The sequence below is a fragment of the Roseibium aggregatum genome (assembly GCF_017309185.1).
GTDB lineage: Bacteria > Pseudomonadota > Alphaproteobacteria > Rhizobiales > Stappiaceae > Roseibium > Roseibium aggregatum_B.
This window is the reverse complement of record NZ_JAEKJZ010000001.1, coordinates 284,919-398,767: the sequence shown is the minus strand read 5'-3', so window position 1 is coordinate 398,767 and position 113,849 is coordinate 284,919. Positions and strand designations below refer to the sequence as shown.

105 protein-coding genes, 1 tRNA gene and 1 riboswitch (2 of these 107 cut by a window edge) are annotated in these 113,849 nt (G+C 61.1%); of the genes, 52 read left to right on the top strand and 54 right to left on the bottom strand.

Annotation, left to right across the window (positions count from 1 at the left end):
- The 3 genes in view from JF539_RS01865 to JF539_RS01855 are tightly spaced (at most 11 nt apart) and all read left to right on the top strand, a layout consistent with a single transcriptional unit that may run on beyond the window.
- Positions 1–82, top strand: the end of a protein-coding gene (locus tag JF539_RS01865; RefSeq protein WP_207138639.1) for an ArsR/SmtB family transcription factor. The gene continues 209 nt to the left of window position 1, outside the view; the window shows 82 of its 291 coding nt (coding positions 210–291); the start codon falls outside the window, past its left edge; its stop codon occupies positions 80–82.
- Positions 79–1,140, top strand: a complete 1,062-nt coding sequence (locus JF539_RS01860; protein WP_207138637.1) for a permease — start codon at positions 79–81, stop codon at positions 1,138–1,140. The genes JF539_RS01865 and JF539_RS01860 overlap by 4 nt, the downstream gene beginning before the upstream one ends.
- 11 nt (positions 1,141–1,151) lie before the next feature.
- The gene (locus tag JF539_RS01855) at positions 1,152–1,388 is read left to right on the top strand and encodes a thioredoxin family protein (protein WP_207138635.1); all 237 of its coding nucleotides are present in this window, start codon (positions 1,152–1,154) and stop codon (positions 1,386–1,388) included.
- 41 nt (positions 1,389–1,429) lie between these two features.
- Here the strand turns inward: JF539_RS01855 and JF539_RS01850 are convergent, their stop codons facing one another.
- From JF539_RS01850 to JF539_RS01840, 3 genes are read right to left on the bottom strand one after another with little or no spacing between them, the layout of a single operon-like run.
- Complete coding sequence (locus JF539_RS01850; protein WP_207138633.1) at positions 1,430–1,768, bottom strand: hypothetical protein; 339 nt, start codon at positions 1,766–1,768, stop codon at positions 1,430–1,432.
- A gap of 24 nt (positions 1,769–1,792) precedes the next feature.
- Positions 1,793–2,434: a L,D-transpeptidase gene (locus tag JF539_RS01845; RefSeq protein WP_419247672.1), complete on the bottom strand. Its 642-nt coding sequence runs from the start codon at positions 2,432–2,434 to the stop codon at positions 1,793–1,795.
- 38 nt (positions 2,435–2,472) lie between these two features.
- Positions 2,473–3,420 carry a glycine betaine ABC transporter substrate-binding protein gene (locus JF539_RS01840; protein WP_236042326.1) on the bottom strand — a complete coding sequence of 316 codons (948 nt, stop codon included), beginning with the start codon at positions 3,418–3,420 and terminating at the stop codon, positions 2,473–2,475.
- Between the two features lie 345 nt (positions 3,421–3,765).
- On the opposite strand from JF539_RS01840, the gene JF539_RS01835 reads away from it, so the two are divergent.
- From JF539_RS01835 to JF539_RS01820, 4 genes are all read left to right on the top strand, one after another.
- Positions 3,766–3,978 (top strand): SlyX family protein, encoded by a 213-nt coding sequence (locus tag JF539_RS01835; protein WP_207138626.1) that lies wholly within the window; start codon positions 3,766–3,768, stop codon positions 3,976–3,978.
- Positions 3,979–4,078: 100 nt separating this feature from the next.
- Positions 4,079–5,092, top strand: coding sequence for an efflux RND transporter periplasmic adaptor subunit (locus JF539_RS01830; RefSeq protein ID WP_207138624.1), 1,014 nt, complete (start codon positions 4,079–4,081; stop codon positions 5,090–5,092).
- Positions 5,089–6,327 (top strand): ABC transporter permease, encoded by a 1,239-nt coding sequence (locus JF539_RS01825; RefSeq protein WP_209016957.1) that lies wholly within the window; start codon positions 5,089–5,091, stop codon positions 6,325–6,327. The genes JF539_RS01830 and JF539_RS01825 overlap by 4 nt, the downstream gene beginning before the upstream one ends.
- A complete protein-coding gene (locus JF539_RS01820) occupies positions 6,324–7,043 on the top strand; it encodes an ABC transporter ATP-binding protein (protein ID WP_328809185.1) in 720 nt (239 codons plus the stop codon). The genes JF539_RS01825 and JF539_RS01820 overlap by 4 nt, the downstream gene beginning before the upstream one ends.
- Before the next feature lie 3 nt (positions 7,044–7,046).
- Here JF539_RS01820 and JF539_RS01815 read toward each other — a convergent pair whose 3' ends face one another.
- Complete coding sequence (locus JF539_RS01815) at positions 7,047–7,733, bottom strand: YoaK family protein (protein ID WP_207138617.1); 687 nt, start codon at positions 7,731–7,733, stop codon at positions 7,047–7,049.
- 84 nt (positions 7,734–7,817) lie between these two features.
- Positions 7,818–7,940: riboswitch (SAM-I-IV-variant riboswitch) on the top strand.
- Positions 7,941–7,981: 41 nt separating this feature from the next.
- Between JF539_RS01815 and JF539_RS01810 the strand changes: the two genes are divergently transcribed.
- Positions 7,982–8,278, top strand: a complete 297-nt coding sequence (locus JF539_RS01810; protein WP_207138615.1) for a hypothetical protein — start codon at positions 7,982–7,984, stop codon at positions 8,276–8,278.
- Here JF539_RS01810 and JF539_RS01805 read toward each other — a convergent pair whose 3' ends face one another.
- From JF539_RS01805 to JF539_RS01795, 3 genes are all read right to left on the bottom strand, one after another.
- Positions 8,279–8,623, bottom strand: coding sequence for an acyl-CoA thioesterase (locus JF539_RS01805; protein WP_207140776.1), 345 nt, complete (start codon positions 8,621–8,623; stop codon positions 8,279–8,281).
- Between the two features lie 227 nt (positions 8,624–8,850).
- Positions 8,851–9,072 carry a hypothetical protein gene (locus JF539_RS01800; protein ID WP_207138613.1) on the bottom strand — a complete coding sequence of 74 codons (222 nt, stop codon included), beginning with the start codon at positions 9,070–9,072 and terminating at the stop codon, positions 8,851–8,853.
- Positions 9,063–9,566, bottom strand: a complete 504-nt coding sequence (locus JF539_RS01795) for a group III truncated hemoglobin (RefSeq protein WP_209016956.1) — start codon at positions 9,564–9,566, stop codon at positions 9,063–9,065. The genes JF539_RS01800 and JF539_RS01795 overlap by 10 nt, the downstream gene beginning before the upstream one ends.
- A 95-nt stretch (positions 9,567–9,661) precedes the next feature.
- Between JF539_RS01795 and JF539_RS01790 the strand changes: the two genes are divergently transcribed.
- On the top strand, positions 9,662–10,099 hold the full coding sequence (locus JF539_RS01790; protein ID WP_207138610.1) for an RrF2 family transcriptional regulator: 438 nt from the start codon (positions 9,662–9,664) through the stop codon (positions 10,097–10,099).
- Positions 10,100–10,243: 144 nt separating this feature from the next.
- Here JF539_RS01790 and phnE read toward each other — a convergent pair whose 3' ends face one another.
- From phnE to JF539_RS01770, 4 genes are all read right to left on the bottom strand, one after another.
- Positions 10,244–11,077, bottom strand: coding sequence for a phosphonate ABC transporter, permease protein PhnE (phnE, locus tag JF539_RS01785; protein ID WP_207138608.1), 834 nt, complete (start codon positions 11,075–11,077; stop codon positions 10,244–10,246).
- Between the two features lie 94 nt (positions 11,078–11,171).
- On the bottom strand, positions 11,172–12,164 hold the full coding sequence (gene phnD / locus JF539_RS01780) for a phosphonate ABC transporter substrate-binding protein (protein ID WP_207138606.1): 993 nt from the start codon (positions 12,162–12,164) through the stop codon (positions 11,172–11,174).
- Positions 12,165–12,188: 24 nt separating this feature from the next.
- The gene (gene phnC, locus JF539_RS01775; protein WP_207138597.1) at positions 12,189–13,064 is read right to left on the bottom strand and encodes a phosphonate ABC transporter ATP-binding protein; all 876 of its coding nucleotides are present in this window, start codon (positions 13,062–13,064) and stop codon (positions 12,189–12,191) included.
- Positions 13,065–13,272: 208 nt separating this feature from the next.
- Positions 13,273–14,220: a hydroxyacid dehydrogenase gene (locus tag JF539_RS01770; RefSeq protein WP_207138595.1), complete on the bottom strand. Its 948-nt coding sequence runs from the start codon at positions 14,218–14,220 to the stop codon at positions 13,273–13,275.
- 190 nt (positions 14,221–14,410) lie between these two features.
- Between JF539_RS01770 and JF539_RS01765 the strand changes: the two genes are divergently transcribed.
- Positions 14,411–15,274, top strand: a complete 864-nt coding sequence (locus JF539_RS01765; protein WP_207138593.1) for an isocitrate lyase/phosphoenolpyruvate mutase family protein — start codon at positions 14,411–14,413, stop codon at positions 15,272–15,274.
- A gap of 97 nt (positions 15,275–15,371) precedes the next feature.
- On the top strand, positions 15,372–16,274 hold the full coding sequence (locus JF539_RS01760) for a LysR family transcriptional regulator (protein ID WP_209017133.1): 903 nt from the start codon (positions 15,372–15,374) through the stop codon (positions 16,272–16,274).
- A 140-nt stretch (positions 16,275–16,414) separates the two neighbouring features.
- On the opposite strand, the gene JF539_RS01755 is transcribed toward JF539_RS01760, so the two are convergent.
- The 4 genes from JF539_RS01755 to JF539_RS01740 form a co-directional block, all read right to left on the bottom strand.
- A complete protein-coding gene (locus tag JF539_RS01755) occupies positions 16,415–17,104 on the bottom strand; it encodes a Crp/Fnr family transcriptional regulator (RefSeq protein ID WP_207138589.1) in 690 nt (229 codons plus the stop codon).
- Positions 17,105–17,365: 261 nt separating this feature from the next.
- On the bottom strand, positions 17,366–18,163 hold the full coding sequence (locus tag JF539_RS01750; protein WP_207138587.1) for a ChbG/HpnK family deacetylase: 798 nt from the start codon (positions 18,161–18,163) through the stop codon (positions 17,366–17,368).
- Between the two features lie 127 nt (positions 18,164–18,290).
- Positions 18,291–19,793, bottom strand: a complete 1,503-nt coding sequence (locus JF539_RS01745; RefSeq protein WP_209016955.1) for an ArnT family glycosyltransferase — start codon at positions 19,791–19,793, stop codon at positions 18,291–18,293.
- 24 nt (positions 19,794–19,817) lie between these two features.
- On the bottom strand, positions 19,818–20,945 hold the full coding sequence (locus JF539_RS01740) for a glycosyltransferase family 2 protein (protein WP_207140772.1): 1,128 nt from the start codon (positions 20,943–20,945) through the stop codon (positions 19,818–19,820).
- A gap of 637 nt (positions 20,946–21,582) precedes the next feature.
- Here JF539_RS01740 and hisS point away from each other — a divergent pair.
- The 6 genes from hisS to JF539_RS01710 all read left to right on the top strand — a co-directional run bounded on the left by hisS (position 21,583) and on the right by JF539_RS01710 (position 28,352).
- The gene (gene hisS, locus JF539_RS01735; RefSeq protein ID WP_207138585.1) at positions 21,583–23,049 is read left to right on the top strand and encodes a histidine--tRNA ligase; all 1,467 of its coding nucleotides are present in this window, start codon (positions 21,583–21,585) and stop codon (positions 23,047–23,049) included.
- A 3-nt stretch (positions 23,050–23,052) separates the two neighbouring features.
- Positions 23,053–24,207, top strand: a complete 1,155-nt coding sequence (locus JF539_RS01730) for an ATP phosphoribosyltransferase regulatory subunit (protein WP_207138583.1) — start codon at positions 23,053–23,055, stop codon at positions 24,205–24,207.
- 3 nt (positions 24,208–24,210) lie between these two features.
- On the top strand, positions 24,211–25,179 hold the full coding sequence (gene hisG, locus JF539_RS01725) for an ATP phosphoribosyltransferase (protein ID WP_207138581.1): 969 nt from the start codon (positions 24,211–24,213) through the stop codon (positions 25,177–25,179).
- A 520-nt stretch (positions 25,180–25,699) separates the two neighbouring features.
- On the top strand, positions 25,700–26,224 hold the full coding sequence (locus tag JF539_RS01720) for a hypothetical protein (protein ID WP_207138579.1): 525 nt from the start codon (positions 25,700–25,702) through the stop codon (positions 26,222–26,224).
- A gap of 14 nt (positions 26,225–26,238) precedes the next feature.
- Positions 26,239–27,294, top strand: a complete 1,056-nt coding sequence (locus JF539_RS01715; RefSeq protein WP_207138577.1) for a hypothetical protein — start codon at positions 26,239–26,241, stop codon at positions 27,292–27,294.
- Between the two features lie 92 nt (positions 27,295–27,386).
- Positions 27,387–28,352: an AraC family transcriptional regulator gene (locus JF539_RS01710; RefSeq protein ID WP_207138575.1), complete on the top strand. Its 966-nt coding sequence runs from the start codon at positions 27,387–27,389 to the stop codon at positions 28,350–28,352.
- 21 nt (positions 28,353–28,373) lie between these two features.
- Here the strand turns inward: JF539_RS01710 and JF539_RS01705 are convergent, their stop codons facing one another.
- Positions 28,374–29,048, bottom strand: a complete 675-nt coding sequence (locus tag JF539_RS01705; RefSeq protein ID WP_207138574.1) for a DNA-3-methyladenine glycosylase I — start codon at positions 29,046–29,048, stop codon at positions 28,374–28,376.
- Positions 29,049–29,189: 141 nt separating this feature from the next.
- Positions 29,190–29,897, bottom strand: a complete 708-nt coding sequence (locus JF539_RS01700; RefSeq protein ID WP_236042325.1) for a protein phosphatase CheZ — start codon at positions 29,895–29,897, stop codon at positions 29,190–29,192.
- Positions 29,898–30,205: 308 nt separating this feature from the next.
- On the opposite strand from JF539_RS01700, the gene JF539_RS01695 reads away from it, so the two are divergent.
- The 3 genes from JF539_RS01695 (at position 30,206) to clcA (ending at position 33,442) form a co-directional block, all read left to right on the top strand.
- A complete protein-coding gene (locus JF539_RS01695) occupies positions 30,206–30,928 on the top strand; it encodes a DUF2927 domain-containing protein (protein ID WP_209016954.1) in 723 nt (240 codons plus the stop codon).
- A gap of 230 nt (positions 30,929–31,158) precedes the next feature.
- Positions 31,159–31,917 (top strand): L,D-transpeptidase, encoded by a 759-nt coding sequence (locus tag JF539_RS01690; protein WP_207138570.1) that lies wholly within the window; start codon positions 31,159–31,161, stop codon positions 31,915–31,917.
- Between the two features lie 166 nt (positions 31,918–32,083).
- Positions 32,084–33,442 carry a H(+)/Cl(-) exchange transporter ClcA gene (gene clcA / locus JF539_RS01685; protein ID WP_207138569.1) on the top strand — a complete coding sequence of 453 codons (1,359 nt, stop codon included), beginning with the start codon at positions 32,084–32,086 and terminating at the stop codon, positions 33,440–33,442.
- A gap of 109 nt (positions 33,443–33,551) precedes the next feature.
- Here clcA and JF539_RS01680 read toward each other — a convergent pair whose 3' ends face one another.
- The 3 genes from JF539_RS01680 to JF539_RS01670 are packed head-to-tail and all read right to left on the bottom strand — an operon-like array spanning position 33,552 to position 36,048.
- On the bottom strand, positions 33,552–34,799 hold the full coding sequence (locus JF539_RS01680; RefSeq protein WP_207138567.1) for a CaiB/BaiF CoA transferase family protein: 1,248 nt from the start codon (positions 34,797–34,799) through the stop codon (positions 33,552–33,554).
- Positions 34,789–35,262 (bottom strand): PaaI family thioesterase, encoded by a 474-nt coding sequence (locus tag JF539_RS01675; protein WP_207138564.1) that lies wholly within the window; start codon positions 35,260–35,262, stop codon positions 34,789–34,791. Before JF539_RS01675 ends, JF539_RS01680 begins: the two co-directional genes overlap by 11 nt.
- Before the next feature lie 3 nt (positions 35,263–35,265).
- Positions 35,266–36,048, bottom strand: a complete 783-nt coding sequence (locus JF539_RS01670) for an IclR family transcriptional regulator (protein ID WP_207138563.1) — start codon at positions 36,046–36,048, stop codon at positions 35,266–35,268.
- A gap of 144 nt (positions 36,049–36,192) precedes the next feature.
- Here JF539_RS01670 and JF539_RS01665 point away from each other — a divergent pair, with 144 nt between their 5' ends.
- The 5 genes from JF539_RS01665 to JF539_RS01645 all read left to right on the top strand — a co-directional run bounded on the left by JF539_RS01665 (position 36,193) and on the right by JF539_RS01645 (position 41,843).
- Entirely contained in the window at positions 36,193–37,752 is a 1,560-nt protein-coding gene (locus JF539_RS01665; RefSeq protein ID WP_207138560.1) for an acyl-CoA synthetase, read from the top strand.
- A 40-nt stretch (positions 37,753–37,792) separates the two neighbouring features.
- Positions 37,793–38,932 carry an FAS1-like dehydratase domain-containing protein gene (locus JF539_RS01660; RefSeq protein WP_207138558.1) on the top strand — a complete coding sequence of 380 codons (1,140 nt, stop codon included), beginning with the start codon at positions 37,793–37,795 and terminating at the stop codon, positions 38,930–38,932.
- Positions 38,933–38,960: 28 nt separating this feature from the next.
- Positions 38,961–39,455, top strand: a complete 495-nt coding sequence (locus JF539_RS01655; RefSeq protein ID WP_207138556.1) for a TRAP transporter small permease — start codon at positions 38,961–38,963, stop codon at positions 39,453–39,455.
- Between the two features lie 27 nt (positions 39,456–39,482).
- Positions 39,483–40,490: a TRAP transporter substrate-binding protein DctP gene (gene dctP, locus JF539_RS01650; protein WP_209016953.1), complete on the top strand. Its 1,008-nt coding sequence runs from the start codon at positions 39,483–39,485 to the stop codon at positions 40,488–40,490.
- A 69-nt stretch (positions 40,491–40,559) separates the two neighbouring features.
- Positions 40,560–41,843 carry a TRAP transporter large permease gene (locus tag JF539_RS01645; protein ID WP_207138545.1) on the top strand — a complete coding sequence of 428 codons (1,284 nt, stop codon included), beginning with the start codon at positions 40,560–40,562 and terminating at the stop codon, positions 41,841–41,843.
- 167 nt (positions 41,844–42,010) lie between these two features.
- Here the strand turns inward: JF539_RS01645 and JF539_RS01640 are convergent, their stop codons facing one another.
- Entirely contained in the window at positions 42,011–42,370 is a 360-nt protein-coding gene (locus JF539_RS01640; protein WP_207138543.1) for a DUF4870 family protein, read from the bottom strand.
- A 261-nt stretch (positions 42,371–42,631) separates the two neighbouring features.
- On the opposite strand from JF539_RS01640, the gene JF539_RS01635 reads away from it, so the two are divergent.
- The 3 genes from JF539_RS01635 to JF539_RS01625 all read left to right on the top strand — a co-directional run bounded on the left by JF539_RS01635 (position 42,632) and on the right by JF539_RS01625 (position 45,064).
- Complete coding sequence (locus JF539_RS01635) at positions 42,632–43,576, top strand: LysR family transcriptional regulator (RefSeq protein WP_207138541.1); 945 nt, start codon at positions 42,632–42,634, stop codon at positions 43,574–43,576.
- Between the two features lie 163 nt (positions 43,577–43,739).
- Positions 43,740–44,135 carry a c-type cytochrome gene (locus JF539_RS01630; protein WP_207138538.1) on the top strand — a complete coding sequence of 132 codons (396 nt, stop codon included), beginning with the start codon at positions 43,740–43,742 and terminating at the stop codon, positions 44,133–44,135.
- A 149-nt stretch (positions 44,136–44,284) separates the two neighbouring features.
- Positions 44,285–45,064 carry an inositol monophosphatase family protein gene (locus tag JF539_RS01625; protein ID WP_207138536.1) on the top strand — a complete coding sequence of 260 codons (780 nt, stop codon included), beginning with the start codon at positions 44,285–44,287 and terminating at the stop codon, positions 45,062–45,064.
- 76 nt (positions 45,065–45,140) lie between these two features.
- Here the strand turns inward: JF539_RS01625 and JF539_RS01620 are convergent, their stop codons facing one another.
- Positions 45,141–46,439 carry a DUF3422 family protein gene (locus tag JF539_RS01620; RefSeq protein WP_207138533.1) on the bottom strand — a complete coding sequence of 433 codons (1,299 nt, stop codon included), beginning with the start codon at positions 46,437–46,439 and terminating at the stop codon, positions 45,141–45,143.
- Positions 46,440–46,619: 180 nt separating this feature from the next.
- Between JF539_RS01620 and JF539_RS01615 the strand changes: the two genes are divergently transcribed.
- Both JF539_RS01615 and JF539_RS01610 read left to right on the top strand, forming a co-directional pair.
- Positions 46,620–47,420: a FadR/GntR family transcriptional regulator gene (locus tag JF539_RS01615; RefSeq protein ID WP_207138531.1), complete on the top strand. Its 801-nt coding sequence runs from the start codon at positions 46,620–46,622 to the stop codon at positions 47,418–47,420.
- Complete coding sequence (locus tag JF539_RS01610; protein ID WP_207138530.1) at positions 47,417–48,553, top strand: alpha-hydroxy acid oxidase; 1,137 nt, start codon at positions 47,417–47,419, stop codon at positions 48,551–48,553. Before JF539_RS01615 ends, JF539_RS01610 begins: the two co-directional genes overlap by 4 nt.
- Positions 48,554–48,883: 330 nt before the next feature.
- Here the strand turns inward: JF539_RS01610 and JF539_RS01605 are convergent, their stop codons facing one another.
- Positions 48,884–49,582, bottom strand: coding sequence for a type 1 glutamine amidotransferase (locus JF539_RS01605; RefSeq protein ID WP_207138522.1), 699 nt, complete (start codon positions 49,580–49,582; stop codon positions 48,884–48,886).
- A gap of 140 nt (positions 49,583–49,722) precedes the next feature.
- On the opposite strand from JF539_RS01605, the gene JF539_RS01600 reads away from it, so the two are divergent.
- On the top strand, positions 49,723–50,637 hold the full coding sequence (locus tag JF539_RS01600) for a DMT family transporter (RefSeq protein WP_207138520.1): 915 nt from the start codon (positions 49,723–49,725) through the stop codon (positions 50,635–50,637).
- 33 nt (positions 50,638–50,670) lie between these two features.
- Here JF539_RS01600 and JF539_RS01595 read toward each other — a convergent pair whose 3' ends face one another.
- Together JF539_RS01595 and JF539_RS01590 are read right to left on the bottom strand one after the other, a co-directional pair.
- Entirely contained in the window at positions 50,671–51,564 is an 894-nt protein-coding gene (locus JF539_RS01595) for a LysR substrate-binding domain-containing protein (protein WP_207138518.1), read from the bottom strand.
- A 103-nt stretch (positions 51,565–51,667) separates the two neighbouring features.
- Positions 51,668–52,543: a LysR substrate-binding domain-containing protein gene (locus JF539_RS01590; protein WP_207138516.1), complete on the bottom strand. Its 876-nt coding sequence runs from the start codon at positions 52,541–52,543 to the stop codon at positions 51,668–51,670.
- 266 nt (positions 52,544–52,809) lie between these two features.
- On the opposite strand from JF539_RS01590, the gene JF539_RS01585 reads away from it, so the two are divergent.
- Positions 52,810–53,130: a DUF1127 domain-containing protein gene (locus JF539_RS01585; protein WP_207138514.1), complete on the top strand. Its 321-nt coding sequence runs from the start codon at positions 52,810–52,812 to the stop codon at positions 53,128–53,130.
- Positions 53,131–53,272: 142 nt separating this feature from the next.
- Here the strand turns inward: JF539_RS01585 and JF539_RS01580 are convergent, their stop codons facing one another.
- The 3 genes from JF539_RS01580 to JF539_RS01570 all read right to left on the bottom strand — a co-directional run bounded on the left by JF539_RS01580 (position 53,273) and on the right by JF539_RS01570 (position 56,581).
- Positions 53,273–54,064, bottom strand: a complete 792-nt coding sequence (locus JF539_RS01580) for a hypothetical protein (protein WP_207138512.1) — start codon at positions 54,062–54,064, stop codon at positions 53,273–53,275.
- A gap of 227 nt (positions 54,065–54,291) precedes the next feature.
- A complete protein-coding gene (locus JF539_RS01575; RefSeq protein ID WP_207138510.1) occupies positions 54,292–55,665 on the bottom strand; it encodes a glutamate--cysteine ligase in 1,374 nt (457 codons plus the stop codon).
- 157 nt (positions 55,666–55,822) lie between these two features.
- Positions 55,823–56,581: a 16S rRNA (uracil(1498)-N(3))-methyltransferase gene (locus JF539_RS01570; RefSeq protein WP_207138508.1), complete on the bottom strand. Its 759-nt coding sequence runs from the start codon at positions 56,579–56,581 to the stop codon at positions 55,823–55,825.
- Positions 56,582–56,988: 407 nt separating this feature from the next.
- On the opposite strand from JF539_RS01570, the gene xseA reads away from it, so the two are divergent.
- On the top strand, positions 56,989–58,557 hold the full coding sequence (gene xseA, locus JF539_RS01565) for an exodeoxyribonuclease VII large subunit (protein WP_207138498.1): 1,569 nt from the start codon (positions 56,989–56,991) through the stop codon (positions 58,555–58,557).
- A gap of 276 nt (positions 58,558–58,833) precedes the next feature.
- Positions 58,834–59,382, top strand: a complete 549-nt coding sequence (locus JF539_RS01560; protein WP_207138497.1) for a DUF805 domain-containing protein — start codon at positions 58,834–58,836, stop codon at positions 59,380–59,382.
- A gap of 249 nt (positions 59,383–59,631) precedes the next feature.
- Here the strand turns inward: JF539_RS01560 and JF539_RS01555 are convergent, their stop codons facing one another.
- From JF539_RS01555 to JF539_RS01535, 5 genes are all read right to left on the bottom strand, one after another.
- Positions 59,632–61,002: a TRAP transporter large permease gene (locus JF539_RS01555; protein WP_207138495.1), complete on the bottom strand. Its 1,371-nt coding sequence runs from the start codon at positions 61,000–61,002 to the stop codon at positions 59,632–59,634.
- Positions 60,999–61,646 (bottom strand): TRAP transporter small permease subunit, encoded by a 648-nt coding sequence (locus tag JF539_RS01550; RefSeq protein WP_207138493.1) that lies wholly within the window; start codon positions 61,644–61,646, stop codon positions 60,999–61,001. The genes JF539_RS01555 and JF539_RS01550 overlap by 4 nt, the downstream gene beginning before the upstream one ends.
- An 82-nt stretch (positions 61,647–61,728) precedes the next feature.
- Positions 61,729–62,745, bottom strand: coding sequence for a C4-dicarboxylate TRAP transporter substrate-binding protein (locus JF539_RS01545; RefSeq protein ID WP_207138491.1), 1,017 nt, complete (start codon positions 62,743–62,745; stop codon positions 61,729–61,731).
- Positions 62,746–62,985: 240 nt separating this feature from the next.
- Complete coding sequence (locus tag JF539_RS01540; RefSeq protein WP_207138489.1) at positions 62,986–64,380, bottom strand: sigma-54-dependent transcriptional regulator; 1,395 nt, start codon at positions 64,378–64,380, stop codon at positions 62,986–62,988.
- Complete coding sequence (locus tag JF539_RS01535) at positions 64,377–66,167, bottom strand: sensor histidine kinase (RefSeq protein ID WP_207138487.1); 1,791 nt, start codon at positions 66,165–66,167, stop codon at positions 64,377–64,379. The genes JF539_RS01540 and JF539_RS01535 overlap by 4 nt, the downstream gene beginning before the upstream one ends.
- A 216-nt stretch (positions 66,168–66,383) precedes the next feature.
- Here JF539_RS01535 and JF539_RS01530 point away from each other — a divergent pair, with 216 nt between their 5' ends.
- Together JF539_RS01530 and JF539_RS01525 are read left to right on the top strand one after the other, a co-directional pair.
- Positions 66,384–67,217 (top strand): universal stress protein, encoded by an 834-nt coding sequence (locus JF539_RS01530; protein ID WP_207138486.1) that lies wholly within the window; start codon positions 66,384–66,386, stop codon positions 67,215–67,217.
- A 116-nt stretch (positions 67,218–67,333) separates the two neighbouring features.
- The gene (locus tag JF539_RS01525) at positions 67,334–70,063 is read left to right on the top strand and encodes a bifunctional acetate--CoA ligase family protein/GNAT family N-acetyltransferase (RefSeq protein ID WP_207138484.1); all 2,730 of its coding nucleotides are present in this window, start codon (positions 67,334–67,336) and stop codon (positions 70,061–70,063) included.
- A gap of 132 nt (positions 70,064–70,195) precedes the next feature.
- Here JF539_RS01525 and JF539_RS01520 read toward each other — a convergent pair whose 3' ends face one another.
- Both JF539_RS01520 and JF539_RS01515 read right to left on the bottom strand, forming a co-directional pair.
- Positions 70,196–71,863, bottom strand: a complete 1,668-nt coding sequence (locus JF539_RS01520; RefSeq protein WP_207138481.1) for a thiamine pyrophosphate-binding protein — start codon at positions 71,861–71,863, stop codon at positions 70,196–70,198.
- Positions 71,864–72,099: 236 nt separating this feature from the next.
- Positions 72,100–72,480 (bottom strand): hypothetical protein, encoded by a 381-nt coding sequence (locus tag JF539_RS01515; RefSeq protein WP_207138480.1) that lies wholly within the window; start codon positions 72,478–72,480, stop codon positions 72,100–72,102.
- A 133-nt stretch (positions 72,481–72,613) separates the two neighbouring features.
- Here JF539_RS01515 and JF539_RS01510 point away from each other — a divergent pair, with 133 nt between their 5' ends.
- Positions 72,614–74,188: an AAA family ATPase gene (locus tag JF539_RS01510; protein ID WP_207138478.1), complete on the top strand. Its 1,575-nt coding sequence runs from the start codon at positions 72,614–72,616 to the stop codon at positions 74,186–74,188.
- Here the strand turns inward: JF539_RS01510 and JF539_RS01505 are convergent.
- Positions 74,165–74,572, bottom strand: coding sequence for a RidA family protein (locus JF539_RS01505; RefSeq protein WP_207138477.1), 408 nt, complete (start codon positions 74,570–74,572; stop codon positions 74,165–74,167). The genes JF539_RS01510 and JF539_RS01505 overlap by 24 nt on opposite strands.
- Positions 74,573–74,640: 68 nt before the next feature.
- On the opposite strand from JF539_RS01505, the gene JF539_RS01500 reads away from it, so the two are divergent.
- On the top strand, positions 74,641–75,213 hold the full coding sequence (locus JF539_RS01500; protein WP_207138474.1) for a TetR/AcrR family transcriptional regulator: 573 nt from the start codon (positions 74,641–74,643) through the stop codon (positions 75,211–75,213).
- A 3-nt stretch (positions 75,214–75,216) separates the two neighbouring features.
- Here the strand turns inward: JF539_RS01500 and JF539_RS01495 are convergent, their stop codons facing one another.
- The 3 genes from JF539_RS01495 to JF539_RS01485 all read right to left on the bottom strand — a co-directional run bounded on the left by JF539_RS01495 (position 75,217) and on the right by JF539_RS01485 (position 77,192).
- On the bottom strand, positions 75,217–75,537 hold the full coding sequence (locus JF539_RS01495) for an AzlD family protein (protein ID WP_207138472.1): 321 nt from the start codon (positions 75,535–75,537) through the stop codon (positions 75,217–75,219).
- A complete protein-coding gene (locus tag JF539_RS01490) occupies positions 75,530–76,231 on the bottom strand; it encodes an AzlC family ABC transporter permease (RefSeq protein ID WP_207138470.1) in 702 nt (233 codons plus the stop codon). Before JF539_RS01490 ends, JF539_RS01495 begins: the two co-directional genes overlap by 8 nt.
- A 133-nt stretch (positions 76,232–76,364) precedes the next feature.
- Positions 76,365–77,192 carry a sulfite exporter TauE/SafE family protein gene (locus JF539_RS01485; RefSeq protein WP_207138468.1) on the bottom strand — a complete coding sequence of 276 codons (828 nt, stop codon included), beginning with the start codon at positions 77,190–77,192 and terminating at the stop codon, positions 76,365–76,367.
- 196 nt (positions 77,193–77,388) lie between these two features.
- On the opposite strand from JF539_RS01485, the gene JF539_RS01480 reads away from it, so the two are divergent.
- Together JF539_RS01480 and JF539_RS01475 are read left to right on the top strand one after the other, a co-directional pair.
- Positions 77,389–77,952: a DUF3291 domain-containing protein gene (locus JF539_RS01480; RefSeq protein WP_207138466.1), complete on the top strand. Its 564-nt coding sequence runs from the start codon at positions 77,389–77,391 to the stop codon at positions 77,950–77,952.
- 377 nt (positions 77,953–78,329) lie between these two features.
- Positions 78,330–79,751, top strand: a complete 1,422-nt coding sequence (locus JF539_RS01475) for a methyl-accepting chemotaxis protein (protein WP_207138464.1) — start codon at positions 78,330–78,332, stop codon at positions 79,749–79,751.
- Positions 79,752–79,859: 108 nt separating this feature from the next.
- Here the strand turns inward: JF539_RS01475 and JF539_RS01470 are convergent, their stop codons facing one another.
- From JF539_RS01470 to JF539_RS01455, 4 genes are all read right to left on the bottom strand, one after another.
- Positions 79,860–80,366 (bottom strand): hypothetical protein, encoded by a 507-nt coding sequence (locus JF539_RS01470; RefSeq protein ID WP_207138462.1) that lies wholly within the window; start codon positions 80,364–80,366, stop codon positions 79,860–79,862.
- A 150-nt stretch (positions 80,367–80,516) separates the two neighbouring features.
- Positions 80,517–80,593 (bottom strand) — tRNA-His (locus JF539_RS01465).
- A 198-nt stretch (positions 80,594–80,791) separates the two neighbouring features.
- Positions 80,792–81,307 carry a phasin gene (locus tag JF539_RS01460; RefSeq protein WP_207138460.1) on the bottom strand — a complete coding sequence of 172 codons (516 nt, stop codon included), beginning with the start codon at positions 81,305–81,307 and terminating at the stop codon, positions 80,792–80,794.
- 389 nt (positions 81,308–81,696) lie between these two features.
- A complete protein-coding gene (locus tag JF539_RS01455; RefSeq protein ID WP_207138458.1) occupies positions 81,697–82,083 on the bottom strand; it encodes a phasin in 387 nt (128 codons plus the stop codon).
- 408 nt (positions 82,084–82,491) lie between these two features.
- Between JF539_RS01455 and JF539_RS27565 the strand changes: the two genes are divergently transcribed.
- From JF539_RS27565 to ftsH, 5 genes are all read left to right on the top strand, one after another.
- Entirely contained in the window at positions 82,492–86,862 is a 4,371-nt protein-coding gene (locus tag JF539_RS27565) for an ATP-binding protein (protein ID WP_207138456.1), read from the top strand.
- A gap of 311 nt (positions 86,863–87,173) precedes the next feature.
- Positions 87,174–88,217, top strand: coding sequence for a Fe(3+) ABC transporter substrate-binding protein (locus tag JF539_RS01445; RefSeq protein ID WP_207138454.1), 1,044 nt, complete (start codon positions 87,174–87,176; stop codon positions 88,215–88,217).
- A gap of 307 nt (positions 88,218–88,524) precedes the next feature.
- Entirely contained in the window at positions 88,525–89,568 is a 1,044-nt protein-coding gene (locus tag JF539_RS01440; protein WP_207138452.1) for a Fe(3+) ABC transporter substrate-binding protein, read from the top strand.
- Between the two features lie 114 nt (positions 89,569–89,682).
- Positions 89,683–91,386 (top strand): ABC transporter permease, encoded by a 1,704-nt coding sequence (locus JF539_RS01435; protein ID WP_207138450.1) that lies wholly within the window; start codon positions 89,683–89,685, stop codon positions 91,384–91,386.
- 63 nt (positions 91,387–91,449) lie between these two features.
- A complete protein-coding gene (gene ftsH, locus JF539_RS01430) occupies positions 91,450–93,276 on the top strand; it encodes an ATP-dependent zinc metalloprotease FtsH (RefSeq protein WP_207140767.1) in 1,827 nt (608 codons plus the stop codon).
- Positions 93,277–93,280: 4 nt separating this feature from the next.
- Here the strand turns inward: ftsH and JF539_RS01425 are convergent, their stop codons facing one another.
- From JF539_RS01425 to JF539_RS01415, 3 genes are all read right to left on the bottom strand, one after another.
- Positions 93,281–95,461 (bottom strand): putative bifunctional diguanylate cyclase/phosphodiesterase, encoded by a 2,181-nt coding sequence (locus tag JF539_RS01425; RefSeq protein ID WP_209016951.1) that lies wholly within the window; start codon positions 95,459–95,461, stop codon positions 93,281–93,283.
- A gap of 406 nt (positions 95,462–95,867) precedes the next feature.
- Positions 95,868–96,494, bottom strand: a complete 627-nt coding sequence (locus tag JF539_RS01420; protein WP_207138448.1) for a CoA transferase subunit B — start codon at positions 96,492–96,494, stop codon at positions 95,868–95,870.
- A 13-nt stretch (positions 96,495–96,507) separates the two neighbouring features.
- Entirely contained in the window at positions 96,508–97,203 is a 696-nt protein-coding gene (locus JF539_RS01415; RefSeq protein ID WP_207138446.1) for a CoA transferase subunit A, read from the bottom strand.
- Positions 97,204–97,471: 268 nt separating this feature from the next.
- On the opposite strand from JF539_RS01415, the gene JF539_RS01410 reads away from it, so the two are divergent.
- Positions 97,472–97,714, top strand: coding sequence for a DUF6460 domain-containing protein (locus JF539_RS01410; protein WP_328809184.1), 243 nt, complete (start codon positions 97,472–97,474; stop codon positions 97,712–97,714).
- 25 nt (positions 97,715–97,739) lie between these two features.
- On the top strand, positions 97,740–98,015 hold the full coding sequence (locus JF539_RS01405; protein WP_207138444.1) for a hypothetical protein: 276 nt from the start codon (positions 97,740–97,742) through the stop codon (positions 98,013–98,015).
- 55 nt (positions 98,016–98,070) lie between these two features.
- On the opposite strand, the gene JF539_RS01400 is transcribed toward JF539_RS01405, so the two are convergent.
- The 5 genes from JF539_RS01400 to JF539_RS01380 all read right to left on the bottom strand — a co-directional run bounded on the left by JF539_RS01400 (position 98,071) and on the right by JF539_RS01380 (position 103,704).
- Positions 98,071–98,895: an ABC transporter permease gene (locus tag JF539_RS01400; protein ID WP_207138442.1), complete on the bottom strand. Its 825-nt coding sequence runs from the start codon at positions 98,893–98,895 to the stop codon at positions 98,071–98,073.
- A complete protein-coding gene (locus JF539_RS01395) occupies positions 98,892–99,824 on the bottom strand; it encodes an ABC transporter permease subunit (RefSeq protein ID WP_207138440.1) in 933 nt (310 codons plus the stop codon). Before JF539_RS01395 ends, JF539_RS01400 begins: the two co-directional genes overlap by 4 nt.
- Positions 99,825–99,834: 10 nt before the next feature.
- A complete protein-coding gene (locus JF539_RS01390; protein WP_207138438.1) occupies positions 99,835–100,992 on the bottom strand; it encodes an ABC transporter ATP-binding protein in 1,158 nt (385 codons plus the stop codon).
- A 77-nt stretch (positions 100,993–101,069) separates the two neighbouring features.
- Positions 101,070–102,164 (bottom strand): polyamine ABC transporter substrate-binding protein, encoded by a 1,095-nt coding sequence (locus JF539_RS01385; protein ID WP_207138435.1) that lies wholly within the window; start codon positions 102,162–102,164, stop codon positions 101,070–101,072.
- A gap of 151 nt (positions 102,165–102,315) precedes the next feature.
- Positions 102,316–103,704 (bottom strand): glutamine synthetase family protein, encoded by a 1,389-nt coding sequence (locus JF539_RS01380; RefSeq protein ID WP_207138433.1) that lies wholly within the window; start codon positions 103,702–103,704, stop codon positions 102,316–102,318.
- A gap of 159 nt (positions 103,705–103,863) precedes the next feature.
- Here JF539_RS01380 and JF539_RS01375 point away from each other — a divergent pair, with 159 nt between their 5' ends.
- The 3 genes from JF539_RS01375 to JF539_RS01365 all read left to right on the top strand — a co-directional run bounded on the left by JF539_RS01375 (position 103,864) and on the right by JF539_RS01365 (position 107,560).
- Positions 103,864–104,580, top strand: a complete 717-nt coding sequence (locus JF539_RS01375; protein ID WP_209016950.1) for a GntR family transcriptional regulator — start codon at positions 103,864–103,866, stop codon at positions 104,578–104,580.
- Positions 104,581–104,732: 152 nt separating this feature from the next.
- A complete protein-coding gene (locus tag JF539_RS01370; protein WP_328809183.1) occupies positions 104,733–106,139 on the top strand; it encodes a glutamine synthetase family protein in 1,407 nt (468 codons plus the stop codon).
- A 26-nt stretch (positions 106,140–106,165) separates the two neighbouring features.
- Positions 106,166–107,560 carry an aspartate aminotransferase family protein gene (locus JF539_RS01365; RefSeq protein WP_207138427.1) on the top strand — a complete coding sequence of 465 codons (1,395 nt, stop codon included), beginning with the start codon at positions 106,166–106,168 and terminating at the stop codon, positions 107,558–107,560.
- A 79-nt stretch (positions 107,561–107,639) separates the two neighbouring features.
- Here the strand turns inward: JF539_RS01365 and JF539_RS01360 are convergent, their stop codons facing one another.
- The gene (locus tag JF539_RS01360; RefSeq protein ID WP_207138425.1) at positions 107,640–108,434 is read right to left on the bottom strand and encodes a MipA/OmpV family protein; all 795 of its coding nucleotides are present in this window, start codon (positions 108,432–108,434) and stop codon (positions 107,640–107,642) included.
- 77 nt (positions 108,435–108,511) lie between these two features.
- On the opposite strand from JF539_RS01360, the gene JF539_RS01355 reads away from it, so the two are divergent.
- Entirely contained in the window at positions 108,512–109,153 is a 642-nt protein-coding gene (locus tag JF539_RS01355; protein WP_207138423.1) for a TetR/AcrR family transcriptional regulator, read from the top strand.
- A gap of 130 nt (positions 109,154–109,283) precedes the next feature.
- Positions 109,284–110,267, top strand: coding sequence for an iron exporter MbfA (mbfA, locus tag JF539_RS01350; protein WP_207138421.1), 984 nt, complete (start codon positions 109,284–109,286; stop codon positions 110,265–110,267).
- A 43-nt stretch (positions 110,268–110,310) separates the two neighbouring features.
- Here the strand turns inward: mbfA and JF539_RS01345 are convergent, their stop codons facing one another.
- On the bottom strand, positions 110,311–111,432 hold the full coding sequence (locus JF539_RS01345; protein WP_207138419.1) for an ABC transporter permease: 1,122 nt from the start codon (positions 111,430–111,432) through the stop codon (positions 110,311–110,313).
- Between the two features lie 3 nt (positions 111,433–111,435).
- Positions 111,436–113,849, bottom strand: the 3' portion of a protein-coding gene (gene rbbA, locus JF539_RS01340) for a ribosome-associated ATPase/putative transporter RbbA (protein ID WP_207138417.1). Its footprint extends 382 nt past the window's final position; the window shows 2,414 of its 2,796 coding nt (coding positions 383–2,796); its start codon lies off the right edge, out of view — the gene reads right to left on this strand; the stop codon is at positions 111,436–111,438.

The following is a 113,849-nucleotide window of genomic DNA, read 5'->3' as shown; positions in this document are numbered from 1 at the left end:
CGCCGATCTGACGCCGGAGGTCAAGGCCGTGGTCGACGCGGTGATGGCCGCTCCCACCGGGCAGGAAAGGAACGCCGCATGAGCGCCGATATCGCCACCCCTCTGCGTCCACCCCGGCCCGACTGGCACTGGCATCTCGGCGTCGCGGCCTTTCTCCTTGTCTGGTGGCTGGTCTACGGCCAGTTGATCCCGGTCTCGGAATGGATTGCCTCGCTGTTCCCGGTCGAGCGCCACAGCCATACCGGCGAGGCGGTTGCCTTCTTCTTCTACGACGTGCCCAAGGTGATGATGCTGCTGACGCTGATCGTCTTTGCCATGGGCGTCGTGCGCAGCTTCTTTTCACCCGAAAAGACACGTGCGCTTCTGTCGGGCAAGAGCGAGGGCGTTGGCAATGTCCTGTCGGCGAGCCTTGGCATCGTAACCCCGTTCTGTTCCTGCTCGGCTGTGCCGCTTTTCATCGGCTTTGTTTCCGCAGGCGTTCCGCTCGGGGTTACCTTCTCCTTTCTGATCGCCGCTCCGATGGTGAACGAGGTGGCGCTGGTCCTGCTCTTCGGTCTTGTCGGCTGGCAGGTGGCGGCAACCTATCTTGTCTTCGGTCTTGCCATCGCCATCCTCGCGGGTTTCGTCATAGGCAAGCTGCGCCTCGAAGGCTGGCTGCAGGACTGGGTGCGCGACATTCACTCCGGCGCCGACGCGCCGGTCGCGGTCGAGGACGAGCGCCTGACCATGGCGGACCGCTACAAACTCGGTATCGAAGCGGTGCGCGAGATCTTCGGCAAGGTCTGGATGTGGATCATTCTCGGCATTGGCGTCGGAGCGCTGATCCACGGCTACGTGCCGGAAGACCTGATGGCGCGCATCATGGGCGCGGACGCCTGGTGGTCGGTGCCTGCCGCCGTCCTGATGGGCATTCCGATGTATACGAACGCCGCCGGGGTCATTCCGATCATCGAGGCGCTTCTGGGCAAAGGCGCCGCCCTTGGCACCGTGCTTGCCTTCATGATGAGCGTGATCGCCCTGTCCCTGCCGGAAATGATCATCCTCAAGCAGGTTCTGACGCTGCGCCTGATCGCGGTCTTCGTCGGCGTGGTCGCCAGCGGCATCCTTGCTGTCGGCTTCCTGTTCAACCAGATTTTTTAAAGGATACACAAATGAAAACCGTCAAGGTCTACGGCCCCGGCTGCAAGCGCTGTGAAGCCACCGCCACCATGGTGAAAGATGCGGCCGCGAAACTGGGCGTCGAAATCGAGATCGAAAAAGTCACCGACCCAAGGTCGATTGCCATGGCGGGCGTCCTGTCCACGCCCGGCGTCGCCATAGATGGCAGGCTTGTCCACACGGGCGGAATGCCCGATGCGGCGAAGCTGGAAGGCTGGCTGGCGGCTTAGGGCACGGCCCCTAGGGCAAGGGCCTTCGCCGCCTGTCCGGGTCAGACCTTGTTGATCGACTGTACCGTCCCGGTCTCGTCAATGATGCAGACGGCCTGGCCTTCGGTGAAGGTCAGGTTGACCTGATAGGCATTTTCGCCGGACGGAGCGGAACTGACCGGCAGGACATTGCCGTCGGTGATTTCAAGCTCCTCAGCCGTTTTCGAGGCGCAGAGCAGTTGCAGGTCCGTCGGAGCCGTTGTGCCGGAGCTGCGCACAGACCCGGCCGTGGGGCTCGGACCGGATCCGCTGGTGTTGCAGCCGGCGACCAGCAGCAGGCACAGTCCGGCCAGCTGTGTGCCGGTCTGTTTCCTCAAGGCGTCTTTCGTAAAACCATTCATTCCCCTACCCCTCCGGCGGTAAACTCAGACGCCCTTGTAGAGCGCGGCGCCCTGCATCAGCACGATGACCTTGGCCCCGACTTCGACACGGCTGTAAAGGTCCGAGACATCCTCGTTGTTCAAGCGAATGCACCCCGACGAAATGTTGAGACCGATCGTCCAGGGCTGATTTGTACCGTGAATCCGGTAGATCGAGTCCTTGTTGCCCACGTAGAGATACATTGCGCGAGCTCCAAGCGGGTTGTCCGGCCCCCCGGGCATACCGCCTGCCCATTTGGCGGATTCCGGATCGCGCGCGATCATCTCCGGTGGCGGCGTCCATGTGGGCCATTCCTGCTTTCGGCCCACCTTCACGATGCCCGCCCAGCCGAAACCGTCGCGGCCGACGCCGATGCCATAACGGATCGCCTGGAAATTCGGCTGAACCAGATAGAGAAAGTGGCGGTCGCCGTCGATGATGATCGTTCCGGGTTTCTCAGCCGTCCGGAACTGGACAACCTGCCGGCGGAACTCTTTCGGGCTCTGCCCGTGCCTGTTGTAGAACCTGGCCGCCGCCTTGGGGGTGTAGTCGACCCATTGGCGGGTATTGGGATCGTAGATCTGCGTCTCGAACGCCTGTGCCAGGGCCGCGCCGGCCAGAACCAGCACTCCGACGGCCGACGGCATCCATTTCAAAACGGCGCGAAGGCCGCCCGGCATTCCGGTCATTTCGTCCACTCCCCGATCCGGTCCTCATTTTGCGCGATCCAGTCCTTCGCGACGTCTTCCACGGGCCTGCCTTCAACGACAACGGCATAACTCATCGCGGTGATGTCCTCAGGCCCGAGCTCGATGGCTGACAGGAAGGACGCCGCGTCCGGTCGCTCGGTCTCGAGCGAGGCCGCATAGGCGACATGGAATTCCGACGCGTCCCAGGCCGTGTCGGCATGGGATTTTTCCAGCCAGGCGCTGTCCTCGGCCCGCTTGACAAGCGTCCACCGGCTGGGGTCGTAAGGCGGTTCCTCCAGCATCACGACGTCATGAAGCTGGAACACGTGGTGCGGACCGTAACAGTAGAAAACGATCGGCCGGCCGAGCGAAACAGCCGCGTCGACGCCAGCCATGGCGACGTCCTCGGGCATTTCAAGCAGCGTCATGGTCCGGTCGTAGCCGTAGGAATGCGCCCGAATCTTCTCAATCTCGGTTGAGGACCATGTCGGCGCGCCAATCCAGATCTCGCCCTTTCCGTCACCGTCGCTGTCGAACTTTGCCGCCATCTCCGGCTTCGCAAGATCGGCAACCGCCTTGATCCCGGTCTGGTCGAGCGTTTCGCGCGTCGCGCAGATGTTCTGTGTCGCCGCGACCCCGTGCGGACTGAGGCGCAGGACCTTCTCCTGCTCGGCCAGCTTTTCCACCAAATCGGTCAGGTTGGGCAACCAGACTTCCGGGTGAACCTGAATGTTGCCCCGGCCAACCTCCGACAGGATCGTCAGTGTCCCGCGTTCGCGCAGCTCTGTCTCGATACCCAGCCGGTCCTTCAAAGTGTCCGCGATGATATGAGCGGTCACCTGGGCAGACGGCCACGCAGGAACACCGATGACCACATCTGCCGCATGAGCGGGACAAGAGAACGACGCGATCGTCAGACCGATTGCAGCAGCACCGATACGCAAAACACCACCTCCTCGCCTCGGCGGAAGCTTCTCACCAAGTGTCATCCACCACGACTATAGGCACCCGGATCAAAAGGACGCAACGGCAAATCGGTATCAAATCCGGCGCGTGAAACCGGTCTCCACCGCCATTGCCCCTTCAGACCGCGGTTCGAACGGTGTACTCAAGCCTACCAGGCACTGCCGAAACCGCCCGGCCCTCCGCCGGTACCAGGCACTTGATTCAAGCACCCTTCCAACCGCAGGGCGCGGAACGGATGAATTGTCCGCTCCCGGCCTTCACAGTATACCTACCGGCCGGCGCTCCTTTTCCTTGCGCCACCGACAAGACCCAAGGACGCACATATGTCTCAGGACCACGAAGCCCGGATCGAGCAGCTTGAGATCGGTCTGGCCCATGCCTCAAGGACAATCGAGGAGCTGAACGGCGTCGTCGTCGACCAGGCCAGGCAGATCGACCGGCTGACGCGCCTTTTTTCTCAGATGACCGATCAGGTGGGGGAGCTGATGGACAATGTCCTGCCCGCCCACCAGATCGACAAACCGCCTCATTACTGAAACGCCTGGAGCCATTCGGGGGGAACCGCGCGTTTGATCCAGGCCATGGCTGGAATTACAGGATCATTTAATCTGGCCGGAATTCTGCGTTAGGTGGTCCATGCGTCCTTTTCGTGCCCTTGTCTTTCTTCTCACCGCTAGCGCCATTGCCGCCGGCGGATACTGGTGGACCATCCGCCCCGTCGACGTTTGGGTCGCGACCCCATATCAGGGCCGCGCAGCCGAAGTGGTCTATGCCACGGCGGTCGTCGAGCCGGTCCGCTGGGCAAAGGTCACCAGCGTCATTCGCGAACGGATCATCACCCTTTGCGGTTGCGAGGGCATGGAGGTGAAGAAGGGCGATCAACTTGCCGAACTCGACAGCGGCGACGCGCGCGCGACCCTCGCGGAGCTTGAGGCCCGGCAGGTTCTGGCGCGCTCGGAACGCGAGCGGGCCGAGCGGCTTCTGCAGCGGCGGGTGGTCAGCCAGCAGGTCTACGACAAGGCCCAGAGCGAACTCATCCAGATAAATGCCCTGATCGCCGCCCAGAAGGAACGGCTGCGCGACTATTCGATCCTGGCACCCATGGACGGCGTCGTCCTGCGCCAGGACGGCTCGGTCGGAGAAGTCGCCGAGCCCGGCGATATCCTGTTCTGGATCGGCCAGCCGCAACCGCTTCAGCTGATCGCGGAAGTCAACGAGGAAGACATCCCCAAGGTGAAGATCGGCCACAAGGCCCTGATCAGGGCGGACGCCTTTCCCGACGAGGACCTGACGGCGGAAGTCTCGCGCATCACACCAAAGGGCGACCCGGTGCTGAAGAACTACCGGGTCTATCTGGACCTGCCGTCCGAGACGCTTTTGCGCATCGGCATGACCGCGGAAATCAACATCGTCACGGTGGAAAAGCAGGATGCGCTCCTGTTGCCTCAGGCGGCCTTCGACGGGTCCAAGGTGCAGACGCTCGACGGGCAAAACCGGATTTCGCTGATCACGGTCAAGACCGGCATTCGCGGCACCCGTGCCATTGAGGTTCTGGACGGTGTGGACTCGGACACCGCCGTCGTCGTTCCGTTCCAGGCGGATCTCGGCGAAGGACAAAAGGTTCGACCCAGAACCGGGGACGGGCCATGATGCTGCTGTTGCGGATCGCCTCGACCCATGTGCGCACGCGCATGCGCCAGACGGTTGTCTCGATCCTGGGCGTTGCGCTCGGGGTCGGCTTCTCCGTCGCCATGGCCGCCCTGATGCAAGGCTCCCAACAGGACTTCATGGCGACCCTGATCGACGCCATCCCGCATGTGGAGATCCAGGACGAAAAACGGGAACCGACGGTCCAGCCGGCCACGGCCGCCTACGACGCGGTCGCGTTTCACGGCCTCAGACCCCTGGAAGACCTCAGAGGCATCCGCAATCCGACGGAGGCGCTTGCCTCCTTACGCGACTGGGTCGACGGCAAGCTCGCCCAGCGGCTGAGCGGCCAGGCGGTTCTGCGTTACAGCGGCCAGGACCTCGGCATGACCCTGATCGGCGTGGTGCCGCGGCGCGAACTCGCCGTCTCCAAGATCAGGGAGGACATGCGGCAGGGCTCTTTCGAGGCTCTGGAAGCGACCGGCAACGGCCTGGTGATCGGCGACAAGGCCGCCGAACGGCTGGGCGCCGGGCTTGGCGACACGGTGACCCTGACGTCGGCCAACGGCATCGCCAAACGGTTCAAGATCGTCGGCCTGTTCCACGCGGGCATCAAAAGCAGCGACGAGGGTCTTGCCTACGCCCCTTTGAAAGCGGTGCAGATCCTCCTGGAAAAACCGGACATCATCAACAGCATCTCCATCAGGCTGAACGACATCGACGAGGCCAACGCCGTCGCCGCGCGCGCGGAACGCCAACTCGGCTACAAGGCGGTTTCCTGGGAGGAGGCCAACGAAGGGCTGATGGAGACCTTTTTCGTGCGCAACGTGATCATGTACACGGTGGTCGGCGCCATTCTGGTCGTGGCCGGTTTCGGCATCTACAACATCGTCTCCACCATCGTCCACGAAAAGTCCAAGGACATCGCCATCCTGAAATCCCTGGGCTTCCCGGAGACCGACATTCAACAGATCTTCGTGCTGGAAGGCCTGGTGATCGGCGCCCTGGGCGCCGTGGCCGGATCGGTTCTGGGCTTCGGCTTGTCGAGCTATCTCGCGTCAATCACCTTCGACATTTCCAAGGACGTGGAGATGACCCATCTGCCGATCTATTTCTCCGCACTTCATTATGCGACCGCCTGTCTTCTGGCCCTGTTTTCCTCCGCGATCGCCGGTCTTCTCCCGGCGCGCAAGGCAGCGCGCCTCAATCCGGTCGACATCATCCGGGGGGCGTCGTGACCGCCCGGTCCGCACCATGCCCGGATGGCGGAGGAGTGCTGCTGGAAGCGCGGAACCTGACGCGCATCCTGCCCGCCGTGGTTCCCGTGACCCTCGTCGAGGACGTGAATTTCGAGGTCGGCGCATCGGAATTCGTGGCGATCACGGGTCCTTCCGGGTCGGGCAAATCCTCGCTGCTCTACCTGCTCGGCCTGCTCGACCGGGCGACCGCGGGCGAGGTTCTGATCGACGGCCTTGAAACGAAGGACCTGACGCCGGCGGAAATGGCTCGCATCCGCCTGGAGAAGATCGGTTTCGTGTTCCAGTTCCACTTTCTGCTGCCCGAATTCACGGCCCTCGAAAACGTGATAATACCGATGCAGAAACTGGGCAGGCTGCCCGCTCATGAACAGCGGGAGCATGCCGCGGGCCTGCTGTCGGATCTCGGCCTCCAGGATTTCCTCGACCGGCGGCCGGAGCAGCTTTCCGGCGGTCAGCGCCAGCGCGTCGCCGTGGCCAGGTCGCTGGCCAATACGCCCGATCTGATCCTGGCCGACGAACCCACCGGCAGCCTCGATTCCGCCGCCACCGAACAGGTGTTCGACAGCCTGCACAAAATCGTCGAAAACCAGAAAACCACGGTGGTGGCCGTGACCCACGATCTCGATCTCGCCGCCCGCATGGAACGGCGCATCCATCTGGTCGACGGCCGCATCGATTACGACCGGCCGTGCTGAGAGTTATCTTGCGGGCTGGGCAACGGCCAGAAACACCAGAACCGCAATCGGGACCAGCAGCGCCCAGAACCCGGTATAACTCATCAGGAAACTTGCCAGCAGGCCGCCGGCGGCAAAGGCCGAGATCACCAGGATCTGGTGAACCACCCGCGCCCGGCTGTCCGGTCGGCTTTCCGGGTGGGTGAAATAGTCGGCGACGCCCAGAACGAGCTTGAGCGAGTTGCCGGTCATCATGGTCGTCGGTACGTGATGCTTCAGGATGGTCAGCATGATGACATTTTGCAGCGACATGGCGATCGTCGACAGACCGACCGCGGTCAGAGCGACCGCCGACTGCGGACCGGAGGCGACAGGGTCTCCAAGACCCGCAACGCACATGAAGGCCAGGACCAGGACAGCTTCCAACGCGAACAGCCGCCCGACGGGTATCTTTCCCGTTTCTGTCAGTCTCGACACGAAGGTGTACCAGAACAGGGTGGAAACGAAGAACACCGCCAGAACGAAAACCTTCAACAGAACGTTTTCCCTCTGGTGAAACACTTCCACGCACAAGACGACCAGCGTGCCGGAAATGAAGGCCGTGAACGTGTGAAACAGCCCGATGATGCAGACCACGTCGACAAAACAGGCACAAAAGGCGAGCAGGATAGGTGTGAGCGGGCGGTTCCGATGAAAGATCGAGGTGTCCAATGCGGTTTCCCCTGCCGTGTCTGCACCCGAACAAGTGACACGGTTACGGGCGCTTGCCAACAGCAACGCAACGTGGCATAAGCCCGGCATCATCAAGAGAAGGGCTGGCGCCCTCGCCAACCTGCCAACCGGGCAAGGTGGTTTCCGCAACAGGGATGCGGCCGTCAGGAACCTCAAAAGAGGCCGTCGGCAACGAAGCGGTTTGTTTTCATGCGCCAGTCCTCCTCGGGCAACCGATGGAGGATTTTTTGTCAAGAGACCCTTTTGCCGGACAGGCGGCAAGGCTGATCGAAACCCGGAATACCGGCGGCGCCGAACCTGCCGGTTCTGAAATCTGGCAGAAGGCGGCGGAAGACTGCGTACTTGCCCGGATCAGCTGCCTCAGGCTGGTCGGCGGGCTGCCTCTGCACGCCCCGCCGCTGAGCAGGGAAACCCGCCTGAAACGCCTTCGGATGCTGCTGCAACTCTGGGCAAACGGCTGTATCTGCGCCGTCGACGAAGAGCTCTTCGCCGACGTCGTCAATCGCCGGAAGGGCGACGCCTGATCAGCATTCCTTGGGCACGGGACGCGGCCTGCCGTCCTCGTCGACCGAGACGAAGGTAAAGATCGCTTCCGTCACCTTTTCCCTGTGGCCGTAGCGCTGGCGCAGCGCCCAGGCCTCCAGCTTGATCTCCATGGACGTGTTTCCGACCCGCATGATTTCCGTATAGACGCATAATACGTCGCCGACATGGACGGGACGGATGAACTTCATCTTGTCGACCGCGATGGTCACCACCCGGCCGATTGCCCGCTGACCGGCGGCGATGCCGCCCGCAAGGTCCATCTGCGACAGAACCCAGCCGCCGAAGATGTCGCCGGACGCGTTGGTGTCGGCCGGCATGGCCATGGTGCGCAGTGTCAGGTCACCGCTCGGGGTATCTTCGCTCACGCCTTTCTCCCTCCTGTCTCGTGCCGGGAGAGAGTAGCCACGGGCGCGCGGCGATAACAAGTGGGCTGTCAGATCACCAGCATCAGGACCGCCATGATCCACAGGGGAAGCGGAGCGGCAATCCAGATCAGCACGATCGGCAGCCCGCGTTGCAGCAATTGCGACGTTTTCATTCCGATGTCTCCTTAACGAAGGAAGGGCAGCTCCATGACCGTCATCACTGCAAGAGCAGCAATGCCGGTCAAAAAGGCGAATTTGGCGCTGTCGATCAGCGTGCGGCCTGCAATGTCCAGTCTGGGGACCGGCAGAGAGCGGGAGTCGAGATACATCGACAGCAGCATCAGCGAAAAAACCGCGAACCAGACGGCGACGAGTACCTCCGCCGCCAGAACGACCGTTACCAGCATGATCCACTCCATTCGTTTTGTTGAGATGTCAGTTCCGGAGGCGGCACCGATCCGGCATGGCCGAAGGTGGCCAGCCACAGGCTCTGCGCGATCCGTTCGGCGACTTCGACGATCTCGTCGGCAAGATCGTGGCGAAACAGCTCCCGGACCACCGGCCGGAAGACGGCAAGCCATTCGCCGTAATCCGCGCTGACCAGTTCTTTCTGTTTCAGGTGCGCCGGAACCGGTTTGCCCTTGTAGGCCCCGTTCTTCATCAGTATGGACTGCCAGAAGGCTTCCATCCTGGGCAGATGCTCCTGCCACCTTCCCTCCAGACGGCGCTCGAAGATGTCCCCCAGACGCGGATGCTCACGGATGCAGCCGTAGAAGGTGTGGACCATCACATGGATCGATTTCTCGTCCACGGTCTCAAACCGCAACAAGCGGTCTCCCGTGTCCGGGACGGTCCGTGGTTTCAGCTTGTACCTGTCCGTATCGGATCTGCGCGCGCTCATCGCCGCCTCCAAACATTCATTTAATATGCATCTTTTAAATGCCACAGGCGCACGCTAAAATCAACATCTAAGATGAATGTTTTTGGAGTCGGGTCATGCGCCTCAGTCAGGCCAGTGATTTTGCCTTGAGAATTCTGATGGCGACCGGCCAAACGGGCGAACCGCAGACCGTCGACAAGCTCGCCGCCGCGCTCGGCCTGGCGAAGTCCCATGTCATGAAAATCGTCGCGCAGCTGGCGAAGGCCAACTATCTGGACACCACGCGCGGCCGCGGCGGCGGCATCCGGCTCGCCAGATCGCCGGAGGATATCCGGATCGGCGACGTGGTGCGGCTGATCGAACCGGATCTGGGCGTGGTCGCCTGCCTGAAACCGGAGGCCACGTCCTGCGCCTTCCTGCCCCGCTGCGCCCTGAAAGGCGCCATGGCTCAGGCGTCGGAAGCCTTTCTGGACAGCCTCAACCGCCAGACGCTGGCGTCAATTCTGGTGGGGACGCAGTTGGCGGTGCCGGTCGAGAGTGGAAACCTGGACTGACAGCTTGTCCGGCGATCCGTTTCCCCTTCGCTATCGCCCATCGAATTCGCACGGCAGCAGAGAATGAAAGCCGAGGGTATCTGGAAAACGCGGAGCTATTCATATGGAGGTTATCCAAATGCCAAAAGTTTTGGCACGCAGCATCTAAATGAGCTTTTTCCGTAGCCAGGAGGAAATGATGTCGGTCAGCGTCACGGAGATTATGATCACGATGATCACGGCCGATGCCCGGTCGTACTGAAAAGCGCGAAAGCTCTCATAGAATGTAAATCCGATGCCGCCTGCGCCAACGATGCCCAGCACAGTCGCTGAACGGACCGAGGTTTCAAATCGATAAAGCGCAAGACTGGCCCAAAGGGGAAGAACCTGTGGGATGACACCATATATGATCTCCTGCAGACGTGAGGCCCCGGTCGCTTCGACACCTTCCACGGGGCGGCAATCTACGGCTTCGACGGCCTCGGAAAACAGTTTCGCAATGATCCCGAGATTATGGATGAAAAGTGCCATGACCCCGGCAAAGGGTCCCAGACCGACAGCCGCGACATACAGAATTGCAAAAACCAACTCGTTGATTGCGCGCGCGGCATCCATAAGACGGCGCATGGGCTGCACAATCCAGACCGGCGCAATATTGCCTGCGGACAGCAAGCCGCAAGGAACGCCGAAAACAAGAGAAAGCGCCATACCCCATAGCGCAATCTGGATGGTTTCGAGCATTTTACCCAGCATCTGTCCCAGATCCGTGAAGTCCGGGCGGAGGAAGTCCGAGATGAACATGGCCATGTTGGCGCTGTCGGTGAACAGATAGGTCCAGTTGAAGACCTCGGCGGGCTCGTAGGACAACCCCAACAGCACCAAGACCAAAATCGCGATGCATATCGTTGGCAGACGCTTTTTCCAATCAGGTTTCAGCTGCAATTGGATGGCGGATGAAAGCTCAGGCAGGCTGCCTCGGGGATTTGAAGCCTGTGACATTGGCACGCTCTTTTGTTTTGCCGGGGGATCATGAAAGGGCGGCGGATTGCCTCCGCCCTTTCCGAAGCTTGCTTGCGTATCGGATATTCGCAGATCAGTACCCTGACCGACCGATGATCGCAGCCATCTCGTCCAATCGTGCGAGCTCTTCCTCGGCGGCTTTTACACCCGCCTCGTCCCCGGACTTTTCGGCTTTAAGACGAGCCTTGAAAGCCTCAATCTGGCGCACATCAAGCAATTGCGCATTGGAAGATGCGAGGAACGGACCCCATCCATCTGACAGATTGGAAAGAACCGTGCGTTCCTCTTTAACTTTCTCCAGGTCTCCGAAACGACCGTACTGCATGAAAAAATAATAAATTTTCTGCTTGGCTTCGTCGCTCAGATCACCGCGCCAGACGACAGGATCGGAGGGGATCAGCGGCGAACGCCAAATCTCTTTAATCTGTGCGGCGGCTTCAGGATTGCTCTTGGCCAAGCGCGCATAAATGGATTCGGTATTGTTTGTCGCGACATCGACCTTACCGGTAGCAACCGCCAGCGCGTTGCCTTCATGGTTTGAACTGACAACCCGATCAAAACAGTCCTCGGGGGTCTGGTTGTTGAGCGCCCAGACATAGTAACCCGGGATGGCGAAGCCGGAGGTCGAATTCGGGTCACCATTCCCGAAAGTCAGCGTTTTATCGCAGGTCAGCACGTCTTCCAGAGAGTTCAGCGGGGAATCGACGTTTGCAATCAGCAATGAATGATAGCCGCGAGAGCCGTCATCCTTGATAGTCTGTGCGAAAACTTCCCCACCAGCGCGATCAACGGCGACAATGGCAGCCTTGTTACCATACCAGGCGACATCGACTTTACCGAAACGCATGCCTTCGATGACACCGGCGTAATCCGTTGCAAAAAACGGTTTCACCGGCACGCCGAGAAAATCCTGCATATCCTCCAGAAAGGGCCCAAAAGAACTTTCGAGTGCAGACGAGCTCTCGGTGGAAATGATCCCGAAGTTGATCTGCTCGGGCATTTCTGCGTGGGCGAAACAGCCACTCGCGACCAGAGTTGCAGCGGCAGTAAATAGTTTTTTCAGCATGTGAATTTCCTTTGCGTTGGTGGTTCAGAGTGCCGTTTCAGGTCTTCTTTTTGTTGGGAAGCGCATACCGGCAGCATCGGTTTCGGGCGGCATTGCTATCGCCATGTCCTGCTTGGCAGGACGCAGAGCGCGACGGGCGTTGGTGTCTTCGATCCCGTAAATCGCCCGCAGCGCCTCTTCGCCGATGTCATGTGGGGAGCCGTCATGCACGATCCGGCCGTCCTTCAATGCCAAGATGCGGGAGCAATACTGAAAGGCGTAATCGATCTGGTGCAGGGAAACGACGATCGTCACCTTGTCGCGCCGGTTGATTTCGCACAGCAGCCCCATGACAACATCTGCAGACTTCGGATCGAGAGAGGCGATGGGCTCATCAGCCAGCACAAGCCTGGCCTCCTGGGTGAGAGCCCGTGCGATGGCAGCGCGTTGCTGCTGACCGCCAGAAAGCGTGGAGGCCCGCTGACGGGCCAGATCTACGATCCCGACCCGCTCCAGGGCGCGAAGCGCCCGAATGCGATCCTCTATCGAAAACAACCCGATGGTTCCGCGCAGACGGCTGACCCGTCCCAATCGACCGAGAAGGACGTTGGTCAGGAGAGACAATCTGTTCACCAAGTTGAACTGTTGGAATATGACACCAACATCTCGGCGAACGTTGCGGGCAGCGATCAGGCGTTTCCCGCCGCTCTGCACCTTCTGGCCCAGGATTTCTATTTCCCCCTCGTCGCGGTCGATGGTTTCGAACCCCGAAATCAGGCGGATTAAGGTGGATTTTCCGGACCCGGAAGCACCGATCAGACCAACCAGCTCACCAGGCGCAATACTGAGATTGATATCATTCAGTACGGGTGCGGAACGGCTGAAGGACTTGTTGACATGACGTATGCGAAGCGCGGTCATCGCTGCTCTCCAAGGACACTTGAGACCGCGACGTGCTGCGGCCTTCCAGGTCACCGAGCTACGCTGTGTATGTGACGACTGCGCGTCACATTATCGCGTTTTGCGATGCATGCCTTTCCAACAGCGAATGACAATTGAAACTAAAAACGCCGCATGCCCTGATAGGCCACGCGGCGCGCAAGTGCTGTAAACTGAAAACCGGGACAAGTCAGACCGAGTTGACGGGTGGCTTTCCGTCGAGCACCCTGAGCAACTGCTGCGCCGCAACCAGCGAGGCACGGGCCTTGGTTTCCACTGTCGTACCACCGATATGGCAAGTGCCTACAAAGGTCGGGAGCGAGAAAAGCGGATGATCCATTTGAGGCGGCTCTTTCTCAAAGACATCAAGTGCAGCCCCGTAGATTTCTCCAGTCTTCAAGGCGGAAAACAATGCGGCCTCATCGACGACGCCTCCACGCGCCGTGCTGACCAACATCGCACTCCGTTTCATGGTGCGTAACTGTCGCGTCCCGATCAAACCGGCGGTTTGCGGGGTCAGCGGCGCATGCACCGAAACCAGATCCGCTCTGGACAAAAGCGGGTCCAGCTCGCGCGCACGCTCCACCTCGGCAGTTGCAGACAGTCCTGCCCAGAGAGGCTCCGGAAGTTGAGGGTCATATCCCAAGATGGTTGCACAAAACCCGTGTTTCCATATATTTGCGACCTTTGTGCCGATATGACCAAGACCGATCACCCCGACAGTTTTACCCCATAGTCCCTGTCCTTCGAAATCCTCACGCGAAGTGACTTCCCCAAGCCGCAAGCTGCGATCGCAGACCGGGATGCGCCGGGCCAATGCCAGGGCGAGCCCGACACTGAGTTCCGCGACGCTTTCGGCGTTTGCGCCGGGCGTATTCATAACGATGACGTTGTGCCGATGAGCCGCTTCGACATCGATCTTATCGACACCTGCCCCCTGTTTGCATATCGCCTTCAGGCGCCGACACGCCGCAATGTCGTCTGCGGTGATACGGCTGGTGCTCCGGACGATGACCCCGTCTGCCAACTCTCGCCAGCTTGACACATCGGGGTGATCCCAACGGACCACCTTTGACTGGGAACACAGCAGTTTCAGTCCCGGTTCCCCGATCGGATCAAGAACAAAGACATTTTTCATGAGAAAATCCCTTCACGCAGGTTCATGGCGCTTGTAGCCCTTAACTGCTGAGAACCGTTTTGGGCTATTTTCGAAATCGCAAAACCCGATGCGAAAGACCGAAAGCTGCAATGAGTTCCCTTGCCTCATCCTCCACGAGAACTGAAAAGGAATTTGTTTTTCCAAAAGACACAAAGGCGAATGCGACCCGATGAAACCCCTCTCTTCCCTCCTTTCAGAAAGCCCCCTGATCCAGGCAATGGCGGCCCATTCACCTCTCTCTGCAAGACTGGCACAAGAGGCGGGCTTTGATGCGATCTGGGCCTCAGGGTTCGAGCTGTCCGCTCTCTATGGCCTGCCCGATGTCAGTCTGACCACGATGACAGAGCATCTGTCGATGACCCGCGCGATGGCTGCCCAGGTGACCTGTCCAGTTATTGCCGACATAGACACAGGCTTCGGAAATGCCGTGAATGTCGATCATGCCGTGAGAGAATATGAACGCGCCGGAGCATCGGCAGTGGTCATCGAGGACAAGCTCTTTCCCAAGGTCACCAGCCTTGTGGAAGGTGGCCGTCAGGAGCTTTTGAGAACAGAAGAGTTTCAGGGCAAGATCGAAGCCGCCTGTAATGCACGCGACAATGGCTGTTTCAAGATCATCGCCCGCACCGAGGCTCTGATTGCGGGCCAGGGCGTCAAAGAGGCGCTACGCCGCGGATATGCTTACGCTCAAGCAGGCGCAGACCTTCTTTTGGTTCATTCCAAATCGAAAACACCTGATGAAATCGAGGCGTTCATCGAAGGGTGGACAGACCCGTGTCCGCTTGTGCTTGTACCCACCTCCTATCCGGAAATGACAACCGAGCGGATGAGCCGCTCTGGCAAAGTGGCAATAGCTATATGGGGAAATCACGCAATTCGTGCGTCGGTCAAGGCGATGCAGGACTGCTTCGCACGGATCCGGCGGGAAGGCGGAATTCTCAACGTTGATGCAGAGATTGCGCCTGTCAACGAAGTGTTTCGCCTTCAGAAGATGGAGCGGGTCCGCATGTTGGAGAAATCCTATCTGCGTTGAGCGCGGAATCTCGATCCGTAAGGTGCCGGATGATGCGTATCATGATTTGTGCTATGCGGGCGGGAAGCAAAACCCGCGTGGATGGTAGATCTTGGATATGCACAGTCGTCTGCACGATGTACCTCTCAATGCGGTGCGGGCCTATTCCGTGATTGCCAGAGAACTGAGCGTCACCAAAGCAGCAAAGATCCTTGGCATCACCCAAAGCTCCGCCAGCCGCCATCTGGCCGTTCTCGAAGATTATCTCGGTGCCACGCTGGTCGAACGACAGGGGCGCTCAATCAGGCTCACCGCATACGGTCAGAGGTTTGCCGATGCTGTTCGTGACCCGATCGACTCCATTGCCTTTTCGGCGCAGCTGATGCGTCGTTCCGAAGGTAGCGACCGGCGACTGACGGTACGCACGTCCATCGGAACCTTCGCGCAGGAGTTCATCATCCCGCAGCTTTCCGACTTCCTGGAAACCTATGATGCGATCGTGGACTTTGACAGCAATCTGGCCAAACCCGGCTTCGCCGATACCTTTGATGTACTGCTGACCCGCGACTTGGCGCTTGATGAGCCTGGTGACGAATGGAATGTGCTGGAGGAACACGTTGTGTGTGCCGGGGCGCCACATCTAATACAGGGCCAGGATGTGTCAGTAATCAACCGTGTGCCGCTGCTGATGGTAAACTCCCGTCCCGACATTCTGCCGCTTTGGCTTGCCGCGACTGGACAAACGCAACAGGAAATTCGGTTCGGAGCCCGTTTTCCCCATCACCACCTCGCAATTCCGGCGGCAGCCACAGGCCAAGGGCTCTACATTGGGCCGGAAAGCTATGTGTATCAGGCCGTGAATCAGGGCAGGCTAAATGTGGTGGCAGGCTCGAAAGTGCCCACCGGCATGACATACAGGGCCATCGCATTGGACCGCAGCAGCAATCCTCAACTGGCGCACGATTTTTGCCGTTGGCTTGTGAGGCTGGCGCGCAAAACCTTGGTGGATGCGAACCACTGATCTGCGGCCTCTTTCCAGGCAACGATCAGAAGGCCGGTCGGCGAACGTCGTTGTGGAGAGAGACACCACCCCAAACTTTTCTTTTTCCCGAAGACCGAAATCCGGCACGCGCCACGGCCGGACCTCATTCCCCACAGGCGCTAAAGCGTCGACGCCTGTTCCAGAAACTCGACCTGCTCCAGGCAGTAATAGCCGGAGATCCGGCTGATCGTGCCGGAGCGTTTCCAGTCGTTGAGGACCCGGCTGACGTTCTCGCGCGCCGCGCCGGCCATGTTGGCGATGTCGGCCTGGCTGAGCTTGTAGTGGATCAGGATACGGCCGTTTTCCAGCGGCTTGCCGAAGGTTTCAGACAACTGCAGCAGGGTCTGGGCGACCCGGCCGGGAAGCGGCAGGAAGGAACGCGCGGCGAGAACGTCGTTCGCGTGGCGCAGACGTTTGCCGACGATTGACAGCATGTGTCGGTAGACCGCCGGGTTTTCGTCCGAAAAGCGCTGGAAGGCAGCCTTGTCGATGAAGGCAAGCTGCGCCTCCTTCAGGGCGCTGACCGTTGCGGATCGGGGACGGCCGTCCAGCAGCGCCAGTTCGCCGACAAGGTCGCCCGGACCGAGCACCGCCAGAAGCTGTTCGTCGCCTTCCACCGACAGAAGCGAGACTTTCAGGGAGCCGTCCAGCACCGCGTAGCAGCCGTTTCCGGGATCGCCGTTTTCAAAAAGCACCGTTCCCGCCGGGATCTTCATGGGCCGCGCAAGACGCGAAAGGCCAACGGCCAGGTCCGGTTCAAGCCCTTCCAGCGAAAAGCTGTTCTTCAAGAAGTCTTTTATTTCCGCCACAGCTACCCCCTGCCGGTTGACGCTGACATCTTCCCTAATTGCCGCCCAAACGCAATCGTGTGATGCCAATCACGTGCATTCGATCAAATTAGCCCTATATAAATGTACATGGAAGCGGGTTACCCCTCCCTCTTCCGGCCTCCACGAAAAACGGTCCTGTTCCCCGCAGGGCCGTTTTTTCGTTTCAGGGCTTTGGAAGAGTGTTCCTGCACACCCTATACAAACCGCCATCAAAGCAAACCCATCGGGTCGCGGCGCCTCTTAATTCAAGAATACGTCCTTCTTTTCCAAAGTGTGGAAGAAGCGAACGCTCGCCAGCACCTCGTACTGGCACTCCCGGATCGCGACTTTCTTTCTTGGTTCGTCCCGATTGAGCCGTTCGTCCGGCCGTCCCGGGATCGCGGCGACGAAGCTGCGATCGCTCATGCCGTCGAAATGGTTCAGCAGGAGACGATGCAATTCCTCCGCATCGCTCGTTGCCGGCAGCGGATCGGCCTTCGGCAGCATTTCCAGGCCGAACGACTTGGCGATCCGCGCAAGACGCAGCGCCGTCAGGCCCGGGTTGACGGGCGACACGACGAGCGGCGGCGTTTCATAGTCGGCGTGCGCGATTGCCTTGAAGACGATCCGGGCCAGCGAGGTCCGTGACAGCAGACCTTCGCGAACGGCCACGAAGTCCGGCTGACGCTTCATGAGCACGCTGTAGCGGGCCAGCTGCGCCTGCGCCTCTTCCAGAAGCAGTTCGTCCGGCAGAAGCCTCAGGAAAGCCCGCCGGTGGATCTGCCCGCTGCTGAGCATGCGGCCGCCATAGATCTCCTGCATCCGCGTACTGACCGGCGCGACCCGGTCGCCGCTGAAGGCGAGCGTCACGCCGAACATCGCCTTCTTGCCAACCTTTTCGACCGTCTCCTGCAGCGGTCGGAACTCGCGCGGCCACAGCTCGGTCGCCACCAGCGCGCCAAGCGCGCTCAGGCGACCGTTTTCAACCAATTCGCGCAAGGCCCTGTCCACGCCGAAGGCGAGGCCGTAATCCAGAGCACCGAGGGTAATTCGCTTCATCAAGAGTCGGGAACGATTCACGCAGAGGGTAGTAGGTTCCCCGAAACCTGAATCATAGATCATGTCATTTCAAGGCTTACTTTCCGTGACCATGAATTTTCTGCCGGAGCATTTTTGAGGTCAGAGCTTACCGGCGATAGGGAATCGGCTCGAATACCGGCCCGATACGGCCCTCTACCTTGTAGACGTTCAGTGTCTCCAGCGGCACGCCGTCGACCTCGCGTACCAGTTCAGCGCGCTTTTCCACCTTGGCGAAGGACTTCCTGAGCAAGCGTGCATTGTCCCGGCGCTTCTCCGTCACATAAATGCCGGGCCGGTCAAACAGATCCATGGACGGCTGCGGCGCCATCACATACCGGATGCGCTCGGTCAACTGGATGACGGGAAGGCCATCTTTCTGGAGAAAGTCGAGCTGGCCGTTCAGGCCGTAGCTGGTGGTCGCGACATAGTTCGCCTGCTCGGCTTCGGCGATCGCACGAAGCTCTCGCCCGATCTCGGGCCAGCCGCGCAACTGAAAGGTCGGGTCCTTGCGGGCCAGTTGGCCGGTGAGCGGAGAGACCGCATGGAACTGGACCAGGACGGCGGCAAGCATGCCAACCAGGATTCCACCGATGGCGAAGCGGGGCCAGAACCGTTGCCCGGCCCCGCATCCGGCGACGAAACTGGCGGCCATCATCGCGAACGCGGGAAAGAGCGGCGCCGGCCAGTTGGCCTGAACGCGGGCATGGAACGCGTGGACAATCAGATAGAAAAAGAACGGCAGGCTGGTCAGTAGAACGAGAGACGCCGCGCTATCCTTCCGCTTGAGCCCCTTGAGGAGGATCCCCGCCCCCATCACGCTCAAAACCGCCGTGAGCGGATTGAGCAGGCCGAAAAGCGCGCCCAGATACTCGAAAATATACTTGAACGTGAAGCCGCCGTTGCCCGCGCGCCCGAACTGCTTTTCGAAACTCAGCCAGTCGTGGGTCTGATTCCAGTAAAGCACCGGCGCAAAGCACAGAAGCGCGATCAAACCGCCCGCCCAAAGCTGCCAGGAGGTCCACCAGCGGCGGGCTTCCGGCACCCACAAGAGCCAGAGCACGATGCCGGCGCCGAGGAAAAGGACAGAGTATTTCGACAGCAGGCCGAGCCCTGCCATGAGACCGACGGCGAGCCACCAGTTGGCGTTTTTCGAGCGGCTGAGTTCGGCCAGCGCCCACAGGCTCAGGCCCCAGTAGAAAACGGATGGCGCGTCCGGCGTCGCCAGAATACCGCCGATCCCGAGCAAAAGCGTGGTGTTGAGCAGCAGCACCGACCAGCCGGCGACGCGCCGGTCAAAGAGAATGGCCGCCGTGCGCCAGAGCGCGAGCGACCCGGCGAGCCCCATGAGGACCACAAGCGCCCGCACCGCGAACACCGTATCGCCGAAGAGCATCTGGCCCAGCGCGATCCACCAGCCGATCATCGGCGGATGATCGTAATAGCTCAGGGCCGGATAAAGGCCCCAGATCCGGTAATAGGCCTCGTCCTCGACGAAGTGGGCGTTGCCGGCGGCAAAGAGTTTTACGGCCGACAGAATTCCGACAATGACCAACAGCCCCGCAGGCCGAAGAAAAAACGGCAACTCCGCGGATGTAGGCTCTTTGCTCAAAACGAGGTCTCGAATGTTTCTTGATCAGCTCTTGCGCCAGGTCAGCGCGGAGCTTGCGGCGTAGTTCCAGACCGCGCCCATGATCGCGCCCGCCGTTCCGGCAAACCACCAGTAGGCCGGGTCCGCATAGATCAGGTTGGCGACGCCGACATTGGCGAGAACGCCAACCGAACACACAGCGTAGAATGTGAAAAGGCCGATCAGCGCCCGGAGGCCGCGCAACCTGCGGTCCCGGTAGGTAAGCTGGTTATTCAGGAAGAAGTTGGTCGTCATGGCTACGAAAGACGCCGCTGTCTGCGCCAGATTGAACTCCACCCCGCCGAGCAGGAACACTCTCAGCGCCGCAAGGTGAACGAACAGGCCGCTGGCGCCCACAAGGCCGAACATCAGAAAGCGGACAGAGACGACGTTGCCGAAATATTTGGCCAGCAGCAGGCCGAAATAATCGAAGGTCACCAGGGTATCGAGCTTGCTCTCGCCATGCTGGCGCTCGCGGAAGGTGAAAGGCAGTTCCTTGATCTTGAGCGCACCGCCGGCGCTCGACACCAGATCCAGCAGGATCTTGAAGCCCTGCGAGGACAATTTCGGCGCCAGCGCTTCCGCCTTCTCCCGGCGGATCATGAAGAAGCCGCTCATCGGGTCCTTCAGGGTGACGTTCAGGAGTTTCTGCGCCAGTCCGTTGGCGATGTTCGAGCCCCAGGCGCGAATGGAAGACAGGCCCTCACCAACGGTTCCCCCCTCGACATTCCGGCTGGCGACAACGAGATCCGTATCGCCGCCTTTCAGTTCCGCGAGCATCTTCGGCAGCATGGTCTCGTCGTGCTGAAGGTCGGCGTCCATCACCGCGACATAGGGTGCGGACGAGGCCAGCATGCCCTCGATACACGCTCCGGAAAGGCCACGCCTGCCAATGCGCCGGATGACGCGCACTTTCGGGTCGATCCGCGCAATGTTTCTGGCGACCTCCGCCGTGCCGTCCGGAGAATTGTCGTCGACGACGATGGCTTCCCAGGCAATGCCGTCCAGGGCAGCCTTCAGGAGATCGATCAGGATCGGGATATTCTCGGCTTCGTTGAAGCTTGGCAGGATCACGCTGAGTTCGGCGGCATCCGCGGCCGGGACGGGATTTGGAGCGCCGCCACCACTGGTCATCTCATCCGCCAAGCTCACCGCATTTTCCATTCGCACTCCGCGTCCGCCGGTTCGAGGCGCTTTCCCGCCATTCGGCTTCCGTCTGACAAAATCGCGCGGACAATAGCCCGGCAGAAATTAAAAACAAGAAAAGACAGATGGTTTTCCAACCGCATCCCTTGGCTTTGCCGCCTTTTGCGCGGCGACTGTGCGCGAAATGTGGCCTACCTGAGAAATTGTCATCCCGGCTACAGCGCAGCGGAAGGCCGGGATCTATGCCATAACCATATTCCTCCGTTGTCACCCCGGACGAAGCGCAGCGGAGATCTGGGGCCCACTCGCCTCTTGACCTAAAAAACGGTTGCTATGTTCGCAAGCCCCACGTGATAAACCTGCCAAGCTCTGCAAATGAGTAGGTCCCGGGTCTCGCTACGCTCGCCCGGGGTGACACGCATTTGTTGGGACACGCTGAAATTCCGGCACTTCTCCGAGAAATTGGCTGTGGCGTGTACACTGCTCCCTCCCCTTCCACCTTTCCAGCCGTCTTGCCCTAAAGCCCTGTTTCGTCTAGGACAGCCGCAACATGCTTGGCGCCGGACGCCGGGGCTTTTCGAAAGCCTTGAAACCGGCGCGACACTCGCCAGGATCCAAGGACTTCATGGCCAAGAAACCGAACAAACTGAAGGCCCGGCTGCCCCGGGGCTTTGTCGACCGTTCCGCCGCCGACATCCGTGCCACGGACGAGATGCTCGCCAAGATCCGTGCGGTCTACGAGCAATACGGCTTCGATCCGGTCGAAACGCCGGCCTTCGAATACACGGACTGCCTCGGCAAGTTCCTGCCTGACACCGACCGGCCGAACGCCGGGGTGTTTTCCGTGCAGGACGACGACGAGCAGTGGATGAGCCTGCGCTACGACCTGACCGCCCCGCTCGCCCGCCATGTGTCTGAATTGATCAACGAGATCCAGCTTCCCTACCGCACCTATCGGGCCGGCTGGGTGTTCCGCAACGAGAAACCGGGACCGGGCCGGTTCCGCCAGTTCATGCAGTTCGATGCCGACACAGTCGGCGCGCCCGGCGTCCAGGCGGACGCGGAAATGTGCATGATGATGTCGGACACGATGGAAGCTCTCGGCATTCCGCGCGGGCAATACGTAATCCGGGTGAACAACCGCAAGGTTCTCGACGGCGTTCTGGATTCCATCGGTCTCGGCGGTGAGGACAACGCCGAGCGGCGCCTCACGGTGCTGCGCGCCATCGACAAGCTCGACAAGTTCGGCATCGAGGGTGTGCGTCTGCTTCTGGGCAAAGGCCGCAAGGACGAAAGCGGCGACTTCACCAAGGGCGCGGAACTGGACGCCGCAGCCATCGACACCATCGCCGCTTTCGTTTCCGGAACGGGATCTCTCGAGAATGAAGGGATTTCGGAACTGAACACGATGGCCGCGATCTTCGCCTCCTGCGGCTACGGCGAGGACCGCATCAAGATCGACCCTTCCGTCGTCCGCGGCCTGGAATATTACACCGGCCCCGTCTACGAGGCCGAACTGCTGTTCGACGTGACCAACGAGAAGGGCGAAGTCGTCCAGTTCGGGTCCGTCGGTGGCGGCGGGCGCTATGACGGGCTGGTCAAGCGCTTTACCGGCCGAGACGTTCCGGCGACCGGCTTTTCCATCGGCGTGTCGCGCCTGATGACCGCGCTGAAGAACCTCGGCAAACTGGGTACAGCCGACGTCGTCGCCCCGGTTCTGGTCACCGTCATGGACGGCGATGTCGCTGCGCTCGGCAAGTACCAGAAAATGGTGCAGGACCTGCGCCAGGCGGGCATCCGGGCGGAGATGTACCAGGGCAACTGGAAGAAATTCGGCAACCAGCTGAAATACGCCGACCGGCGCGGCTGCCCGGTGGCGGTCATCCAGGGCTCCGATGAGCGCGAGGCGGGCGAGATCCAGATCAAGGATCTGATCGAGGGCAAGCGGCTGTCGGAAGAGATTACCGACAACATCACCTGGCGCGAAAGCCGGCCGGCGCAGGTCACCGTCAAGGAAGCCGATCTGGTAGAGACCGTGCGCGGACTTCTGGACGGTCACGAGGACGACCGTAAACGGGCAAGCGAGGGCTGAACGATGACTTCCACGGGAGGAAAACCGGAGCTCGCCCCCACTGCGATTGACGCGGTGCTGGACCTGTTCAAGGCGGCGGGCCATGCTTTCGTCAGCCCACCGATCCTGCAACCGGCCGACGTCTTTCTGGACCTGACGGGCGAGGACATCCGCCGCCGGCTGTTTCTGACCAACGGCACGGACGGCGTGGACCTGTGCCTTCGGCCCGATTTCACCATCCCCGTGTGCCGTCATCACCTGGGCCTTGCCGGCGCCGGTCTACCGGCGGCCTATTGCTATAACGGCCCCGTCTTCCGCCAGCGACCGAACGGACTGGGCGAGATCCCACAACTTGGCGCGGAGAGCCTGGGTCGGAGCGATATCGCGGAGGCGGACGCCGACCTTCTGGCGCTTTCCGTGCAGGCGCTCGATCTCTTCGGCGTCAGGGACCGGATCATCCGCATCGGCGACGAGACGATCTTCGCCGCCATTCTGGAAAAACTCGACCTGCCCTCGGTCTGGCGCCGCCGTCTGCGCGACCTCTTCGGCGAAACCGACAGACTGTCGGCGGCGATCGGCCGGATGGCCGGAGGCTCCACACCGGACGACGACAGCCGCGACGTTCGGCTCGGGTTCCTGTCCGCGCTGGAAGGCGCCGACCCGGCAGCCGCCCATGCGGTGGTCGAGGATCTCCTTTCCATTGCCGGGATCTCCGCCGTCGGCGGGCGGACGCCAAGCGAAATCGCCGACCGCTTCCTGGAACAGGCCGCCCTTGCCAGCGGCGCGCAAGGCCATGACAAGGCCGCCGAAACGCTCAACGCCTATCTTTCGCTGAAAGCAGACGGTGCAACGGCCTCCGACATGCTGCGCGGCTTTGCGACTGAATTTTCGCTGGATCTGGAAACGCCGATCGCCGCTTTCGCGAAGCGTCTGGAAGCTTTGGCCCGGAAAGGCCTCGACCCGTCCAGCCTGACGTTTTCGGCGGAATTCGGCCGGCGTCTCGATTATTACTCCGGCTTCGTCTTCGAAATTCACGCGCCGGCAAGCGGTGTCGAGGGTCCTCTGGTCGGCGGCGGGCGCTACGACAAGCTCGTGACCCTTCTGGGCGCGGAGAACGACGTTCCGGCCATCGGTTTTTCCATGTGGCTGGACCGCATCGCCGAAAGCTCAGAGGGCTGACCCATGACCAAGCTGATCATCGCCATCCCCTCCAAGGGCCGCCTCCAGGAAAACACCCACGAGTTCTTCGGCCGCGCCGGCCTGAAGGTGCTCCAGCCCGGCGGCGCCCGCAATTACCGCGGTGCGATCAAGGGGCTGCACAATGTCGAGATCGCCTTTCTGTCGGCCTCCGAAATCGCGCGCGCCCTTTCCGAAGGCTCGGTCCATTTCGGCATTACCGGGCTCGATCTGGTTCATGAGAACATCACCGATCCGGTGAACACCGTCCATATCGTGACCCCGCTCGGCTTCGGTCCGGCGGATGTGGTCGTCGCCGTGCCGAAAGCCTGGATCGACGTGGAAACCATGGCGGATCTTTCCGACGTCGCCTCCGATTTCCGCAACCGGCACGGCCGCCGTCTGCGCGTCGCCACCAAATACGTCAACCTGACCCGCTCCTTCTTCGCCGGGCACGGCATCGCCGATTACCGGATCGTGGAAAGCGCCGGAGCGACCGAAGGTGCGCCGGCCGCCGGTTCGGCGGAGCTGATCGTCGACATCACCACCACCGGCTCCACCCTTCAGGCCAACAACCTTAAGATCCTGACTGACGGCGTGATGCTGAAAAGCCAGGCCAATCTGGTCGCCTCGCTGAGCGCCGACTGGTCGCAATCCGCCCTTGCCGCCGCACGCGCGATCCTGGACCGGGTGGCGGCGGAGGAAGCCGCGCGCAACGTCAAGCTGGTCAAGGCCCAGGTCGACGACCGGACCCAGGCGCTGAGAGCCGTCAGCAATGTCGGCGCCGTGCAGCGCTTCGCCGACAGCGGCGACAGCCACCGCGTCAACGTGCTCTGCCCGAAGGACGCGGTCGCCGACTGCGCCAAGCTTCTGATCGAGGAAGGCGCGGAAACGGTCACCGTCGAAACGCTCGACTACGTCTTTTCGAAGGACAATCCGCTGTTTTCTCCACTGAAGGAGAAGGTTGGCGGGTGAGGCCGGTAGGCTTCACGGCAGCAACTCCCCGGACCGTGTCCAGATCCGAGACCAGTTCAACCGCTGAAGAATAGGTCCTGGCTCAAGGCTTAGGCTCTGCCTTTTGCCGTCGGGCCTCGCAATCCCCTTCGTGGTCACCCCGGACGCAGCGGAGCGAAGACCCGCGGCCCACTCATTTTCAGAGCGAAGTGGAACAAAATCCAGCGTTGCCAACAGGAAGGGCGAGTGGGTCCCGGATCTGCGCTGCGCTTGTCCGGGATGACACCGAAGAAAATGGCGGGTTCCCCAAGTTTGCGCCTCTGAACTCAAGACCGGGCCAACCAAGTACTCCAAAATCGTTGACGGCATGCGCCGGCCCGACCCACGCGGAGGACACACTTCCGATCCTGGCGCCCCGGCCTTGCGATACCCAAAACCCATAACAAAAATCCCGTTTTGCATAAGATTTTGGGAGCCCGTGCCTCTGGACAGGCACTTATGGTGCGCGCACGAAAGCTCATCCGTTCCAGAAGGAGTTCGCATGCGGACCGTTGTTCTTACCGCTGTCTTGTCGGCCGGCATTCTGACCGGTTGCAATTCCACGCTTCCCTCTCAGGAGGAGTGGACACAGGCAAACAAGTTTCTGGCGGACAACGCCTGGGACGGTTCGAAGGCGTCGACGGGTCCGGTCCTGGCCGCGAATTCAAAGCGGAAAGTCGTCCGCAACGAACAGCATGAGGCCATCGCCGGCGTTCCTCTGGAAGTCGGAATTCGCTGGAGATTGAACAAGGACTGCTCGCCGCTCCCGGTGAAAGTCCGGATCGTAAAGCCGCCCCGCTATGGCCGCGCCTATGTTCAGCCCACCAATTTCTTCCTGCCGAACAGGTCAGTCGACGGGCGCGGCGCGGCGACCATGCAACGCTGCGCCGGCCTGCGCAGCACCGGCCAGGCGATCTACTACCAGGCCCCTCCGGGCAAAGGGAACTACTACGATCACTTCTCGATAGAGACGAACACCGGACTGCGGTTCAACTACAAGATCCTCGTCCAGAAACCGGTCGGCTGAAAACGGTGGGCGACATGAGACTGCTGCCTTTCAAGCCGCTGACGCTTTTCCTTGCAGCGCTACTGGCCCTGCCGACGAGCGCCAGCGCCGACGTCATCGTCCTGGATAACCAGGCTCTTCCCCCAGAGTTGCGCCTGTCGGGCCAGTGCGGTGTAGAGATCTCCGGTCCCATCGACGGTGACACCGTCGCCCGGTTCAAGGACACCTTCCGGGATCTGGCGGCTCAACCCGACGCGGCGTTCGAAGCGGCCGGGGAATGGGGGTTGAATGTCTGCCTTGCCGGCGAAGGAGGCGACAATGCCGCCGCAGTCGATCTTGCCAATTTCTTCGCGGACAGGAAGATCGGCACCGTTGTCGGCCCGGGACAGACCTGCACGGGTCCCTGCGCCCTGGCTTTCATGGGCGGCACCATCGATTACCCGACCGGCGTCGGGCCGCTCAGGGCAATGTCGCCCAGTTCGGTTCTGGGCTTTTCGCTCGATGCCGGCGAAACGGAGCAGTCCAGTGCGACAGCTTACCGGGCCTTGTACGAGATCCTGACAGCCGGCAGCATCTCGAGGGACCGAAACGGCGCGGTCCATTCGGTTCACAGACGCTTTCCCATCGAAGTGACGCTGGAACTCTTGCGCAATACGGGCGGTCCAGGGTTTTTCATCGACACGCTGCACAAGGCGGCACTCCTGGACATCGCGCTGATCGGCGTCCCCGGTGCGTCCCTCAACGCTCAAGGCCTCGCAACCCTTTGCGAAACGGCCTATCTGCTCAACTCGGAGATGCCCCTTGCCGGGCCTGTCGGCAGACTGCTTGAAGGCATCGGCCAGGAGATTTCTCCGGTCGAACCGGTTCTGGGCCAAAACGCGTTCGGCGCCACGACATTCAATTTCTCCTGGGGAGCGATGCATCCGATCGACTGCAGCGTCCTGCCACTCGATCCCGGAACCTATCTCGTCAGCACCGGCGACATTTCGTCGGACGATGCAAGGTCCCGAGTGCTCAAGGCCTATAACGGGTTGCCGCTTTCAACCGGATTGGCCGAAGTCGGAGCGCTGATGGACACCATCACCCAATAAACTTTGCGAAACATGCCGTACAACGTGGACGATTGTTTCGAAAATGCGTAACTTTTCCGCCATTGCCGAACCTGAAGGCGGCGGGAGAAGAAATGGCGCAGTCATCCATCGATTGGCGGGTTCTGGAAGACACCAGAAAGCGGGATGCGTTCCGGCTGACAGACATCAAGGAGCTGACCGCGGACTATGGCAGCGTTGCTCTGGAACGCCTGGTCGTCGGACCCGGCATCGTCGCGAATGTCTCGGAAATCAAGGCCAAACGGCCTTTTCAGCTAACAACCGACATCCGCGAACAGGGAGACTGCCTCTGCCTGCAGTCGACGCTTGCCGGGCACTATGCCCTCGATGTGGAAGACGGCGTGAACGCACGTTACCAGGCTGGAACGTCAACCGCGCACGGCCTGCCGGGCACTGTGGCGACCTTTTCCTTTCAGGCCAATTCCGCTCTCAGGATGATCACCTACACCTTGTCGCGCGACGAGCTCGACAACCGTCTCACTGGCGTTGTGCCGCACAGGTTCCAGCACCTTCTGGAGGACGAGGGCTTAAGGACCGGTCAGGTTCGCAGACAAAATCCGGCCGCTCTTCAATATCTGGGCGCCAGCCTGTTTCAGGAAAAGCTCACCGGATCCTTGCGCGCCCTGCAGGTTGACGGAATGGCGCGCGTGCTGCTCGCCCACCTGCTCGACGATCCCGGCGCCGAGAACATCGCGAACACCACCCCCGTGCCTCCCCGTGTCAGGAATGCCGTTCATGACATCCGCGACCGGATTGTCTCGGATCCCTTGAACCTGCCGGATCTTGAGACCCTGGCAAGAGACACCGGGATCGACCGGAAGACCTTGAACCAGGCCTTCAAGACACTTTTCGGGTCGACCATTTTCGGTTTCGCCAAGGCGCAGCGGCTCGATAGCGCGCGCCTCAGCCTTCTGGACGGGTCCCGCGTGCTGAAGGAAATTGCCCATGAGGCGGGCTACGCCCATGTTTCGAATTTCGTCACCGCCTACAAGAAGCGTTTCGGAACGACACCCGGCTCCGACACCCAGGGCGCCGGATAGAAGTAAACCTTCGTCAGACGATCAGACCGGCCTCAGGAAGTCCGCCCGCGCCTGCTCGACCTTCTCCCGGCAGCAGCAGCCTTCCAGGTGGTCGTTGACCATCCCCATGGACTGCATGAAGGCGTAGACGGTGGTCGGGCCGACGAAACTCCAGCCCCGCTTCTTGAGATCCTTGGACAAGGCCGTGCTTTCCGCCGTCTTGCCGAGAGTTCGGGCGGTCTCGAAATCGAGCCTGGGCGGGCGGTTTTCCGGCTTGGGTTCAAAGGACCAGAAATAGGCGGCCAGCGACCCGAATTCGGATACCAGGTCCAGCGCGCGCTTCGCGTTGTTGATGGTGGATTCGATCTTCTTTCTGTGGCGGACAATCCCGCTGTCCTGAAGATACCGCTCCACATCCGCTTCGGTGAAGACGGCCACCTTCTCGAACTCGAAATTGGCGAAGGCCGCCCGGAAGGCCTCGCGCTTGCGCAGGATCGTCAGCCAGGACAGGCCTGACTGAAACCCCTCCAGGCAGATTTTCTCGAACAGGCGCCAGTCCTCGTCGACCGGCCAGCCCCATTCGGTGTCGTGATAGCGCTGATAATCGTCCAGACCGCCGTGCCACCAGCAGCGTTTCAATCCGTCCGTGCCTTCCAGAAGACCGGTCACCGGATCGCGTTCAGGCTTTGCAGCGGTTGCGGATTTCGTGTCGGCCATGGCCCCTCGAATATTCACTGTTTGTTCTCAACTCATACCGCTACGGTCCGGAAAGCGCAAGACACCGGAGACCGCTTCCAGGGTCCGGACATGAAAAACCCGGCGCGAGGGCCGGGCCAATCTTGCGTGAGACAGAAAAACTCAGGCGAACAAGGCGTCGATATCGTCCTGGGAGGCGACATCCACGTCGCTTTCCAGCGACGGGCCGTTGAGGAGAGCCGCGTCGCCTTCCTTGACTTCCCGCTCGTCGACTTCGATGTCCTTGAATGTCTCGATACCGCCCCAGATATCCATCATCTGGATGATACGGTCCTCGACGAAGCGCAGCGTGGCGACGACTTTCGTAATGCGCTGACCGGTCAGATCCTGGAAGTTACAGGCTTCGAAGATCTGAACGACCTGCTCCTGAATGTCGGATGTGAGTCCTGCATCGTCCCGGTCGACCCGGCCGGACAGGGTATTGGCTGTTTCGTCGATGAATTCCGCCGCGGACAGAATTCTTTCCGTCGCCCCTTCGGTGCCGACCACGACCGCATCCAGCTCGTTGGTGACCCGTGTCATTTCCTCGCCCTTGGAGCCGGTCGTGACATGCAGGGTCGCGATTTCCTTCTTGGTCTGCGCGATCGCCTCGTAAATCGAGTCGAGTTCGACCTTGAGTTTCGCGGCTTCCGACAGTTCCTTGCGGAACTCGGACATGAACTTTTCGCTCATCTCCTGTGGATCCACCGCCTGCTGTGAACCCCCGCCGCCTTTGCGGATCATGGATTTGAGGCCGGCGATCTCCTCCAGAATCTCCTGGTGGCGGCGCTCCTCAACGAAGAGAGGGTCTTCCTGAGCTCCGGAATGCATTCGTATCAGGTTTTCCGCCCGAAAAGATTTCTTCACCGCGGCCATGCCGTCTCCCGTCCCTTGCCCCTGGGGCGTTTCTTAGCGCAACAGGCTTCAGTTATAACCGGCGAAGTTTAAAGAATTGTTTTTTCAAGAATTGCAGGAATTTACAAGGGCGGCATCCCGGCGGTAACGGTTTCTTTGCTTCCCTCTTCAAGACGCTTTGGCTATCTTCTGCGGCACCTGGAAGGGACCGGCTTGACCATACGCTTGGGTGGCGGCCTCGAAGGGACAATGCCGAAAGGGTCACAACGGTTTTTCAAAGCTCAATGACATCCATGCGTTCGTTCCTGACCATCCTCTCGATTGCCTTGCTCTTCGTTCCGCTTCCGGCACGCGCCGCAAGCGACTCCTTTTCGACCGAGGAACTGATTGCCGGTTTCGAAAAAACCGTCTTCGGGCTTGAATACCGAAGCTGGAGCTGGCGGCCGTACCAGGTCAAGAAATTCACCAAGCCTGTTCTTTTTTACGTACACAATCTTTCGAGGCGCGACCGGCGGAACACGGTCCACCGGTTCATACGTGAGATCGGCAACCGGATCGGCGGCCTGACAACGGCTATCGCGAAGGATCCTGCGCGCGCGAATTTCGAGGTCTATGTTGTCGACCGTTCGCAGTACGAGCCGGTGGTCAAGAAGGATGTCTACAAGAACGACCGCGCCCGGGTGCCAGGCAGATGCCTTGTCCGGGTGGTCTCCGGGTCGCGCGGCATCAAGCGCTCCGCGGCGGTGATCGTCTCCGACGAAGGCGAGTTCCTTTTCAAACGCTGCCTCGTGGAAGAACTTCTGCAGGGTCTCGGCCCCATGAACGACGATTCGGAACTCATTCATTCCGTGTTTAACGATTCGTCCCGCCACAGCCGGTTCACGGTGTTCGATCAGCTCATCCTGAACATGCTTTACGATCCGCGGATCAAACCAGGCATGTCCATGAAGCAGACACGGCAGGTCCTGCCCCTGGTGGCCCGCGATGCCCGCAGGCGGGTGCGTTAACCAACCTTTTTCCGAAAGAGCAAGGTTTTCAATCCCGTTCGCGGCAGCCTAATTCCACGCGCCGTGACGGCTAGGACTTTGTTAAGCCTGTTCCTCAACCAAGCACTAACCATAAGAAACAATTACCGGAATTCCACGTTCGGGATTCACTTTTTGGCTTCCTGCCTCTGCCTATCATCGTTGCCAATCCGTTAACCGGCGTGGTCGATGACAAGTTAAAGAGTGCTGCCATGGTGTTCGTTCAAAGCGTTTCCTCAAAGGTCCGGCTCGTCGCCGGCGCCCTGTTTGCCGTTTCCGTCCTCAGCGGCGGAGCAATTGCCGGCCAGGTGGCGCCGCCGCCGCTCGTTCTCAGTCCGAACCTGACCGAACCCTGGGTTCTGCAGCTGCAGCCCGGGGCAGCCCGTCGTGTTCAGGCGCCCGTTCAGCAGCGCCGCTACCAGCCGCGCCAGGTTCAGCAGCCGCAGGTCCGTCGCGCGAACTGGTGGTCGCGCAGTCTCGAGCCCGCCCCCCGGGCACAAAGACGGACGCAGCAGACACGGCAGGTCGCGCCGCAGTTCCTGCCGACCATCGTCAACTACACGGGTTCGCGCAAACCCGGCACGATCGTGATCGACACCAATGAGCGCTACCTCTACCTCGTGCAAAGGGATGGCACGGCCCGCCGCTACGGTGTCGGCGTCGGCAAACCCGGTTTCGAATGGGCGGGCACGCACAAGATCACGCGCAAGGCGGAATGGCCGGACTGGCGGCCGCCGGCGGAAATGCGCAAACGGCGCCCCGACCTGCCGGTGCACATGGCCGGCGGCCCGCAAAATCCGCTCGGCGCCCGCGCGCTGTATCTCGGCTCCACGCTTTACCGCATTCACGGCTCGAACCAGCCGTGGACCATCGGTCATGCGGTCTCCTCGGGCTGCATCCGCATGCGCAACGAAGACGTGATCGACCTCTACGAGCGTGTCGGCGTCGGCACCACCGTCCATGTGATCTGACCGTGGTCCGGGCCGCCGGACCAATTCCCAGTCAAGCAAAACGCGCGGACACTCCGCGCGTTTTCCGTTTGGCCGAGAAGGCTTTTCTTGAACGGCCTTCCCTTTCTTGCAGTTTGACCCCAGAATTCTCCCGGCCCGTTTCAACGGCCGCTCCGTGAGCCCTGATATGACAGACCGAATCCGCCCCTTTGCGCCGGGCTCCGATGCCGCGTATTTCCTGAAGGCCGCTGTCGTCGGCATTCTCGTTGGCGGCCTGTCGACCGGATTCCACTCGGGAGTGGAATTCCTGCTTACCCGCTATGCGGCCTTGAGGGCCGAACTGGGTGGCGGAGCCCTGTCTTATGCCGTGTCGATTGCCGTATCGGCCGCCTGTGTCAGCGCCGCCTTTCTGCTTGTCCGGCGGGTTGCGCCGGAAGCGGCGGGAAGCGGCATCCAGGAAATCGAAGGCGCCATGGAGAACAAGCGCCCGCTGCATTGGCCCAATGTGCTCTTCGCCAAGTTCTTCGGCGGGCTCCTGGCACTTGGGTCCGGGCTTGTGCTTGGCCGCGAGGGGCCGACGATTCACATGGGCGCGATGACCGCCGAAGCGCTGGCCAGGTCCCATGCCATCCGGCCCGACGATCACAAGGGACTTCTCGCCTCAGGCGCCGCCGCCGGCCTCGCCGCCGCCTTCAATGCGCCGCTCGCCGCCATCCTGTTCATCGTGGAGGAAACGCGACGCCAGTTCCCGTTCAACTACCGGACCTATATGGCGGTCATCATCGCCTCGATCCTGAGCGCGGCGATAACGGAGGAACTCACGCATATCGGGCCGCTGCTTCTGGTGAACGTCACCTATGTTCCGGTCTGGAGCTTTGCCTTGCTGGCCCTTATGGGCGTTTTTCTCGGCGCGCTCGGCGTGTTCTTCAACCGGGCGCTGATCGCTGTCATGGACCTTTTCCTGAAGATCCCATCCGGATTCCGCTGGCTGCCGGCGCTGGCGATCGGCGGGGTTACCGGTGCCCTCCTGAATGCCCTGCCGGAAGCCACCGGCGGCGGAGAGGATCTCGTCCACGGCCTGATCACCTCGCACCACGGAATTGGCGTCCTGATGATCCTGACGCTTCTTCGTTTCAGCGGGGTGCTGTTTTCCTACGCCTCGGGCGTGCCCGGCGGCATCTTCGCACCGATGCTGTCGATTGCGACCTGTGCCGGGCTTGCTTTCGGCGTCGCCTCGATCGACCTTTTTCCGCTCGAACCGGATTTCCGCGCCGCCTGCGCCGTCGCCGCGATGGGCGGGTTCTTCGCGGCCTCCGTACGAGCCCCGCTCGTGGGTGTCGTGCTGGTCATGGAACTGACCGGCGCCTATGCCCTGATCATGCCGGTGCTGGTGACCTGTACGACCGCTTCGCTGACGGCCCACCAGCTCGGCGGGCGCCCGGTCTACGAGGAGCTCCTGGAACGCACCCTGCGGCTCGCCGGCGAGAAACCGGACGACCCGGCCGACGGAAAAACCCCGGTTCAGCTGGGAACGCGGGAAAGCTGACCGCCTGGAAAATTCCGGATCCGCAGCTTGCGGAGCCTCGACTGGAGACGTGAGATGCTGCGCCCGCCCCGCATCGGCCGGGCCGTTGCAGGGACCGGAACGATCCGGCTCACAAACCGTCCATCTTTCGGTCTCCGAATTGAACGATGCCTTCCGAGGCGAGGTCCTGCAATTCCTCTTGCTCCAGATCCAGATACTGCTTGAGTACGGAATAACTGTCCTCTCCGAGAAGAGAAGGGGCCGTGGAAGGCGCTTGCCGCGCGTTGCCGAAGCGGATCGGGTTTCCAACGAGATCCATCTCGCCGACCACCGGATGGGAAACCTTTTCCACGAGCCCCCGCTTCTGGACATGTTCCTGTTGCAGCGCTTCTGCGACGTCCAGTATGGGCGCGTTCGGGACATCGAATTCCGCCAGACGGTCGAGCCAGTAAGCCGTCGTGTCCTGCCGCATGCGTTCGCTGATCAGGGGCTCTAGCTGATCTCGGTTGGCCAGCCGGTCCTGGTAAAGCACAAAACGCGGATCCTTTGTCAGGTGCGAGAGGCCAAGGCATTCGGCAAAATTTATCCAGAAGCGTTCCGTCAGGCACGCGACGATGACATGGCCGTCCCTGGTCTTGAACGAGCCGTAAGGAACGATGCTCGGATGCTGGGTGCCGATCGGTTGCGGAGCCGTCCCGGTGACGAAGAATATCTGCGACAGGTACCCCAGCATGGCGATCAGCCCGTCGAGCATGGCGACATCGACCTTCTGGCCCCTGCCGGTCCGACCGCGCTCGACCAGCGCGGCCAGAATGCCGAACACGGAAAAGATGCTTCCGGCCATGTCTCCCAGAGGCAGGCCAAGCTTGTTCGGAGCTGCTCCCGGTTCCCGGTTGACGCTCATGATCCCGGACAGCGCCTGGGCGACAATGTCAAAGGCAGGCTTGTTCGCCAACGGGCTGTCGTCACCGAAGCCGGTTATCGAACAGTAGATCAGCTCAGGACGGTCGGCGGAAAGCGTTTCGTAGTCCAGGCCCAGGCGCTCCATGACTCCGGGGCGGAAATTTTCCAGGACGATATCGCAGTGACCGGCGAGATCCCTGGCGATCTTGTTGCCCCTGGGCGACTTGAGATCGAGCGCCAGGCTCTTCTTGCTGCGGTTGAGCGCGATGTAATAGTGGCTGAGAGGCCCCTTGAACGGCGGAAAATTGCGCGTTTCGTCGCCGCTCCCAACCGGCTCGACCTTGATGACTTCCGCGCCAAGGTCCGCCAGCACCATGCTCGCGTAGGGCCCCGAAAGAATGCGGGAAAAGTCGAGGACACGAACGCCGGACAAGGGTCCCCTCCGGCCGGTTTCAGGTTGATTGCTATCGCTCATCTTGTTTCTCTGCGGTCTGGTCTGAGACAGGTGCCGAGGTTCTTCGGATCGGCTTCATGACGGCTGAAGCGGATGCGATCGCCTTGCCGGAAACCGTGACGTCCGCATCCAGAAAGAGCAGTGACTTCGTACGGTGCCTCATGGCCACCCGTGCCTCCAGCCTGTCTCCGGCTTTTGCCGCTTCGAGATAGCGCAGGTCCACCTGAACGGTGACACAGGGCACCCTCCCCGTCGCCTCCCAGGCAACCATTGCGATGGCGTGGTCGACCAGGCTGGCCGTCACGCCGCCATGAAGCACCCCTGCCGGGTTGGTGTGGCTCTCGTCCGTGTGGAGACCGTAGATCCAGGAGCCGTTCCGCCTTTGCGCCAGCAACGGCCCGGCCCGGTCCATGAACCCGCCGATCTTCAGTTCCTTCCAGCCGTTCTCCTCCGCGCGCCCATCCTCCGAGGCGTCTCCTGTCATGTGTCATCCTTCCATTGTCATCTGTGTGCTGGACATCTGATCGCGCAGCGCCAGCATGGCGTCAGCGACCCGGTCTGCCCCGGTGGTCTGAATGCGTTCGGAAATACCGATGGCGACGAGGCTGCGGGCCATGCGGCCGCCCGCGTCGAAGAGGGGGACGGCTATGACCGTCACACCCGAAATGTAAGTGCCGGCATCCACCGCATAGCCCTTGTCCCTGGCTTGTGAAACCTCGGTCAGCCAGTCCTCGTAAGCAGGCGGATGATCCCAGCTCAGATCTTCGAAATCCTTGCGCAACTGTTCGTCTTTCTCGCGATTGAAGGCGGCGAAGCAGCGGCCGGTCGCGCTGATGAGCGCGGGAAACCGGCTGCCCAGATCCACCTGTAGCCGGAAGGGAATGCTGGACTGCGACATGGCTATGACGACCATGTGCCCGGGCTGGGTGAGCTGCGTGGCGATCCCCGTGACCCCGAAGTCCTCCGACAACCGGTCGAGCCGCGGCTGAACGAGGGTCGCGAAGGTGTTGCGCTGCAGAGCGGAACGCGCCAGCGGCAGGATCCCAAGGCCGATGGAATAGCGTTTGGTTTCGGGATCGAAAGCGACAAGCCCCTCGTCCTGAAGCGCTCTGAGAATATGCAGGCAAGTACTCGGAATCAGATCGAGCGAACGCGCCAGAGGGTTGACCCCCACGGGCTCCTCCTCGCGTGCCAACTGACGAAGGATCGCCACGGCCCGGGTGACCGCGGGCACCTGTCGCTTGCGAATGGTCTTTTGTTCTTCCTGCATTTTTTGTTCCTGACAACTTGATTTTGTTGTCTATATACAATAAAGAAATCATATTGACAATACTGATCCGCTTCCCCTAGCCTTGTCAACAAGGTTGGGACGCTTAGCCGTTCCGGAAAAAATGTTCGGGGAGGAAACAGGCCCATGACGCGGCTGACCGACTACACGTCGTATGCGGATGCGCAGAAGCACTACACGAAGGAAGCCCTTTGGGAGCTGTTCGACGGCACGCGCGAAAGCTTCAACATCGCGCATGAATGCATCGACCGGCATGTGGACGGCGACAACGTCGCCCTGCGCATCGCCCATGCCGACGGCCGGGACGAAATCGTCACCTTCGCGGACCTCAGCCATCTGTCTTCCCGCTTCGCCCACTACCTGAGAAACCGGGGTGTGCAAAAAGGCGACCGTGTCGCCGTCATGCTGGAACCGTCACTTGCCTATTACGCGGCGCTTTTCGGCACGATGAAGTCGGGTGCCGTCGCCGTGCCGATGTTCACGCTTTTCGGTCCGGAAGGCATTCGGCTGCGTGCGGAAGACTGCAAGCCGAAGCTGATGTTCACCAATCGGGAGAAATCCAAGGACTGCCTCGAAGCGGGCAACCTTAACGTGGTCGTCGCGGACAGCGACTTTCTCAGCTCGATCTGTGAACTTCCCAAAACCTTCGAGTGGCGGACAGCAGGAAGCGATCTCGCCGTGCTGCAATACACCTCCGGAACCACCCGCCTGCTGCCGGCCGCCGTCGAACACACCCACCGCTCCATCGTTACCTTGATGGTCGCCGCGCTTTACGCGACCGGCATCCGTCCCGGTGACCGGTTCTTCTGCCCGTCCTCGCCGGCCTGGGGGCACGGTCTCTGGCACGGCACGCTGGCGCCGCTTTCGCTTGGGGTCTCGACCGGAACGTTTTCTGGAAAGTTCGACCCGGTGCGCCTTCTGAAAGCCCTTCAGGACTTCAAGATCACCAATCTCACCGCCGCCGCGACCCACTACCGGATGATGCGCAATTCCGGCGAGGCGGAGAACTTCACCTATGCCTTCGAAAAGCTGACCTTCACCGGCGAGCCAATCGACAGCGAGACCGCAAGCTTCTGTGAAAAGGTGTTCGGCACCAAGGTCCGATCCATGTACGGCACCACCGAGATCGGCGTCATCATTTCCAACTATCCGGGCGCCGACGACCTGGAAGTGCGGGACGGCGCCATGGGGAAGGCCGTTCCCGGCGTGGAAGTCGAGGTGCAGGGCCCGGACGGCAATCCGGTCAAGCCCGGCGAAACCGGCGAGTTGATGGTCAAGAAGGGCGGCCAATGGTTCCCGACCAAGGATCTCGGCCGGGTCGACGAGGATGGCTACTTCTATCACGGCGGCCGGGCCGACGACGTCATTATCTCCGCGGGCTGGACGATCGGCGCCGTCGAGATCGAGGACGCCATTCTGAAACACCCGAAGGTCGCCGAAGCCGCCGCCATCGGCGTGCCAGATCCGGTCCGCGGCCAGGTGGTCAAGGCCTTCATCGTTCTGAAGGCCGGAGAAGCCGGGGACCTCGTCCACGAAATTCAGGATCTCGTCCGCAACAATCTCAGCCGGCACGAATACCCGCGCCAGGTCGAGTTCGTGAAATCCCTGCCGAAGACACCGGCGGGAAAAGTCAACCGCAAGGTTCTCAGAGACGCGGAAGCCAAGGAAACGGCAGGCGCCGCCTGACCGTTCCCCGGCGAAAGCACATTACTTAATGGAGGAAGGCATGAACGAAATTGCACACAAGCAATTTCCGAAGATTACGGAAGAAGGTCTCGATGACCTGCGCGCACGTATCGGAGTCAAGATCGAGAACACCGTCGAGCCCTGGTGCTACGAAGCGACTCGCGACAACATCCGCCACTATGCGCACGGTATCGGTGACGACAACCCGCTCTGGTGCGACCCGGACTACGCCAGAACCACGAAATATGGCGACGTGATCGCCTTGCCCAGTTTCCTATTCGCGACCAGCCGCATCATATCCGGCTACGTCGGCGGGCTGCCGGGGGTTCACGCCATGTGGTCCGGCGCCGACTGGACCTGGCACAAGCCGATCCTGCGGGACACGGTCATCCGCACGGAAGCCTGGCTGAAAGACCTGATCCCGCACCAGACCCGGTTTGCCGGCCGCGCGATCCAGCAGATCTATCACGTCAAGTTTTTCGACGAGAAAAACGGCGACCTGCTGGCGGAAGCCGACAGCTGGTGTTTCCGGACCGACCGCGACGCCGCGCGGGAAAACGGCACCAAATATACGGAGGTCCGCAACCGCGAGCCGCGTGTCTACACCCAGGAGGAACTCGACAGCTTCTCCAAGTACTACGCGCAGGAAAAGATCCGCGGCGCAGACAGGCTTTACTGGGACGACGTCTCCGAAGGCGAAGCCCTGCCGACCATGGTCAAGGGGCCGATGACCGTGACCGGCTTCATTGCCTATGCACAAGGATGGGGCGGCCTCTATATCCGGGCCAACAAGCTTGCCTGGCAACTCCAGCAGAAGCACCCGGGCGCCGGCATCAAGAATCGTTTCGGCATTCCGGACTGCCCGGAACGCGTCCACTGGGAAGAAGACTTCGCCCTGATGGTCGGCGCGCCGGGTGCCTATGACTATGGGCCGGAACGCACGTCGTGGCTGCAGCACCAGATCACCAACTGGATGGGCGACGACGGTTTCCTGCGCAAGGCGAAATGCCAGGTCCGCCGGCACAATCCGGAGGGCGACATCATTCTCATCAACGGTGACGTCACCCGGAAATTCGTCGAAGACGGCAAGCATCTCGTCGAGATTTCGCAGCGCGCCGAACAACAGGACGGCGAACTGTCGGCAATGGGTTCGGCGATCGTGGAATTGCCTGCTCGCTGACCGGGTTTCAAGCGTCTGGGAGGAAAGCTTGAACACTTTCGGAAAGTACCTGACCCGGGTTGAGGACATCCTGCATTACGCAGGATGCCTTTCCCTGCTGACGGTGGCGGTGCTGTTGAACGCCGACATTCTCATGCGGCTGTTCTTCGGCATCCCCATACAGATCCAGTTCGAGATGACAGAGCTTTATCTGATGCCCGCGCTGGCCTGTCTGTCCCTGTCACGGGTCTTCCGGGATGGCGGACATCTGGCGCTCGACGTCATACCGGGCGGATTGTCCGGACCTCACTGGCATTTGCTCCGGATTTTCCGGCTGTTGCTGGCGGCGGGGTTTTTCGCGGCGGTCACATACATGTCCGGGCAATTCGCCTTTGAAGCCTTCGCGCAGGGAGAAGTCGAGTTCGGCGCGGTCGACTGGCCTCTCGGCTGGGCTTATCTCACCGTCCCCTTGGGCTGCGGCATTCTCATGGTGCGGCTCCTCTACGAAGCAACGGAAGAAGGTGTGTCAAACACCTCGTCATGACAAACCATTCATACGGGAGGAAATATGATGAAATTCTCGAAAGCAGCAGCATCCCTGCTTGCCGGCGCTCTGGCCCTTGGAACGGTTGGCGCTTCCGCCGAAACGCTGCGTCTCGGCGACTTTCAGTCAACGACGCATATCGTATCGATCGAAGGCACGACCCGCTGGATGAAGGCCGTGGAGGAGGCGACCGGCGGGGAGATCGAATTCGAGCACTATCCTTCCGCCCAGGCGGCGAAGGCGGCAGCGCAACTCGATGCCGTGAAGGCCGGCATTCTGGATGCCGCCCTCATCGGCACGCCCTATCACAGCAAGGATCTGCCGCTGAACTCGGTGGTCGCCCTCCCCGGGTATTACAGCTCGGCGGTTCACGGCACCAAGGCGCTTCAAGAGATGCTGGCAAAAGGCCCCTTGCGCGATGAACTGCTTGCGGCGGAAGTCGTGCCGATATTCGGTTTCGTTCTGCCGCCCTACCAGGTTCTTGCCAAGAAACATCTGGGAGGGCCGGGCGACTGGACCGGCCTCGATATCCGCACCAGCGGTTCGACCCAGGCCATGACCGCAAGGAGCCTCGGCGCCGTCGGCGTGAGCATTCCCGGTCCGGAGGTCTATACGGCCGTGGAGCGCTCACGCCTTGACGGCATCCTGTTCCCGCTCGCCTCCGTGCCGGGTTACAATCTGCAGGAAGTCGTCAGCCACATCTCGAAGAACGGCTCGTTCGGCGGGTACAGCTTCGTGATGGTCGTCCAGAAAGATCGCTTCGACGGGCTTCCGGAAACTGTGAAGACCGCGATGCTGGACGCCGGCAAGGACATCGCCCTTCATGTTGCCGAAGCACAGGACGCCTCCATCGAGAAACTGGTGGACGAGTGGACCGAACAGGAACTCGAGGTCTACGATTTCACACCCGAGGAACTGGCGGAACTGAATGCATCCATGGCCGAAGTCTCGGCTGACTGGGTCCAGCGCGTCGGCGGCGGCAGTGAAACCGCCAAGGCCGTCCTTGAAGACTATCGCAAACTGACGAGCGAATAACGTCGGAGCGTTACCACGAACCTGGCGGCCGGTTCCGGCCGCCTTTTTTCCCTTCAAGGTCTGTTGCGGATGCTGTCCTTTTTCATTCTTCTCGTCGTCCTGGCCGTTCTGATGATCATCCGGTTGCCCATCGCCTTTGCGATGGGGATTGCCGGAGCCACCGGTCTGGCCATGCAAATCGGCACCCGGCCGGCCCTTTCGGTACTGGAACGCACGTTTTTCGATACGGCGTCTTCCTTCGTCCTTGTGGCGATCCCTCTCTTCATCCTGATGGCGGAAGTGCTGACCTCCGGAGATGTCACACGCCGTGCCATCGTCGCCTGTCAGTCCTGGATCGGCCATGTGAAGGGAGGCCTCGCCATGGCAACGGTCGGCGCGTCCGTTCTTCTGGCCGCCCTGGTGGGGAGCAGCACCGCGTCGACGGCCGCGATGGCAACCTCCGCCTTTCCGGAAATGCGCCGTCACCGCTACAACGACCGCCTGTCTTCGGCCGTCGTCAGCGTCGGCGGAACGCTGGCCGTGGTCGTGCCGCCGAGCATTGTTCTGGTCGTCTATGGCGTTTTGACGGAGACCTCCATCGGCAAGCTGTTCATCGCCGGTGTCATTCCAGGCATTCTGACGGCGCTCAGTCTGGCGTTCGTCATAAAGGTCATCGCCCACAAGACCGATTATGCCCCGGAAGGCGAGCCCTTCGAACTGGGCAAAGCCGTGAGCACCAGCATTTATGTCGTGCCGATGATCCTGCTGATCGTCGCGGTTATCGGCGCCATATATCTCGGTCTGGCATCGCCGTCGGAGGCGGCCGCTCTGGGTGTTCTCGGCTCGATCATCGTATGCGTTTTCCAGCGGACCTTCCGGCCGAAGGCTTTCGGCGGCGCGCTGAGCAACGCCGTCAAGGCCACCGTGATGATCGTTGCGATCGTCGCCTGCTCGGCCATTTTCGCCAACTACCTGACCTTCACACGGGTGACCCAGACCATCCTGGAGGCCGTCACCACTTCAGAGATGCCGCGCTATGCAATTCTCATGATCATGGTCTTCGTGCTGCTGGTGATGGGCATGTTCATGGACCAGCTCGCGATCCTGTCGCTTTCCATGCCGCTGGCGTTTCCGGCGGCGATGGCGCTCGACTTCGACCCGGTCTGGTTCGGCATCATCGTTACCAAGACCGTGGAAATCGGCCTCCTGACGCCTCCGCTCGGATTGAACGCCTATGTTGCCTCGGCACAGACCCGGGTTCCCCTGGCCACGATCTTCAGAGGGCTGATCCCCTTCATCGTCATGGAGGTCGCGGTCCTGGCCCTGCTGATCGCCTTTCCGGAAATCACCCTGTGGCTGCCGAACCTGATGTAATGCCAACCGCAACTGAGAGAACACCGCCGGACTGGGCGCTGTTCTTGGCGGTTGGACATGATGCCCGAAGACATCGCTTCCGGTTGATCCGGGAAGGATGAAGTCACGGAAAGAAAAAGCCCGCGACGCGGATGCGTGCGGGCTTGATATCGATCCTTCCCCCGGGATCAGAACATCCAGGTCTGCGGGTTCGGCACGGCTTCTTCCTTGCCGGCCAGTTGCAGCCCCTTGATGCACCGGATGATCATCCAGATCAGAACCGCGATCAGCACGAAGATACCGATGAAGACAAACATCAGGATGAAGCCGATCAGACTGAACAGAATGCCGATCCAGAAGGTCCTTATCTGGAAGGTGTAGTGGGAATCGACCCAGGCCGCGCCCTTGCCTCGGTTCAGATAGGCAAAAACGACGCCGACAATGCCTGTGATGCCAACGACGATACTTACAAGATAAAGAATATAGACGAGCGTAACGTTCTTGCCGCCCGGTTCGAGATAACCTGCAACATCGGACTGTTCGTTCATGATCGTGCCCCAATTGAAAGAAACCGCGGAATCAATACACCGACCACACTACACACCGTTGACCGTACGACAAGGATTGAGACCCCTCCCGGGGGCGAATTGCTCGTTCCGGCGTTTCGAGAGTGAGGCCGATGGCGGCTGAACCATGGGGCTCAGTCTTATTCCGGGGTGGCAATTCAATGCCTTTCCCTTAGTCTGGAAAGTGTAACGTCTGCGGAAAACCTTCGGCAAACGATCAATCGCGTTTCTGAGAGATTGAAAATGAGCAATCTGACCGACATGGAGATCTTCGCACGGGTGGTGAGCGCCGGCAGCATGTCGGCCGCCGGCCGCGAGATGAGCCTGTCGCCCGCAGTCGTCTCCAAGCGCATCCGCCGTCTGGAGGAGAAGCTCGGCACCCGTCTCCTGCAACGGACCACCCGGCAGATTGCGATGACCGAAGCCGGACAGGGATTTTACGAACGCGTTGTCGCCATTCTTGCCTCCGTGGAGGAGGCCGAGTCCTTTGTGTCGCGGGGATCGGCGAAGGCGCGGGGAAATCTCCGTGTCGCCGTGCCGACCTCTTTCGGACGGCTGCACATTGCACCGCATATGGCCAGGTTCCTGACTGAAAACCCAGACCTCTCGGTCAATCTGGATCTCTCGGACGATTTCGTCGATATCGTCGGCGACGGCTACGACCTCGCGATCCGGATCGCGGAGCTGTCCGATTCCAGCCTGGTGGCGCGGCGCCTGGCGCCGGTACACCGAATCCTCTGCGCCAGCACGGATTATCTGGAAAAACACGGCGCACCGAACAATATCGAAGACCTGATGGAAAACCATGTCACGCTCGCGGCGACCAACCAGGACCCCTGGCGTCTGGCGGGGCCCGACGGCATCGTGACGGTGCGCACGCAGGCTCCGGTCAAGACCAACTCCAACGAGGTGGTCCGCGAATGCCTGCTTGCCGGCGTCGGCATCGCCCTGCGCTCCACCTGGGACATCGGTCCCGAACTGCGCGAGGGCAGGTTGCATATCCTGTTGCCCGAATACCGGGCGTCCAAGGATGTCGGCCTCTACGCGGTCTATCCGAGTCGCCAGTTCCTTCCGGCCAAAGTCAGAGTGTTCATCGATTTCCTGGCGCAGCTTTACGGGTCCTCGCCTTATTGGGACGCGGGATTGGAGAAGTGGCTTCGGATCCCGAGCAACGCACGCGCGGTTTGAAGCTCCCGGTGCCGGCAAGACCGTCCGCGATCATTGCCGCATCGGCCGGCAACCGGACAGGGCCTGCTCCAACCAGATGCGACCGTCCGTCACTTGCATAAGAAGCTGATATCCTGTTCTCTATCGTCCGGGTTTTTATTCACCCAATTTGAGGGAGAAAATGATGCAGCGACTGCTGATGATCGCCGGAACCGCACTTCTGGCCCTGACCGTTCAGGCGAGCGCCGAGGGCGACGTCGCCAAGGGCGAGAAAGTCTTCAAGAAATGCAAGGCATGCCATGCCGTCGGCCCCAAGGCGAAAAACAAGGTCGGACCGCAACTGAACGGCGTCGTCGACCGAAGCTGGGGCGAGGTCGAAGGTTACAAATATTCCAAAGCGCTCATTGAACTGGGCGACGGCAAGGTCTGGGATGTCGAGACCCTCGACGCCTACCTGACAAAGCCCAAGGACGTCATCCCGAAAGGCAAGATGGCCTTTGCCGGCCTGAAGAAGGAACAGGACCGGGCCGATGTCATCGCCTATCTCGCCCAGTTCAAGGAAGACGGTTCCAGCGAATAGGGCTTGTCGCGCTTACAAGCCCGGCATGGCCGGATTCACCCGGCTTCTGACCGCTTGCAAACCCCTGGCATTCGTCAGGGGTTTGTTGATTCATGCAGCCTTCGAATCATGATCGTGATGCAGTTGCCAGCCCTTCACGTGAGCCCCTGATGTCTATTGAACTCGACGAAATCCTGGCGGCGGCCGTCAGCCTCGCCGAAGCTGGCTCGAACCTGGCGCGCCGAGCCTGGCAAAGCGATCTGGCAGTCACCTACAAACCTGACGGGTCTTCCCTGACGGACGCCGATCTGTCCATCGAAACCCTGTGGCGGGAGCGGATACAGGCGCTTTTCCCGTCCCATGGGCTCCTCGGCGAGGAATATGGCTCCGACATCGGCAAAAGTGCCTTCACCTGGGTTCTCGACCCGATCGACGGCACGCGCCAGTTCGGGACAGGTCTGCTCAACTTCGCGTCCCTCATAAGCGTATGCCGGGACGGGACCCCGGTTCTGGGCATTATCGATCTTCCGTTGACGGGAACTCGATATGTCGCTGCGGAAGGAAAAGGCACACGGTTCGGCGGGCGCCTGGTCCGAAGCAGCGGACGGCAAGATATCGATGAGGCCATCGTCAGCCTGGCCAACCCCGACAGCTTCGTCGGCCGATGCGCCAGGGGATACGACCGGCTCCGGACGAGCGGCCGGCTGAGAGTGTTCGATGGCGGGGCTCCGGCTTACGGCGCGCTGTCGCGTGGCCTGATAGACATATGCCTCAACGCGGACGACCTGGACGCCTATGACATATGCGCCCTGTGCCCGGTCGTGCAGGAAGCGGGTGGCATTATTTCCGGCTGGGAGGGTCAATCTCTGACGCTTGCCTCGAGCGGAGCCATCGTCGCGTGTGCGTCACCGGAGCTTCACACCGCTGTCCTGGGCAAGCTGAGCGCATAGGATCGAAAACGGCGGCAGAGACGTCTTCGCAGACCTGCCCGGCACGTCAGGGATTAGGGTTTCCTGTCTCTCTTCTTCAATGCTCACCGTGCTGTTTGCGGATACGGCGCACGGTCCACCAGATCGCCAGCACAACGACCGGGACCGCGACCCCGGTCATCACGTTCGAATCGGGGACCGGGAGCCCCGCATGCTTGGCGGCCTTCGAGAGATAGGAAATCAGGCCGACCACATAGTAGCTCACCGCCGCGACCGACAGTCCTTCCACGGTCTGCTGCAGCCTGAGCTGGAGATGCGCCCGGCGGTTCATGGATTCCAACAGGCTGCGGTTCTGCTGTTCCAGCTCCACATCCACCCGCGTTCGCAGCAGCGTGGTCGCCCGGGCGAGTTTTCTCGACAACATTGCCTGACGTTCCTCGATCGCCTGACAGGTGCGCATGGCGGGCGCGAGGCGCCGGGACAGAAATCCGGTCAGGGACAATTCCCCGGGCGCGGCCTCTTCCTGCAACACGCCGATCCGCGATTTCACGATTTCATGATAGGCCCGACTCGCGCCGAAGCGGAACGTACTTGCCGTCGCCCCGGCCTCCAGCGCCGCGGCGAGCACCGACAGTTGATGCAGCAGATCCTGGTTCGCGCCCAGAGCCGCCGTGTCCTTCATCTTACCGGTGAGCTCGGCCAACTCGATTTCGTAGCGGCGGATGTCCGGCTGAAGCGCCGAGGCCTCGAACAGGCCAAGCATGGCAAGCGTGCGATAGGTCTCGATTTCCAGAAGGCGCTGCACAACGGCGCCCGACTGTGTCTCGCTCAAGGTCCGGTTGAAGACCAGAAACCGGGTGAGACCATCGCCATCCTGCCTGAAGTCCGTCGCCACCATCGCTTCGCCGTCCGCCACGTTGGAGACCGTCAGGCTGCTTGGGTCGAAGTGGTTGCGCCAGTCCTCTCCTTCGACCGGGGCCTTGAGCTCCAGACGCGCCGCCACCAGAAGATCGCCCGGCGCCCGGAAGGCCGCCCCGAACGGATGGCTCGCGGGAACCGGCCCGAACACCTTGTCCGGCGGCGCGGCGCCGTCCCAGGTATAGGTGGTGAACTCCGCGTGCTGCTCCCAACTCAGTGTTCCGCCGCCAAAGGCCAGCGTGTGGTGGCGTGTGCCCCTGGCCGGGCCATTGTTGCCGTGGGAAATGCAGAACTCGGAAAACCAGGCCTGATCGGCGGACGCCTCCTCTGCATTGGTCAGGAAGGCATAGTGCAAGACAATTCGGGGACTGCTCAGCGGCCGGAACGGCCGGGCATGCATTTCGCCCAGCACCCGCTCGCGCAGCGGCGACGACCTGAAGGCCGGAAGTGCCGACCCGTTTTCAGATCTTCGATCCACGCGGCCGCTCCTGTGTTTCCTCTCTTTTCAAGTTTCCTACATCGATCTTAAGGAAAAGGGAACGCCAATCGCCGCTTGCGTTTTGCCGCATGGGGTCTGGTCATCGTCAAATTGGATAAAAAAATTGACCAATGCTGTTTTCAAAACTACGGTGCGCCGGTCAAACAGGATCCGCCACAATTGTTCCAGCCCGTTGAGCATCAGAACACGGCCAGCACCGTGATCGAGCAAATCGAGGACCTGATCCTCAAGGGCGTTCTGACCTCCGGCGACCGACTGCCGTCCGAACGCGATCTGGCCGAGCAACTCAAGGTCTCGCGGCCAGTCCTGCGGGATGCGCTGAAGACCCTGGAGGAGCGTCAGCTGATCGAGGCCCGCCGTGGTGGCGGAACCTTTGTCTGCGACCTGATCGGCCCGGTCTTTTCCGAAGCGGTCATCGACCTGATCGCACGTCACCCCAAGGCGATCGACGATTACTTCGAGTTCCGGCGCGGGATCGAGGCTCAGGCGGCGGAACAGGCCGCGCGGCGAGCCGCCCCTTCCGACGTCGCCCGGCTCGACGCCATCGTCGAGCGAATGCAGGTCGCCCACGAGACCGTAAACCTTTCCGCGGAAAGCCGGCTGGATGTGGACTTTCACAATGCGGTCGGCGAAGCGGCGCACAATGTGGTGCTTCTGCACACCCTGCGGTCTTGCTACCGGCTGTTGGAAAACGGTGTCTTTTACAATCGCGGGCAGCTTTACGGCCATCCGACCGCCCGTGTCGAGCTTCTGCGGCAGCACAAGGCCATCGCCGATGCCATTCGCGATGGCGACCCCGCAAGGGCCAGAAGCGTATCGCAAGACCACATCGACTATGTGCGCGGCGCTCTCGCCGAGGCCGAGGACATGCAGCAGCGGGAACAGCTGGCGGGTCTCAGGCGCACAAAATCTCTCAAACAACCGTCTCGAGGCCGAGACACCCGGAGGACTACTCAATGACCGTTGTGACTGATGTTGCGGACATGCAGGCGCTGGCCAGGCGCCGGGTGCCGAAAATGTTTTACGACTATGCCGACACGGGCTCCTGGACCCAGAGCACCTACCGGGAAAACGAGGCGGCCCTGCAGCGCCAGAAACTGCGCCAGCGGGTTGCCTGCAACATCGACAACCGGTCTCTCAAAACGACGATGATCGGAGAGGACGTCTCCATGCCGGTCGCACTCGCCCCTGTCGGCATCACCGGCATGCAGCATGCGGATGGAGAAATTCTCGCCGCCCAGGCCGCCGAGGCGTTCGGCGTTCCGTTCACCCTCTCCACCATGAGCGTCTGTTCCATCGAGGATGTTGCCGCCCACACCAGCAAACCCTACTGGTTTCAGCTCTATGTGATGCGCGACCGGGGTTTTTCGGAAAGCCTGATGCGCCGGGCGAAGGACGCCGGCTGCTCCGCTCTCGTGCTCACCCTGGACCTCCAGGTGCTCGGCCAGCGCCACCAGGACATCAAGAACGGCCTCAGCACGCCCCCGAAACCAAAACCCAACGTGCTCGTCGACCTTCTCTTCAAGCCGCGCTGGTGCTGGAACATGATGAAGACCAAGCGGCACCAGTTCGGCAACATTCACGGCCACGTTTCCGGTGTTGACGACATGAGTTCGCTCTCTGAATGGACCGCGAGCCAGTTCGACCCGACGCTCGACTGGTCGTCCGTCGAATGGGTCAAGAAACATTGGGACCGCAAGTTGATCCTGAAGGGCATCAACGATGTCGAGGACGCGAAGCTTGCCGTGGAGACCGGCGCGGACGCCATCGTCGTCTCCAACCACGGCGGCCGCCAGCTCGACGGGGCGCTGGCATCCTATGAAGTGCTCGGCGATATCGTCGACGCGGTCGGCGACAAGATCGAAGTCCATTTCGACAGCGGCATCCGTTCCGGACAGGACATCTTCAAGGCCGTCGCCATGGGGGCTCACAGCACCTTCATCGGCCGCGCCTTCGTCTACGGCCTCGGCGCCATGGGCAAGCCCGGCGTGACCCGGGTTCTGGAAATCCTTCAGAAGGAACTGGACGTCACCATGGGATTGTGCGGCGAAACCGACATCACGAAGGTCGGGCGTCACAATCTGGTGCTGTGACGCCGGCCCACCGGAGCGGCCTTGCCCTTACGGTGAACATTCTCGCTTTGTCACTGCCGGATTTGGTCCACTGCCGTCCGGTCAAGCCAACGCAGGTTGATCAACGGCGCATTTCGTCGATTCACTTGTTGTCCCGGTTTGGCGTCAGCCAGGACCGGGACCCAGTAATCAATTGACAGTGCAGATTTCCCGGAAGCGATCCTCACGGGGTACTGGATCCCGGTCTTGACGCTTCGCGTCAAACCGGGACGACAACCTCAAGCATGATTGAAAAGGCCCGGCCAGGGCATGATCCTTGTGTTCTCGACTTAGGGAACCTGCCCTCTTTCGCTACAGCAGCGACAGCCAGGCCCGGCTGAGGGCTGTGCCGGTTGCGTCCGCCTCGGAGGCGTGGCGTGCGGCTTCGGTTTCAAAACGGGTGTCCCAGTCCGGGGTGTGCACGCGGATATCGTCCGGAAAGGTTTCGCTCCACCGGCGCACATCCTCCAGTCCCGTCTCGAAGTGGAACTGGATCGCATAGGTCGCGCGGCCCAGGCGAAAGGCCTGGACCGGCGTCATGTCGCTTTGCGCCAGATGCACCGCGCCCTCGGGCAGGGTGACCGTGTCCGAGTGCCAGTGAAACAGCGGCGCACCATCCTCAAGCGTTGCGAGGACCGGGTCCGACCTGCCTTCCTCCGTGGGCACCACGGCCTGCCATCCGAACTCGACAGGCCGGCCGAGAACGTTGCCTCCGCCGAAGGCACGGGCAATCAGCTGGCTCCCGAGGCAGATGCCTAGAACGGGCCTGTCCAGACGGTGGAACGCCCGGATCAAGGCGCAGACCTCGGGCAGAAAGGGGTAGTCGTCGTCGGCAAGCGCGTCCTGCGCGCCGCCCAGGACAACAAGACCACGGTACGCGCCGGCCGCCTCGGGAACCGCTTCGCCCTGCCACGCCGATACGGTATGCCACCGGAAACCGTCCGCCGCCGCAACCCGTCCCATCAGCCCGAGGTCCGTGCCGCGGTAGTTCTCGATCACGAGAAAATCCATGTCCCGTAGACCCCTTCTCAATCCCATCCGCGCAAAATCAGCTATTCAATACCCTGATAGGAATATCAAAAACAATCATTTGCGTTGAAGTTTGCAGAGGCGCAAATTGGCAGGCGTTTCCACCCTTCCGGATGTTGTTCATGAGCGTCGCCACGCCTTCCCTCCGCAGCCAGACCGGCGGAGCCGCCGCCGATTTCGGGCTCTACGCGGTTACCGTCTTTGCCTGGGGTTTCAGCTGGATCGCCATGAAAGGGCAGATCGCGACGGTCGCGCCGGAGGTGTCCGTCTTCTGGCGTTTCGTTCTGGCCGCCGCGATCATGATGGTATGGGTGAAGATCCGGGGCGACAGAATGGCCTTTCCGCTCAAGGACCATTTTCGCTTCGCCGGCCTCGGTGTGCTGATGTTCTCGACCAATTTCACGCTGTTCTATTACGGTGCGGCCAGCCTTCCCTCCGGCCTGCTCGCGGTGATCTTTTCGACCGCTTCCGTTTTCAACCTGGGTCTGGGTTTCCTGTTTTTCGGTCAGCGTCCGAACCCGCTCGCCCTCACGGCGGGCCTTCTCGGCTTTTGCGGCGTCGGTCTCATGTTCTGGCCGAAACTGGCCGGCGCGGATTTCAACGCCGAAGCCTTTTTGGGACTGGCCCTCTGCGTCGGCGGCACCCTGTCCTTTTGCACCGGCAACATGCTGTCGGCACAGGCCCAGCGTCAGGGCATTTCCGTGATGCCCGCCACGGCCTGGGGCATGCTCTACGGGACAGGCTTTATCGGACTTGTCTCCGCGCTCAGAGGCCAGAGTTTCGCCCCCGAATTATCGGTGACCTATCTTGGCAGCCTAGTGTATCTGGCGCTGGTTGCCTCCGTCATCGCCTTCGCGTCCTACCTGACGCTGCTCGGCCGTATCGGCGCTGCCGGCGCGGGCTACGTCACCGTTCTGTTTCCCGTCGTCGCCCTGACCGTGTCGACGCTTTTCGAAGGCTACCAGTGGACCCTGACGGCCGCGGCGGGACTGGCCCTCGTCATCGCCGGCAACATCCTTATGATCCGGTCCCGCTGAACCGGGCCCCGTTTTCGCGCCTTACTCCGGCGCCTATTCGGCGGCAAGCTGGCTGGGAGCCCCGGGGCCTACGTTTCCGATCGCCGCGATCAGATGATTGCAAAGGGTGTCGTGCATGGCCTCGCGGGCCGTATCCGCCCTCAGCAGTGCAATGTCGCAATAAGGCAGCGCCGGGAACCCGTCCTTCTCGTCCAGAATGCGCATGCCGTCGCGGATCGCGCTTTCCGGGAAAACCGTCACCGCCAGACCGGCCTGCACCGCTCCTACGAGCGCGGCCGCGCTGGAGCTCGTGTAGGACACGCGGTATTGCCGTCCGGCCCTGTCGAGCGCTTCCATGGACAGACGTCGCCAGCTGCAGGTCGACGGCCCGAGCGCCAGCCGCACCACATCTTCGGTGTGGGCGGAATGCTGGGACGAGGTCACCCAGTAAAGCGGCTCGCGGCGAATGATCTCGCCGCGCAGGTCAACGCTATCGCCCGAAGTCGTGATGGCGACATCCAATGCCTTGTCCCGGATCGCCTCGGTCAGTTTCGCACTCGAGGAACATTCGACCTGAACTTCAATCGACGGGTTCAGCCTGTTGAAGGCCGCCAGAACCTGGGGCAGCAAACGATCCGCATAGTCGTCGGGAACGCCGAGCTTCACGTGACCGACTTCCTTGCGGCCGTTGAAGGCGGACAGCGTCTCGTCGTTCAGAAGGATCATCCGCCGGGCATATTCCACCAGCCGCTGGCCGTCTTCGGTCAGTCTGGACTGGCGTCCGTCCTTTATGAAGATCGGCTGACCGACGCGTTCCTCGAGCCGGCGCATCTGCATGGATACGGCGGACTGGGTCTTGTGCACCGCCTCGCCTGCCTTGGTGAAACTCCCAAGCTCCGCGATTGCCAAAAAGGTCCGAAGCTGGTCGATATCCAGAGCGTGGTTCATGCTGGATCCTCAAAAGAAGAGCGTCGTACCCGAAAGGCGATATGAGATTCGAATTAATCAACTGATAATATATCAAGAATAATTAGGATTCAACGTAATCACATTATTCGGCTGCCTGCGGAACAGAGAGATTGTCGAGCGAAGACACGATGTGTTCGACAAGCGCCTCCGTAACCCTGGAGTTCTTCTGCCAGGACCGCATGATTCCGATTTCGCATTCCGGCAGCCTCGGAAAGCCGTCGGCTTCGGTCAGAACCCGCATTCCGGAGCGGAGCGCCGATTCCGGCAGCACCGAAATGGCGAGCCCGGCAAGCACGGCGGCGCCGACCGCGGTCGAGTTCCAGCTGGAGTAAAGCAGCCGGTGTTCGCGGCCCTGCTCTTCAAGGACGCTTATGGCCGCCTTGCGCCAGTCGCAGGTCGCCCGGCCGAGCGCCAGAGGCAACGGCGTTTCGTTTTCCACCGCGTGGCGGGCCGAGGCAACCCAGAGAAGCGGCTCCCGGCGGACGAGTTCAACCTGCTTGCGCCCCTTCCTCTGCACGTGGGTGATGATGGCGACATCGAGTTCGCCGTCCGCGATCATGTCGGCCAGATTGGGGGTCGGCGCACAGACCACGCTCACTTCCGCCTTGGGGTTGGACCTTGAAAACCGCGCCAGGATCTCGGGCAGGAACCGGTCGGCATAGTCATCCGGTGTGCCGAGCCTGACCAGACCGGCGAGTTCGGTGTCGTCGAAGGCCGCCAGGGTCTCGTCGTTGAGTTGGACCAGCCGGCGTGCGTAATGCAGCAGCCGCTCGCCGTGCTCGGTCAGCCGGGACTGGCGCCCGACCCGCGTGAACAGCGGCTTGCCAATCCGTTCTTCCAGCCGGCGCATCTGCATCGAAACGGCGGATTGGGTCTTGTGAACGTTCTCCGCGGCTTTCGTGAAACTGCCGCTTTCCGCAATCGCCACAAAGGTTCGAAGCTGGTCAAGATCGAGCATAGCCGCCTCATTAATAAGGGTTTTCCATGATTGATACGGCTCCCATCAAACTGTGAAATGTTTAAGGCGAACCGACCCATCCTGCTCTCCGCTGGACGAGAGACAAATATAATATCACAAAAAACGATTATTCAGATCACAAACATTCGTTGGAATTATATTTGAGAAGCCTCCATCTAGGAGGTGTTCCAGAAACAAGGACAGCCAGCATTGGCGCGGGACAGGCTGCCGGAAATCCCTCCGGCCGCTCACAGGAGTTTTTTGCCATGACACACACCACTAGCACCCCCTTCTTCGCTCTCTTCGGGCAGATGGCTGCCCGTGCATGGCGCGTGTTCAAGCACCGCCGCCAGTTCGCCGAGCTTCGGAACTGGACCGACGAACAGCTCGACGATATCGGGCTGACCCGGGCCCAGGTTCGCCGAGCGCTGGACCTGCCGTTTTACACGGATCCGACGTCGCGCATGGCCTCTGCTCCGGCGCTGGGTCAGTCGCTCGCCTTGACCGCGGCCAACAGCCCCCGGAAGACCACGCGTCTGAAAACGGTGAAACCGCGCTCGGACGAAAGCGGACCGCTGGCCGCCTGACTTTCCCTGGAACGATGGGAATCCACCGGTGAGCGCTCGGTTGGACGCGCACTGGTATTGCAGCCCCTGTCGGCAACGCCTTGCTGACACACTTGACCCGCCTCCCGGCGGGTCTTTTTTTGGGATGCGGACTCTCCGGCCTTCAGGAATTGCGAAGATCCCTGGCCGCCTTTTCGAAGAAACTGTCGAAGGCCTTGAACTGGTTGGATTGAAAATCCCGGCCGGCCGCCATCCAGCCGGAGACCATTTCGTCGAATTCGGAGCCGCCGTCCTGAGGCAGGGGCTCCGTTTCCGCGCCTGTCATTTCCGCCTCTTCGATGTCCGGATCCGGCTCTTCGAGTTCCGTTTCCGGCGTTCCGGTGTCCCCGCTGGCGGATCTCATGGGCTGCAGGAAGGCACCCCAAAAGGACTGCATGGCCTCGGCATAGCCCTGAAGGTAGTCGACAGGCGTCGGCTGCGGCTTGGGCCTTCCCCTGGCAAACCCTCTGAGATAGGCATCCAGGAGATTGCGCGCTTCGCCATGGACGAACGGCCGGGCAATCTGTCCCATCGCGAGCGTTGCCGCGACCGGCATCATTTCGCGGATCGCGTCGCTTTGCAGGCCGGTGAGACCGGATATTTGCCCCGCAAGCGCTCGTTGCACGGATTCAGGGCCGAAGAAGGGTGTCAGCGCGGTTTCCGAAGAGCTTTGCACAAACCCGGGAAAGCCGCCGAACGGCAGGTCAAAACCAGATGCCGAGGAGGAGGCCGGCTTCATGAAACCGGTAAAGTCGGGAGCCGCGCCGCCGAAGTAATCGAACCCCTTGAATGCAGCAGGCATGAGCTGCTCCATAACCCGGCTCAGATCCTCGTTTGACCAGCCAAACCGCTCATGGACATCCTTCGTCAGAGAAAAGATGTCGAATGGAGGTGCTGCCGCGTCGCTGCCACTCATCGCGCTGCTCCAGTAAAAGTGTACCGCAAGACCTTGAGAAACAAGACCAAGCCACGTGATACCCTTGTCCAGAGTGGCCTTTTGAAGGCGTCAGGTCAATTCGTGAGAGCAATTATCGGACACGTTCGCCCACAAATCGCTTCAAGAAGCGGGACGAAATGTCAGTTGGGTCAACACGCGGCGTGCACCCGGTTTTAATTCCGGGAAATCGAACGCCGCACGGGGCATTAGTAGGCGTAGTCGCGAAAGACCTGGGAGAGGTCACCCTTCCAGGATCCGTTGTAGCGCTGAAGAAGCACATCGGCGGGGCACATGCCCGACGCCAGTCCTTCTTCAACCGGCGCAAGATGGACCCGTTCGTCGAGATCGCCATCGCTCAGACGGTTGCGCCGCTTGAGGCCTTCCTGCGACAGGGCGAGAACCTCCTTGGCCACGTCCAGCACCGTACGATCCCGGAACGGTGTCTGCAGCGCGGATTTCGGAACCTCACGGCGCAATGCCGCCCGTTCTTCCCGTGTCCAGTCCCTGACCAGTTCCCAGGCCTGGTCCAGGACGCCCTGATCGTAGAGCAGCCCGACCCAGAGAGCCGGCAATGCGCAGATCCGCCGCCAGGGACCGCCGTCCGCGCCGCGCATCTCGATATATTTCTTCAGCCGCACATCCGGGAACAACGTGCCCAGATGGTTGTTCCAGTCGCCGTGATTGGGCTTGGCATCCGGCACCTTGCCTTCGAGAGCACCGTTCATGAACTGACGGAACGTTGTGCCGGTCACATCGTAGTAGGTGTCGCCGCGCTTGATGAAATACATCGGCACGTCCAGCGCCCAGTCGACGTAGGCCTCGAAGCCGAAACCGTCGTCGAAGGCAAAGGGCATGTCGCCCGTGCGGTCCGCGTCGGTGTCCGTCCAGATCTGCGCCCGGAAGGACTTGAACCCGTTCGGCTTGCCCTCCGTGAAGGGGGAGTTCGCGAAAATAGCGGTGGCGATCGGTTGCAGCGCAAGTCCGACCCGCATCTTGCGGACCATGTCGGCTTCGGAGGAAAAGTCGAGGTTCACCTGGATGGTCGCCGTACGGTACATCATGTCGAGCCCCAGGGAACCGACCTTGGGCATGTAGTTGGTCATGATGTCGTAACGCGATTTCGGCATGCGCGGCATGTCGGCGCGCGACCAGGTCGGCGTCATGCCAATGCCGAGAAAGCCCACACCGAGCGGATCCGCCACCTCACGGACATGGGCCAGGTGCTGATTGGCCTCCCGGCAGGTTTCGTGGAGGTTCTCAAGCGGTGCGCCGGAGAGTTCGAATTGTCCGCCGGGCTCGATGGAAATCGCGCCGCCGCCATGATCGTCCGCCAGCCCGATGATATTTCCGGCATCCTCGATCCGCTCCCAGCCGAGAAGCTTCTCCATGCCGTTCAGGACCGCCTGGATGCCGTTGCCGCCCTCGTAAGGGATCGGGCACAGTTTCTTTTCACAAAAGAGGAATTTCTCGTGCTCCGTGCCGATCCGGAACCGGCTTTCCGGCTTACAGCCCCCTTCGAGCGTCGCGGCGAGGTCCGCAATTGTTTCAATCGGTGTTGAATCGACCGTATCGCGGGCCATGAATCCGTCCCAGAAAAATTTCTTATATCAGACTTTAGAGCCAGCGAGATTTAGGAGTCTTGAAGGCAGAATGCAAGCGGCATTGGCAGGGCCCGCCGGTCTGCACCGTTCACGGCCGCTTGATTGACTGCCTTTCGGCGCACCCTTGTCCGGCGATTTACTTCCAATCGCCGATGGTTGCCTGGACGACCGCAAGTGCCGCCACCGCCGCCGTATCCGCCCTCAGAATACGGGGGCCGAGCGGAATGGCCGTGACAAAATCCAGGCTACGCAGATGTTCCCTCTCTTCATCGGAGAACCCGCCTTCCGGGCCGATCAGCACGGCGATCGGCTGCACGCCGGATTCCTTGATCTGCGCCAGGGTCAAAAGGGGATTGTTCGTCCCCTCCGCCTCGTCGCAAAACAGGAGCCGGCGTCCAGGCTGGGCTTCGGGCCAGACCGCCAGAACATCCTTCAGGGGCTGCGGCGCCAGCACTTCCGGAATCGAAAGCACGCCGCATTGCTCGGCGGCCTCGATCACATTGGCTTCCATCCGCTCCAGATTGACCCGGCTCGCCTGGGTGTGTTGCGTCATGACCGGCTTGAGGCTGCCCGCTCCCATCTCGACGGCCTTTTGCACCATGTAGTCGAGACGGGCATGCTTTAGCGGCGCGAACATATACATCAGATCGTTGCGCTCGGTCTGCTCGCGTGTGCGGTCTATCAGCTGCAGCGCGCAGTCCCTGCGGCCGTTCGTGGCAATCTTGGCAAGCCATTCGCCGTCGCTGCCGTTGAAAACCAGCACATAGTCGCCATCCTTGAGGCGCAGAACGTTCTGGAGATAATTCGCCTGACCCCGGTCCGTTTCGATCCGGGCGCCATCGGCGAGAATGTGACGCAAAAACAGTCGCTGCATTTTAAACTCATATTTGCCCATGGACTTCTGGGTACGGCCTCTTAAAGTTGTGCTCTCAGGCGTCATTCGGGCACAGAAAAGCAAGGAAATGCCTCCTGAGCTGTGCTTTCGCATAGGTCAAAGGCTTTGACGCGGCTTTTCAACGCCCGACTGGTGTCCTCTGGATCGTTCAGGGAAAGACTGTCTCCTGCGTTGTGAAAGCTTGAAAACAGTCCTTTCCTGAGCGACCAGAACGGACAATCTTATGGGGCGTTCCCCTTCCTAGCTATGTGCGCGATTGTGAGTGTTTCAAGGCGGAGAACACCGGTCTTACCATCCTTTTTCCCAACACGCCTGTTTCCATCGCCGGCCGGTGCAATAACTTTCTCCGGCCGCTTGACCCTGCCGCGCTTTCCCGACAGGTTTTCGGAAGTCAGAAGGAATCATTCGTGTCCGATAACGCCTCGAACGTCGCCGAATTCTCCGTCTCCGAGATCTCGTTTTCCATCAAGCGTACGATGGAAGACGCATTCGGGTATGTGCGGGTGCGCGGAGAACTAGGACGGATTTCGAGGCCCGGTTCCGGACATATCTATCTGGACCTGAAGGACGACCGGGCCGTGCTGTCCGGCGTGATCTGGCGCGGCGTGGCCTCGAAGCTGAAGATCCAGCCCGAGCAGGGGCTGGAGGTGATCGCCACCGGCAAGATCACTACCTTTCCCGGTCAGTCCAAATACCAGATGGTGATTGACGCGCTGGAGCCGGCAGGCGCCGGCGCCCTGATGGCGCTTCTCGAGGAACGCAAGAAAAAGCTCGCAGCGGAAGGGCTGTTCGCGGAAGAGCGCAAGCGGCCCCTGCCCTCTTTGCCGAAGGTGATCGGCGTGGTCACCTCGCCGACCGGGGCCGTCATTCGGGACATTCTTCATCGCATCGCCGATCGTTTTCCCTTGCATGTGCTGGTCTGGCCGGTGCGGGTCCAGGGCGAGACCTGCGGCGCTGAAGTCGCCAACGGCATCCGGGGCTTCAACGCGCTTGATCCGAACGGCCCGATTCCGAGGCCAGACCTTCTGATCGTCGCGCGCGGCGGCGGCAGCATCGAGGATCTCTGGGGGTTCAACGAGGAAGCCGTCGTGCGCGCCGCCGCAGACAGCCGGATTCCCCTGATTTCCGCGGTCGGCCACGAAACCGACTGGACCCTGATCGACCTGGCCGCCGATGTCCGCGCGCCTACGCCAACCGGGGCGGCCGAAATCGCCGTGCCTGTCAGGGCCGAACTGATGGCGATGGTCGACGACCGGGCCCGGCGGCTGAACTCTGGCCTTGTCCGCTATGTCACCTCGCGGCGCACGGAACTGCGGGCGGCGGGTGCTGCCTTGCCTGCCCCACGCGACCTGCTCGCGCTTCCCCGGCAGCGTTTCGACACGGCCGCGACCAGCCTGGAACGCGGGCTGATCGTCAACACCCGGCATCACCGGTCCGCCTTCCAGAACGCTTCCGCACGGCTCTCGCCGATCCTGCTCACCCGTCTGAGTTCGAAGGCGCGCCAGGACCTCGCCCTGACCGGCGACCGGCAACAGCGTGCGCTCAAAGTCGCAGTGGCTCAAAAGCGGCAATCCTTCGAGGCCGTTTCCACGAGACTGACGCCAGCCCGGCTCTCGCAGCAGACCGTGTTGGGCCAGGAGCGTCTTGCCGGATTTTCCGACCGCCTGAAGCGGGCTTTTCTTGCGCGCGTGTCCCAGGACAAGGCACGGCTTGACGGCCTGCAGAAACTCCTGAAATCCCTGTCCTACAAGGACGTACTGGCACGCGGTTATGCGGTGGTGCGCGACGACACCGGCCAGCCGGTGCGTTCCGTGGCCTCGGTGCCGGCCGGAGCCGCGCTGTCCATAGAGCTCTCCGACGGCTCCGTCGATGCGGTCGCCACCGGCGATGGCGGCCCTTCGAAGAGCGCAAAGCCGAAAGCGAAGAAGGCCGCTTCGGGCAAAACCGCGCCGGCGAGCCAGGGCTCGTTGTTCTGACAGGCTGTTCCGCTCTGCGGCCGTGACGGCGTTTCAGCCGATGTGACGTGCCGCTTCGTTCGGAAACATCCGGTGTATATGGGTACCGACGCAGACCTTTCAGCGCCCTTTCTCGGATCGCCTCCAGGATGTTTCTTTTCCTTTGCGTCTGATTGCACACTCTCGTCATTTCTCTTCATGCAATTTTTACCACGTCCCTTACGGCAATCTTAAGCTTGCTTTTCTAGTCTTTTCTCAGGTTTAGACATTTGGTCTTCTTCGAGGAGGCACTTGGCAATGCAGCGAAAACAATTCGGCAAGAGGGGCGAAACGTCGGCCTCTTCGGGATGGGGACATCCTCAGGCGGCCGTCGCCAGCTACCCGGCCGCGATGCCGGTCTCCTCAGGCGCGGCAGTTTCCGGCAGCGAATCCTCAGTTTTCGGTTCTCTCGCCGGGGCGATCTTCTCGGCCTTCGATTTTACCGGACGCACGGGTCTGCTGGGCTATTGGGTCCAGGGTCTGGCCTATCTGCTGTTCATGGCGGTCATGGGTGTCGCCTTCGTTGTCTGGTGCGGCACATTGGGCCTGGAGAACCTGCAGAGCCCCGAGGAATTCGAACAGGCCATGGACCAGCCCGCCTTCTATGCGTTTGCCTTGGTCTATGTCATCGGCAGCGTGTACCGCTGGGCGCTCGAAGCGCGCAGAATGCATGACCGAGGTGTGTCCGCCTTCTGGATCTTCGCCTGGTTCATCCCGATCGCCGGCGCCTTCATCTTCCTCTGGCAATGGTTCAAGAACTGCTTCGTTCCGGGCGATGTCGGGCGCAACCAGTTCGACCAGATTTGAGCCGAACAAGCCAAAGTCTTCCAATCCTGACAACTTGAGCACTCTGCGCTAGTGATTTGTCCTTCGGTCCGGACGAAGTGACAATCGGAGGAGTTTCGGGATGGACAGGGTCACCGGCGGCTGCCTGTGCGGCGATGTCCGCTTCGAAGGGTAGACCTTCCACAAACCAAAAGCGCCGTTGAAGACGAACTTCAACGGCGCTTTCTCGCTTTGTTGCGAACCGATCGGCGCTTCGACCGACAGAACCCTCTACCCCATCATCTCCGGCAGGATCGTGATGATGGACGGGAAGGCCAGCAGGCCGGCGATGGTCAGCACGTCCGCGATGAAAAACGGAACGCAGCCGCGAAAGACTTCCTGAACCGGAATATCCGGACGCACGCCGGAGACCACGAAGCAGTTGAGGCCGATGGGTGGCGTGATCAGACAGAGCTCGGCCATCTTCACCACCAGGATGCCGAACCAGATCGCGCAGGCCTCGCCGGACATGCCGAACGTGCTGTCGGCCGCCGAAACCCCTTCGCCGCCATTGAGCGCGATCACAGCCGGATAAACGACCGGAAGCGTCAGGATCAGCATGCCGATGGCATCCATGAACATGCCGAGGACGGCATAGGCGAGCAGGATGCAGACCATCACCAGCCAGGGCGAGAATTCCAGCGCGACGATGAAGTCCTTGAAGGCGTCCGGCAGACCGGCGAAGCCCAGGAAGCGCACATAGACCAGAACGCCCCAGATCAGGGTGAAGATCATCACCGTGAGCTTGGCCGTCTCATGCAGGGCCTGGCCGAGTTGCTTGAACCTCATGCCCTTGATGAAGGCCACGACCAAAACAACGAACGCGCCGAGAGAGCCCGCTTCGGTCGGTGTCGCGAGCCCGAAGAAGAAGGAACAGAAGATGATCCCGACGACCGCAATGATCGGCAAAGTTCCCGGCACGCTCTCGATGCGCTCTGCCCATGTAAAGCCCTTGATCGGCGGCGCGTCGCCGCGCCAGGCGGAGACGCCGATGATGATGGCCACATAAATCAGCGCGGAGAAAATCCCGGGCAGGAACCCGGCGATCAGAAGCTTGCCGACGGACTGTTCCACCAGAATGGCATAGATCACCAGGATCGCGGAAGGTGGGATCAGGGACGCCAACGTCCCGCCGGCGGCCACCACAGCAGCCGACAGACGCTTGGAATACCCGGCTGCAAGCATTTCCGGAATGGCCACACGGGCAAAGACCGCCGCTGTCGCGACGGACGCGCCCGAGACGGCCGCAAAGCCGGCCGTGGAAAACACCGTGCCCACCGCCATGCCGCCGGGCAACCAGCCGAGCCAACGTTTCGAGGCCTCGAACAGCTGCTTGGTGAAGCCTGCGTAGAAGGCGAGAAAACCGATCAGAATGAAGGTCGGCAGCACCGAGAGCGAATAGGTGACGGATTTGGAATGCGGAATGGTGCCCGCCATTTTCAGGGCAACGAAAAACCCGCGCTCGAAGCCCATTTTCATGGAGAAATGGACGATCAGGCCCACAAGTCCGGTAAAGGCGGCGGCGAAGGCCACGCGCACGCCGAAGATGACGAGAACGAGCAGGACGCCCGTCATAAGGAGACCAACTTCAAACGGCGTCATTTGGAGCCTCCTTCGTTTGTTTCATCATCGCCAAACGCCTCTTCGATCTCATGCCTGGCGTGCTCTTCCACATCTTCGATAACGGGGACCGCAATCGCCTCGCGCGTCGGGTCCGCAACAAGGCGGGCATAGCCGTAGGCCTGCATGAGCAGACGCAGAAAAAGAAGGCTGAGCGCGACCGGAATCACCAGCTTGGACGGCCAGGTCGGCAGACGGATGTCCATGGTGCTGTCGCCGATGCCCCAGGAGCGGCCAAAGTGGTACCAGGAGCCCCAGATCAACAGCGCAACCGTGAACGCGATCACGATGACACCAAGCATTTCCAAAAGGTAGAGCGTGCGGCCGGACAGCTTGCCGAGCACGATTTCCATCCGGATGTGACCTCCGACCCTCTGGCAATAGGCAACACCCGCGAAGGCGAAGATCGCCATCGCCTGTTCGGTGATATCGATGAAGCCCGGTACGGGAAGATTCAGGAACAGCCGTCCAAAGACCTGGACAACCGCCAGCAGCATCAAGGCCAGAATGGAGAAGGCGGCAATCAGGTTGAAGGCGTTCTCGACATGGGCGAGCCAGCCATCGAAGCGAATATAGGTAACCGGCCGTTCCGTTCCGGAACGCGAACCGGGATCGATTGTCATCATGGTATTGAGCCCCGAACGAGGGTCCCTGGCGCACCGTTCGACGGGCGCCAGGGAGCGGGAAGGTCAGACCGGCATCACTGCCTTATTGCGAAATGGTCGACTTGACCAGATCGAGCAGTTCCTGCGCGGGCAGGCCGTTGGCCGTCTGCTCCTTGACCCAGGCTTCCTGGATCGGCGCGGCTTTTTCCGCGAATGCCGCGAGTTCCTCATCGGAGAACTCGACCTGCACGATGCCGCGGCTTTCCAGCTCCGGCCACCATTTGTCATAGAGCTTGTTGTAGTTGTCGAGGTAGTGGGCGATTGCCGGATCGACAGATTCGTCAAGAGCCGTCTTGAAATCGTCAGGCAGAGCTTCATAGGCATCGGTGTTGACGACGACCGGACAATGCACGGTGCCCGGATTCAGGTTCTTGGTCCACCAGTCGGCGACCTCGACCACCTTGAAGGACATATGCGCGTGCGGCGCGAAGCCTGCGGCGTTGACGGTACCGGAGTCGATGGCCTGATAGGTTTCGGAGGCGGTCACGGAGGTCGGAACCGCCCCAACGGCTTCCATGATCTTGCCGAGGCCGCCCAGCGCGCGGACACGCATGCCGTCAAAGTCGGAGATCTTCGTCGGCGCGTCGCCTTTGCCGGCAAAGTTATACTGCGGCATGGGAGACGGCATCAGCAGTTTGGCGTTCCAGCGGGCCAGGTCCTTCTGCACCGCGGGGTGCTGATAAAGCGCCATGTCCGCCTTGACCTCGGTCTCCAGATCGGAAACGCCGAGGAACGGAAGCTCGAGAACGGTCAGGCTCGGGTTCTTGTCGGCATGATAAGAGGCGCAGAACTGAGCCATCTCGAAAGCGCCGAAGGAAATGCCGTCGAGGTTTTCACGGGATTTCGACAGGGCGCCGCCGTAATGCAATTTGATTTCGAACTTGCCGTCCGTCTTCGCCGACACTTCCTCGGCCAGTTTCTCGACATGTTCGGTAAAGGCCCGGCGCTTGCCCCAGAGAGAAACGTTCCAGGTTACATCAGCGGCGAAAGTTTCGGTTGCGAAAACGAGAGAGAGCGCAGCCGCGGAGACGGCGGTTGCGGACTTCAATGAAAAGAGCATGTAATCCTCCCAGATCCATAGAGCTCATTTCCCTGGCTGCTCAGCCCGTTCGCATTGCGCGCAGCGGACCCGTGCCAAGTCATGACCCCATAGCATGACCTGTGCCACATCGGCTTGACAACAGATGACTGAGGGGAAAAGGAGCTTTCTTTTCGGAGGGCTGCCCTTTGCCGCAGCGCACCTCGGCAAGATTTCGCCGACACCTCAAACGCACCGGCGGATTTTCGCCGAACGCCTCCTTCAGCTGTCCCCGGAGTCCGCCGCCGCCAGATCCCGGCTCAGCCCGTGCCGCACCATTTTTTCGTTCAGGGTCCGTCGGGGGAGATTGAGCTCGCGCATGACGTCGGTGATCCTCCCGCCGTGGCGACGCAAGGCGCTTTCGATCAGGTTGCGCTCGTAGGTATCCATCAGATCCTTCAACCCTCCGCCGGACGCCGGTATTCCTTCGTCCCTCCGGCCGGTGATCAGGGCCTCCAAAGGCCGGGGACCGACACCGGCGCTCAGGACGAACCGCTCCGCTGCATTGCGCAACTCGCGGACGTTGCCCGGCCAGGCGTAGGTTTGCAGGAAGGCTTCGTCCTGCGCGGTCGTTTCCGGCACCTCCAGACCGTATTGAACGGCGAACCGGTTGAGGAATGTCTCGAACAAAAGCAGGGCGTCCCGACCGCGCTCGCGCAGCGGCGGCACCGCTATTTCGATTGCGTTCAGCCGGAAGAGCAGGTCCTCGCGGAGACGGCCGGACTTCACGGCTTCCCTGGGATCGACATTGGCGGCGCTGATCAGCCTGATATCAACGTCCACCGGTTTCACACCGCCGATGCGATCCACCTTCTTCTCCTGAAGAACCCGCAGCAGTTTCGGCTGCAGACCGAGCGGCATGGATACGATTTCGTCCAGGAACAGAACGCCACCGTCCGCAGCCTCGATCCGGCCCTTGCGCTGGCGGTCCGCTCCGGTGAAGGCGCCGGCCTCGTGCCCGAAGAGCTCGGCTTCCACCATCGCGTCCGGCAATGCGGCCGCATTGATCGCCACGAAGGGGCCGTCCTTGCAGGCGCCGAAATCATGCAGGGCCTGCGCAATGACCTCCTTGCCCGTGCCCGTTTCTCCGGTGATCAGGACGGATGCGCCGGTCCCGGCGAAATGCAGGATCTGACGGCGCAGGGCCTGCATCGCTGGACTGTTGCCGATCAGCCGGCCTTCGAGGCCCGCCGCGTCCGCGAGCCGGACCTTGAGCGACCGGTTTTCCAGCACAAGGGCCCGTCTTTCGCATGCGCGGCGCACCACTTCGGCGATGTGGTCCGGATCGAAGGGTTTCTCGACGAAGTCGTAGGCGCCGGCCCGCATGGCCTCGACAGCCATCGGCACGTCTCCGTGTCCTGTGATCAGGACGACCGGCAGGTCGCCGTCCAGCGCGGCGATCCTGTGCAGCAGGGCGACACCGTCTTCACCCTCGAGCATAACATCGGACACGACGCAGCCGCTGAACTCCGGCGAAAGCTTCGCCATCGCCTGGTCGGCCGTCGCGACTTCCAGAGTGCCGAAGCCCGCCAGCCTGATCCATTGGCGCAATGCCGCCCTCATGGAAGGATCGTCGTCGACGATCAGAACGGGCGTTTTTTCCAGGGGTTCGGTCATTTGGCGGCTTCGGTTTCCCGGACGGTCGACGGCGTTTCGTCAGAGGCGATGCTGCAGGCCGGAGCCGGCAGCTTGAGTTCGAATACCGCTCCTTTAGGCGCGTTCACGCCGACTGACAAGCTGCCCCCCAGATCCTCAACCAGGCGCATTGATATCGCCAGGCCCAGACCCATCCCCTCCGAGCCGGGCTTTGTCGAAAAAAACGGGTCGAAAATCCGTTCGCGCTGGTCTTCGGTTATACCCGGACCGTTGTCGGCGACCCGCACCACCGCTTCGCCACTCTCCGGAAAAGCCCGAAGCGACACCAGGCCCTGCGTTTCCGGTGCCGCCGCATCCGCGCCGTTGCGCAGGAGGTTCACAAGAATCTGCTCGACCCGCATCGGCGCGGTTTCCACCACAAGAGGCTCCGCCGGCAAATCGAGTTCCAAACAGACGCCGGTTTCATCAAATCGCGGACGGACGATTTTTTCCGCCATGCGAATGCATTCCCTCAAATCGATCTTTTCGATCCGGCTCTCGCCCGGGCGCGCGAAACGCTTCAGTTCCTGCGTCATATGCGCCATCCGCATCTGCAGGGATTCGATCTCCGTCAGGTTTTCCGAAGCGGTCCGCGTGTCGCCCTTTTCCAGGAATTTTCGTGTCCCGGCGACAAACATTCGAAGAGCGGCCAGCGGCTGGCTCAGTTCGTGAACCACGGCCGCGGACATTTCGCCCACCGCCGCAAGGCGGCTGGAGCGCGCAAGCCCGCGCTGTGCTTCCAGAAGTTCGCTTTCCACCCGGCGGCGCTCCTGCACTTCCTCCAGCAGCCTCGCGTTGAGTTCCTTCAGCTCGTCGGACTCCCGGCGTAACCTGACGGAGGCCTTGCGCAACCGCCGTCCTCCCAGGACAAGCACGATCACCAGATAGACGAGGCACAGCGTGACGGTCGCGGTCCAGATCGGCAGGACGTTCTTGCGGGTCTCCACGACCGGCACCAGAAAATGCAGGGTCCAGCCCAACAGGCCGACTTCCGCCGAATTGTGGCGGTATGCCTTCCCGTCGATGGTCACGATGCCGTTCGAGTGCACCGGTTGTCCGCTCACCGGCTCAAGGTTCTGGCCGGCATACTGGCGGGTCGAACGGATCGTCTCCTGAACCCGTTCCGGCAGGACCGAGAGCGTCTTGTAGCGCCATTCCGGGCGGCTGGAGAGAAAGATCACGCCGTTTTCGTCGGACGCGAATACGAGTTCGCCACCTTCCGCCCAGGCCTCTTCCAGGGGCTCCATGTCCACCTTGACGACGGCCACGCCGAGCGCTTCTCCCGAGACAGGCGTCGGCCGCGCCAGGAAAAGTCCCGGTTCGCCCAGCGTTGCGCCGATGGCGAAGAAACGACCTTCCTCCCCGTTCATCGCGGATTTGAAATACGGCCGGTAGCCGTAGTTCCGGCCGACCAGCGAAAGCTTGTCCTGCCAGTTGCTGGCAGCGAGCGTGGTCCCCTTGGCATTCATGACATAAAGCAGGTTCGCTCCCGAGTTCTGCGCCATTTCCTGGAGGAACCGATTGGCGCTTTCAACCGGCTGCCCCAGCCCGAGCGCCGCCGTCGCCCGAGGATCGCGCGCGATCATGTAGGGCAGATAGCGGTACTTCTGGTATTCACCCAGGATGGTCTGGCGATAGAGCGTCAGGCGCTCCGCGGCCTTGGCATCGGCGCTTTCCTCGTCGAGGCCAAGGACCAGTTGGACGAGAAAGAAAGCCGAGACGACAAGAAGCAGAGGCGGCAGCGCCAGGTAGAACACGCGTTTTGACATGGACGCAGTTTTGCGCAATTTTTCGAAGGCTGCCAGCCAGTTGAAAAACTTCCCGATTTTCATCGTAGCCAAGCCCAAACCCTGATATCCAACAGTCGCTTCATCGTCCCGGCCTATACCCGGTTTGATACGCGTCAAGGACGCCCGCTTGGGGCGTTGCATACTAATCGTCGCCAGGCCGGCGCCAAGCAACGTTGCCTGCCAAAGGAGGGAAACATGCCTATCAAAGATATTTTGACCATACTGGACCTTGCCGGAGATCAGCCCGCCGCCAAATACGCCCTGGAGTTCGGACGCAACTACGACGCCCATGTCACCGGCCTGGCGGTTTCGTTCGAGCCGGTGGTGCCCGCCTTTGCCGCCGCGCCCATGCCGGTCGATTATCTTCAGGCCGCCCATGAACAGGCGATATCCGCAGCCAACGAAGCCAAGAAACAGTATGACGAGCTCGCCCGGCTGGCGGCCGTGAAGAGCGAGAGCCGGGTGGCGGAAATTCTCACCGGCGGGCCGCTGGAGAACGTGCTCGTTCACTGCCGGCCGACGGATCTGGTGGTTCTCGGTCAATCCAACCCCGACCAGCCGGAACCGATGCGCGAACTCCTGATCGAGACCGTCCTTTTCGAAAGCGGCGTCCCCGTCATGCTGGTGCCTTACATCGGCAGCAGCTCTTTTGAACCCAAAAACGTTCTGATCGGCTGGGACGGCAGCTCCACCGCCACACGGGCTATCCACGCGGCTCTGCCGGTGCTGGAGAAGGCCGACAAGATCACCGTTCTGGTGATTGAAAGGAAATCGACCACGGCGAACGGACAACCGGGCGCGGATGTCGCCAATTACCTCGCGCGCCACAACATGAACGTCACCGTGGAAGTCGTCACGAACCCGCAAACCGGGATCGCCGACACGGTGCTCAACTATGTTTCGGACAACGGCAACGATCTTGTCGTGATGGGCGGTTACGGCCACAGCCGCATGCGCGAATTTCTCTTTGGCGGCGCCACCAAGGAAATTCTGCAGGCCATGACCGTTCCGGTGCTGATGGCCCACTAGAGCCAGGCAAATCAGTCTCCCTGCGGACCGTTTCCGGGATGGCCCGCAGGTATTGGTTAGAGTTTATCGTATATTATTCTCCGCGTTGTTGCCGTTTTCTGGAAAGGGCCGCCGACGTGACGATACGCAATCTCGAGGGATTTTTCGCACCGGACTCAATCGCCGTGATCGGTCCTTGCCGACATCCCGGCGTCCTGACGCGCAAACTTATCGATTGCCTTCACGATATCGCGGCCGGCCACCGGGTCTGCCTCGTCGGCATTGAAGACGACGTGTCCTTCAATGGGACCCGGGCGGCCAGCCTTGACGACCTGGACCGCATGCCGGATCTGGTGATCTATCTCGCCGCAGCCGAGTTGCTGCCGGAAACCATTACGAAGCTCGGCGCCGGCGGCACCAAGGCGGTTCTGATCCCCTCGCCCGGTTACGAAACCTGGCCCGAACCGCTCATGCAGGCCTGCCGGGACGCTGCGAGGGCGACCAACCTGCGCATGCTCGGGCCGGGCAGCCTCGGCTTCTCGGTTCCTTCCACCGGACTGAACGCGCTTTTGAGCGCCGAGCCGGCCACCAAGGGCGATGTCGCCTTTTTCTCCCGCTCCAGCGCCGTCTTGAACGCCACCCTGTCCTGGGCGAAAACCCACAGCACAGGGTTTTCGGCGGTGGTTTCGCTTGGCGCGCGCATGGACATGGATATCGGCGACCTGATCGACTACTTCGCCCAGGATTATCGAACCCGCTCGATCGTGCTTCATCTGGAGGGGATCGCCGACCCGAGAAAATTCATTTCGGCCGCTCGTGCCGCTGCGCGCAGCAAGCCGGTGATCGTCATCCGCTCCGGCAAGGTCCGCGACACCGGCGGCACGGGCCGCACCCATGCGGGGCGCCTTGCCCGGACCGACCTGGTCTACGAAACGGTTTTCCGCCGCACCGGGCTGTTGCGCGTGGAGGACCTCGACGAGATGTTCGAGGCGCTGGAGACGTTGTCCCATATCCGGGTGCCGCGCTGCGACAAATTCGCCGTCATTTCCAACGGCCGCAGCCTTGCGAGCCTCGCCGCCGACCGGCTGATGGATCTCGGCGGACGGTTCGCGGAACTGAACGAGGAAACGCGGGCGGCCCTTAAGGACATCAGCCGGAACTATTCCGTGCTGGATGCCACCCGGGCGGCAAAGGGATCCGTCATCCTGCGCGAAAGCGTATCGACCGAGGAGATCACCGACGCGATCACAACCGTCTTGAAGGATCCGGAAGTCGACGGCGCCGTGGTACTGCAGGCCGCGAGTGCCTTTCAGCCGCTGACGGCGATCGCCAAGGCGATCGGAGATGCGGCCAATGCCGACCGTAAAAGAACGGGACGGCGCAAGGCCCTGGTCGCCGGGCTTCCCGGCAGCGACGGCGCGATCCGGGCCGAACTGGCGGCCGCGAAAGTGCCCAACTACAACAGCCCCGCGGAAGCCGCCCGCAGCCTGATGCATCTGGCCCACGACGCCCAGGCGCGCGAATTCCTGATGGCCGTGCCGCCCAGCCTGCCCAGCACGTTCACCCCCGACAGCGCCCGGGCGCGCAGTGTCGTCGAGGCGGCACTCAACGAGGGACGGTCCTGGCTGGACCCGAGCGAGGTGTGCCAGGTTCTCGAGGCCTACGATCTGCCGATCATGGCAACGGAAATGGCGTCGACGCCGGAAGAGGCCGCCGAAGCCTCCAGACGGTTCTTTGAAAACGCTCACCACTGCGTGGTCAAGCTGATCTCCCCCGACCTTCCCTTCAAGTCGCGCATCGACGGCGTCCGGCTTGGCGTGGAGGACCCGGAAGCCGTCAGGGAGGCGGCCGAAGAGCTGATTTCCAAGACCCGGCAGAACTATCCCGACGCCGAAATCGCGGGTGTCTCCATTCACCCGATGCTTGAGGACCGGCACGGGCTCGAACTCTATATGGGTCTGGCGGAAACCTCGGCTTTCGGGCCTGTGCTGGTTTTCGGCCATGGCGGAACGTCCATCGAGGAGAGCGTGGATATCGCGCTGGAGCTGCCGCCGCTCGACCTGAACCTCGCCAAGGCGCAAATCGGCCGGACACGGATCGCCCGGTTGCTCGACGGCGGGCCTTCGCGCCCGGCGCTCGACCGGGACGCGCTTGCCGAAGCCCTGGTCAAGCTGTCGCAGATCACCATCGACCTTCCCGAGATCCGGGAGCTCGATATCAATCCGATGGTCGCCCTGCCCAACGGGATGATCGCCCTCGACGCCCGCATGACGCTGTGTCACCCGGAAAAGCGTCCTGGACGGGCCGGCAGCTCACGCCTTGCAATCGCCCCCTATCCGCAGGAATGGGAGCAAACGCTCACCTTGAAAGACGACTGGAGCGTTTTCGTCCGGCCGATCCGGCCGGAAGACGAAGAGCTGGTCAAGGCCTTCTTCGAATCGGTCACGCCGGAAGATCTGCGTCTGCGTTTCTTTGCGCCTGTGCGCGACTTCAGCCACCGGTTTCTCGCACGGCTGACCCAGCTCGACTATGCCCGTGCAATGGCTTTCGCGGCAATTGATCCCAACGACGGCAAGCTGCTCGGCGTCGTGCGCCTTCACGCCGATCCCGACCATCAGACCGGTGAATACGCCGTCATCGTACGCTCCGACCTGAAGGGGCGCGGCCTCGGCTGGGCCCTGATGAAACTGATTATCCGCTACGCCAAGGCGGACGGAATCGCGACCATCAAGGGCGAGGTGCTGAAGGAAAACACCTCGATGATCTCCGTCTGCCAAGCCCTCGGATTCCAGATTGGCACCTCACCGGACGACCCGGGCATCGCGCTCGTCACCCTGCCGGTGACGGGGTTGACGGACGAGGTTTGACGGCGCGTCCACCCGTCTCCTTGCCGGCGATGATGTGATAAATTCAAGTCGGTAAACCACCTGCCGGCGTCATCCCGGACGCAGCGCAAGCGGAGATCCGGGACCGGAGAGAACGTTCGGGTCTCCTGCTCCTTACTTTTTCGCCTCGGCCGCCGCCCTGATCTGGCTGAGCGACGCCGCCGGAGTGATCGCTTCCGGATCGAGCTTCAGGTGAAGGATGGCCGGTGCTCCGGACGCCCGGGCGCGCTCAAACGCCGGGCCGAAGTCTTCGGTCTTTTCGACCGTCTCGCCGAAGGCACCGTAGCTTCTGGCAAGGGCCGCGAAATCCGGATTGACCAGCCTGGTCGCGGACGGACGCCCCGGGTAAGTGCGTTCCTGGTGCATGCGGATGGTGCCATACATGCCGTTGTCGACGGCAAGCACGACGATGTCGGCGCCCTCCTGGCAAGCCGTGCCGAATTCCTGCATGGTCATCTGCAGGCAGCCGTCGCCGGCGAAACACACCACTTCACGATCCGGGAAGGCAAGTTTCGCGGCGACCGCGCCCGGCAGGCCGTAGCCCATGGAGCCCGAGGTCGGCGCGGCCTGGGTGCCGAAACGCCGGAACCGGTGAAAACGGTGCAGCCAGGTCGCGTAGTTTCCGGCACCGTTGGTGCAGATCGCGTCCGGAGCCAGATTGTCTTCCAGCCAGTCCATCACGCCCGACATCTGCAGGTCGCCCGGGACCTGAGGCCGCGCGCCGGACCACTCCAGATAGTCCCGGTGCGCATCGGCCGCCCCGCCCGCACCCTTGATCTCGTTGGGCGGCTGCAGCCCTTCGGCCGCCTTGCAGAAGGCAGTCGGGCTCGCATGGATCGCAAGCGCCGGGCTGTAGACGCGGCCAAGTTCCTCCGCGTCCGGATGGATATGGACGAACTGTTGTGCCGGAGACGGGATATCGAGCAGGGTATAGGACTGGCTCGGCATCTCCGACATCCGTCCTCCGACCAGGAGAATGAGATCGGACGCCTTGATCCGTTGCAGCAGTTTCGGGTTGATGCCTATGCCGACGTCGCCGGCGTAGTTGCCGTGAAGGTTGTCGAACAGCATCTGGCGCCGGAAGGAGCAGGCAACCGGCAGGTCGAAGCGCTCGGCGAACCGCGTGAAGGCGGCAACCGCCTCCTCGGACCACCTGCTGCCACCCAGAATGGCGATCGGACGTTCAGCGGCCCAAAGGCGCTTCTGCAGGTCGGCCATTTGCGTCAGGCCGGGGTGGGTTTCCACCTGCCGCCACGCGGGCGGCTGCGCCACGGCCGCCGTTTCGACCAGCATGTCTTCGGGAAGCGCCAGCACGACCGGGCCAGGACGGCCGGATGTCGCCACGTGATACGCCCGCGAGATGAATTCCGGCACGCGTTCGGCATGATCGATCTCGGCGACCCATTTGGCGATGCCGCCGAACATCTGCCGGTAGTCGACTTCCTGGAAGGCTTCGCGTTCGCGCATGCCGCGCTCGATCTGACCGATGAAAAGGATCATCGGGGTGCTGTCCTGGGCGGCAACGTGAACGCCGGCGGAGGCGTTGGTCGCCCCCGGTCCGCGCGTGACCATGCAGATCCCCGGTTTTCCGGTCAGCTTGCCATGAGCATCGGCCATCATGGCCGCTCCGCCTTCCTGGCGGCAGACGGTGACCGGAATCGAGGCATCGTATAGCGCGTCGAGGACCGCCAGATAACTTTCGCCCGGCACGCAGAAGACCCGCTCCGCGCCGTGGCGCTCCAGCGCCTCCACCAACAACTCACCGCCGGTTTTCTGGTCCATGTCACGATTCCCGAACTAAAGAAGCTTGTGGTCATTCTATAGCGTATGAAAGACCGGCCTGTCAGAGCGTGAAACCAGATTAATTCGCAATGAGTTCATTCCGAAATGGAAGAACCTGACATTTGGCGGCAGAAAAGAAAAAGGCACCGGTCTCCCGGCGCCTTTTGTTTTCCCAGAGAAAGCGTTTGCTTCATTCCTTGCGCTTCCCATCAATCATGCAGCGGTGGGGCGAAGGCTCAAACCGATAGTACCGTAACCACCTGGAATGTGTGCAACTCGCCGTCCTCGTCCTTGATGGAGACGTATTCGCCCGGATTGAAGGCATGCGCTCCAAACCGGTAGCCGGCCTCGTCGTCGTCATCGCCATCGATATCGTAGTGGAAGGCCCAGGATCCGCCGGGGCGATGGATCAGGTGTCCGACTTCCTCTTCCTCGTCGCCCCAGAACCGGCGCACGCGGCAATGATCGCGCTCCTTTTTCCAGAGCCCCGCGTCGATATGGCCGGTTTCGTCCAAAGGAGCCGTAAATTCGTAACCGTGACGCGCGGAACCTTGCGGATACTCCTTCGTCCTTGCCAGGTTCAGCCTGATCTTTTTCAAGGCCGGATAGTCGCTCATGGTTTCCTCCTTTGCTGACTTTGTCATTGATATGTGCCAAATCGATATCAGCATACATTGAGTAGGATCAAATCGGGTGGCCCGTTCTCGGGTCGGATCGTTTCACCGCCCGGCACACGCAGAAGGACCTCATATGAATCAGGACGGAAATCACGATGATGTCCTTGAGTTCCTGCAAGGTTTACCTTCCGACGATCCGCGCAGCCCCGGAACCGAACGGATCGACACGCACGCCAATACCGTTTTTCTGACCGGCAGCAAAGCCTACAAGATCAAGCGGACGGTCAAGTTTCCCTTTCTCGACTATTCCACCCTTGCGCTGCGCGAGGAGGCCTGCAAGGCGGAGATTGCTTTCAACAGGGCGAACGCCCCGCAGATTTACGTGCGGGCCCTGCCCATCACACGGGAAACGGATGGAGGGCTGGCACTGGCCGGTTCCGGGGAGCCTGTCGAATGGGCTGTCGAAATGAACCGGTTCGACCGGGAAAACGAACTCGATGTCTATGCGGCCCGGGCGCTCCTTCCGGATGACCTGTCCGAAGAGCTCGCGGCGATGATGGTTGCGGCCCACGACCTGGCGCCGCTCCGGGGGGGGCAGGGTTTCTTCGACGAGCTTGCCTCCTACGTGGAGCAGAACGAAGCCGCGTTCCACGAGTATCCGGAGCTTTTCCCCGCCGAGGAGGTTCGGCACCTGAGCGACACCTCGCGTTCCGTCCTGTCCTCGCTTCACGAACTGATCCTGAAACGGGGCGAGCAGGGTCTCGTGCGCCGATGCCACGGTGACGCGCATCTGCGCAACATCGTCCTGATCGACGGCAAGCCTGTCCTCTTCGACGCCGTCGAGTTTTCCGACGCGATCGCGACCGGCGACGTGCTCTACGATCTGGCCTTCCTGCTGATGGATCTCTGGGAACGGGGGCAGCCAAGCGCGGCGAACCGGGTGTTTAACCGGTACCTGGACAAGACCTCCCTCGACACGCACCCGGAAGGGCTCGCCGCCCTGCCCTTCTATCTGTCCATGCGCGCAGCGATCCGGTCGAAAATCGCGGCGAGCGCCGCACTTAACCAATCCGATCCGGCGCAGAAAAAAACGCAGGAAGATCAGGCGAAAGCCTATTTCCGGCATGCCTTGACCTTTCTGGAGCCCTCTCGGCCACAGCTTGTCGCGATCGGCGGTCTTTCAGGGACCGGAAAGACGACGCTCGCCTATGCGCTGGCGCCGGAGATCGGCCGCGCGCCCGGGGCAAGAGTGCTGCGCACGGACGTCATGCGCAAGCGACTGCTGAACATTCCGGAGACGCAGAGCGCCCCGCCTGAGGCCTATACGCCAGAGGCGTCGGACAAGGTATACGATAAACTGGACGAGACGATTCAATGGGTGCTCGCGGCGGGACATAGCGCCGTGTTCGACGCGGTCTTCGCCCGCGAAAGCGAAAGACAGCAAATCGGCAGCGTCGCTGCCCGGGTCGAAGCCGACTTCACCGGGCTCTGGCTGTCGGCGCCCGAGAGGGTTCTCAAGGACCGTGTCGCCGCCAGACGCGGGGATGCCTCCGACGCGACAATCGATGTGGTCGAAAAACAGCTCGGCTACGATCTGGGACAGATGTCCTGGCCGATTGTCGAAGCAGGCGGCGACAGAAAAACAACCCTCGAAAACGCGCGCGGGGAGCTGTCCCCGGCTCCGTCAATCCGGCAGCCGAACGGTTAATTCCAGCTCGATCTGCAAATTCGGCCCGGCAAGAGCGGCAACTCCGACGCCGGTCACCGAGGGCTGCGCCCCGCCGAAGAACTCAAGAAGCGGCGGAAACACCTTTTCGAGACGCTCCGGGGTCAGATCCGTCATGTAGCAACGCGCAATCGCGATGTCTTCCGGCGTCGCGCCAAGCGCCGCAAGCGCCGCCTTCGCGTTCACCATGACGATTTCAGCCTGCTCCGTGAGGTCGTCCGGAACCGGCTCGCCTCCCGGACGCCAGGCTACCTGACCGGACACGTAAGCCGTGCGCCCTGCCTCAACGACGGAAATCTGGGAATATCCGCTTTCACCGGCATCGAACAAGGACGACGGGTTCATCCGGGTGATTGTCTGTGCCATAAGAACGTGACCTCTGTATTGAGAAAAAATACAGTCAACATAAACTTCACTACATATGTAGAGATTAAATGTCAACGAAGAAAGCCGAGCGCCGGGAAGCCATTCTGGACGGAGTTATCGACCTGCTGGCCCAACGTGGTCTCGAAGGTGTCACCCACCGAGCCACAGACGAGATCGCAGGGCTGCCGCAAGGATCGACCTCCTACTATTTTTCGAAGAAAGCGGAGCTGCTGAGCGCGGCGTGCGAACACCTGGCCGCTCTCCTGGAAAAAGACTGCGAGGACCTGCAAGTCGGGTTTGCGGAAAAGGCCGCCAGGGAAGGCATGGATGCCGCCGTCGCCTATGTCGCGGACGAACTGGTCACTTACACGGAAAGTTCCCGCCACCTTTTCCTGGCACGGATGGAACTGACCCTGGCGGCTTCCCGCCGCGAAGACCTTTCCGGCGCCGGCGAAAGGCTCACGGCGGCGGCCCGAAGACCTATCGCTTTCTTTCTGAAACTGATTGCCGGCGGAGGGGCCGACGTTCCGATCGAAACCTGCGCGGGACTGATTGACGGCATTTCGCTGATGTATGCCACAGGACAGGGCCCGAAGCCGACGACGGATCAGGTTGCCGCCGTGTTCCGTTCCATACTTTGAGGATTACAGGCCGGCATACCGAAGTCCGGCCGCCACGGCGGCGGCGCAGAAGACGGCAACATATTCCTTTTTAAGTCCGACCTGGGCCGCGGCGGCGACCACAAGGCACAGACCGACGGCGATGCCACCCTTCAGGACGATAGGCAGAATGGTCGAAACGATGATCGCGCCGGGCAAGGCTTCCAGGCCGCGGCGGACGCGCGGCGTGATCGGCAGGCGGCCCATCAGCCAATAGCCTCCCGCTCTCAAGGCATAGGTGACGGACGCCATGCCGAGCACGGCCAGCATGAACATGCCATCCGCGGAGAAGGCCGGGTCAGTCATCGAGATAGGCCCCGGCAGCCGCGCCGGCGATGGCGCCGGTGAAAATGCTCCAGTAGCCGCCGACCAGCGCCCAGGTCAGTGTGGCGACAGCCCCGGTGACCAGCCAGCTGACCGTCTGCCGCTTTCCCTTCCACAACGGAACGAGCAGTGCGGCGAAAAAGGCCGGCAGAACAACATCGAGACCGAAGGCCTTGGGGTCGGAAATCAGGCTGCCAGCGAAGTAGCCCGGAATGACGGCAAGCGACCAGACGCACCAGACGACCAGCCCACTGCCGAGATAGATGCCCCAGTCGCGGGTGCCCTTGTTGTATTCCGACAGGGCGAGCAGCCAGTTGAGGTCGGTCAAAAGAAACAGGGACGGATAGGTCTGGTAGGCGGGAACCTGTCCCAGCCAGGGCCGCAGGCTCGCCCCGATCAGAAGCATACGCATATTGACCGCGCCCGTGACGCCAACCATGGCGATCAGCGTCCCCCACGCAAGCGGATCGCCATAGACCTCCATGGCGACAAACTGGCTGGCGCCGGCGAAAACCAGCGAGTTGATCATCAGGGCTTCCAGAAAGGTCAGGCCCTTCTGCGCGGCAACCGTACCGAAAACCGCCCCAAGCGCAATGATGCCCGGGAAAACCGGCAGGCACATCCAGGCGCCCTGTGAACAGCCTTTCAGGCTGAGGGTGACGTTTTTCTCAAGCATGTCTGTCCAAGGGGTCTGGAAACGCGAAATCTGACGCGGGAAGAACGCGTATTATCCCAAATCCCGCATCAGGTTTCCAATGAAACCTTTTGATCCACTCATCACAGTTTCTTCGTCCGCGGTCACCGGACGGTCAAAACAGGACGCCGTAGATCATCCGAAGCCCCGTAAAGCCCAGAAACAGCGCGAAGACCAGCTTGAGTTTCGACGGATCGATCGTGTGTGCGATTTTGGCTCCGAAGGGCGCCGCCAGGGTCGAGGCCGGGATGATGAGCAGAAAGCCGATCAGATTGACGTAACCGAGGGAGAACGGCGGACGGCCCTCGACGTCCAGGCCGAAATAGATGGACATCAGCGTTCCGGGAACGGCGATGATCAGACCAATGGCCGCCGCCGTCCCGACCGCCTTGCGGATCGGATAATTGAACAGCGTCAGGGTCGGCACACCCAGTGTGCCGCCGCCGATCCCCATCATGACGGAGATGCCGCCGATCAGAAAGCCGAGCAATTCTTTGACCGGCGTGCCCGGCAGCTTGTCGGCGAGATGGGCACCGTCCTTGCGGAACATCATGTTGGCGGAGACGGCGAGCGCCACAAAGCCGAACACCAGGGTCAGCGCGCCGCCGGAAATATTGCCGGCCAGCGTCGCGCCGGCAACCACACCGATAGCGATCGCCCACCACCAGCGTTTCAGGAGTTCCATGTCGACGCTGCCGCGCTTGTAGTGGGCCCGGGCCGACGATGTGCCGGTGGCCAGGATGGTGGCCAAAGAGGTGCCGACCGCCACATGCATGAGAACCGACGGGTCGATTTTCAACGCGGTGAACATGTAATAGAGGACCGGCACGATAACGATCCCGCCGCCGACGCCGAGAAGACCCGCGATGATCCCCGCCACAACACCAGTGGCCAGAAGGGCGAGGGCCAGGAGCCCGAGGGACATGAGGCTGAGATCTTCCACGTCGACTTCCTTTTTTGGCTTCCGCTTCCGGTAAAGCGGCGGGCGTTTCAGTGCGCCTTTCCGCGATTAGACCAGTCACAGCATTATTTCCAGCCGCAAAGCTGAAGAAACTGTCTTCCCTCCGGTGACCAAGTCTTGAAGTTGTTACGGAATGTGACCAGTGTGCCTGCGACACATGCCCGGCAATGGAGGAGAGATGTCCGGTCACTGGCTTGCGGTTTACACATTCGCTCAATTCAAGACCCGGGCGGACGATCCCGTCAACGACGAGTTCTTCAACAACGAACCGTCCGTCCTGGCGGCGATGGAACGCGCGGAAGGGTATGTCGCGCGCTCCGGATATGAGGACGATCCCGGACCCGAGAGCTGGGGCGAGCAGGTTTTCCCGAAATACTGGGTCGACAACGGAGACGGCTGGGCGCCCTCCACCATCTCGCTGTGGGAGGATCTGGAAACCGCGCTTGCCGCCGTTTACCGCGGACTGCATGGAGAAATCCTGCGCCTCGGTCCTCTTTTCATGACCGCGGACGACTATCCGCCCTATGTCTTGTGGTGGGTGCCGCGCGACCGGCAACCGGACTGGGACGAAGCCGTCGAACGCCTGGAGCACCTTGGCGACAATGGCCCTTCGCCCGATGCCTTCACTTTCAAGGCGGCATTCGACCCCAGCGGCCACACGGTCAGTGTGGATGGAAAGAAAACCAGAGCCATCGCGGAGCGCAATCGGCTTCGGGCGAATGCTCCCAGGGCCGTACAGTAAGAACCTGCGGCGGAGGGAGTTGTCAAAACGAAGCGGCATCGCCCACGCCCCGCGACGCATCGACGGGTCCTCCAGGGACATACTTCAAGTCCGTTATTTTCAATTACATGAAGTTGGTGCGTTGCAGTATATTTTTTGCAATACAAAATACTACATACTTTGGTATTGGATTTGCCTTGTAACTTGAATTTCGAACTGACAATCCTTTCGAATACTAATATTTTATTTCAGAAGATCGACCCTTGATTGCGAAAATCCGTCCAAGTCTCGCAGCGAAGCCTTTGTCCCCTTCGGCAACGGATATTTGTGACGACGCGTTTTGACTGACCGCTTGTATCCGGGTGCGCAACAGGGGTTTGCGGCGACACGAAACTCAGATGGATGCAGAACGAATGCTTCAGCGCAAATCAGACTCATCACAGCCTGCGACCGCCATTGGTTTCGACACGCTGTTCGATCTGCTCGAACGGGTTGAACGCATCGGCCATCAGGCGAGTGGTTTTCACGACTGGCTCAGGCACTTCATGAAGGTCGTCTGCGATTTCACGGGCTGGAAACTGGGGCATGCCTGGGCACCTTGCGCCGATAACCCCGAAGAACTGTCTTCCATCAAGATCTGGTACATCCAGCAAGGTGTTCACGTCGAGAGCTTCAAGGCGAAGACGGAGACGCTGCGTTTCAAATCGGGGATCGGACTTCCCGGCAGGGTTCATGAAAAGAAGAAGTGCGACTGGATTTTCGACGTCATCGAGGACGACAATTACCCCCGAAAGCCCTTTGCCAAGGAAGGCGGTTTGAAAGGGGGCTACGGTTGCCCCGTTTTCCTGATGGGAGAGGTTGCCGCGGTCATCGAGTTCTATGACGACCGGCCCGCGGATCCGGATCCGCTGCTGATACGTCTGCTGGAATACCTGGGCACGCAAGTGGCGCCGGTTCTCGAGCGTTCCCGGGCTGCGCAGCGCCGGAGCGAGCTGGCGCAAGATCTGGAGACAATGTTCTCCCGGTGCGTGGAAGACATCTCCGACGCCGCGCAAAGGGTTCGGCAGATCGCCGAAACCGTCAGCAAACTCTCCGACGATGCCCGGACCAATTCCCGCTCCAGCTCCGAGGCATCGGCCCAATCCTCCCATCAGGTCAGGGACGTGTCGGACGCCACGGGAGAGTTCCTGACCACGATCGATGAGATCCAGGGCGAACTTGCCGGGACACGGTCCACGGTTTCCACGGCGACGGATCGCATCGTGGCGGCAAAGGGCACATTCGAAAGCCTCAAGGCCGGCGCGCAGGAGATCGAAGGCATCGTCGAGATCATCAACAAGATTGCCGAGAAAACCAAGCTTTTGTCGCTCAACGCAACCATCGAAGCCAGCCGGGCGGGCGAGATGGGAGCCGGGTTTGCCGTCGTTGCCTCCGAAGTGAAGGAACTCGCCGCGCAGACCGAACAGTCGACGAACGATATTGCCCAGAGGGTCCACGAAATCCAGGCCTTCGCCACGGAGGCACTCCAGGAGTTCGAGGCGATTTCAGGAACGATTTCCCGCATCAGCGACCTGACGACGACGATCTCCTCGTCCATGGACGCGCAGCAGCAGCGCGGCCAGACAATCTCCGAAAACGCCAATGCCGCGGACGAACAGTCGCAGCAGGCAAGCAGCACCGTAAAGGATGTGGTTCGCCAACTTGCCGAGATCAACGACAACGCCTCGGAGGTCTTTCAGACAGCGTGCGAATTCGCCGAAAGAATTCAAAAGCTTCAGGGCGAGGTAAGCGGCTTCGTGACTGAAATCCGCCGGAGTTGATGACGCCCCCTCCGGGGGTATCGCGTTTGCCCGGGAAGGCCCACGGGGGACATTCCGGCGCGCGAACTGCGGACGGCCGATCTGTTGCAGAGCGGGCGTCCTTCCCGGTCAGGACGACGGACTGGCCGGTTCCTGTGGCCGCTCCGGCCTCGCATTTCCTGCCTCGCAGCCACGCAGGGCAAAGAGCGTTTTGGTGAGGAGATCGCCCGCCTGTTCGAAAGCGGTCGCCGTGACCTTCGGGCCGGCCGCGGCGATCCCCCTGGCGGCCACCTTGAGCTCCGCGATGTTCCGGTTCAGCTCCCTGATCTGCTCCGTTACCTGCCAGTGATCCTGAAGCTCCGGGTTCTTCAACTGGCCGGACAGCGTCTCAAGCCTTTCGTCGAGAGCAGAGAGCCTGGACCTGAATTCGTCCGGTGTCACCTTGAGACGCGAAAGAGCTGCCTGCGTGACCTCCCCTGCAATCCGTTCACCCGCCGTGTCGACCCGGTTGAGGACCACAAGCGCAAGAACACAGGCAGCGATGACCAGCAAGGCCGTCGCGTTGATCAGGGCAAGCAGAAGCTGGCCCGGCAGGCGCAGCAAGCGATAGGCAAGTCCAGGTCTTTCATAGGCCATTGCGCGGTCCTCCCTGTGCACGGGTCATTGCCGTGCGTTTCATCGACGGGAAGCGGCACGACATCGACGGCATTCAGCCTGAGTCCGCAAGGTGGCACAACATTCCAGCGGAACTTGCCGGCGCTTTGCAGGATATTTCTTGAGGAGAAGTGGTACAGACGAGTGGATTCGAACCACCGACCTTCGGAGCCACAATCCGACGCTCTAACCAACTGAGCTACGTCTGCATAGGGCTTTTCAGGGGCGCGGACCTCGAATGTTCCGGCCGCCGATAGCAACGACGTCTTCTAACCTCGTTTTTTCCAACCGGCAAGCGGGAATTTTGTAAATTTCCGGCCTGTTGAAAAGCAAATGCCCGGAGAAAACTCAGTTCTCTCCGGGCATCGAAAGTTGAGGTGCGGCGCGAAGCGCGCCGTCCAACCGGCTTACTTGGTTTTCAGATCCTTGAAGGATTTTTCCATGGCTTCCTTGACCGGAGAGGAAACATCCGTACCGAGCTTGGTTGCCAGCTCCTGCATTTCCTTGGTCTGGGCGCTCAGCGTGTCGAACTGCTTGCGTGCGAAGGTGGACTGCAGCTCGATTGCCTCGGCAAGCGTCTTCGCGGACATGATGTCCTTGATGAAGGTGAAAGCGGCGTCAGCATTTTCTTTCGCTGCATCAACTGCTTTGTGGTTGAATTCGACAACGCCCTGACGGGAGGTTTCGAAAGTGTCTTCCATCAGGTCGGTCGCGTCTTCAGCAGCGGTCTTGACCTTTGCATAAGCTTCGCGCGCGCTTTCGATGCTTTTTTCGGTCGCTTCACGGAACATTGAAGGGATCTCCATTTTCGGAAGCTGGAAGGCCTCGAAGTCCGGGAACGCAACGCCGGCGGCCGGCGCGGCTTTCGCTTTCGTGGCACGGGTTTTCGGAGCCGGTTTTTCCGCAGTGGTGGTGGCAGTCATGATCTCATCTCCTTGAGCCCGGATGCGATCATTGGTGAAATTTTTTACCGCCGGATCTCTGGCCGGCGGACCCTGTCGTCATCCGCAACCAGAGTTATAATGCACCCGATGCTGCATTGCAACATTTTTTGCAGTGCACAATAAATTTTTCCGTAGGGGCGGGCTTGCATTTTATGCGCCGGCAGATCGCCGGACACTGCGGGTTGTGCAATTCTTTTCGCGCGGCGCGCAACCGAAGCCGGACAAGAGGTGCGCAGTCAACAAAATACAACCATGGATAATTTTGGCAAGTCATCCGTTCGCAGTATCGCGCGAGGCGCCCCACCCCTCGCGCGCAATCTCGATATGCGGACAGAATAGATCTTAGTATCTATTTTTACGGGCTCGACTCACTTCTTCTGAGCCGCCTTGGCCGCGTCCTGGACAGCCTTGGTCGCCGAGTTGGAAAATTCCCGCGCCTGTTCGCCGATGGCTTCCATCTGACCGCGCAGATAGTCCTGCTGCAGCTTCATCATGTCTTCAACGCTGCCGGCCTTGACGAGATCCTGAGCAAACTTGAACGCGGCGTTGACATGCTCTTCCGCGTAGGTCAGGGCCTTCTTGTTGACATCGGCGGCACCGGCCTGCACCGCGCTGGCGCTGTCTTCCACATTGGACACGGCTTTATGGGTAGCCCCCATGAAATCGTCAAAGGCCTTGCGGGCCTGGTCAACGCTCTTTTCAGCGAAATCTCGCATCTGTTCCGGGATTTCGTATCCGGTCTTGTCCATGCTCATGTCAGCGCTCCTCAGGTGGCGGAAAGTTGCTGGAGGGATCTTCAAAGATCTCCTTGCCAAAAATTCGTAACACGCAGATGGCAATTCGGTAAACAGCGTCATGAAATCATAATATTACCCGTCCGGCGTCTTGGCGCTTCGGAACTACGGCGCTCTCGAGCCGCTGAACGCGCGAAAAGCTCTTCCCGATCCGTCCTCTTCAAGATCAGTTAACGCAAGCTCAGTATTTTTGACGTTACAGGCAACCGGCGCGGGGGAGTTAACCACGCCTTCATGTAACCTCTTTAGCAGCTTTGCTTTACATGGACGAAACAGGCTTTAGCTTGTATTAACAGAGTGTTTACCACTGCAGGAGAAGCCCGCGTAGACACCTCGCGTCAACCGGTCCCGCAGATCTTGGAGCAGACCATGGACCAACGCATCCAATCATTCCTGGAACTGACGGCCTCGAATGATCTGGTTCAGCTTGTTGCAGACAAAAGAGCCGCCTGGCTCTGGTCGGCCGACGGTGCGCGTATTCTGTGGTCCAATGCCGCCGGAGCCGCGTTTTTTTCCGCCGGCACCGTTGCCGAACTCACCGGTCTGTCCGCTCTGGAGCGCTCACCCGCCCGTCCGCATATCGCCCGTATCGCGGAGTCCGGGTTGACGGACAGGTTCAGCATCGACCGTCTCCGGTTTTATCGCGGCCTGAGGGTCATGCTTTTGACCTGCCAGTGCAAAAAGGTCGATCTGGAAGACGGCGGCAGCGCCGCGTTGATCATCTGCACCGACAAGGGCCTGGCCACAAAGAAGGACCCGGTTGCCGCCTTTGCGCATCTGCTCAAGTCGGAAGGCACGACCGTCTTTGTTCTTTCCAACGGTGTTGTCGAAGACCGATCGGGCACCCTCGAAGGCGCCCCGGAAGATCTGGACCTGCCGCAGGACCAAAGGGTGCTGTCCGGCCCGCTCGATCTCAAGGGCGCCTACCACGACGGCATCCTGCTGAAAGTACCCGCCGGTCCGAAGCTGGTCGTTCTCAACAACACGCCCCTGCCCGCCGACAACGCATCAAATGACGATGGCAAAGCCGAAAACGCGCCTGCCCTTGAGGAGTTGATCGCAAGTCCGCCGGCTTCCGTTTCAAGGGCAGCGGATGAAGCCGACCGGCTTCAGGACGAAACGCCACAGCCGGTCGACGACGCCTCCCGCGAAACTTCCGGGCCGGACAACGCAGAGAACGGACCTGAGGGCGTATCCGAGTGGGTCCGGGCCGACGAACTCTACTTCGAACCGGACGAACTTCACGACGAAACCGTCTCCGTCCCGAGTTCTCCGAAGGCCGCCGACGCCGAAACTCCGGCTCAGGAAAAGGCTGAAGACGCCTTGCCGGACGAGACGAAAGCGGAGGAAGCTCCCGGAGAGATTGAAGCCTTCTCCCCCCACGCCGCGCAAGCGCCTGTTGACGTCGCGCCCGAGGCGCCAACCGAGTTCGAGCGGAACGAAGAAGAGACCGACCCCGTCGAAGAAGAAACCTCCCCTCCCCTGGACGCGGAGGAAAGCTTCGTCTTCCATCCTCGGCGGCGGCCGGTACGGTTCGCCTGGAAGATGGATATCGATCAGCGCTTCACTTTTCTGTCCGACGAATTTGCAGACGTGCTTGGCCCTGACGCGGCAAATGTCGCCGGGCTGACGTGGGAAGAGGTCTGCGGTCGGTTCGGTCTCGACCCGCGCGGGCACATCGCCCGCGCGCTCGACCGCCGGGACACCTGGAGCGGAAAAACCGTCGACTGGCCCGTCAGTGGCGCTGCATTGAGGGTTCCGGTGGATATGGCCGCCCTGCCGGCTTTCGACCGGAACCGGGTCTTTGAGGGATATCGCGGGTTCGGCGTTTGCCGCACCGCCGATGCGTTCCGGGACCCCAACGGATATGTTGCCGGACCGGCGGCTCCGCTCGACGACGACACCGGAAACGGCACGGACGCCGAACCGCCAAACGAAACCTTGCGGGAAGAACCGGATACTGAACCGGCCGTGCAGGACACGGCAACGGATCCGGACCGTTCCCTCTCCTCGCCGGATGAAATCTTGACGGACGATCACACCGATACAAGCGAAGAGGCCGACTTCGAAACGCACGCCATAGAGGCGCCGGAGGAGGACCTCTTGGATGAAGCGGCAACGGCTCCGGAAGAGGCCTTGCCGCAGCAGCGGCTCGAAGACCTCAAGCCTGCGCAGCCTGATACTTTTGCCGGCAAAACTTTTCTCGGCGCGAGCGCGGCGGCGCTTGTCGGTTCTCTGGCAAAGATAACTGGAAAATCGGCTCCGGCTGCGCCGGAAGCGCCTGAGGAAACACCGGAAATCGCCGAGGCGACCGAGACCGTTTCACCCGGGGAAGATCTGACGGCGGACCTGCGAGCAGCGGCAGCAGCCCTCGACGAGGAGCCGGACGAGACGGCGGCCTCCGACGAGGCGACAGAAGAAGGCATCGAAGAGACAGCCGGGCAAATGCAGGAAGACGGTACGGACGGTCAGCCGGCGGAAGAGACCGCGCCGGAAGACGAGGCCCCAACCGAGGAAGACGGTTTTGCCGCGGAGACATCAGACAGCTTGACGGATGATGCCCTGGAGGACGACCAGGCCGGGGACACGCCCTCCGGCGAAACACTGAAGTCCGAAAAGGCACCGCAAGAGGAAACGGCGCAGTCCGGCATTGCCGGTCCGGCGCCGTTGCGGCCGTCCGAGATCGAAAGCGCGGTGAAATCCCTGGCAAAAAGCTACAAGTCCGCCGAAAAAGCGACGCCGGATCTGTTCGAAGACGAGCCGCCCGCCAATGATGACCTGCTGCCGCATGAAGAGGACGTTTCCCCGGCCGATGAACGGGATGAGCAGGAAACTCCTGACGGCGTGACGGAGGATGCCGGCGCCCGGGAAGAAGACGCCGATCTGGACGAGCGGGAATTCTTTGAGGAAACGGCGGCCTACCACAGGCAGGACCGGGCATCGGAAGCCGAAGCCGAAGCCGAAGCCGACGAAACGGACTCTGCCGGCGCACCGCCTCCCCGTGTTGAAAAAACCGGCGAAGTCATTCCCCTGGCCACGGCCCGGCCGCGTGTCGTTCCCGTCGACACATCCGGTCTGTCCCGTCCGGAGCGGGAAGCCTTCCGCAAAATCGCGGAAGCCCTCGGCGCACGGCTGGAAGGAGATCTGGACGATTTCGAGGAGGCCGAGAGCACTGAGGAGAGCGCAGGCGAGTTGCCGCCGGAGGTGCCTGAAACCGGCCCGATCGATCCGAGCCTGCTCGACCGGCTGCCGATCGGGATCGCCGTCGTGCATGACCGGGAAGTGCTTTACGCCAACAAGGCGCTGTTGCGCATGCTCGGCTACATGACGATCACGGCCCTCTCGGAAGCCGGCGGTCTCGAAGCCCTGTTCATTGACGACACCGAAGACCTGCCCGACGCAGCCGGCATGGACGGCGAAGTCGACGAGACCATGAAAATGCGCAAGGCTGGTGGCGGCGTGATCTGCGTCGACGCCCACATGCACTCGGTTCCCTGGAACGGCAGCCGGGGTCTGATGATCTCCGTCACCGAACGCCCGGCCAAACCGGCACAGGACGAAGCGGCGGCATCAGCCGCACCCAACTTTTTCGCGGAAGTGCGCGCGGAGCTCGACGCCGCCCGCAATCAGATCGCCGAGATGGACACGATTCTGGAGACGGCGACCGACGGTGTGCTGGTTCTGGACGTGCATGGCACGATCCTGAAGGTGAACGGTTCGGCCGAAGCTCTTTTCAGCGCGAACCGGGCAGACATGATCGGGGCGCCCTTTACGGACTATCTCGCCCCGGAAAGCCAGCGCGCCGCGACCGACTATCTCGACGGGCTTTCGAGGAACGGGGTTGCCAGCATCCTCAATGACGGGCGCGAAGTCTTGGGCAAAGTACCGTCCGGCGGGCTCATTCCCCTGTTCATGACCATCGGCCGGGTCGCCAGCAGCGAGAACGACGCCAAGTACTGTGCCGTCCTGCGCGATATCACCCAATGGAAAACGGCCGAAGAGGAACTGACCCAGGCCAAACGCCACGCGGAGAACGCCAGTTCTCAGAAATCAGATTTTCTGGCCAAGATCAGCCACGAGATCAGAACGCCGCTGAACGCCATCATCGGATTTTCCGAAGTCATGATGGAGGAGCGCTTCGGGCCCATCGGCAACGACCGCTACAAGGATTACCTGAAAGACATCCGCACGTCCGGCTCGCATATCATGAGCCTGATCAACGACCTTCTGGACCTTTCCAAGATCGAGGCCGGCAAACTGGACCTGAACTTCTCGGCGGTGTCCACCAACGACGTGATCAACGAATGCGTCGCGCTGATGCAGCCGCAGGCCAACCGGGAGCGGGTGATCATCCGCGCCAGCCTGCCGGAATCCGTTCCCGATGTCGTCGCCGATCCGCGCTCTTTGCGCCAGATCGTGCTCAACCTGCTTTCCAATGCCATCAAATACAACAAGTCCGGCGGCCAGGTGATCCTGTCGACCGCGCTTGAAAGCAACGGCGAGGTCGCCCTTAGGGTCCGCGATACCGGCACCGGCATGACACCCAAGCAACTGGCGGCCGCGCTGGAACCCTTCCGTCAGGTGCACACCTCCAGCAGGGGTGGCGGAACCGGTCTCGGTTTGCCTCTGACCAAGGCGCTGGTCGAAGCCAACCGGGCAAGCTTCCACATCGATTCAACACCCGATCAGGGAACCCTAGTGGAAATCGTCTTTCCGACCCAGCGCGTCCTGTCGGAGTAACAGCAAGCGGCCTTGACTGAGTCTCATCCGGCCGGCTGGCCGGTAAGAGACCATCGCCGGCGCTGCCAGCCGGTTCAAATTCCGGCGTGGGCCGTACCGATGTGGCCGCAGATTCGCAAAGTTGAGGTTTAAACTCCTGTTTTTTCAGCGGTTTTCGGAACGTGCGAAAATATACGTGTTTCGATACATTATAACTATTCTAACCTATTGATATTGTTGATTTTTCCATCTTGCCCCAGCGGCAATTCGACATATATGCCTCCCCATCGTGGCCTTGCGCCATGGGCATGAAAACAAATTGGGAGATCAATATGCGCTTCAACTTTCGAACCCTGGCCGGGGCCCTTGCGATCGGCGGCACCGCCTTTGCATCCGCACCGGCGTTCGCAGAGGGCGAAGTCAACATCTATTCCTACCGCCAGCCCGACCTCATCAAACCGCTGCTCGAAGCGTTCACCTCGGAAACCGGCGTCAAGACTAATGTGATCTTTGCGTCGAAAGGCCTTGGCGAGCGCATCGCCACCGAAGGCGAGAGCTCCCCTGCCGACGTCCTCCTGACAGTGGACATCGGACGCCTTGACGGTGCAAAGCAGCTTGGAATCACACAGCCGGTCGTTTCCGATGTCGTTGAGTCAAACGTACCTGCAGAGTTCCGCGATCCGGAAGGCCACTGGATCGGACTGACGAACAGAGCCCGGATCGTCTATGCCTCGCGGGATCGCGTCGATCAGGACAGCATCACCTACGAGGAACTCGCCGATCCGAAATGGAAGGGCCGGATCTGTACCCGCTCAGGCCAGCACGTCTATACGATCGGGCTGATCGCTTCCATGGTCGCCCATCACGGTGAGGAAAAGACCGAGGAATGGCTCTCCGCCGTCCGCAACAACCTGGCCCGCAAACCTGCCGGCAACGACCGGGCGCAGGTCCAGGCCATTTTCGCCGGGGAGTGCGATATTGCGCTGGGCAACACCTATTACATGGGCCTGATGCAGACCAACGAGAAAGAGCCGGCTCAGAAGGAATGGGCCGAAAGCGTGCGCATCCTGTTCCCGAACTCCGAGGGCCGCGGCAGTCACGTCAATCTGGCCGGTATCGTCATGATCAAGGGGGCGCCGAATCCTGACAACGCGCTGAAGCTGATCGAATTCCTGTCTTCCGACGGTGCTCAGAAGATCTATGCGGAAACCAACCACGAGTATCCGGTCAAGCCGGGTGTCGAAGTTTCCGAACGCGTCCAGAGCTGGGGCGAGATCAAAAAGGATCCGCTGCCGCTCGCGGATATCGCCAGGCACAGGAAGGCTGCGAGCACCATCGTCGACAAGGTTGGGTTCGACGACGGTCCCGCCTCCTGACCGAGAATACCGACACGGAAGGCGCCGCCCAAGCGGCGCCTTTTGCTTGCCGATGGTTTGTCCGCAATGCGGAAGCCTTCGCAAACGCCGATTGCTCTGGCCGTTGTAACGGTTTGCGGCAAGGCGAAAGTAGAGGGACAAACTCCTGTTTTTCCTCTGCTTTTCAGAAGTTTCGCGGATATGCTTCCATGTTAGTTTTGAATATTTCTAAAGTATTGATTTCTTTGAATTTATTGACTTAACGATGTCCTGACGACATATTTCGCGCAAAGCGCAACAGATAAATACCAGTCCCCTGGAGAACTCCATGACCTCCACACGCCGTCTCATTTTCGGTGCCTTAGCGGTAGCCCTGCCGTTGTTCGCCGCAGCCCCGGCGGTCGCGGACGGTGAGGTGAATATCTACACCTATCGTCAGCCCTACCTGATACAGCCCCTGCTCGAGGCGTTCACCGCCAAGACCGGCATCAAGACAAATGTCGTTTTCGCGTCCAAGGGTCTCGGTGAACGGATTGCCGCCGAAGGCCGAAACTCGCCGGCGGACGTGCTGATGACCGTCGATATCGGCCGTCTCGACGGTGCCAGGGAACTCGGCATCGCGCAACCGGTCGCATCGGATGTGGTCAACGAGAACATTCCGCCCCAGTTCCGGGATCCGGACAACAACTGGATCGGGCTGACCGGTCGCGCCCGGGTCATCTATGCCTCCAAGGACCGGGTCGATCAGGACAGCATCACCTACGAGGAACTCGCCGATCCGAAATGGAAAGGCCGGATCTGCACCCGCTCCGGCCAGCATGCCTATACCATCGGCCTGGTCGCCTCGATGATCGCGCATCATGGAGAAGAGAAAACGGAAGAATGGCTCGCCAAGGTCCGGGAGAACCTTGCCCGCAAGCCGGCCGGCAACGACCGGGCCCAGGTCAAGGCCATTTACGCAGGCGAATGCGACATCGCGCTCGGTAACACCTATTACATGGGCCAGATGCAGACAAACGACAAAGATCCGGAGCAAAAGGACTGGGCCGAAAGCGTGCGCATTCTTTTCCCGAACTCGGAAGGCCGCGGCAGCCATGTGAACCTGTCCGGTGTCGTTTTGGCGAAACATGCCCCGCATCCCGAAAACGCGCTTACGCTGATCGAGTTTCTCACCACCAAAGAGGCTCAGAAAGTCTACGCGGAAACCAATTACGAATACCCGGTAACTCCGGGCGTCGACGTTTCCGAGCGGGTGAAGAGCTGGGGAGAATTGAAACCGGACGACCTGCCGCTCACGGAAATCGCCAAATACCGCAAGGCCGCCAGCGAGATCGTCGACAAGGTCGGCTTCGACGACGGCCCCTCCTCCTGAATGCGCCGCACGTTCCCAACCCCTGGAGAAGCGCCGGCTGGAACGGCGCTTTTTGCTTTCTCAACGATTAGCCCTTAGAGCTTGTCGCAGATAATCCTGATCAGAGCCTCTTCCTTGCTGCGCACCCCTTCCACGACACCTGCGGACCGTTTCTGGCACTTCGCCGCGCTCCTCATTGCCGCGATGGTGCTGTTGCCGGTCTGCGCGATTGTCTGGATTTCACTCACTCCGTCCGCGGATGTCTGGAGCCATCTGCTCCAGACCGTGCTTCCCGGGGCCTTCAGGACCACTCTCCTCCTGATGCTCGGGGTCGGCCTGATCACCGGGATTACAGGGATCGGAACCGCATGGCTGGTGACCATGTGCAACTTTCCGGGCCGCGGGATCATGGACTGGGCACTTCTGGTACCTCTCGCGGTGCCCACCTACATCGTCGCCTTCGCCTATGTGGAAGTGCTCGATTACACCGGCCCGGTTCAAAGCCTCATTCGGGACGCTTTCGGTTTCAAGACGTCGCGGGACTACTGGTTCCCGGAAATCCGATCGCTCGGCGGGGCCGTTTTCGTCATGGGCGCGGTGCTCTACCCTTACGTCTATCTCACAACAAGAGCGAGCTTCCTGATCCAGTCGGCTTCGACCCTGGATGTTTCCCGTACGCTTGGCGCATCACCCTACGGCCTGTTCTTCCGCATTGCCCTTCCGCTTGCCCGGCCGGCCATCGCCATCGGCGTCTCGCTCGCACTGATGGAGTGCCTGAACGATATCGGCGCCGTCACCTTTTTCGGCGTCAAGACCCTCACCTTCTCCGTCTACGACACCTGGCTCAACCGCTCCAGCCTGGGCGGTGCGGCGCAGCTGGCCCTTGCCATGTTGCTCATGGTCTTTCTGCTGCTCTGGCTGGAACGGTTCGGACGCCGCAAACAGCGGTATGACAGCGGCGGCGGAGCCAAACACCGGCCGCCGACCCGCTTCGATCTTGCGGGATGGAAATCCGGGCTGGCGCTCGCGGCTTGCATCCTGCCGATCGTGCTCGGTTTCGTGGTCCCCGGCCTCCTGCTCGCCGACCGGGCGAGCCGCCGGCTCGAGGAACTGCTGTCGGACGGTTTCTGGGGCATGGTCTGGAACAGTTTCAGCCTCGCCGCCATCGCAGCACTCCTGACCGTGGCGATTTCGGTATCGCTTGCCTACGCCCTGCGCCTGAACGGCAAGGGTCCACTGAGGGTCGCGGTCCGCCTCGCTTCGATCGGCTATGCCATTCCGGGAACGGTACTGGCCATCGGCATCCTGATCCCCCTTGCCAGTTTCGACAATTTCATCGACGCCCGAATGGAGAACTGGTTCGGGATCGACACGGGCCTGTTGCTGCTAGGCAGCGGGACGGGTCTTGTTTACGCCTATGTTGTCCGCTTTCTCGCCGTCTCTTACGGTCAGGTCGAAGGCGGTTTCGGCCGGATATCACCACATCTGGACATGGCCGCCCGCACGCTCGGACGCAACGCGGGCCAGACGCTTTCGCAGGTCCATCTGCCGATCCTCAAGCCTGTTCTGCTTTCCGCGGCGCTTCTCAGTTTCGTTGACTGCATGAAAGAACTTCCGGCGACCATTCTCCTTCGGCCATTCAATTTCGAAACGCTGGCGACGACGGTGTTCGAGGCCGCGTCGCGCGAGGCTTTCGAGGACGCCGCTCTGCCGTCGCTGGCGATCGTTCTGGTCGGCCTGATCCCAGTGATATTTCTGGCCCGCTCGAGCGCATCGTCCTTCCGCACCCGCCTTTCCCACCGGCACCGGGAGACCGCGGCCCGAACCGCGACGCCTTGACAGGTAATTCGCAAACCGTCCCAATGACGGCGACACCACGATTTTCCGCAGGATATTCCGATGATGGAAAAGAAACATCAGATAAACCTTTGGTACGCTTTCGTCGCCTTGATGCTGGTGCTGATGTTCCAAAGCTGGTGGACCGCCTACACCACCATCGAGCAGATCCCCTATAGCCAGTTCGAGCAATACCTGAAAGACGACAAGATCGCGGAGATCGCCGTCAAGGAAAACACGATCGAGGGCAGGTTCAGGGATCCGCCGAAGGACAGCAAGAAGTACTTTGTCACCACACGGGTCGATACGACCCTGGCTGAGGAACTCGGAAAATATAACGTCGAATTCACGGGTGTCGTGCAAAACACCTTCATCCGGGATCTTCTGTCCTGGATATTGCCAGTTCTGCTGCTGTTCGGCCTTTGGGCATTCTTCATCCGCCGCTTTGCCGAAAAGCAGGGCCTCGGCGGGATGATGACCGTCGGCAAGTCCAAGGCCAAGGTCTATGTCGAAACCGATGTCGATGTCAGTTTCAAGGACGTGGCGGGTGTCGACGAAGCCAAACGGGAACTGAAAGAGGTCGTCGACTTTCTTCAGGATCCGAAGTCCTACGGCCGGCTCGGCGCGCATGTGCCCAAGGGCATCCTTCTGGTCGGACCTCCAGGCACCGGCAAGACCCTTCTTGCGCGCGCGGTCGCCGGTGAGGCCGGCGTCGCCTTCTTTTCCATTTCCGGTTCCGAATTCGTCGAGATGTTCGTCGGCGTCGGCGCCGCCAGGGTGCGCGACCTGTTCGAACAGGCGCGCAAGCAGGCCCCGGCGATCATCTTCATCGACGAGCTGGACGCGCTCGGCCGGGCCCGGGCCGCCGGTCCGATGAGCTCAAACGACGAGAAGGAACAGACGCTCAATCAGCTCCTGACCGAACTCGACGGTTTCGACCCTTCAAGCGGCATTATTCTTCTGGCCGCCACCAACCGGCCGGAAATCCTCGATCCGGCTCTGTTACGCGCGGGGCGTTTCGACCGGCAGGTGCTCGTTGACAGGCCTGACAAATCCGGGCGTGAGGCGATCCTCAAGGTCCATGTCAAGAAAATCAAGCTCGACCCCGCGACGAAGCTCGATGAGGTCGCCCAGCTCACGGCCGGTTTCTCCGGCGCCGATCTGGCGACACTCGTGAACGAAGCCGCTCTGCTGGCCACTCGCCGGGACGCGGCGGCCGTCACCCTGAAGGACTTTAACGAGGCCATCGAACGGGTGATTGCCGGCCTGGAAAAACGCAGCCGGATCCTCTCGGAAAAAGAACTGAAAACAGTCGCTTATCATGAAATGGGGCACGCTCTCGTCGCCGCCAACCTGCCGGGCTGCGATCCGGTTCACAAGATTTCCATCATTCCGCGCGGCATCGGGGCCCTGGGTTACACCATGCAGCGCCCGACCGAGGACCGGTTTCTGCTGTCGACGGCCGACCTTGAAAACCGCATGGCGGTGCTGATGGGAGGACGGGCCGCCGAGGACGTCATTTTCGGCGAGATCTCCACCGGTGCGTCGGACGACCTGCAAAAGGTCACGGAAGTCGCCCGCGACATGGTGATGCGCTACGGCATGGACGGCGAACTCGGCAACCGCGTCTACACGGAAAAGCATCAGAATTTCCTGGGCATGCCGGCGGGCGATGTCGCCGAGGTTTCCGACGTGACCCAGCGGGAAATCGATCTGGCAATCAAGGACAGCGTCGAAAAGGCCTTCTTGCGCGCCAAGACGCTTTTGACCGAGCATCGTGGCGATCTCGACGAAGGCGCCGGACTGCTGCTGGCCAGGGAAACGCTTACGGATCAGGACTTTCCGGCGATCCGGCCGCTGGCGGAACGGGAAAAAAGCGCTGCCGCGGAATAGAGCATCAGCCAACCTGGTCCCGTTGCGCTTCGACCTCGGCGCCCGCCATGTCCCCTTCCATGGGTTTACCTCCGCCGAACGAACTTGACCAGGCCTCGAAACGCCCGGCGGGCATGGCCCGCGCGAACAGGAAACCCTGCGCCGTGTGACAGCCGTTCTCGGTCAGGAAGATCTGCTGTTCCCGGGTTTCCACACCTTCGGCGACAACCTCGTAGTTCAGGCTTTTCGCCATCGCCAGAATGGTCTGGACGATGGAACGGCTGTGCTGGTCCCCGTCCAGTCCACTGATGAAACTGCGGTCGATCTTGAAGGTATTGAACGGCAGCCGCTGAAGATGGGCAAGGCTGGAATAGCCGGTGCCGAAATCATCGATCGCAAAGGTGATACCCGCCTCAAGCAGCGGTTTCGTTGCCTCCGACACTCGCTCCGGATCCGCCATGGCGACGGTCTCGGTTACTTCGAGCTGCAACAGATCGGGCGGAAATCCGGTAAATTCCAGAATGTCCAGAATGCGGGACGTGAAGCCCGGCTTTTCAAGCTGACGGATGGAGACATTGACCGCCAGCGGTATTTTGAGCCCGTTCTCCAGCCAGGCGCGGCCCTGCCGGCAGGCAAGGATCAAGACCCTGTCTCCAAGCCGGGTGATCAGACCGCTCTCTTCCGCAACATCGATGAATTCACCGGGCGCGAGCATTCCCTTTTCCGGATGATCCCAGCGGGCAAGGACCTCCGCTCCGACGACTTTCATGGTCGCGCAATCGACCTTCGGCTGGAAGACGATTGTGATTTCCTCTCCCAGGAGCGCGTTCTTGAGTTCCGCCTCCAGGCGAATGCGCTCGTGAGAATGGGCGTCCAGGTCTATTTCATGGTAAAAGCAGGCCCTGTTTCCGCCAGTCTTCTTGGCGGCGTACATGGCTATATCGGCGTTTTTCAAGATGGCGGTATAATCCTCGCCATCGTCCGGATAGGTCGAAACACCGATACTGGCGCCGACGGTCATGGTGAGACCGTTGATTTCCAAAGGCTGCTCAATGCACTGAACAAGCTGTTCGGCCAGCTTGACGACGTTGCCCGCCGATTTGTCCGTCGGCACGACGATCGCGAATTCATCGCCGCCGAGCCTTGCAACCAGTGGGGCAAACGGCTCCGCTTCGCCGTTTCCGGGTGGCATGCCGCCATGCGGCTTTTCAAGAAGACCTTTCAATCTGGAAGCGACTTCCTTCAACAGGGCGTCGCCGTGATCGTGGCCGTAGCTGTCATTCACCCGCTTGAACCGGTCGAGATCGATGAACAGGACGGACAGGCGGTTTGCCTGACTGTCCGCTCCGTGCATGTTGTTCGTGAAATGCTGCCGGAAGCTCTCCCGGTTCGAGAGCCGGGTCACCGGATCGACATAAGCCAGTTCGTGGATCTGGACCATATTGTTGCGGATCGTGCCGACCATATCCCGGTAGGCCCGTGCCAGCACGCCGATCTCGTCGGACCGCTCGACGGGAAAAGGCGCGTCGAAGTTGCCCGCGCTGACCGTGTGGGCCGTCTGGGTCAGGGCCTTGATCGGCCGGACGTAATTTTCCGCGAAGTGAAAGGTGACGGGGACGCAGAAGACAAGCAACACCAGCGTTATGACGATGTTCCGGCTCCAGATCGTGAAGAGCAGCCCCTGTACGGGCGGCCGTTCCACGGAAACGAGGGCAACGCCCAGGACGCCGGTGTCCTCGGTCCTTTGGACCGGAACGGCAATCTCGATCCTCTCCCGGGTCTGACGCACCTGTTCCACGCCGGTTTCCAGGGCCAGCACGACCAGGGGGTGGGTTTCCTGCTCGTCGAAATAGCTGGTCTCGGGATCGCCGTCGATCGTCACCGACCGGGCGGGATCGAGAACCTGCGCCGCCTCCACCACTCCGCTTGCCGCGATGCTCTCCAGTTCCTGCTCGAGAATGAGGTAATGGTGGTTGGTCAGATGCGGCACCGCGAGCCGGCTGACCGTCGCGGCGATTGCCTTGGCATCGGAAACGATCCGCTGTTCCTCGTCCCGCAAATCCAGATAACTCGCCACCACGATCATGACCACGGACAGCGCCAGGAACAGGCCGGCAACAAGTAGCACGAAGCGCGCGCTCAAGCTGGGCAGCCAGGACGACAGGACTCTCATCAGTTTCGGTGCCGCCCTTGGCGTTCCAGCCACGAGGTTCTCCCTTCGAATACTGGAGAACTATAGGCAATATTCCTTGAAGGCCGGTTGACTGCGCCGACGAATGCAGCCCGGCAGTTGTAAACGCCAGGTCTTTATTAGGTGGCAAAATTTATTTCTTGGAATTCAACCGGAAACCACCGGTTCCCGCAGCATTCCCCGAAGCTCTAAAGATCGAAAAACCTTAACAGAATTGACAGTGATCCCTCATTCTGGCGCCAGCATCCCAATTCGGGACAATTCCGCTTTAATGACAGTGTGGGTTTTACCCAGATAATTGCGAGCTGAACGTGTTTTGTCTCCGCCGACCGTAAATCAAAAAGGCGCCCGTGCCGTGCACGAGCGCCTCAAGGAGAAAGAGCCCTCCTGCTGATTGCAGCCGGGCGGCAGACGGGACCGGTTAGACGATCGTCGCCTGGGTTTTTTCCTTCACGTCCTCAAGCTTCACGTCCGGTGCGAGTTCCACAACCTTCAGACCGTTTTCCGTAACATCGAATACGCCGAAATTCGTGATCACCCGGTCGACACAATGCACGCCGGTCAGAGGTAGAGAACATTCGGTCAGGAGCTTCGGGTCGCCTGCCTTGGAGGTATGGTCCATGATCACGACGACGCGCTTGACGCCGGCGACGAGATCCATGGCGCCGCCCATGCCCTTGACCATCTTGCCGGGGATCATCCAGTTGGCGAGATCGCCCTTCTCGGAAACTTCCATGGCACCGAGGATCGACAGGTCGATATGCCCGCCCCGGATCATGCCGAAACTGTCGGCCGAGGAGAAATAGCTCGTCTGAGGCAGTTCGGTGATGGTCTGCTTGCCGGCGTTGATCAGGTCGGCGTCGACCTCATCGTCGGTCGGGAACGGGCCCATGCCGAGCATGCCGTTTTCCGACTGAAGGGTCACATGAACGCCTTCCGGAATGTAATTCGAAACGAGCGTCGGAATGCCGATGCCCAGGTTCACATAGAAACCGTCTTCCAGCTCTTGCGCGGCGCGCTTTGCCATATCATCGCGTGTCCAGGCCATGATTGCGTCCTCCTCAGGCTGCGCGTGTGGTGCGCTTTTCAATGCGCTTTTCGTGGGAGCCGACGACGATGCGGTCGACGAAAATACCGGCGGTGTGGATGTTGTCCGGATCGAGATCGCCGATCTCGACAAGTTCCTCCACCTCGACGACGCAGACCTTGCCGGCGGTTGCCATCATCGGATTGAAGTTACGCGCGGTCTTGCGGTAGATCAGGTTGCCTTCCTTGTCGGCCTTCCAGGCCTTCACCAGCGACACATCGGCAACCAGACCGGTTTCCATGATGTAGGTTTCGCCGTTGAAATCCTTGTGTTCCTTGCCTTCCGCGATCAGCGTGCCGACACCGGTCTTGGTGTAAAAACCCGGAATGCCGGCACCGCCGGCACGGATCCGCTCGGCCAGCGTGCCTTGCGGATTGAATTCCAGCTCAAGCTCGCCGTTCAGATACTGCTTTTCGAAGGTGGCGTTCTCGCCGACATAGGACGAGACCATCTTCTTGATCTGGCGCGTCTGCAACAGGAGGCCGAGACCGAAATCGTCGACGCCGGCGTTGTTGGAAATGGCGGTAATGTCCTTGGCGCCGGAATCGCGCAGAGCCTCAATCAGGTTTTCCGGAATGCCGCACAGGCCGAACCCGCCGGCCATGACAGTCATGCCGTCAAAGGTCAGGCCGTCCAGGGCCGCCTTCGCATCCGGATAAATCTTGTTCATGTTTCACTCCCAATAAAAAGCGCTTGGTGCGTGCCGCGCACATTCGCCGCTTGGGCCTTCACGGTCAAGATATCTTTGCCGCGCCGCAGCGAAATGCTTTGACCCGCCTGTCTTTTTACCGACACCGGCTTTTGTCCCTGCCCGCGATTGGCACGAATGCGTGCCGTGCTGGCGGCTTTTCCGGCAGCCGGTTTGTGATATTAGAACCCTGACAGAACCAATGGCCCGTCCCGCGAGACCCGAATTGACCTGAGAGACCCCGCCAGCCGTGTACCAATTCCTGATAACAGTCTTCAAGATCGCGGTGATTTCGCTGCTTGTCGGCGCCTGCCTGTCGTTCCTGAACATCACCGGGGAAGACATTCTCGGTGTGGTCGGCCTGAGCCCGGTGCAGGTCTGGATCTATGTGCTGGAATTCTGGGACTGGGCGCTGCCGAACATGATCCTCGGCGCCTCTATCGTGGTGCCGGTCTGGCTGCTGATCTTTCTGTTCATGCCGCCGAGGGCTTGATGCCCGACACTCTCGAGGAAACGCAATGAGACACAATCAGAAGGTCTACGTTTGCTGCCATGTCCTGCGCAATGAGACTGATATTCGGCTTGTTTGCCGGGAAGACGGATCCTGGATGTTTCTATGCGGCGAAGCTCATACGGATGACCCCAAGCAATATGCGGCCGTTGCCGCAGGTCCTCTTCTGGAGCGCGACGAAACGCTGCTTGAAGTTTTGGACCTTGAAGAGAATTGGGAAGCTGAGCGGGACCGAAAAGGTGGCACTTGGGTGAGAACACCGATTGATCCACTACCCAATTGACTCGAGTTCCGGGATGAAGTCCGTTGGCTCGTTCAAGGAACCAGCAACACGCCCCTCATCCCTCAGCTCCGAATGCCGCCCGCTCGTCCCGCTCCCGCTGAACCTGCTGACGTTTGGTGGCGATGGAGGCGGCGATCACGCCGAGGGTGACAAGTGCCACCAGAATGGTGCAGACCGCGTTGATTTCCGGCGTAACACCCAGGCGCACCTGGGAGTAGATCTTCATCGGCAGGGTCGTCGCGCCGGGCCCGGTGGTGAAGCTTGCGATCACCAGATCGTCCAGGGAAAGCGTGAAGGCGAGCATCCAGCCGGCGATAACGCCCGGCAGGATGATCGGCAGTGTGATCAGGAAGAAGGTCTTGACCGGCGGGCAGCCGAGATCTTCCGCCGCCTCCTCCATGGACTTGTCGAAGCCCACGAGACGCGACTGCACGACCACCGCCACATAGCACATGGAAAACGTGGTGTGCGCCAGCATGACCGTCCAGAAGCCGCGTGTCTGGTCCATGGCTACGAACAACAAGAGCAGGGAGAGGCCGAGGATCACCTCAGGCATCACCAGAGGCGCGAAGATCATGCCCGAGAAAAGCGTCCGGCCGACAAACCGGCCGGAACGTACCAGCACGAGCGCCGCCAGCGTGCCGAGCACGGTGGCGATGCTGGCGGAGACAAACGCGACGCGCAAAGTCACCCAGGCGGCGTCGAGAAGCTGATCGTTTTGCAGCAGGGAGACATACCACTTGGTCGAGAACCCGCCCCAGACCGTCACCAGCCTGCTCTCGTTGAAGGAATAGATCACCAGCAGCACGATCGGCAGGTACAGGAAGGAAAAGCCTGCGATCAGGGAGGTTATGTTGAACCAGGTCGGGCCGCGCGTCATCCGTTCTTCTCCGCCATTTTCTGCTGCTGGTTCTGGAAGAGCACGATCGGGATCACCAGGATCATCAGCAGGATCACCGCGACGGCGGAGGAGACCGGCCAGTCCCTGTTGTTGAAGAATTCGACCCAGAGCGTCTTGCCGATCATCAAGGTGTCGGAACCGCCGAGCAGATCCGGAATGACGAATTCGCCGACGGCCGGAATGAACACCAGGAAACAGCCGGCGATCATGCCGGGGATCGAAAGCGGCAGGGTGACCTTCCAGAACGCTTTCCAGGGCGGACAACCGAGGTCCTCGGCCGCCTCCAGCAGGCTGCCGTCCAGCTTTTCCAGGCTTGCATAAAGCGGCAGCACGAGGAACGGCAGGTAGGAATAGACGATGCCGATATAGACGGCGATGTTGGTGTTCAGGATGACCAGCGGTTCGTCGATGAGCCCGAGCGACAGGAGGAGCTGATTGAGCAGGCCTTCGTTCTTCAGAATACCGATCCAGGCGTAGACCCGGATCAGGAAGCTGGTCCAGAACGGCAGGATCACCAGCATCAGCAGCGTCGGGCGCCAGGACTGCGGGCTTCGCGCCATGCCGTAGGCAATCGGATACCCGATCAAGAGGGTCAGGACCGTCGAGGTCGCGGCGATGATCACCGAGGAGAGATAGGACTTCCAGTAAAGAGCGTCCTCGGTCAGCCAGATATAGTTTTCAAGCGAGAAGGACGACAGATTTTCCCGGAATGTCTCCCAGCCTTCGGAGAAATCGAAGGTCGGCAGATAGGGGGGGATGGCGATGGCCACTTCCGAAAGGGAAATCTTGAAAACGATCAGAAAAGGCGCAAGAAAGAAGATCAGCAGCCAAAGATAAGGCATTGCGATCAGAAGCCAGCCGCCCAACGACCGCTTTACTGGAGCGGCAACGTGCACTTCCTCGTCCATATCGCCCCTCCTAGCGTGTCAGGATGACGCCGGCATCCCGGTCGAAGGACAAGACGACATCCTCGTCCCAGGTGATCGGGTCCTCGACCATCCTCGAGACATTGGCGAAGGTCGCCCGAAGGATATCCCGGTTGTCGGCGCCGACCTTGGCGTGAATGATTGACACGTCGCCGAGATAGCCGATGTCCCAGACGATCCCGGTGACCTGATTGAAGGCGCCGGCGTCTCCCTGCCCCTTGGCGATACGGACCTTCTCGGGACGTATGGCGTACCAGACCTTGTCTCCGGGCGCGGCCTCCGTGGTCTGGCTGCTTTCTATGAGAAAGCCCTCCCCCGTCGAGTGCAGCTTGGTACCGTCTTCGGAGACCTCCGAAACAGTGGCCTCGATCAGGTTCACGTCGCCGATGAAATCCGCAACATATATCGAGTTCGGCGCCTCGTAGATTTCCGAGGGTGTCGCGACCTGGATCAACTCTCCCTTGTCCATGACCGCGATCCGGTCGGCAACCGTCATGGCCTCTTCCTGGTCGTGGGTGACGATCAGGAAGGTCATTTTCAGTTCTTCCTGAAGGTTCATCAGCTCGAACTGGGTTTCCTCGCGCAGCTTCCGGTCCAGCGCGCCGAGCGGTTCGTCCAGGAGCAGAACCTTCGGGCGCTTGGCGAGCGACCGCGCCAGAGCCACCCGCTGCCTCTGCCCGCCGGACAGCTGGTGCGGCTTGCGCTTGGCGAATTGTTCCAGCTTGGTCAGCCTCAGCATTTCGGCGACCCGATCATCTATCTCGGCCTGCGGAAGCTTGTCTTGCTTCAAGCCGAAGGCGATGTTCTTTTCCACGCTCATATGCGGAAACAACGCATAGGACTGGAACATCATGTTGGAGGGGCGGCGGTAGGGCGGGATGCCCGCCAGATCCTGGCCGTCCAGAAAAATCTGCCCGGATGTCGGCGTTTCGAAGCCGGCCAGCATGCGCATCAGGGTTGTCTTGCCGCAGCCGGACCCGCCAAGCAGAGCGAAGAACTCGCGCTCGTAGATCTTCAGGGACAGGTTTCTGACCGCCGTGAAGTCACCGAACTTCTTGCTCACGTTCCGGAATTCGATGAAAGGCGGATGATCGGGATTTTCCCACGGGGTAAATTCCCGCCGCACGGGTCCTACAGATTTCTTCGCCAAAACGGTCCCCACCCCTTATGACAGACGCCTCAAACCGAAAACCGCCGGCCCTTCAGGACCGGCGGTTTTCCGTTTCGTTACTGACCGCTCTTCACTGCCGTCCAGAGCCGGGTGACCACCCGGTTCACTTTCGGCGGATACGCCGTGACGGTGTAGAGGTTCTGCACGGTTTCCTCGGTCGGGTAGATCGCCGGGTCGCCGATGACGTCGTCGTTCAGGAGTTCCTGGGACGCCTTGTTGCCGTTGGCGTAGTAGACGTAGTTGGAGGCCTTGGCCATGACGTCCGGGCGCATGATGTAGTTCAGGAACTCAAGCGCCTCTTCCTTGTGCTGCGCGTCGGCCGGGATCGCCATCTGGTCGAACCACATCAGCGCGCCTTCCTTCGGAATGCTGTATTCGACCGTGACGCCGTTGTCGGCTTCGGCCGCCCGGTCGCGCGCCTGCAGCACGTCGCCAGACCAGCCGAGCGCAACGCAGATGTCGCCATTGGCGAGCGCGTTGATGTATTCGGAAGAATGGAACTTCTGAATGGACGGCCGCACGGCCTTCCAGACGTCGGCCGCCTTTTCAAGCTCCGCCGGATCCTTGCTGTCCGGGTCAAGACCCAGATACTTCAGAGCCGCCGGGAAGGTTTCTGTCGGGGCATCGAGCACGAATACGCCGCAGTCCTTGAGCTTCTCCATGTTCGCCGGATCGAGGATAAGTGCCAGGCTGTCGACCGGGGCGTCTTCCCCGAGAACTTCCTTCACCTTGTCGACGTTATAGCCGATGCCGGTGGTACCCCACATGTAGTTGATGGAGTACTTGTTGCCCGGGTCGTATTTCTCGACGCGCTCCTCGATCTCCTTCCACATGTTGGACATGTTCGACAGCTTCGACTTGTCGAGTTCGGAAAACACGCCGGCCTGGATCTGACGGGACAGGAAGGTCCCCGTCGGAACCACGACGTCATAACCGGTTCCACCGGCAAGCAGCTTGGTTTCAAGCACCTCGTTGCTGTCGAAGACATCATAGACGACCTTGATGCCGGTCTCCTTGGTGAAGTCTTCAAGGATCGACTCGTCGATATAGTCGGACCAGTTATAGACATTGACAGTCCGGTCCTGGGCGAAGGCCGCACCGCACATCAGCGACAGGGCGGCGGCTCCGGTGAACAGGCTTTTCAAACTCATTTCAAAACTCCCCTCAGAGATTTGTCTCATGCCTTGCTAAGGTCTTGTGCCTTCATTGCAAAAGGACATTTGCGCTGGTTGCGTCTTTTGTGTCCCGCAGATTGGCTTTGACGCCGGTTTTTGTCCAGCGCCGATTTTAAGCAGGATCTGCCTATAAGTATGTCTGGCGTTCCAAAGAGGAAATCTCCCGCCCAAATTCGTTCAACTCTTCCCGTTTGATTTCCGTCAGCACCTTGTGCATCTCCTTGCCGACGGCCCGCTTCATCAGCTTCGATGCCTCGAAAGCGTCAATGGCCTCGTCCATCCAGGGGGTCAGCCGTTTCTTCCGTTTTTCATAGGCATTCCCGGTGACCGGGGCCGGCGGGTCCTTCTTCAGGCGAAGCCCTTCCATCATGCCTGCCAGAATGCCGGTCAGCACCAGGTAGGGATTGGCATCCGCCCCGGCGATCCGGTGCTCGACGCGCGCCGCTTCCGGGCTGGAGGCGGGCACCCGCAAGGCCACGGAACGGTTGTCATAGCCCCAGCAGATGGAGGCCGGCGCGTAGGAGCCCGGCTGCATCCGCCGGAAGCCGTTGAAGGTTGAGATGTAAAGAAGCTGGGATTCCGGCATCGTCTTCAACAGGCCGTTGATGGCGTAGCCGAGGTGTTCCGCCCCATTGTCACTGTCGGCGAACAGGTTGCCCGTTCCATCGTCCATGGAGACATGCACATGCATGCCGTTGCCGGGCCATTCCACGAAGGGCTTGGCCATGAAGGACGCCTTCAACTCGTGCTTGCGCGCGACACCGGCCACGAGGCGGCGCAGGAGCACCACGTCATCGGCGGCCAGGAGCGGGTTGTTGCGGTGGTGCAGGTTCAGTTCGAACTGGCCGGGCGCGGCTTCGGAGACCGCGGCATCGGCGGGAATCCCCTGCGCCTCGCAGGCTCTGCGCAGATCGTCGACCACCGGCAGCAGGGCTTCCAGATCGGAAAGCGCGTACATGTTCTGGCGCGCCGGGCCGAGATGGGTCGAAAACAGCGGTTTCGGCTGCTCGGTCCAGTCGCCCTCGCTTTCCTCGAACAGATAGAATTCCAGCTCGAACGCGCAGGTCGCGGTCAGACCGAACTCCTCCTTGAGTTCGGTGATGGTGTTTTCAAGCACATGGCGCGGGTCGGCCAGGAACGGCTGACCGTCCCGGTCGTACATCGACAAAAGCACCTGCGCCGTCTTGCGGTCGGTCCAGGGGACGAGTTTCAGGGTTTCCGGGATCGGCCAGCAGACGCCGTCCTTGTCACCGGTCTCAAGGTGCATGCCGGTGGCTTCAACCTCGCGCCCCCAGACATCCAGTCCGAACAGGGAATAGGGAAAGGCGACACCGCCCTCGAACACCTTGGTCAGCGCCTTGCCCGGCAACCATTTACCCCGGAGCACGCCATTGGTGTCCGGCAAAATGACTTCAAGCGTATCGAGGTCCGGATGGGCGGCCAGAAAGGCGTCGAACTCCGTCTTCCATCCGGGTTCGGCCGGATGTTCGAGAACCTGATGAGGAAGTTCATTCATTCAGAATTTGCTCGCCCTGTCGTCGGCTGTTTTCTCCGGCCCGCCGTTGCAACGCGCCGTCAGCTTTCGTTTGCTTCATTTCCAAAAATGTGATCACTTTCTGAAATGGCTGTCAAGCCGGATCACGAATTTGGGTTTCACCGCACCAGGAAAAAGACATTGGCCGTCCGGCGCTCCGCCCTCCAGTCCGGTCCCGCAAAAGCCCCCGCGGGACAGCGCGTTTCCTCGCGGGGCACGACGCGCGAAATGGTCGATACGGCCGTGCGGACCGGCCTCCTGACCGGCCGCTTCGTCCCCGGCAAACCCGTGACCATCCGCGGGCTTGCGGCGGAAATCGGCGTCAGCCCCATGCCGGTCCGGGAGGTGCTGCAACGGCTTGCCGCCGAAAACGCTCTCGAGGTCAAGCCCAACGGCCGGGTCCAGGTACCGGACATGACGCCCGCGCGTTTCGACGAAGTGTTGAAGGCGCGGCTCTTGCTGGAGCCGGAACTCGCGGAACTTGCGCTGCCGCACCTTTTCGGCGACGCGGCGGGCGAGTTGAAGGCCATAGACGACGATATCGACGCCTGCCTTCACAGCGGCGACGCGGAATCCTACATGCGGCTGAACCACGCCTTTCATTTTCGTATCTACCGGGCGTCCCGATCGAAGGTCCTTCTGCCCTTGATCGACAGTCTCTGGCTGCAATTCGCCCCGTTCATGCGCACGGTCTACGGTCGGGTCGGGACCGCCATCCTCGAAGACCGGCACAAGGAGGCGATTCGCGCGATCGAGCTCAACGACACGCAGGCTCTGCGCGCGGCGATCAAGGCCGATATCCTGGACGGCATGGGTTTTTTAGGCAGGGAAATCCTCTCCGATGGACCAACCGGTTGATCCCGGACGCCGGCCGTGTCATTTTGTGATCACAAATTCGCTACGCGGGTCGATCTGCCACCCCGGTCGAAACGGGCGACTGCCCGTCAGCCGGGCCAGCCGGCAGGAAGTCCCCTCTCGGCACCTCCCGCACCAGATAATTGGAGCTCCTCGTGACTGCTGAAACCTCTGCCAGTGAAAGCCCGAAACCGATCGACAGTCTGCGTGGCGTTCCGAATGAGGAAGCCGCCCGGGAGTGGCTGAGCGCCCGCAACATCCAGGACATCGAGTGTATCGTTCCCGATATCGCCGGTGTCGCCCGAGGCAAGATGATGCCGACGGAGAAGTTCTTTTCCGGACCGGTGATGACCATGCCGGCCTCGATCTTCGCCCAGACGATCTCTGGCGACTATCCCGACGACGACGAGCGGTTCCAGCACAACCCGATCGACGGCGATCTTTATTTCAAGGCCGATTATTCGACCCTGACCACCGTTCCGTGGGAGAGCGATCCGACGGCCCAGCTCATACATGACGCCTGTACCAGGGACGGTGCGCCGGTGGAGACCGCGCCACGAAATGTGCTGAGACGGATCCTGAAGCTCTACGCGGACAAGGGCTGGGAGCCGGTGGTCGCGCCCGAGATCGAATTCTATCTCGTTCGGCCCAATACCGATCCGGACTACCCGCTGGAGCCGCCCCGGGGCCGGTCCGGGCGCCCGGAAGTCGGCCGTCAGTCCTATTCCATTTCGGCGCTCAACGAATTCGACGACCTGATCGACGACATTTACGACCTGTCGGAAAAGCAGGGCCTCGAGATCGATACGATGATCCACGAGGAAGGCGCCGCGCAGATGGAAATCAACCTGCGCCACGGCAACCCGCTCGTGCTCGCGGACCAGGTCTTCCTGTTCAAGCGCACGATCCGCGAGGCGGCGCTGCGGCATGAGATGTACGCGACCTTCATGTCGAAGCCGATGTCAAACCAGCCCGGCTCGGCCATGCATATTCACCAGTCCGTGGTCGACAGGGAAACCGGCCAAAACATCTTTGCCGGTGAAAACGGCGAGGAAACGCCTGCCTTCCTGTCCTTTATCGCCGGACACCAGAAATACCTGCCCAAGGCGACCTGCATCATGGCGCCTTTCGTGAATTCCTACCGGCGCTTCTCGAAGACCTCGACCTCTCCGGTCAATGTCTATTGGGGCTACGACAACCGTACGGTGGGCCTGCGCGTGCCTTATTCCAATCCGCAGGCACGGCGGCTGGAAAACCGGATCCCGGGCTCCGACGCCAACCCCTATCTGTCCATCGCGGCAAGCCTCGCCTGCGGGTATCTGGGCATCGTCAACGGACTGAAGCCCGATGCGCCCAAGGCCGACGATTGCACGGACCGGGCGAAATCCCTGCCCCGCGGCCTGCCGGAAGCCCTCTCCAAGTTCGAGAAATCCGACGAGATGGTCGAGGTCTTCGGCGAGAAGTTCGTCGCCACCTACAGAGCCATCAAATACGAAGAATTCGAAACCTTCATGTCCGTGATCAGCCCCTGGGAGCGGGAATACCTCCTGCTCAACGTCTGATCCTGTCATTTCCGGAGCTTAACGCCATGACGGCCCATTCCAACATCTACCCGACCAAAGCCCTTCAGGAGCTCGATGCCGCCCATCACTGGCATCCGTTCTCCGACATGAAATCGCTGAACGAGGAAGGCAGCCGGATCATCACCCATGGAGACGGCGTCTGGCTGACCGACTCCGAAGGCAAGAAGATCCTCGACGGCATGGCAGGCCTGTGGTGCGTGCAGGTGGGCTACGGCCGAAAAGACATCGCCGACGCCGTCTACAAGCAGATGATCGAGCTGCCGTACTACAACACCTTCTTCAAGACGACCCACCCGCCGGCGGTCGCCTTGTCGGAGAAACTGGCCAAGCTCGCGCCCGACCACATCAATTCGGTGTTCTACTGCTCGTCCGGTTCGGAGGCCAACGACACCGTGTTCCGGATGGTGCGCACCTATTGGGACAAGATGGGCAAGCCGGACAAGAAGATCATCATTGGCCGCTGGAACGGCTATCACGGCTCCACGCTGGCCGGGACCAGCCTCGGCGGCATGAAGGCGATGCACGGCCAGGGCGATCTGCCGGTCCAGGGCGTCCACCACATCGACCAACCCTACTGGTTCGGCGAAGGCCACGAGATGAGCCCGGAAGAGTTCGGCGTCGTCGCCGCGCGCAAGCTGGAACAGGCGATCGACGAACTCGGCGAGGACAAGGTCGCCGCCTTTATCGCCGAACCGATCCAGGGAGCGGGTGGCGTCATCATCCCGCCGGAGACCTACTGGCCGGAAATCCGCCGGATCCTGAAGGAACGCGACATTCTGTTCGTCTCCGACGAGGTCATCTGCGGCTTCGGCCGTCTCGGCGAATGGTTCGGCTCGACCCATTACGGCATGGAGCCGGACCTGATGCCGATCGCCAAGGGGCTGACCTCGGGCTATCTGCCCATGGGTGGCGTCATGGTGTCGGACAGGGTCGCCGAAGGGTTGATGATGGCCGGTGACGAATTCTATCACGGCTACACCTATTCCGGTCATCCGGCCTGCGCGGCGGCGGCACTCGCCAACCTTGAGATCATCGAGCGTGAAGGGCTTGTCGAGCGGGTCAAGAGCGACATCGGTCCCTATCTCAAGGAACGCTGGCTGAAGCTCTCCGATCATCCGCTGGTCGGCGAAGCCCGCATGGCCGGTCTGGTCGGCGCGCTTGAACTGGTTCCGGACAAGGCCAATCCCCACCTGCCGTTCAAGAATGTCGGCACGGTCGGAACCCTTTGCCGCGACTTGTCCTTCGCCAACGGCATGGTCATGCGCGCCGTTCGCGACAGCATGATCATCTCTCCTCCGCTGGTGCTGAGCCACGAGGAAGCCGATATTCTGGTAGGGACAGTGGAGAAAACACTCAACGACACCTGGCAAGAGCTGAAGAAGGACGGCCACGTAAGCTGAGCGAAAGGAAAAGGCGGCGTTGCCAGACCCCACACCCTGGCAACGCCGCCTTCCGATTCGAGCAAATTCCTCAGTGGACCTAGAACCTGTACCAGAGAAACAGGCCTCCCTGTCCGCTGACGGTCTGGCCGCGGTCCTGGACGATCGGGCTGTCCGCCATGCTGCCGACGAGCAACGATCCGCCCGCGAGCCCGCCGATGCCCCATTTTTCCGTGACCGCGTAGCGGGCCGTCAGATCGAGCGACACGTCCCGGAAACCGGCATCCGCATCGTATTCGGCCAGGCAGCTGGCGGCTGAACCGGCGGCGGTCACGGAATAATAGGCATCGGCATAGCTGCCGTCCGCAAAGGTCGTGGAGAGGTCCACACCGACTGCGAGCCGTGCCGTGAGATTGACCTCGTAACCGAGGCCGAAGGTTGCCGTGGTGCCGCTGTCGCCCATCACGTCGTGGGCGACTTCTATTCTCGCACCGATGGAATCGCGTTGCAGAAGCAGTCCATCGTAGCCGCTTCCCGCCGCGCCGCCGACCCAGAGTTCGGAATCGACTTCCGGAAGCCTCTTGACGACACTGTCGGACACATCCTTGCGGCCCATCCCGTAGCCGATCAGCGGACCGGCGTAGAAATTTTCAAAAGGCAGAATGTTGGCGGTCAGCGTCGTCCCGGTGAATTTCACGAAATAGGGCCCCTTCTCGAAGGAGCCTATCAATCCGGGCATGAAACCGTAGTCGCTGGAGCCGAGATAATCGGCACCGTAGAAAGCCCCTGCCCCGACAAGCAGATGCCAGTCCTTGTCTTCCTCGGCCGCAACCGGCGAGGCCGAAAGCCCGAGGCTTGCAACGGACAACGTGCGCACATAACACTTGAAACTCATATGTTCACCCAACACATTGCGCCCCAGCAATGTTGTCAGTGTCTATATACATATCCCGCAGTCGTCAATCAAAAATATTGACGCTGTCTACTTTGCTGGAGGAAATCCGACTGGCTGACGCGAAATACCATCACGGCAACCTGAAGGAAGCGCTGATATCGGCGGGCCTGGAGATCCTGAAGAATGAAGGTCTCGAGGCGCTGTCCCTGCGCGCCTGCGCCGCTCGGGTGGGCGTTTCCCATGGCGCGCCGAAGAACCATTTTGCCAATCTGTCCGTTTTGCAGGCGGCCATCGTCGCGGAAGGGTTCCGACAATTCGCCGCGGCGATGCGGACCCGGATGGCGGATGCCTCATCTCAAGGAAAAGCCCAGGTCATGGCGGCGGCCAGAGGGTATGTCGGCTTTGCCGAAGACAACCCGGATCTCTTCCGGCTGATGTTCTCGATGGAACGCCAATTCGACATTTATCCCGACCTGCTACCCGCCAGCCAGGAGGCCTATGCGGTGCTCCGGGACGTCTCGCGGTACATCTCGCCCGAGACCTGCCGGCACCCCGTGCATCGGACATCCGTGGAAACCACCCTCTGGTCGTTCCTGCACGGCTATGCGAGCCTGAAAGCCAATCGCCAGTTTTACACCTCCAACAGAGAGACCGGAAAGGATCCGGAGCTTGAGGACGTCTTTCCACGGTTCGAATTCGTGGAACCGGACGATGGCTAAGAGGTTCCGCCAGGCATGCGTCACAATGGCGCCCGTCAATATCCGGAATCGAGGCAACGGACCCTTGCAAATTTTGTCCGAAAGCTACTTATTAGAACAATTCTAAACTAATATCTAACAGGAACGCCGAATGCTCAAACGGTTTCTCGGACTGGGTAAACGGGATTTTTCCTCCCTGAGCGAACAGGAAATCCTGGCGCTTGCCATTTCTTCCGAAGAGGACGACTCGCGGATTTATCAATCCTATTCGGAAGGCCTGCGCGAGCAGTACCCGCGGTCGGCCAAGGTCTTCGACGACATGGCGGCGGAGGAGAACGAACACCGCAAGCGGCTGATCGAGATCTACCGCGCCCGTTTCGGAGAGACCATTCCTCTGATCCGCCGGGAGCACGTACGCGGTTATTACGACCGCAAGCCGGACTGGCTCGTGCGCCCGCTCGGCCTGGACAAGGTCCGTGCCATGGCCGAGGAGATGGAACTGCAGGCCTACCGCTTCTACACGGAAGCCGCCAAACGGGCGACCGACGCGGGCACACGCAAGCTGCTGGACGACCTCGCCTTCGCCGAGAAGGGCCATGAAAGCCTTGCGCATCGGCTCGGCCTGGAACACACGCCGGAAGACGTCAAGGAAGACGAGCGGCAGACGGAACGGCGCCAGTTCATCCTGACCTATGTGCAGCCCGGTCTTGCCGGACTGATGGACGGATCGGTATCGACCCTTGCGCCGATCTTCGCCGCCGCCTTCGCCACGCAGGACACGTGGCAGACCTTCCTGGTCGGCCTGTCGGCGTCGGTCGGCGCAGGCATTTCGATGGGCTTCACGGAAGCCGCTCACGACGACGGCAAGCTGTCAGGGCGCGGTTCGCCGGTCAAGCGCGGCATTGCCTCCGGCGTGATGACCGCCGTCGGCGGCCTCGGCCATGCCCTGCCCTATCTGATCCCGCATTTCTGGACCGCGACGAGCGTCGCCGCCCTGGTGGTTTTCGTCGAATTGTGGGCGATCGCCTATATCCAGAACCGGTTCATGGACACGCCCTTCCTGCGCGCTGCCTTCCAGGTTGTCCTCGGCGGATCCCTGGTCTTTGCCGCCGGCGTTCTGATCGGGAATGCGTAAAGTTCTTTCGGTCAGTCCGCCCTGGCCCCGCATCGAAGGCCGTTCACGCCATCGTGGCGATTGTCTTGCGAAATCGTGAAAGGGAGACCGAGAAAAAGACGCCGCCGATCAGGGCCAGGGCCGCGAATTGAGGCCAGACGACGCCGAAACCGGCCCCCCGGTACAAAATGCCTTGCGCAAGCATGACAAAATGGGTCGTGGGAGCCGCCATCATGATCCATTGAACGAATTCCGGCATGCTCTCGCGCGGCGTGACCCCGCCGGAAAGCGTGTCCAGCGGCAGAATAACCATCACCACCATCAAAGCGAACTGGGGCATGGAGCGCGATACGGTTGCCAGAAAGATGCCCATGGACGTCGTTGCGAAGAGATGCAGGGCGGTGCCGGCCAGGAACAGCGGCACCGATCCTTCCACCGGCACGGCCAGCAGGCCCTGAACGACCAGATAAAGCGACAACGCCGACGCCAGGATCACCACGACTCCCATGGACCAGACCTTGCTGACCATGATCTCGAAAGGGGTCACCGGCATGACCAGGAGATGTTCGACCGTGCCGTGTTCCCGTTCGCGGATCAGGGCGGCGCCCGTCAGCACGATGGACAGCATGGTGACGTTCTTGATGACCTCCATGATGCTGCCGAACCAGGTCTTGTTGAGCTCCGGATTGAAGCGGGCCCGAACCGCGAGCCCTATCGTCGCGCTTTCCTTTTCTCGATAGCGTTTAACGAAACTCCGGATCTCCTGTCTCACTATGGACTGGACATAGCCGCTGCCGGTGAAGGCCTGGCTCATGCGGGTGGCATCGACGTTCAGCTGAATTTCCGGAGTGCGGCCGGCCAGGACATCGCGCTGAAACCCCGAGGGGATGGTCAGGGCAAAAGTGTCCAGTCCGGAGTCCATGCGGGCATCCAGTTCGCGCGTCGTGATCATCGCCGGCACGTTGAAGTAAGGCGGATAGAAGGCGTCTGCGATCTGTTTTGACAACGGCGACTGATCCTCGTCGACGATGGCAAGAGTCGCCCGGTTCAGCGTTTCCGGCATGGCCGTCGCCCCAGAGTAGATCGCGAACGTGAAGGCGAACAAAATGAGGGCCAGCATGATCGGGTCGCGCGCAAGGCTGCGAAATTCCTTGATGCCGAGGTGAAGGATGTTGGAGGAGCGCACCGGTCACTTCTCCTGCTGGCCGAGAAACAGAACGGAGAGACAGAGCAAAACCGGTACCGTCAGCAACAGGGGCACGAAAGCCGCGCCGAGATCCGAAAAATCCAGAGCCTTTGAAAACGTGCCGCGCGCGATCGTGAGGAAATAGGTCGTCGGGTAGATCTCGCCGACCAGACGGCCGAAGCCCTGCAGGGACGGCACCGGATCCACCAGGCCGGAAAAACTGACGGCCGGAAGCAGCGTTATGATGGCGGTGCCGAAAATCGCGGCGATCTGGCTTTTCATGAAGGCCGATATCAAGAGCCCCAGCCCGGTGGCCGCGCTCACATAGAGAAGCGCTCCCACGGTCAGCGCCATCAAGCTTCCGGTCAGGGGAACGCCGAAGACCACCACCGCCAGAAAGGTCAACATGACAAAGCTGACCATGGACAGGAGAATGTAGGCGAGTTGCTTGCCAAGAAGGAACTCAAGCGATGTGGTCGGCGTCACGTAGAAATTGGTGATCGTTCCGAGCTCCTTTTCCCGGACGACGCTGAGCGCGGCGAGCATGGACGGTATCATCATCAGCAACAGTGGAATCATGGCTGGCATCATCGCGGGCAGACTTTTGACGTCCGGATTGTAACGGTAGCGGATTTCCACGCTCGCCGGTTCGACCAGCGCCGCCGCGTAGCCTGCCTCGCGCGCCCTGGCCTGCAGCCAATACGCGTGCATGCCCTGGACGTAGCCGAGAATGGTTTCCGCCCGCGTGGGCATGGCCCCGTCGATCCAGGCTCCGATCTCGACATCCTGACCGCGCGCCACGTCCCGGGCGAAACCGGGTGGGATCTCGATGGCGAGATTGATGTCGCCGCTACGCATTCTGCGGTCGAGGTCAGCATGGCTTGTGATTGGCGCCTGCTCGTCGAAATAGCGCGATCCCGACAGATTGAGCGTGTAGTCCCGGCTGAGCGTGGTCTGATCGTGATCGATGACCGCAAAGGTCAGCCCTTCCACATCCAGAGTAATGCCATAGCCCATGACGAACATGAGAATTGCGCTGCCCAGTAGTGCCAGGGTCAGGCGAACGGGATCCCGGCGCAGCTCCAGCGTCTCCCTGCGCGTATAGCTGAACATGCGTCTCGGATCGAAAGACCGGCGCCAGCCTCCCCCGCCGCCCGGCTCAATTGGAGAGCCCACGACCGGCGGGACGGCCTCGGGCGCTTCCGGCGGCTCGTCATCGCCGATGTCCCTTTCGCTGGCCTCTTCGAGATAGCCAATGAAGGCTTCTTCCAGCGTTGCGGCACCCCGGGCTTCCATCAAGGTACCAGGCGCGTCTGTTGCAAGGACCTTGCCGGCATGCATGAGCGAGATACGGTCGCAGCGCTCGGCCTCATTCATGAAGTGCGTGGAAATGAAGATCGTCACACCGTCCCGGCGGGACAGTTCGATCAGCATCCGCCAGAAAGTGTCGCGGGCAACCGGATCGACGCCGGAGGTCGGTTCGTCGAGAATGAGCATCTCGGGCTTGTGGATCATCGCAACCGCGAGCGACAGCCGCTGACGATGACCAAGCGGCAGATTCTGCGGCAACTGGTCCATGAGATCGGCAAGGCCGAAGCGCGTCGCCATTTCCGTGACACGCACGGCAACTTCGTCTTCAGGCACCTGAAACAGCCTTGCATGCAGCTCCAGGTTCTGCCGGACAGTCAGTTCGGTATAAAGCGAAAAGGACTGGGACATGTAGCCGACGCGTTGCCTCGTGCCCAGGTCTTTCGGGTCCAGGTGCCGGCCGAAGAGGGAAGCCGTGCCTTCGCTTGGCGGCAGCAGGCCGGTCAGCATTTTCATTGTGGTGGTCTTGCCGCAGCCGTTCGATCCGACGAAGCCGAATATCTCGCCCCGGCGTATCCGGAAACTGGCACGGTCAACGGCGGTGAAGTCGCCGAACCGCATTGTCAGGTCCTTTGCCTCGATCGCGAAACCGTCGCCTTCCGCGATCGATGCCGGGACGATGTCCACGGGTCTGAAGTCGCGCTTCTTTTCTTCCGGCAGAAGCGCAACGAAAGCCGCTTCCAGGGTCTGCGTCCCCGTCTCTTCGAGCAATTTGGCCGGTGTGTTTTCCGCCAGCACCCGGCCATCGTCCAGGGCGACGAGCCAGTCGAAACGCTCGGCCTCTTCCATATAGGCCGTTGCGACCAGAACACTCATGCGCGGGCGTTGCGCCCGGATGTCGCCAATGAGTTCCCAGAACTGTTTCCGCGACAAGGGATCGACCCCTGTCGTGGGTTCGTCGAGAATGAGCAGATCCGGGTCGTGGATCAGGGCGCAACAGAGCCCCAGTTTCTGCTTCATGCCGCCAGAAAGCTTGCCGGCCGGCCGGTCCGTGAACGGTGAGAGACCGGTGGCCCGCGTCAGTTCGCCAATGCGCCGCGCGCATTCCT

Excerpts from the sequence above, each read along its gene's own strand:
- JF539_RS01845 (WP_419247672.1), bottom strand. The coding sequence starts at position 2,434 with ATGCCGTCGGCCGTCGGAGTGCTGGTTCTGGCCGGCGCGGCCCTGGCA.
- JF539_RS01535 (WP_207138487.1), bottom strand. The coding sequence starts at position 66,167 with ATGTCAAAACGCGTGTTCTACCTGGCGCTGCCGCCTCTGCTTCTTGTC.
- JF539_RS01790 (WP_207138610.1), top strand. The coding sequence starts at position 9,662 with ATGCGCCTCAGTCAGGCCAGTGATTTTGCCTTGAGAATTCTGATGGCG.
- phnE (WP_207138608.1), bottom strand. The coding sequence starts at position 11,077 with ATGTCACAGGCTTCAAATCCCCGAGGCAGCCTGCCTGAGCTTTCATCC.
- JF539_RS01715 (WP_207138577.1), top strand. The coding sequence starts at position 26,239 with ATGAGACTGCTGCCTTTCAAGCCGCTGACGCTTTTCCTTGCAGCGCTA.
- JF539_RS01760 (WP_209017133.1), top strand. The coding sequence starts at position 15,372 with ATGCACAGTCGTCTGCACGATGTACCTCTCAATGCGGTGCGGGCCTAT.
- JF539_RS01855 (WP_207138635.1), top strand. The coding sequence starts at position 1,152 with ATGAAAACCGTCAAGGTCTACGGCCCCGGCTGCAAGCGCTGTGAAGCC.
- JF539_RS01610 (WP_207138530.1), top strand. The coding sequence starts at position 47,417 with ATGACCGTTGTGACTGATGTTGCGGACATGCAGGCGCTGGCCAGGCGC.
- JF539_RS01585 (WP_207138514.1), top strand. The coding sequence starts at position 52,810 with ATGACACACACCACTAGCACCCCCTTCTTCGCTCTCTTCGGGCAGATG.
- JF539_RS01440 (WP_207138452.1), top strand. The coding sequence starts at position 88,525 with ATGACCTCCACACGCCGTCTCATTTTCGGTGCCTTAGCGGTAGCCCTG.
- JF539_RS01455 (WP_207138458.1), bottom strand. The coding sequence starts at position 82,083 with ATGAGCATGGACAAGACCGGATACGAAATCCCGGAACAGATGCGAGAT.
- JF539_RS01670 (WP_207138563.1), bottom strand. The coding sequence starts at position 36,048 with ATGCAGGAAGAACAAAAGACCATTCGCAAGCGACAGGTGCCCGCGGTC.
- JF539_RS01395 (WP_207138440.1), bottom strand. The coding sequence starts at position 99,824 with ATGGACGAGGAAGTGCACGTTGCCGCTCCAGTAAAGCGGTCGTTGGGC.
- phnC (WP_207138597.1), bottom strand. The coding sequence starts at position 13,064 with ATGACCGCGCTTCGCATACGTCATGTCAACAAGTCCTTCAGCCGTTCC.
- ftsH (WP_207140767.1), top strand. The coding sequence starts at position 91,450 with ATGGAAAAGAAACATCAGATAAACCTTTGGTACGCTTTCGTCGCCTTG.
- JF539_RS01795 (WP_209016956.1), bottom strand. The coding sequence starts at position 9,566 with ATGAGCGCGCGCAGATCCGATACGGACAGGTACAAGCTGAAACCACGG.
- JF539_RS01675 (WP_207138564.1), bottom strand. The coding sequence starts at position 35,262 with ATGACAGGAGACGCCTCGGAGGATGGGCGCGCGGAGGAGAACGGCTGG.
- hisG (WP_207138581.1), top strand. The coding sequence starts at position 24,211 with ATGACCAAGCTGATCATCGCCATCCCCTCCAAGGGCCGCCTCCAGGAA.
- JF539_RS01550 (WP_207138493.1), bottom strand. The coding sequence starts at position 61,646 with ATGATGACAATCGATCCCGGTTCGCGTTCCGGAACGGAACGGCCGGTT.
- hisS (WP_207138585.1), top strand. The coding sequence starts at position 21,583 with ATGGCCAAGAAACCGAACAAACTGAAGGCCCGGCTGCCCCGGGGCTTT.
- JF539_RS01800 (WP_207138613.1), bottom strand. The coding sequence starts at position 9,072 with ATGCTGGTAACGGTCGTTCTGGCGGCGGAGGTACTCGTCGCCGTCTGG.
- JF539_RS01560 (WP_207138497.1), top strand. The coding sequence starts at position 58,834 with ATGCAGCGAAAACAATTCGGCAAGAGGGGCGAAACGTCGGCCTCTTCG.
- JF539_RS01555 (WP_207138495.1), bottom strand. The coding sequence starts at position 61,002 with ATGACGCCGTTTGAAGTTGGTCTCCTTATGACGGGCGTCCTGCTCGTT.
- mbfA (WP_207138421.1), top strand. The coding sequence starts at position 109,284 with ATGCTCAAACGGTTTCTCGGACTGGGTAAACGGGATTTTTCCTCCCTG.
- dctP (WP_209016953.1), top strand. The coding sequence starts at position 39,483 with ATGAAATTCTCGAAAGCAGCAGCATCCCTGCTTGCCGGCGCTCTGGCC.
- JF539_RS01530 (WP_207138486.1), top strand. The coding sequence starts at position 66,384 with ATGCCTATCAAAGATATTTTGACCATACTGGACCTTGCCGGAGATCAG.
- JF539_RS01710 (WP_207138575.1), top strand. The coding sequence starts at position 27,387 with ATGGCGCAGTCATCCATCGATTGGCGGGTTCTGGAAGACACCAGAAAG.
- JF539_RS01365 (WP_207138427.1), top strand. The coding sequence starts at position 106,166 with ATGACGGCCCATTCCAACATCTACCCGACCAAAGCCCTTCAGGAGCTC.
- JF539_RS01405 (WP_207138444.1), top strand. The coding sequence starts at position 97,740 with ATGAGACACAATCAGAAGGTCTACGTTTGCTGCCATGTCCTGCGCAAT.
- JF539_RS01695 (WP_209016954.1), top strand. The coding sequence starts at position 30,206 with ATGACATCCATGCGTTCGTTCCTGACCATCCTCTCGATTGCCTTGCTC.
- JF539_RS01660 (WP_207138558.1), top strand. The coding sequence starts at position 37,793 with ATGAACGAAATTGCACACAAGCAATTTCCGAAGATTACGGAAGAAGGT.
- JF539_RS01545 (WP_207138491.1), bottom strand. The coding sequence starts at position 62,745 with ATGCTCTTTTCATTGAAGTCCGCAACCGCCGTCTCCGCGGCTGCGCTC.
- JF539_RS01825 (WP_209016957.1), top strand. The coding sequence starts at position 5,089 with ATGATGCTGCTGTTGCGGATCGCCTCGACCCATGTGCGCACGCGCATG.
- JF539_RS01515 (WP_207138480.1), bottom strand. The coding sequence starts at position 72,480 with ATGAGCGACTATCCGGCCTTGAAAAAGATCAGGCTGAACCTGGCAAGG.
- JF539_RS01835 (WP_207138626.1), top strand. The coding sequence starts at position 3,766 with ATGTCTCAGGACCACGAAGCCCGGATCGAGCAGCTTGAGATCGGTCTG.
- clcA (WP_207138569.1), top strand. The coding sequence starts at position 32,084 with ATGACAGACCGAATCCGCCCCTTTGCGCCGGGCTCCGATGCCGCGTAT.
- JF539_RS01705 (WP_207138574.1), bottom strand. The coding sequence starts at position 29,048 with ATGGCCGACACGAAATCCGCAACCGCTGCAAAGCCTGAACGCGATCCG.
- JF539_RS01750 (WP_207138587.1), bottom strand. The coding sequence starts at position 18,163 with ATGAAGCGAATTACCCTCGGTGCTCTGGATTACGGCCTCGCCTTCGGC.
- JF539_RS01480 (WP_207138466.1), top strand. The coding sequence starts at position 77,389 with ATGTCCGGTCACTGGCTTGCGGTTTACACATTCGCTCAATTCAAGACC.
- JF539_RS01575 (WP_207138510.1), bottom strand. The coding sequence starts at position 55,665 with ATGGCCCGCGATACGGTCGATTCAACACCGATTGAAACAATTGCGGAC.
- JF539_RS01385 (WP_207138435.1), bottom strand. The coding sequence starts at position 102,164 with ATGAGTTTGAAAAGCCTGTTCACCGGAGCCGCCGCCCTGTCGCTGATG.
- JF539_RS01540 (WP_207138489.1), bottom strand. The coding sequence starts at position 64,380 with ATGACCGAACCCCTGGAAAAAACGCCCGTTCTGATCGTCGACGACGAT.
- JF539_RS01635 (WP_207138541.1), top strand. The coding sequence starts at position 42,632 with ATGAGCAATCTGACCGACATGGAGATCTTCGCACGGGTGGTGAGCGCC.
- JF539_RS01580 (WP_207138512.1), bottom strand. The coding sequence starts at position 54,064 with ATGAGTGGCAGCGACGCGGCAGCACCTCCATTCGACATCTTTTCTCTG.
- JF539_RS01740 (WP_207140772.1), bottom strand. The coding sequence starts at position 20,945 with ATGACCAGTGGTGGCGGCGCTCCAAATCCCGTCCCGGCCGCGGATGCC.
- JF539_RS01605 (WP_207138522.1), bottom strand. The coding sequence starts at position 49,582 with ATGGATTTTCTCGTGATCGAGAACTACCGCGGCACGGACCTCGGGCTG.
- JF539_RS01415 (WP_207138446.1), bottom strand. The coding sequence starts at position 97,203 with ATGAACAAGATTTATCCGGATGCGAAGGCGGCCCTGGACGGCCTGACC.
- JF539_RS01360 (WP_207138425.1), bottom strand. The coding sequence starts at position 108,434 with ATGAGTTTCAAGTGTTATGTGCGCACGTTGTCCGTTGCAAGCCTCGGG.
- JF539_RS01680 (WP_207138567.1), bottom strand. The coding sequence starts at position 34,799 with ATGAGCGATAGCAATCAACCTGAAACCGGCCGGAGGGGACCCTTGTCC.
- JF539_RS01595 (WP_207138518.1), bottom strand. The coding sequence starts at position 51,564 with ATGAACCACGCTCTGGATATCGACCAGCTTCGGACCTTTTTGGCAATC.
- JF539_RS01600 (WP_207138520.1), top strand. The coding sequence starts at position 49,723 with ATGAGCGTCGCCACGCCTTCCCTCCGCAGCCAGACCGGCGGAGCCGCC.
- JF539_RS01850 (WP_207138633.1), bottom strand. The coding sequence starts at position 1,768 with ATGAATGGTTTTACGAAAGACGCCTTGAGGAAACAGACCGGCACACAG.
- JF539_RS01720 (WP_207138579.1), top strand. The coding sequence starts at position 25,700 with ATGCGGACCGTTGTTCTTACCGCTGTCTTGTCGGCCGGCATTCTGACC.
- JF539_RS01420 (WP_207138448.1), bottom strand. The coding sequence starts at position 96,494 with ATGGCCTGGACACGCGATGATATGGCAAAGCGCGCCGCGCAAGAGCTG.
- JF539_RS01510 (WP_207138478.1), top strand. The coding sequence starts at position 72,614 with ATGAATCAGGACGGAAATCACGATGATGTCCTTGAGTTCCTGCAAGGT.
- JF539_RS01665 (WP_207138560.1), top strand. The coding sequence starts at position 36,193 with ATGACGCGGCTGACCGACTACACGTCGTATGCGGATGCGCAGAAGCAC.
- JF539_RS01495 (WP_207138472.1), bottom strand. The coding sequence starts at position 75,537 with ATGACTGACCCGGCCTTCTCCGCGGATGGCATGTTCATGCTGGCCGTG.
- JF539_RS01630 (WP_207138538.1), top strand. The coding sequence starts at position 43,740 with ATGCAGCGACTGCTGATGATCGCCGGAACCGCACTTCTGGCCCTGACC.
- JF539_RS01765 (WP_207138593.1), top strand. The coding sequence starts at position 14,411 with ATGAAACCCCTCTCTTCCCTCCTTTCAGAAAGCCCCCTGATCCAGGCA.
- JF539_RS01505 (WP_207138477.1), bottom strand. The coding sequence starts at position 74,572 with ATGGCACAGACAATCACCCGGATGAACCCGTCGTCCTTGTTCGATGCC.
- JF539_RS01490 (WP_207138470.1), bottom strand. The coding sequence starts at position 76,231 with ATGCTTGAGAAAAACGTCACCCTCAGCCTGAAAGGCTGTTCACAGGGC.
- JF539_RS01830 (WP_207138624.1), top strand. The coding sequence starts at position 4,079 with ATGCGTCCTTTTCGTGCCCTTGTCTTTCTTCTCACCGCTAGCGCCATT.
- JF539_RS01805 (WP_207140776.1), bottom strand. The coding sequence starts at position 8,623 with ATGGCCATGCCGGCCGACACCAACGCGTCCGGCGACATCTTCGGCGGC.
- JF539_RS01520 (WP_207138481.1), bottom strand. The coding sequence starts at position 71,863 with ATGGACCAGAAAACCGGCGGTGAGTTGTTGGTGGAGGCGCTGGAGCGC.
- JF539_RS01625 (WP_207138536.1), top strand. The coding sequence starts at position 44,285 with ATGTCTATTGAACTCGACGAAATCCTGGCGGCGGCCGTCAGCCTCGCC.
- JF539_RS01640 (WP_207138543.1), bottom strand. The coding sequence starts at position 42,370 with ATGAACGAACAGTCCGATGTTGCAGGTTATCTCGAACCGGGCGGCAAG.
- JF539_RS01700 (WP_236042325.1), bottom strand. The coding sequence starts at position 29,897 with ATGCATTCCGGAGCTCAGGAAGACCCTCTCTTCGTTGAGGAGCGCCGC.
- JF539_RS01590 (WP_207138516.1), bottom strand. The coding sequence starts at position 52,543 with ATGCTCGATCTTGACCAGCTTCGAACCTTTGTGGCGATTGCGGAAAGC.
- phnD (WP_207138606.1), bottom strand. The coding sequence starts at position 12,164 with ATGCTGAAAAAACTATTTACTGCCGCTGCAACTCTGGTCGCGAGTGGC.
- JF539_RS01690 (WP_207138570.1), top strand. The coding sequence starts at position 31,159 with ATGGTGTTCGTTCAAAGCGTTTCCTCAAAGGTCCGGCTCGTCGCCGGC.
- JF539_RS01380 (WP_207138433.1), bottom strand. The coding sequence starts at position 103,704 with ATGAATGAACTTCCTCATCAGGTTCTCGAACATCCGGCCGAACCCGGA.
- JF539_RS01470 (WP_207138462.1), bottom strand. The coding sequence starts at position 80,366 with ATGGCCTATGAAAGACCTGGACTTGCCTATCGCTTGCTGCGCCTGCCG.
- JF539_RS01770 (WP_207138595.1), bottom strand. The coding sequence starts at position 14,220 with ATGAAAAATGTCTTTGTTCTTGATCCGATCGGGGAACCGGGACTGAAA.
- JF539_RS01400 (WP_207138442.1), bottom strand. The coding sequence starts at position 98,895 with ATGACGCGCGGCCCGACCTGGTTCAACATAACCTCCCTGATCGCAGGC.
- JF539_RS01475 (WP_207138464.1), top strand. The coding sequence starts at position 78,330 with ATGGATGCAGAACGAATGCTTCAGCGCAAATCAGACTCATCACAGCCT.
- JF539_RS01500 (WP_207138474.1), top strand. The coding sequence starts at position 74,641 with ATGTCAACGAAGAAAGCCGAGCGCCGGGAAGCCATTCTGGACGGAGTT.
- JF539_RS01730 (WP_207138583.1), top strand. The coding sequence starts at position 23,053 with ATGACTTCCACGGGAGGAAAACCGGAGCTCGCCCCCACTGCGATTGAC.
- JF539_RS01570 (WP_207138508.1), bottom strand. The coding sequence starts at position 56,581 with ATGGGCAAATATGAGTTTAAAATGCAGCGACTGTTTTTGCGTCACATT.
- JF539_RS01860 (WP_207138637.1), top strand. The coding sequence starts at position 79 with ATGAGCGCCGATATCGCCACCCCTCTGCGTCCACCCCGGCCCGACTGG.
- JF539_RS01460 (WP_207138460.1), bottom strand. The coding sequence starts at position 81,307 with ATGACTGCCACCACCACTGCGGAAAAACCGGCTCCGAAAACCCGTGCC.
- JF539_RS27565 (WP_207138456.1), top strand. The coding sequence starts at position 82,492 with ATGGACCAACGCATCCAATCATTCCTGGAACTGACGGCCTCGAATGAT.
- JF539_RS01445 (WP_207138454.1), top strand. The coding sequence starts at position 87,174 with ATGCGCTTCAACTTTCGAACCCTGGCCGGGGCCCTTGCGATCGGCGGC.
- JF539_RS01645 (WP_207138545.1), top strand. The coding sequence starts at position 40,560 with ATGCTGTCCTTTTTCATTCTTCTCGTCGTCCTGGCCGTTCTGATGATC.